Origin of the sequence: Streptomyces sp. GbtcB7 (genome assembly GCF_019091445.1) — a bacterium.
Classification (GTDB): Bacteria; Actinomycetota; Actinomycetes; order Streptomycetales; family Streptomycetaceae; genus Streptomyces; species Streptomyces mirabilis.
In genome coordinates this window covers 461374-576716 of sequence record NZ_JAGXJM010000003.1, presented here as the reverse complement: position 1 = coordinate 576716, position 115343 = coordinate 461374, and the positions used below count along the sequence as shown (strand labels likewise).

At 71.2% G+C, this 115343-nt stretch carries 103 protein-coding genes and 1 pseudogene (2 of these 104 only partly in view); 65 read left to right on the top strand and 39 right to left on the bottom strand.

All coding sequences use genetic code 11. The features are described 5' to 3' along the window. The 4 genes from KVT44_RS07930 to KVT44_RS07915 form a co-directional block, all read left to right on the top strand. A protein-coding gene (locus KVT44_RS07930) for an HAD hydrolase-like protein (protein ID WP_217566496.1) crosses the window boundary here: on the top strand, window positions 1-824 show its 3' portion. 205 nt of this gene lie to the left of the window's left edge; 824 of the gene's 1029 nt are visible here — the last part of the coding sequence; its start codon lies off the left edge, out of view; its stop codon occupies window positions 822-824. A 78-nt stretch (window positions 825-902) separates the two neighbouring features. Then, the gene (locus KVT44_RS07925) at window positions 903-1946 is read left to right on the top strand and encodes an iron ABC transporter permease (RefSeq protein ID WP_217566495.1); all 1044 of its coding nucleotides are present in this window, start codon (window positions 903-905) and stop codon (window positions 1944-1946) included. Beyond that, the gene (locus tag KVT44_RS07920; RefSeq protein WP_099923433.1) at window positions 1943-2986 is read left to right on the top strand and encodes an iron chelate uptake ABC transporter family permease subunit; all 1044 of its coding nucleotides are present in this window, start codon (window positions 1943-1945) and stop codon (window positions 2984-2986) included. Before KVT44_RS07925 ends, KVT44_RS07920 begins: the two co-directional genes overlap by 4 nt. Continuing rightward, window positions 2983-3897, top strand: coding sequence for an ABC transporter ATP-binding protein (locus KVT44_RS07915; protein ID WP_217566494.1), 915 nt, complete (start codon window positions 2983-2985; stop codon window positions 3895-3897). The genes KVT44_RS07920 and KVT44_RS07915 overlap by 4 nt, the downstream gene beginning before the upstream one ends. Here KVT44_RS07915 and KVT44_RS07910 read toward each other — a convergent pair. Next, window positions 3881-4228, bottom strand: coding sequence for an SCP2 sterol-binding domain-containing protein (locus KVT44_RS07910; RefSeq protein ID WP_060901712.1), 348 nt, complete (start codon window positions 4226-4228; stop codon window positions 3881-3883). The two genes, KVT44_RS07915 and KVT44_RS07910, sit on opposite strands and share 17 nt — an antisense overlap. A gap of 42 nt (window positions 4229-4270) precedes the next feature. Here KVT44_RS07910 and KVT44_RS07905 point away from each other — a divergent pair, with 42 nt between their 5' ends. From KVT44_RS07905 to KVT44_RS07880, 6 genes are all read left to right on the top strand, one after another. Continuing rightward, complete coding sequence (locus KVT44_RS07905; protein WP_217566493.1) at window positions 4271-4582, top strand: hypothetical protein; 312 nt, start codon at window positions 4271-4273, stop codon at window positions 4580-4582. Between the two features lie 7 nt (window positions 4583-4589). After that, window positions 4590-5405 carry a TlyA family RNA methyltransferase gene (locus KVT44_RS07900; protein ID WP_099923436.1) on the top strand — a complete coding sequence of 272 codons (816 nt, stop codon included), beginning with the start codon at window positions 4590-4592 and terminating at the stop codon, window positions 5403-5405. Continuing rightward, window positions 5402-6307, top strand: coding sequence for an NAD kinase (locus KVT44_RS07895; RefSeq protein ID WP_054234477.1), 906 nt, complete (start codon window positions 5402-5404; stop codon window positions 6305-6307). Before KVT44_RS07900 ends, KVT44_RS07895 begins: the two co-directional genes overlap by 4 nt. Before the next feature lie 126 nt (window positions 6308-6433). Continuing rightward, the gene (gene recN / locus KVT44_RS07890; RefSeq protein WP_190169501.1) at window positions 6434-8164 is read left to right on the top strand and encodes a DNA repair protein RecN; all 1731 of its coding nucleotides are present in this window, start codon (window positions 6434-6436) and stop codon (window positions 8162-8164) included. 84 nt (window positions 8165-8248) lie between these two features. Further along, window positions 8249-8992, top strand: a complete 744-nt coding sequence (locus KVT44_RS07885; RefSeq protein WP_190169502.1) for a hypothetical protein — start codon at window positions 8249-8251, stop codon at window positions 8990-8992. Between the two features lie 258 nt (window positions 8993-9250). Then, the gene (locus tag KVT44_RS07880; RefSeq protein WP_217566492.1) at window positions 9251-10387 is read left to right on the top strand and encodes a glycosyltransferase family 4 protein; all 1137 of its coding nucleotides are present in this window, start codon (window positions 9251-9253) and stop codon (window positions 10385-10387) included. A 15-nt stretch (window positions 10388-10402) separates the two neighbouring features. Here KVT44_RS07880 and KVT44_RS07875 read toward each other — a convergent pair whose 3' ends face one another. From KVT44_RS07875 to KVT44_RS07865, 3 genes are all read right to left on the bottom strand, one after another. Beyond that, window positions 10403-12043: a PucR family transcriptional regulator gene (locus KVT44_RS07875; protein WP_217566521.1), complete on the bottom strand. Its 1641-nt coding sequence runs from the start codon at window positions 12041-12043 to the stop codon at window positions 10403-10405. Window positions 12044-12112: 69 nt separating this feature from the next. After that, the gene (locus KVT44_RS07870; RefSeq protein ID WP_217566491.1) at window positions 12113-13450 is read right to left on the bottom strand and encodes an FAD-binding oxidoreductase; all 1338 of its coding nucleotides are present in this window, start codon (window positions 13448-13450) and stop codon (window positions 12113-12115) included. Window positions 13451-13645: 195 nt separating this feature from the next. After that, window positions 13646-15448, bottom strand: coding sequence for a glycoside hydrolase family 15 protein (locus KVT44_RS07865; RefSeq protein WP_060902234.1), 1803 nt, complete (start codon window positions 15446-15448; stop codon window positions 13646-13648). Between the two features lie 496 nt (window positions 15449-15944). Here KVT44_RS07865 and KVT44_RS07860 point away from each other — a divergent pair, with 496 nt between their 5' ends. The 12 genes from KVT44_RS07860 to KVT44_RS07805 all read left to right on the top strand — a co-directional run bounded on the left by KVT44_RS07860 (window position 15945) and on the right by KVT44_RS07805 (window position 29861). Further along, window positions 15945-17594: a CTP synthase gene (locus tag KVT44_RS07860; protein ID WP_067364904.1), complete on the top strand. Its 1650-nt coding sequence runs from the start codon at window positions 15945-15947 to the stop codon at window positions 17592-17594. An 86-nt stretch (window positions 17595-17680) separates the two neighbouring features. Next, complete coding sequence (locus KVT44_RS07855; RefSeq protein ID WP_054234471.1) at window positions 17681-18307, top strand: NUDIX hydrolase; 627 nt, start codon at window positions 17681-17683, stop codon at window positions 18305-18307. A 217-nt stretch (window positions 18308-18524) separates the two neighbouring features. Further along, the gene (locus KVT44_RS07850; RefSeq protein WP_217566490.1) at window positions 18525-20633 is read left to right on the top strand and encodes a tetratricopeptide repeat protein; all 2109 of its coding nucleotides are present in this window, start codon (window positions 18525-18527) and stop codon (window positions 20631-20633) included. A 165-nt stretch (window positions 20634-20798) separates the two neighbouring features. Next, window positions 20799-21923: an alanine dehydrogenase gene (ald, locus tag KVT44_RS07845; protein WP_054234469.1), complete on the top strand. Its 1125-nt coding sequence runs from the start codon at window positions 20799-20801 to the stop codon at window positions 21921-21923. Window positions 21924-22347: 424 nt separating this feature from the next. Then, the gene (locus KVT44_RS07840; protein ID WP_075027827.1) at window positions 22348-23475 is read left to right on the top strand and encodes a ParA family protein; all 1128 of its coding nucleotides are present in this window, start codon (window positions 22348-22350) and stop codon (window positions 23473-23475) included. Then, window positions 23460-24029: a hypothetical protein gene (locus KVT44_RS07835; protein WP_075027826.1), complete on the top strand. Its 570-nt coding sequence runs from the start codon at window positions 23460-23462 to the stop codon at window positions 24027-24029. Before KVT44_RS07840 ends, KVT44_RS07835 begins: the two co-directional genes overlap by 16 nt. 18 nt (window positions 24030-24047) lie before the next feature. Continuing rightward, window positions 24048-25217 (top strand): ScpA family protein, encoded by a 1170-nt coding sequence (locus KVT44_RS07830; RefSeq protein WP_217566489.1) that lies wholly within the window; start codon window positions 24048-24050, stop codon window positions 25215-25217. Further along, complete coding sequence (gene scpB / locus KVT44_RS07825; RefSeq protein ID WP_099923443.1) at window positions 25214-25870, top strand: SMC-Scp complex subunit ScpB; 657 nt, start codon at window positions 25214-25216, stop codon at window positions 25868-25870. Before KVT44_RS07830 ends, scpB begins: the two co-directional genes overlap by 4 nt. Continuing rightward, on the top strand, window positions 25870-27042 hold the full coding sequence (locus KVT44_RS07820) for a pseudouridine synthase (protein WP_217566488.1): 1173 nt from the start codon (window positions 25870-25872) through the stop codon (window positions 27040-27042). The genes scpB and KVT44_RS07820 overlap by 1 nt, the downstream gene beginning before the upstream one ends. A 242-nt stretch (window positions 27043-27284) precedes the next feature. Beyond that, window positions 27285-28028 carry an NUDIX domain-containing protein gene (locus KVT44_RS07815; protein WP_075027822.1) on the top strand — a complete coding sequence of 248 codons (744 nt, stop codon included), beginning with the start codon at window positions 27285-27287 and terminating at the stop codon, window positions 28026-28028. After that, a complete protein-coding gene (locus tag KVT44_RS07810) occupies window positions 28025-29050 on the top strand; it encodes an ADP-ribosylglycohydrolase family protein (RefSeq protein WP_190169508.1) in 1026 nt (341 codons plus the stop codon). The genes KVT44_RS07815 and KVT44_RS07810 overlap by 4 nt, the downstream gene beginning before the upstream one ends. Window positions 29051-29078: 28 nt before the next feature. Further along, complete coding sequence (locus tag KVT44_RS07805) at window positions 29079-29861, top strand: nucleotidyltransferase domain-containing protein (protein WP_217566520.1); 783 nt, start codon at window positions 29079-29081, stop codon at window positions 29859-29861. Here the strand turns inward: KVT44_RS07805 and KVT44_RS07800 are convergent. The 4 genes and pseudogenes from KVT44_RS07800 to KVT44_RS07785 form a co-directional block, all read right to left on the bottom strand. Further along, a pseudogene (locus KVT44_RS07800) lies at window positions 29757-30542 on the bottom strand (nucleotidyltransferase domain-containing protein); the annotation flags it as partial. The gene KVT44_RS07805 and the pseudogene KVT44_RS07800 overlap by 105 nt on opposite strands. A gap of 19 nt (window positions 30543-30561) precedes the next feature. Then, on the bottom strand, window positions 30562-30999 hold the full coding sequence (locus KVT44_RS07795; RefSeq protein ID WP_054234462.1) for a Rieske (2Fe-2S) protein: 438 nt from the start codon (window positions 30997-30999) through the stop codon (window positions 30562-30564). Then, window positions 30996-31580, bottom strand: coding sequence for a DUF6529 family protein (locus tag KVT44_RS07790; RefSeq protein WP_099923448.1), 585 nt, complete (start codon window positions 31578-31580; stop codon window positions 30996-30998). The genes KVT44_RS07795 and KVT44_RS07790 overlap by 4 nt, the downstream gene beginning before the upstream one ends. Window positions 31581-31701: 121 nt before the next feature. Beyond that, window positions 31702-32370, bottom strand: coding sequence for a hypothetical protein (locus KVT44_RS07785; RefSeq protein WP_217566519.1), 669 nt, complete (start codon window positions 32368-32370; stop codon window positions 31702-31704). A 223-nt stretch (window positions 32371-32593) separates the two neighbouring features. On the opposite strand from KVT44_RS07785, the gene KVT44_RS07780 reads away from it, so the two are divergent. From KVT44_RS07780 to der, 6 genes are all read left to right on the top strand, one after another. Then, entirely contained in the window at window positions 32594-32953 is a 360-nt protein-coding gene (locus KVT44_RS07780) for a YidB family protein (RefSeq protein ID WP_217566486.1), read from the top strand. Between the two features lie 155 nt (window positions 32954-33108). Then, the gene (gene aroH / locus KVT44_RS07775) at window positions 33109-33471 is read left to right on the top strand and encodes a chorismate mutase (RefSeq protein WP_054234458.1); all 363 of its coding nucleotides are present in this window, start codon (window positions 33109-33111) and stop codon (window positions 33469-33471) included. Continuing rightward, window positions 33468-34553: a prephenate dehydrogenase gene (locus tag KVT44_RS07770; RefSeq protein ID WP_217566485.1), complete on the top strand. Its 1086-nt coding sequence runs from the start codon at window positions 33468-33470 to the stop codon at window positions 34551-34553. Before aroH ends, KVT44_RS07770 begins: the two co-directional genes overlap by 4 nt. Window positions 34554-34721: 168 nt before the next feature. After that, window positions 34722-35417 carry a (d)CMP kinase gene (gene cmk / locus KVT44_RS07765; protein ID WP_099923449.1) on the top strand — a complete coding sequence of 232 codons (696 nt, stop codon included), beginning with the start codon at window positions 34722-34724 and terminating at the stop codon, window positions 35415-35417. Next, window positions 35375-36088, top strand: a complete 714-nt coding sequence (locus KVT44_RS07760; RefSeq protein ID WP_217566484.1) for a 1-acyl-sn-glycerol-3-phosphate acyltransferase — start codon at window positions 35375-35377, stop codon at window positions 36086-36088. Before cmk ends, KVT44_RS07760 begins: the two co-directional genes overlap by 43 nt. A gap of 77 nt (window positions 36089-36165) precedes the next feature. Further along, entirely contained in the window at window positions 36166-37650 is a 1485-nt protein-coding gene (der, locus tag KVT44_RS07755) for a ribosome biogenesis GTPase Der (protein WP_099923451.1), read from the top strand. A gap of 63 nt (window positions 37651-37713) precedes the next feature. Here the strand turns inward: der and KVT44_RS07750 are convergent, their stop codons facing one another. Both KVT44_RS07750 and KVT44_RS07745 read right to left on the bottom strand, forming a co-directional pair. Continuing rightward, window positions 37714-38121 carry a hypothetical protein gene (locus tag KVT44_RS07750; protein ID WP_099923452.1) on the bottom strand — a complete coding sequence of 136 codons (408 nt, stop codon included), beginning with the start codon at window positions 38119-38121 and terminating at the stop codon, window positions 37714-37716. Window positions 38122-38287: 166 nt separating this feature from the next. Further along, window positions 38288-39061, bottom strand: coding sequence for a hypothetical protein (locus tag KVT44_RS07745; protein ID WP_099923453.1), 774 nt, complete (start codon window positions 39059-39061; stop codon window positions 38288-38290). Between the two features lie 539 nt (window positions 39062-39600). Here KVT44_RS07745 and KVT44_RS07740 point away from each other — a divergent pair. Together KVT44_RS07740 and KVT44_RS59965 are read left to right on the top strand one after the other, a co-directional pair. Further along, entirely contained in the window at window positions 39601-40317 is a 717-nt protein-coding gene (locus KVT44_RS07740) for a transglycosylase family protein (protein ID WP_190169513.1), read from the top strand. Between the two features lie 99 nt (window positions 40318-40416). After that, complete coding sequence (locus KVT44_RS59965) at window positions 40417-40866, top strand: transglycosylase family protein (RefSeq protein ID WP_099923455.1); 450 nt, start codon at window positions 40417-40419, stop codon at window positions 40864-40866. Here the strand turns inward: KVT44_RS59965 and KVT44_RS07730 are convergent. From KVT44_RS07730 to KVT44_RS07720, 3 genes are read right to left on the bottom strand one after another with little or no spacing between them, the layout of a single operon-like run. Continuing rightward, window positions 40863-41519, bottom strand: coding sequence for an ATP-binding cassette domain-containing protein (locus tag KVT44_RS07730; protein WP_190169514.1), 657 nt, complete (start codon window positions 41517-41519; stop codon window positions 40863-40865). The two genes, KVT44_RS59965 and KVT44_RS07730, sit on opposite strands and share 4 nt — an antisense overlap. Then, complete coding sequence (locus KVT44_RS07725; RefSeq protein WP_217566483.1) at window positions 41516-44242, bottom strand: ATP-binding cassette domain-containing protein; 2727 nt, start codon at window positions 44240-44242, stop codon at window positions 41516-41518. Before KVT44_RS07725 ends, KVT44_RS07730 begins: the two co-directional genes overlap by 4 nt. Beyond that, window positions 44242-44736 carry a hypothetical protein gene (locus KVT44_RS07720; protein ID WP_099923458.1) on the bottom strand — a complete coding sequence of 165 codons (495 nt, stop codon included), beginning with the start codon at window positions 44734-44736 and terminating at the stop codon, window positions 44242-44244. Before KVT44_RS07720 ends, KVT44_RS07725 begins: the two co-directional genes overlap by 1 nt. A gap of 131 nt (window positions 44737-44867) precedes the next feature. On the opposite strand from KVT44_RS07720, the gene KVT44_RS07715 reads away from it, so the two are divergent. The 4 genes from KVT44_RS07715 to KVT44_RS07700 all read left to right on the top strand — a co-directional run bounded on the left by KVT44_RS07715 (window position 44868) and on the right by KVT44_RS07700 (window position 48791). Continuing rightward, window positions 44868-45410 (top strand): hypothetical protein, encoded by a 543-nt coding sequence (locus KVT44_RS07715; RefSeq protein WP_217566482.1) that lies wholly within the window; start codon window positions 44868-44870, stop codon window positions 45408-45410. Between the two features lie 48 nt (window positions 45411-45458). Continuing rightward, entirely contained in the window at window positions 45459-46721 is a 1263-nt protein-coding gene (locus KVT44_RS07710) for an ABC transporter substrate-binding protein (RefSeq protein ID WP_217566518.1), read from the top strand. Between the two features lie 137 nt (window positions 46722-46858). Next, window positions 46859-47686, top strand: a complete 828-nt coding sequence (locus KVT44_RS07705; protein WP_254649118.1) for a hypothetical protein — start codon at window positions 46859-46861, stop codon at window positions 47684-47686. A 67-nt stretch (window positions 47687-47753) separates the two neighbouring features. Then, entirely contained in the window at window positions 47754-48791 is a 1038-nt protein-coding gene (locus KVT44_RS07700; protein ID WP_217566481.1) for a YafY family protein, read from the top strand. Here KVT44_RS07700 and ctaD read toward each other — a convergent pair. After that, on the bottom strand, window positions 48673-50367 hold the full coding sequence (ctaD, locus tag KVT44_RS07695; RefSeq protein ID WP_217566480.1) for a cytochrome c oxidase subunit I: 1695 nt from the start codon (window positions 50365-50367) through the stop codon (window positions 48673-48675). The genes KVT44_RS07700 and ctaD overlap by 119 nt on opposite strands. Window positions 50368-50781: 414 nt before the next feature. On the opposite strand from ctaD, the gene KVT44_RS07690 reads away from it, so the two are divergent. Next, complete coding sequence (locus tag KVT44_RS07690) at window positions 50782-50997, top strand: I78 family peptidase inhibitor (protein ID WP_075027802.1); 216 nt, start codon at window positions 50782-50784, stop codon at window positions 50995-50997. Between the two features lie 107 nt (window positions 50998-51104). Here the strand turns inward: KVT44_RS07690 and KVT44_RS07685 are convergent, their stop codons facing one another. Together KVT44_RS07685 and KVT44_RS07680 are read right to left on the bottom strand one after the other, a co-directional pair. Beyond that, window positions 51105-52145 (bottom strand): phosphatase PAP2 family protein, encoded by a 1041-nt coding sequence (locus KVT44_RS07685; RefSeq protein WP_099923462.1) that lies wholly within the window; start codon window positions 52143-52145, stop codon window positions 51105-51107. A gap of 239 nt (window positions 52146-52384) precedes the next feature. Then, window positions 52385-53554: a glycosyltransferase family 39 protein gene (locus KVT44_RS07680; protein ID WP_217566479.1), complete on the bottom strand. Its 1170-nt coding sequence runs from the start codon at window positions 53552-53554 to the stop codon at window positions 52385-52387. A gap of 259 nt (window positions 53555-53813) precedes the next feature. Between KVT44_RS07680 and KVT44_RS07675 the strand changes: the two genes are divergently transcribed. Then, a complete protein-coding gene (locus tag KVT44_RS07675; RefSeq protein WP_099923464.1) occupies window positions 53814-55421 on the top strand; it encodes an MFS transporter in 1608 nt (535 codons plus the stop codon). 295 nt (window positions 55422-55716) lie between these two features. Then, window positions 55717-56907, top strand: a complete 1191-nt coding sequence (locus KVT44_RS07670; protein ID WP_099923465.1) for an acyl-CoA dehydrogenase family protein — start codon at window positions 55717-55719, stop codon at window positions 56905-56907. A gap of 39 nt (window positions 56908-56946) precedes the next feature. Here KVT44_RS07670 and KVT44_RS07665 read toward each other — a convergent pair whose 3' ends face one another. Continuing rightward, window positions 56947-57387 (bottom strand): cell division protein SepF, encoded by a 441-nt coding sequence (locus KVT44_RS07665; protein WP_075027798.1) that lies wholly within the window; start codon window positions 57385-57387, stop codon window positions 56947-56949. A gap of 290 nt (window positions 57388-57677) precedes the next feature. Between KVT44_RS07665 and KVT44_RS07660 the strand changes: the two genes are divergently transcribed. Further along, window positions 57678-58913, top strand: coding sequence for a DUF5685 family protein (locus KVT44_RS07660; RefSeq protein WP_217566478.1), 1236 nt, complete (start codon window positions 57678-57680; stop codon window positions 58911-58913). Between the two features lie 114 nt (window positions 58914-59027). Here KVT44_RS07660 and KVT44_RS07655 read toward each other — a convergent pair whose 3' ends face one another. Next, a complete protein-coding gene (locus KVT44_RS07655; RefSeq protein WP_217566477.1) occupies window positions 59028-59981 on the bottom strand; it encodes an ABC transporter substrate-binding protein in 954 nt (317 codons plus the stop codon). Window positions 59982-60415: 434 nt separating this feature from the next. On the opposite strand from KVT44_RS07655, the gene KVT44_RS07650 reads away from it, so the two are divergent. The 11 genes from KVT44_RS07650 (at window position 60416) to KVT44_RS07600 (ending at window position 75498) form a co-directional block, all read left to right on the top strand. Continuing rightward, the gene (locus KVT44_RS07650; protein WP_075027795.1) at window positions 60416-61273 is read left to right on the top strand and encodes an amino acid ABC transporter permease; all 858 of its coding nucleotides are present in this window, start codon (window positions 60416-60418) and stop codon (window positions 61271-61273) included. Next, window positions 61270-63024 carry an FAD/NAD(P)-binding domain-containing protein gene (locus tag KVT44_RS07645; RefSeq protein ID WP_217566476.1) on the top strand — a complete coding sequence of 585 codons (1755 nt, stop codon included), beginning with the start codon at window positions 61270-61272 and terminating at the stop codon, window positions 63022-63024. Before KVT44_RS07650 ends, KVT44_RS07645 begins: the two co-directional genes overlap by 4 nt. Window positions 63025-63070: 46 nt before the next feature. Continuing rightward, the gene (locus KVT44_RS07640) at window positions 63071-63832 is read left to right on the top strand and encodes an amino acid ABC transporter ATP-binding protein (protein ID WP_099923469.1); all 762 of its coding nucleotides are present in this window, start codon (window positions 63071-63073) and stop codon (window positions 63830-63832) included. A 51-nt stretch (window positions 63833-63883) separates the two neighbouring features. Then, a complete protein-coding gene (locus KVT44_RS07635) occupies window positions 63884-64963 on the top strand; it encodes an LLM class flavin-dependent oxidoreductase (RefSeq protein WP_217566475.1) in 1080 nt (359 codons plus the stop codon). Further along, window positions 64960-66258, top strand: a complete 1299-nt coding sequence (locus tag KVT44_RS07630) for an NtaA/DmoA family FMN-dependent monooxygenase (protein WP_217566474.1) — start codon at window positions 64960-64962, stop codon at window positions 66256-66258. Before KVT44_RS07635 ends, KVT44_RS07630 begins: the two co-directional genes overlap by 4 nt. A 64-nt stretch (window positions 66259-66322) precedes the next feature. Further along, window positions 66323-67105, top strand: a complete 783-nt coding sequence (locus KVT44_RS07625; RefSeq protein ID WP_308313929.1) for a DUF1684 domain-containing protein — start codon at window positions 66323-66325, stop codon at window positions 67103-67105. Window positions 67106-67417: 312 nt separating this feature from the next. Beyond that, window positions 67418-68317 (top strand): S1 family peptidase, encoded by a 900-nt coding sequence (locus KVT44_RS07620; protein ID WP_099923473.1) that lies wholly within the window; start codon window positions 67418-67420, stop codon window positions 68315-68317. 187 nt (window positions 68318-68504) lie between these two features. After that, complete coding sequence (locus tag KVT44_RS07615) at window positions 68505-69422, top strand: slipin family protein (RefSeq protein ID WP_217566516.1); 918 nt, start codon at window positions 68505-68507, stop codon at window positions 69420-69422. Window positions 69423-69668: 246 nt separating this feature from the next. Further along, window positions 69669-70751: a S1 family peptidase gene (locus tag KVT44_RS07610; RefSeq protein ID WP_168490277.1), complete on the top strand. Its 1083-nt coding sequence runs from the start codon at window positions 69669-69671 to the stop codon at window positions 70749-70751. A gap of 191 nt (window positions 70752-70942) precedes the next feature. Further along, on the top strand, window positions 70943-74527 hold the full coding sequence (locus KVT44_RS07605) for a DNA polymerase III subunit alpha (protein ID WP_217566472.1): 3585 nt from the start codon (window positions 70943-70945) through the stop codon (window positions 74525-74527). Then, window positions 74524-75498 (top strand): hypothetical protein, encoded by a 975-nt coding sequence (locus KVT44_RS07600; protein ID WP_217566471.1) that lies wholly within the window; start codon window positions 74524-74526, stop codon window positions 75496-75498. The genes KVT44_RS07605 and KVT44_RS07600 overlap by 4 nt, the downstream gene beginning before the upstream one ends. 17 nt (window positions 75499-75515) lie before the next feature. On the opposite strand, the gene KVT44_RS07595 is transcribed toward KVT44_RS07600, so the two are convergent. Next, window positions 75516-75890 carry a cupin domain-containing protein gene (locus KVT44_RS07595; RefSeq protein WP_190169529.1) on the bottom strand — a complete coding sequence of 125 codons (375 nt, stop codon included), beginning with the start codon at window positions 75888-75890 and terminating at the stop codon, window positions 75516-75518. 93 nt (window positions 75891-75983) lie between these two features. Between KVT44_RS07595 and KVT44_RS07590 the strand changes: the two genes are divergently transcribed. Both KVT44_RS07590 and KVT44_RS07585 read left to right on the top strand, forming a co-directional pair. Next, entirely contained in the window at window positions 75984-76427 is a 444-nt protein-coding gene (locus tag KVT44_RS07590) for a MarR family transcriptional regulator (RefSeq protein ID WP_099923478.1), read from the top strand. 183 nt (window positions 76428-76610) lie between these two features. Then, complete coding sequence (locus KVT44_RS07585; protein WP_217566470.1) at window positions 76611-77468, top strand: triacylglycerol lipase; 858 nt, start codon at window positions 76611-76613, stop codon at window positions 77466-77468. A 61-nt stretch (window positions 77469-77529) separates the two neighbouring features. On the opposite strand, the gene KVT44_RS07580 is transcribed toward KVT44_RS07585, so the two are convergent. After that, the gene (locus tag KVT44_RS07580) at window positions 77530-78603 is read right to left on the bottom strand and encodes a lytic polysaccharide monooxygenase (protein WP_217566469.1); all 1074 of its coding nucleotides are present in this window, start codon (window positions 78601-78603) and stop codon (window positions 77530-77532) included. A gap of 169 nt (window positions 78604-78772) precedes the next feature. On the opposite strand from KVT44_RS07580, the gene KVT44_RS07575 reads away from it, so the two are divergent. Further along, window positions 78773-79234 carry a GNAT family N-acetyltransferase gene (locus KVT44_RS07575; RefSeq protein WP_217566468.1) on the top strand — a complete coding sequence of 154 codons (462 nt, stop codon included), beginning with the start codon at window positions 78773-78775 and terminating at the stop codon, window positions 79232-79234. 52 nt (window positions 79235-79286) lie between these two features. Here KVT44_RS07575 and KVT44_RS59960 read toward each other — a convergent pair whose 3' ends face one another. After that, on the bottom strand, window positions 79287-79421 hold the full coding sequence (locus KVT44_RS59960; RefSeq protein ID WP_302832031.1) for a hypothetical protein: 135 nt from the start codon (window positions 79419-79421) through the stop codon (window positions 79287-79289). A 137-nt stretch (window positions 79422-79558) separates the two neighbouring features. Between KVT44_RS59960 and KVT44_RS07570 the strand changes: the two genes are divergently transcribed. Further along, on the top strand, window positions 79559-80257 hold the full coding sequence (locus KVT44_RS07570) for a bifunctional 2-polyprenyl-6-hydroxyphenol methylase/3-demethylubiquinol 3-O-methyltransferase UbiG (RefSeq protein WP_254649041.1): 699 nt from the start codon (window positions 79559-79561) through the stop codon (window positions 80255-80257). Window positions 80258-80306: 49 nt separating this feature from the next. On the opposite strand, the gene KVT44_RS07565 is transcribed toward KVT44_RS07570, so the two are convergent. Further along, on the bottom strand, window positions 80307-80807 hold the full coding sequence (locus tag KVT44_RS07565) for a DUF402 domain-containing protein (RefSeq protein ID WP_190169534.1): 501 nt from the start codon (window positions 80805-80807) through the stop codon (window positions 80307-80309). Continuing rightward, a complete protein-coding gene (locus KVT44_RS07560; RefSeq protein WP_217566467.1) occupies window positions 80788-81717 on the bottom strand; it encodes a GNAT family N-acetyltransferase in 930 nt (309 codons plus the stop codon). Before KVT44_RS07560 ends, KVT44_RS07565 begins: the two co-directional genes overlap by 20 nt. Before the next feature lie 71 nt (window positions 81718-81788). Here KVT44_RS07560 and KVT44_RS07555 point away from each other — a divergent pair, with 71 nt between their 5' ends. Beyond that, window positions 81789-82157: a GntR family transcriptional regulator gene (locus KVT44_RS07555; protein WP_054231064.1), complete on the top strand. Its 369-nt coding sequence runs from the start codon at window positions 81789-81791 to the stop codon at window positions 82155-82157. Window positions 82158-82179: 22 nt separating this feature from the next. Here KVT44_RS07555 and KVT44_RS07550 read toward each other — a convergent pair whose 3' ends face one another. Beyond that, the gene (locus tag KVT44_RS07550) at window positions 82180-82941 is read right to left on the bottom strand and encodes a DUF72 domain-containing protein (RefSeq protein WP_217566466.1); all 762 of its coding nucleotides are present in this window, start codon (window positions 82939-82941) and stop codon (window positions 82180-82182) included. Between the two features lie 35 nt (window positions 82942-82976). After that, the gene (locus KVT44_RS07545) at window positions 82977-84071 is read right to left on the bottom strand and encodes a DUF5925 domain-containing protein (RefSeq protein WP_054231066.1); all 1095 of its coding nucleotides are present in this window, start codon (window positions 84069-84071) and stop codon (window positions 82977-82979) included. A 158-nt stretch (window positions 84072-84229) separates the two neighbouring features. Here KVT44_RS07545 and KVT44_RS07540 point away from each other — a divergent pair, with 158 nt between their 5' ends. Beyond that, window positions 84230-85651: a xylan 1,4-beta-xylosidase gene (locus KVT44_RS07540; protein WP_217566465.1), complete on the top strand. Its 1422-nt coding sequence runs from the start codon at window positions 84230-84232 to the stop codon at window positions 85649-85651. Window positions 85652-85701: 50 nt separating this feature from the next. Here the strand turns inward: KVT44_RS07540 and KVT44_RS07535 are convergent, their stop codons facing one another. From KVT44_RS07535 to KVT44_RS07515, 5 genes are all read right to left on the bottom strand, one after another. Continuing rightward, entirely contained in the window at window positions 85702-89574 is a 3873-nt protein-coding gene (locus KVT44_RS07535) for a lipopolysaccharide biosynthesis protein (RefSeq protein WP_217566464.1), read from the bottom strand. Beyond that, window positions 89567-90367, bottom strand: a complete 801-nt coding sequence (locus KVT44_RS07530) for a polysaccharide deacetylase family protein (RefSeq protein ID WP_308313928.1) — start codon at window positions 90365-90367, stop codon at window positions 89567-89569. The genes KVT44_RS07535 and KVT44_RS07530 overlap by 8 nt, the downstream gene beginning before the upstream one ends. A 100-nt stretch (window positions 90368-90467) precedes the next feature. Continuing rightward, window positions 90468-91484, bottom strand: coding sequence for a glycosyltransferase family 2 protein (locus tag KVT44_RS07525; RefSeq protein ID WP_217566463.1), 1017 nt, complete (start codon window positions 91482-91484; stop codon window positions 90468-90470). Next, window positions 91481-92299: a glycosyltransferase family 2 protein gene (locus tag KVT44_RS07520; protein WP_054231071.1), complete on the bottom strand. Its 819-nt coding sequence runs from the start codon at window positions 92297-92299 to the stop codon at window positions 91481-91483. Before KVT44_RS07520 ends, KVT44_RS07525 begins: the two co-directional genes overlap by 4 nt. 412 nt (window positions 92300-92711) lie before the next feature. Further along, window positions 92712-93140 carry a hypothetical protein gene (locus KVT44_RS07515; protein WP_217566462.1) on the bottom strand — a complete coding sequence of 143 codons (429 nt, stop codon included), beginning with the start codon at window positions 93138-93140 and terminating at the stop codon, window positions 92712-92714. Between the two features lie 400 nt (window positions 93141-93540). On the opposite strand from KVT44_RS07515, the gene KVT44_RS07510 reads away from it, so the two are divergent. Continuing rightward, entirely contained in the window at window positions 93541-94347 is an 807-nt protein-coding gene (locus KVT44_RS07510; RefSeq protein WP_075027770.1) for an SGNH/GDSL hydrolase family protein, read from the top strand. Window positions 94348-94354: 7 nt separating this feature from the next. On the opposite strand, the gene KVT44_RS07505 is transcribed toward KVT44_RS07510, so the two are convergent. The 4 genes from KVT44_RS07505 to KVT44_RS07490 form a co-directional block, all read right to left on the bottom strand. Next, window positions 94355-96013, bottom strand: a complete 1659-nt coding sequence (locus tag KVT44_RS07505; RefSeq protein WP_308313927.1) for a protein kinase — start codon at window positions 96011-96013, stop codon at window positions 94355-94357. An 84-nt stretch (window positions 96014-96097) separates the two neighbouring features. Further along, window positions 96098-97888: a sulfite exporter TauE/SafE family protein gene (locus tag KVT44_RS07500; RefSeq protein WP_217566460.1), complete on the bottom strand. Its 1791-nt coding sequence runs from the start codon at window positions 97886-97888 to the stop codon at window positions 96098-96100. After that, window positions 97885-99462, bottom strand: a complete 1578-nt coding sequence (locus KVT44_RS07495) for a lipopolysaccharide assembly protein LapB (RefSeq protein WP_217566459.1) — start codon at window positions 99460-99462, stop codon at window positions 97885-97887. The genes KVT44_RS07500 and KVT44_RS07495 overlap by 4 nt, the downstream gene beginning before the upstream one ends. Window positions 99463-99601: 139 nt before the next feature. Then, the gene (locus KVT44_RS07490) at window positions 99602-101125 is read right to left on the bottom strand and encodes a DUF4331 domain-containing protein (RefSeq protein ID WP_217566458.1); all 1524 of its coding nucleotides are present in this window, start codon (window positions 101123-101125) and stop codon (window positions 99602-99604) included. 274 nt (window positions 101126-101399) lie between these two features. Between KVT44_RS07490 and KVT44_RS07485 the strand changes: the two genes are divergently transcribed. The 3 genes from KVT44_RS07485 to KVT44_RS07475 all read left to right on the top strand — a co-directional run bounded on the left by KVT44_RS07485 (window position 101400) and on the right by KVT44_RS07475 (window position 103435). After that, window positions 101400-101942 carry a sigma-70 family RNA polymerase sigma factor gene (locus tag KVT44_RS07485; protein ID WP_075027766.1) on the top strand — a complete coding sequence of 181 codons (543 nt, stop codon included), beginning with the start codon at window positions 101400-101402 and terminating at the stop codon, window positions 101940-101942. 283 nt (window positions 101943-102225) lie between these two features. Continuing rightward, a complete protein-coding gene (locus tag KVT44_RS07480; RefSeq protein ID WP_217566457.1) occupies window positions 102226-103050 on the top strand; it encodes an anti-sigma factor in 825 nt (274 codons plus the stop codon). 115 nt (window positions 103051-103165) lie between these two features. After that, on the top strand, window positions 103166-103435 hold the full coding sequence (locus KVT44_RS07475; protein ID WP_054231078.1) for a hypothetical protein: 270 nt from the start codon (window positions 103166-103168) through the stop codon (window positions 103433-103435). Between the two features lie 248 nt (window positions 103436-103683). Here the strand turns inward: KVT44_RS07475 and KVT44_RS07470 are convergent, their stop codons facing one another. Both KVT44_RS07470 and KVT44_RS07465 read right to left on the bottom strand, forming a co-directional pair. Beyond that, complete coding sequence (locus KVT44_RS07470) at window positions 103684-104436, bottom strand: ABC transporter permease (protein ID WP_217566515.1); 753 nt, start codon at window positions 104434-104436, stop codon at window positions 103684-103686. A gap of 26 nt (window positions 104437-104462) precedes the next feature. Further along, a complete protein-coding gene (locus KVT44_RS07465) occupies window positions 104463-105431 on the bottom strand; it encodes an ATP-binding cassette domain-containing protein (protein ID WP_217566456.1) in 969 nt (322 codons plus the stop codon). A 64-nt stretch (window positions 105432-105495) separates the two neighbouring features. Between KVT44_RS07465 and KVT44_RS07460 the strand changes: the two genes are divergently transcribed. Further along, window positions 105496-106209 (top strand): TetR/AcrR family transcriptional regulator, encoded by a 714-nt coding sequence (locus tag KVT44_RS07460; protein ID WP_217566455.1) that lies wholly within the window; start codon window positions 105496-105498, stop codon window positions 106207-106209. A gap of 27 nt (window positions 106210-106236) precedes the next feature. On the opposite strand, the gene KVT44_RS07455 is transcribed toward KVT44_RS07460, so the two are convergent. Genes KVT44_RS07455 through hmgA form a run of 3 tightly spaced genes read right to left on the bottom strand, consistent with a single transcriptional unit; the run spans window position 106237 to window position 109587 of the window. Then, window positions 106237-107427, bottom strand: a complete 1191-nt coding sequence (locus tag KVT44_RS07455) for a type ISP restriction/modification enzyme (protein ID WP_217566514.1) — start codon at window positions 107425-107427, stop codon at window positions 106237-106239. 41 nt (window positions 107428-107468) lie between these two features. Continuing rightward, window positions 107469-108218, bottom strand: a complete 750-nt coding sequence (locus KVT44_RS07450; protein WP_217566454.1) for a GntR family transcriptional regulator — start codon at window positions 108216-108218, stop codon at window positions 107469-107471. A gap of 28 nt (window positions 108219-108246) precedes the next feature. Further along, on the bottom strand, window positions 108247-109587 hold the full coding sequence (hmgA, locus tag KVT44_RS07445; protein ID WP_217566453.1) for a homogentisate 1,2-dioxygenase: 1341 nt from the start codon (window positions 109585-109587) through the stop codon (window positions 108247-108249). Between the two features lie 201 nt (window positions 109588-109788). Between hmgA and KVT44_RS07440 the strand changes: the two genes are divergently transcribed. From KVT44_RS07440 to KVT44_RS07420, 5 genes are all read left to right on the top strand, one after another. Continuing rightward, a complete protein-coding gene (locus KVT44_RS07440; RefSeq protein WP_217566452.1) occupies window positions 109789-110436 on the top strand; it encodes a nuclear transport factor 2 family protein in 648 nt (215 codons plus the stop codon). Beyond that, window positions 110433-111050 (top strand): TetR/AcrR family transcriptional regulator, encoded by a 618-nt coding sequence (locus KVT44_RS07435; protein ID WP_217566451.1) that lies wholly within the window; start codon window positions 110433-110435, stop codon window positions 111048-111050. Before KVT44_RS07440 ends, KVT44_RS07435 begins: the two co-directional genes overlap by 4 nt. A gap of 148 nt (window positions 111051-111198) precedes the next feature. Then, on the top strand, window positions 111199-113457 hold the full coding sequence (locus tag KVT44_RS07430) for a molybdopterin oxidoreductase family protein (protein ID WP_217566450.1): 2259 nt from the start codon (window positions 111199-111201) through the stop codon (window positions 113455-113457). 154 nt (window positions 113458-113611) lie between these two features. Then, on the top strand, window positions 113612-115048 hold the full coding sequence (locus KVT44_RS07425) for a CitMHS family transporter (RefSeq protein ID WP_217566449.1): 1437 nt from the start codon (window positions 113612-113614) through the stop codon (window positions 115046-115048). Window positions 115049-115210: 162 nt separating this feature from the next. After that, window positions 115211-115343, top strand: partial view of an MFS transporter gene (locus KVT44_RS07420; RefSeq protein ID WP_217566448.1) — the 5' end (the start) only. The gene runs 1097 nt beyond the window's last position; only the first 133 of its 1230 coding nucleotides appear in the window; it begins with the start codon at window positions 115211-115213; its stop codon lies off the right edge, out of view.

The following is a 115343-nucleotide window of genomic DNA, read 5'->3' as shown; positions in this document are numbered from 1 at the left end:
TGGCGGAGCATCTGAGCGAGCTCGGTATACCGACGGACGCCGATGACGTCATCACCTCGGCGCAGGCCGTGGCGCGGCTGATCAGCGAGCAGGTGCCCGCCGGTGCGCGCGTGCTGGTCATCGGCGGCGAGGGACTGCGGGTCGCGCTGCGCGAGCGCGGGCTCGAGCCGGTCGAGTCGGCGGACGACGACCCGGCGGCGGTCGTCCAGGGGTTCGGCGGTCCCGACCTGCCCTGGGGGCGCTTCGCGGAGGCGTCCTACGCCGTCGCGCGCGGGGTGCCGTGGTTCGCGTCCAACACCGACCTGACGATCCCGAGCGCGCGGGGGATCGCGCCCGGGAACGGGGCCGCGGTGGAGGTCGTACGCATCGCCACGGGCGCCGAGCCGCAGGTGGCGGGCAAGCCGTTGCCCCCGATGCACCGCGAGACGATCCTGCGGACCGGGGCGAAGCGGCCGCTGGTGGTCGGCGACCGGCTGGACACGGACATCGAGGGCGCGTTCAACGGCGAGGTGGACTCGCTGCTCGTGCTCACCGGGGTGACGGACGGCGCGCAGCTCCTCGCCGCCCCGCCGCAGCACCGGCCGACGTACGTGGACGCGGATCTGCGCGGGCTGCTCACCGGGCAGCCGGAGGTCGTGGAGGAGGGCGACGGGTTCCGCTGCGGCGGCTGGACGGCGCAGGCCGCGAGTGAGCGCCTGGAACTCGCGGGCGACGGTGAGGCGCTCGACGGGCTGCGGGCGTTGTGCGCGGCGGCGTGGACGGCCGCGGGGGACGGGACGTGCGAGTTGGACGGGGGGAAGGCGCTGGCGCGGCTGGGGCTCTGAAGGATGCGGGGGCTCGTCGGTGGTGAGGCGTAGTCACCCGGGATCGAAGAGTGAGCGAGGGTAGGCTAACCTAACCACGTGTTGGTCGACAGTCCCCCCGAACAGCGCGCGGAGACCGCCCCCGCGCCCCCGAGCCGTCAGGCGATACGCGCCGTCGGGCTCCTCGCGTCCCTGGCCCTCCTGGTGCTCGTCGCGTTGGTGAGTATCGCGATCGGTGCGAAAGCGCTGCCGCTGGACCAGGTCTGGCACGGCCTGTTCCACGGCACGGGGACGTACTCCGACGTCGTGGTGGACGACCGGATCTCGCGTACCGTCCTCGGGCTGCTCGTCGGTGCGGCGCTCGGACTGTCGGGTGCCGTCCTGCAGGCGCTCACCCGCAATCCGCTGGCCGACCCCGGACTGCTCGGCATCAACGCGGGCGCGTCCGCCGCGGTCGTCACCGCCATCACCTACTTCGGTGTCACGAGCCTGAGCGGCTATGTGTGGTTCGCCTTCTTCGGCGCGGCCGCGGTCGGGGCGCTGGTCTGGTTCCTGGGCGGCAGCCGCGGCGCCACCCCGGTGCGGCTCGCGCTCGCCGGCACGGCGATCAGCGCCGCGCTCTACGGCTATCTGCAGGCCGTGATGATCATGGACGACGTGGCGCTCGGCAAGATGCGCTTCTGGACGGTGGGTTCGCTGGCCTCGGCCACCGACTCGACCATCAGGCAGGTGCTGCCCTTCCTGGTGGTCGGCACGGTCGTCGCGCTGGCGCTCGCCCGGCCGCTGAACGCCATGGCCATGGGCGACGACACCGCCCGCGCGCTCGGCGCCAACCTGAACCGCACCCGGGCGCTGTCCATGGCCGCCGCCACCGTGCTGTGCGGCGCCGCGACCGCCGCCTGCGGGCCGATCGTCTTCGTCGGGCTCATGGTCCCGCACGTGGTCCGCTCCTTCACCGGGCCCGACCTGCGCTGGATCCTGCCGTACGCGACCGTGCTGTCGCCCGTGCTGCTCCTCGGCGCCGACGTCGTGGGGCGGATGGTCGCGCGGCCCGCGGAGCTGCAGGTCGGCATCGTCACCGCGGTCCTCGGCGGGCCGGTCTTCATCTATCTCGTACGACGGCGGAGGACGGCCCAGCTGTGACGACCCCACGTACCCGAGCCGTGCGGACGCGCGGCGGTCTCTCCGTCCGGCTCGACGTCCGGGCGTTCACCGTCGTCGTACTGCTGCTGGTGGCCGCGCTCGCCGCGAGCGTGGTGCTGATCGGCACCGGCGACTTCCCGATCCCGGCCGTCGACGTCCTCAAGACGCTCGTCGGCAACGGGAACGCGGGCCAGGAGTTCATCGTCAACGACCTGCGGCTGCCGCGGGTGCTCGTCGGCCTGCTGGTCGGGGCCTCGCTCGGGCTCGGCGGGGCGCTGTTCCAGTCCATCTCCCGCAACCCGCTGGGCAGCCCGGACGTCCTCGGCCTCGGCCAGGGATCGACGGCCGGGGCGCTCATCATGATCGTGCTGTTCTCGGGCAGTGCGAACCAGGTCGCGCTGGGAGCGCTCGTCGGCGGCCTGGTGACCGGGCTCGCCATCTATCTGCTGGCCTGGAAGCGGGGCGTGCACGGATACCGACTGGTCCTGGTCGGTATCGGGGTCTCCGCGATCGTCACGGCGGTCAACGGCTATCTGCTGACCAAGGCGGACATCGTCGACGCGGCCCGTGCGGTCGTCTGGATGACCGGCTCCCTCAACGGCCGTGACTGGGCGCAGGTCTGGCCGCTGCTCGTCATGTGCGCCGTCCTCGTCCCGCTCGTCCTCGGCAACGCGCGCGGGCTGCGCATGATGGAGATGGGCGACGACGTGTCGTACGCCCTCGGAGTGCGTGTCGAGCGCGTACGACTGCTGCTGATGCTGGCCGCCGTGCTGCTCACCGCCGGCGCCACCGCCGCCGCGGGCCCGGTCGGCTTCGTGGCGCTCACCTCGCCGCAGCTCGCCCGGCGGCTGACCCGCTCGCCGGGCCCGAACCTGGTGCCGTCGATGTGCGTGGGCGCGACCCTGCTGATCGTCGCGGACTGGGCCTCGCAGCGGGCCTTCGGCGCCGATCAGCTGCCCGTCGGCGTCGTGACGGGGGTCCTGGGCGGGATCTATCTGCTGTGGCTGCTGGTCACCGAGCGCAAGGCGGGCCGGATATGAGCGCCACGGCGAACAGGGGCACCCAGGCGAACGAGAAGACCCAGACGAACAAGAACACTCAAAGGAGCACTGTGAACCGCCTGTCCGCCGACAACGTCACCCTCGGCTACGACCAGCGCGTCATCGCGGAGAAGCTGTCGGTGGAGATCCCCGACAACTCCTTCACCGTGATCGTCGGCCCGAACGCCTGCGGCAAGTCCACGCTGCTGCGCGCCCTGTCGCGGATGCTCAAGCCCTCCGAGGGACGGGTGCTGCTCGACGGGCAGGTCATCCAGTCGATGCCCGCGAAGAAGGTGGCCAGGACGCTCGGGCTGCTGCCGCAGTCGTCGATCGCGCCGGACGGGATCACGGTCGGTGACCTGGTCGGCCGGGGCCGCTATCCGCACCAGGGCCTGCTGCGCCAGTGGTCGACGGAGGACGAGCGGGTCGTACAGGAGTCGATGGCCTCGACCGGCGTCGCCGAACTGGCCGATCGCTATGTCGACGAACTGTCCGGCGGCCAGCGCCAGCGCGTGTGGATCGCGATGGCACTCGCCCAGCAGACCCCGTTGCTGCTGCTCGACGAGCCGACGACCTACCTCGACATCCAGCACCAGATCGACGTGCTCGACCTGTGCGCCGAACTCCACGAGGAGCAGGGGCGCACCCTGGTCGCCGTCCTGCACGACCTCAATCACGCGGCCCGGTACGCCACCCACCTCATCGCCCTGCGCGAGGGCCGGGTCCTCGCCGAGGGCGCGCCGAACGACATCGTCACGGCCGAACTGGTCGAGGAGGTCTTCGGGCTGCGCTGCAAGGTCATCGACGACCCGGAGACCGGGACGCCGCTGGTGGTGCCCGCGGCACGCAAGGCCCGCGTGAAGGTGGCCGCCGGAGCCGCTGCCGCCGGAGCCGCTAAAGAAGCTTCCTGAGGCGGAACAGGTCGAGCAGGGCCGCCTCCAGCCGCACCCGGCCCGAGCCCCAGGCCTTCGCGAAGTTCAGCTGCCCGTCGACCATGGCGACCAGGTCGTCACCGGACATGGCGAGTCTGATCTGGGCCTTCTCGACGGGTGGGCCCTGGAGGGTGTCGAGCACCTCGATCCGGCCGTCCTTGAGACGACCGACGAAGGTGATGTCGAGGTCGGTGATACGGCAGCTGAGCGAGCGGTCCAGGGCCGCCGCCTCGCGTACGTTCCCGTCCGCGCCCGCCATGTTGTCCGAGAGCTTGTCGAGTGCGCTGCGGCACTCCTCAATCGTGGCCATCGCGGTCGACGGTACCGCAGTGCTTCGGGGTAGCGTCGGGGCATGAACGAGTCAGTGTCGGAGGCCGGGACTCCGCAGGGAGCGATGCCGGAGCCGGAGGTTCCGGTCGGGGTCGAACCCGAACTCGAGTACGACCCCGCCGCCCCGGCCCCGCTGGACGTGGACCGCACCCCCACCGGGAACGCCGAGGTCGACGCCCAGCTCGACCGGCTGGGCGACGCCGACCACCTCGCCACGGACGGACATGTCGAGGTGTACGAGGATGTACACCGGGGGCTGCGCGACGCGCTCACCGCGCTCGACGCCCGCCCGGGACCTCCGGCGCCCCCTACGCCGTACGACCGCAGGAGCTGAACCCAACGTGGCAGGAGTGGCACGCCGCCGCCTCGACGCCGAGCTGGTCCGCCGGAAGCTCGCCCGCTCGCGCGAGCACGCCAGCCAGCTGATCGCCGCCGGCCGGGTGAGCGTCGGCAAGACCCTCGCGACCAAACCCGCCACCCAGGTGGAGACCGCGGCCGCGATCGTGGTCACCCAGGACGACAGCGACCCCGACTACGTCTCGCGCGGCGGGCACAAGCTCGCGGGCGCCCTGACGGCCTTCGTACCCCAGGGACTCAAGGTCGAGGGGCGGCGGGCGCTGGACGCCGGAGCGTCCACCGGAGGCTTCACCGACGTACTGCTGCGCGCGGGTGCCTCCCGTGTCGTCGCCGTCGACGTCGGCTACGGTCAACTCGCCTGGTCTCTGCAGAGCGATGAACGCGTCACCGTCAAGGACCGTACGAACGTACGCGAGTTGACGTTGGAGGCGATCGATGGGGAGCCCGTGGATCTTGTTGTCGGGGATCTGTCCTTCATCCCGCTCGGCCTGGTGCTGCCCGCCCTCGTGCGGTGCGCGGCGCCCGACGCCGATCTGGTGATGATGGTCAAGCCGCAGTTCGAGGTGGGGAAGGAACGGCTGGGGAGTGGTGGAGTCGTACGCAGTCCGGAACTGCGCGCCGAGGCGGTGCGCGGAGTGGCCCGGCGGGCCGCGGAGCTGGGGCTCGGGGTGAAGGGCGTGACCGCGAGTCCGCTGCCCGGACCCTCGGGCAATGTCGAGTACTTTCTGTGGCTGCGTGCCGGGGCACCCGAACTCGACCCGGCCGACGTTGACCGTGCAGTGGCGGAGGGGCCGCGTTGACACAGACCCGAGCTCGTACTGTTTTCCTGCTGGCCCACACCGGGCGGCCCGCTGCGATCCGCAGCGCCGAACTCGTGGTCCAGGGACTGCTGCGCTCCGGGATCGGGGTGCGCGTGCTGGAGGCGGAGGCGGCAGATCTGCCGCTGCCGCCCGAGGTGGAGCTGGTGAAGGAAGCCACTCCGCAGTGCCTCGACGGATGCGAACTGCTGATCGTGCTCGGCGGTGACGGCACACTGCTGCGCGGCGCCGAGTTCGCCCGCGCCTCCGGCGTGCCGATGCTCGGCGTCAACCTCGGCAGCGTCGGCTTCCTCGCGGAGGCCGAGCGTGACGACCTCGACAAGGTCGTCGACCGGGTGGTGACCAAGGCGTACGAGGTCGAGGAACGCATGACCGTCGACGTCGTCGTCCACCAGAACGGCGACATCGTGCACACCGACTGGGCGCTCAACGAGGCCGCCGTACAGAAGGTCTCAGCCGAGAAGCTCCTCGAGGTCATCCTCGAGATCGACGGGCGGCCGGTCACCGGCTTCGGCTGCGACGGCATCGTCTGCGCGACCCCGACCGGGTCCACGGCGTACGCCTTCTCCGCCGGCGGACCCGTCGTCTGGCCCGAGGTCGAGGCACTGCTCATGGTGCCGATCAGCGCGCACGCGCTGTTCGCCAAGCCGATGGTGACCTCGCCGAACTCGGTGCTCGCGGTGGAGGTGCTGCCGCACATTCCGCCGGGGGTGCTGTGGTGCGACGGGCGGCGGACGGTGGAGCTGCCGCCGGGGGCACGGGTGGAGGTACGGCGGGGGGCCGTGCCGGTGCGGCTGGCTCGGCTGCACCACGCCTCGTTCACCGACCGGCTGGTGGCCAAGTTCGCGCTGCCGGTTTCCGGGTGGCGCGGGGCGCCGCACTGACGCTCCCGTCAGGTCCACTCCCGTGGGTGACAAGGCACCGTTTGTAGGTGCTTGTCACCTGCGGGTTCGCGGCTGCGAGGCGGGGGCCGTCGCACATCCGTGGCTGGACCTCGTAAGGTCGTGTCCGTGTTGGAGGAGATGCGGATACGGTCGCTCGGAGTCATCGACGACGCGGTCGTCGAGCTGTCACCAGGCTTCACCGCCGTGACCGGTGAGACCGGTGCGGGCAAGACGATGGTGGTCACCAGCCTCGGGCTGCTGCTCGGCGGGCGCGCGGACCCCGCCCTCGTACGGATCGGCGCCAAGAACGCCGTCGTGGAGGGGCGGATCACCGTACCCACGGGCGGTACGGCGATCGTACGGGCCGAGGAGGCGGGCGCCGAGCTCGACGACGGCGCGCTGCTGATCAGCCGTACCGTTTCGGCCGAGGGGCGCTCACGGGCGCACCTGGGCGGCCGTTCCGTCCCGGTGGGCGTGCTCGCCGAGCTGGCCGACGAGCTGGTGGCCGTGCACGGGCAGACCGACCAGCAGGGGTTGCTCAAACTGTCCCGGCAGCGGCAGGCGCTCGACCGGTACGCCGGGGACGCGGTCGCCGTGCCGCTCGCCAAGTACGCGGGGGCCTACCGGCGACTGCGGGCCATCTCGGCCGAGCTGGACGAGATCACCACACGCGCGCGTGAGCGGGCCCAGGAAGCCGACCTGCTGCGCTTCGGACTCGAGGAGATCGCGGCGGTCGAGCCGCGCGCGGGCGAGGACGCGGAACTGTCGGCGGAGGCGGAGCGGCTCGGGCACGCGGAGGCGCTCGCGTCCGCCGCCACGGCCGCCCACGCCGCGCTCGCGGGCAATCCCGAGGACCCCGAGGGCATCGACGCGGCGACGCTCGTCGCGGGCGCGCACCGGGCCCTGGAGGCCGTACGGTCGCACGACGCCGCGCTCGCCGGGCTGTCCGGGCGGATCGGGGAGATCAACATCCTGCTGCGCGACGTGGCGGGGGAGCTGGCCGGGTACGCCGACGACCTCGACGCCGATCCCTTGCGGCTCTCGGCCGTGGAGGAGCGCCGCGCCGCGCTCACCCAGCTGACCCGTAAGTACGGCGAGGACATCGACGCCGTACTCGCATGGGCCGAGCAGGGCGCCGCGCGGCTCCTCGAACTCGACGGCGACGACGAGCGGATCGACGAGCTGACCGGCGAGCGGGACGCGCTGCGCGCCGAACTGGGCGGGCTCGCGCAGGCGCTGACGGACGCCAGGACCGAGGCCGCCGAACGGTTCGCCGCCGCCGTGACCGCCGAGCTGGCCTCGCTCGCCATGCCGCACGCGCGCGTGTCGTTCGAGATCCGGCAGACCGACGACCCCGAGGGCGTGGAGCTCGGCGGGCGCACCGTCGCGTACGGGCCCGCGGGTGTGGACGAGGTCGAGCTGCTGCTCGCCCCGCATCCCGGGGCGCCGCCGCGGCCCATCGCCAAGGGGGCCTCTGGTGGTGAACTCTCACGTGTGATGCTCGCGGTGGAGGTCGTCTTCGCGGGGACCGACCCTGTGCCGACGTATCTCTTCGACGAGGTGGACGCAGGTGTGGGTGGCAAGGCCGCGGTCGAGATCGGGCGGCGGTTGGCCAAGCTCGCCAAGAGCGCGCAGGTCGTCGTGGTGACTCATCTGCCGCAGGTCGCCGCGTTCGCCGACCGGCAGCTGCTGGTCGAGAAGACCAACGACGGGTCTGTGACGCGCTCCGGGGTGAAGGTGCTCGAGGGGGAGGAGCGGATTCGGGAGCTGTCCCGGATGCTGGCGGGGCAGGAGGACTCCGAGACGGCCCGGGCGCATGCGGAGGAATTGTTGGCCACGGCTCGGGGTGACGTGTAGTTCCGTCTGCGGGCGCCCGCCCACCCCTTTTGCCGCTCCGCGGCCCCCGAACCTGCCCGCTTCGCGGGCCCCTGGAGTTGTCGCATGATCACCAGCTTCGGTACCGCCGTCGCCGTCACCCGCGCCACCCTCGCAGGCCTGCGCACCAAGACCCCGGGCGGCCCGGAGCGCTGGCAGCGCACGAACTACGCCGGGCGCACCGTCGAGTTGTACGCCGGCCCCGCCACCGCCCTCGGAGCGGCGCTCGCGGCCGCGCGCGTCCACCGGGGCGCCGGGGCCGCGGTCCTGGCCGCCGGGGCGTGCGGCGCGTACGACGACGTGGTCGGGGCGGGAGACCCCCGCCGGGGGTTCCGGGCGCATCTGGGGGCGCTGAAGGACGGGGAGGTGACCAGTGGGGCGGTCAAGCTGTTCGGAATCTCGGCCGCGGGGCTGGTGGCGGGGGCGCTGCTCAAGGAGCGGCCTGTGGACAAGCTGCTCGCGGGGGTCGTGATCGCCGGGAGCGCGCACTTCGTCAACCTCGTGGATGTCCGGCCGGGGCGGGCCGCCGGTGCGGTGCTCGCGCTGGGGGCCCCGGGACTGCTGCGGGGCGGCCCCGCCGGGCGGCTGTCAGCCGCGGCGATGGGTGCGGCGGCGGCCGTGTTCCCCGACGACCTCGGCGAGCGCGCGATGATCGGCGACACCGGGGCCCACGCGCTCGGCGCCGCGCTGGGCAGCGCGATCGTCGCGGGCAACGGGCGGGCCGGGCTCCTCGCCCATGCCGCGGCGCTGGTGGCCGCGACCGTGTACGGGGACAAGGTCAGCGAGGCGGTCGCGCGACCGCTGGGGTGAGGGGCGGACACCCCGTCGCGCATCCAGCGAAGGACAACCCGTCGCGAAGACACGCGACTTGTCACTCTTGTGGGTGACAGCTGCCGTCGAGTTGGGCGCTGCGCCGCGAGGCTTGCTCCGATGGCGGTCCCGGAACACCCGTACGGCCTGGCATCCTTGGCGTAGTACGCGGAGCACGACGTGCGGTACACCCCCCTCTGCTTTTCCCTCTGTACGTTCTCCGTGCCCGTCCGACGCCGAACCAGGAGCCCCGGCCACGTGAGCCACGTGAGCAGCCACTCACCGCACGGTCAGTCGCCGCTGCGCACCGTGCAGGTGCTCGGCGGCGGAAGCGCGGGCAGCAGCGCGCATGTGCGGTCGCTGGCCTCGGGGCTTGTCGCCCGGGGTGTGCGGGTCACCGTGTGCGCACCCGCCGAGGCCGACCTCGCGTACGGGTTCAGTGGCGTCGGCGCCCAGCACGTTCCCGTGCCGCGCAGCAGTGATCCGGCCGCCGTGGCCGCGCTGCGGGTGGCCTGCGCGGACGCCGATCTCGTGCACGCGCACGGGCTGCACGCCGCGCTGCGGGCCGCGCTCGCGCTCAGCGGGCGGCGCACCCCGCTCGTCGTCACCTGGCACACCCGTTCGCACGCGGAGGGCGCGCGGGCGCATCTGCTGCGGCTGCTGGAGCGGCGGGTCGCCAGGGCCGCGGCGGTGGTGCTGGGCTCCTCGTCCGACCTCGTGGACCGCGCCCGCAGGCGCGGGGCGCGGGACGCCCGGCTCGCGGCCGTCGCGTTCCCGACGCCACGCAAGGCCGTCGAGTACGGGGACCCCGACCGGCTCCGCCACAAGGCGCGGGCCGAACTCGGCGCCACCGACCGCCCGTTGCTCATGGCCGTCGGTTCCCTCGACCGGCACCGCGGATACGACACCCTGCTGGACGCCTCGCGCGCGTGGCGCTCGCTCGACCCCGTGCCGCTCCTGGTGATCGCCGGGGAGGGGCCACTGCGGGCGGCCCTCCAGCGGCGGATCGAGGACGAGGAGCTGCCGGTGCGGCTCGTCGGGCGGCGCGAGGACGTCTCCGAGCTGCTCCTGGCCTCCGATCTCGCGGTGCTGCCGAGCGGTTGGGAGTCCCGTTCCGTGCTCGCCCAGGAGGCCCTGCACGCGCGTGTGCCGCTCGTCGCGACCGCCGTCGGAGGTATCCCCGAACTGGTCGGCGACGCGGCCGAACTCGTCCCGTGCGCGGACGCCGACGCGCTCGCCGAGGCCGTCGTACGGCTGCTCGGGGACGACGATCGCCGGGAGTCGCTCAAGGAACGGGGGGTGCGGCAGGCCGCGACCTGGCCGACCGAGGACGAGACCGTCGCCCAAGTGCTCAGCGTCTACGACGAGTTGACCCAGACCAGGCCCCTTGCCTAGGAGACGTCCGGTGGCTCAGGGCACGTGCCGTCGCGCTCGCAGTGCCAGGCTCAACGCCAGTACCGTCTGCGGGTCGTCCAGGTCCGTGCCCAGCAACTCCCCGATCCGGGCGAGGCGGTTGTAGAGGGTCTGCCGGTTCAGGTGCAGCTCGCGGGCCGTCTCCGCCTTGCGGCCCGCGTGCGCCAAGTACGTCTCGAGGGTGGGCAGCAGCGGCGGCTTGGAGCGGAGGTCGTGGTCGCGGAGGGGGCCGATGGCGCGCTCCACGAAGGCCGCCAGGTCCGGATGGTCGCGCAGCCGCCACAGGAGCAGGTCGGTGTCGAGGCGGCGGGCGTCGTACCAGGGGCGGTCCGTCAGGCCCTGCGCGGCCGTCGCCGTCTCCGCCGCGTGCCGCAGGCCCGCCGAGGCCGCCGCCCAGCCGCCCGCGACCCCGACCACCACCACGGGCGGCTGTGCCCCCGCCCGCTGCATGCCCGCGCGCTCCACGCCCGCCCTGAGGGCCGCCGCGACCCGGTCCGCGACCGCCGCGCGCTCGGACTCCGAACGCAGGCCCAGCAACAGGGGGACGCGGCCCTCCACCGGGCGTACGCCCAAAAGGACCGGCACCCCCACCGAGGCCAGCTCTTCCGCGACCGCGCGCGCCAGGACGGCCCAGCCGCCGCCGGGGGAGGGGCCGTCGGCGAGCCGCATCACGACCGGCAGGAGCGGACTGTTGCCGGGCTTGAAGCCGAGCACGCGGGCCTGTGCGGGGGCGTCCTCGGCGGCGATACGGCCCTCCGCGAGGTCGGTGAGGAAGTCGCCGCGTCCGCGTGCCGCGAGCTCCTCCTCCTGGCGGGCCTGCATGAGGACGACGGCCAGGATGCCCGCGGCCCGCTCCGCCGCGATCCGGTGCACGGGGGCGACCGGGGCGCTGACGGGCAGGAGCACCAGCCGGGCGCGTACCGAACCGGTGCCGGGGCCGCCGCCCGGCACGTCCACGAGGGTCGTCCCGGCGGGTGGTTCCTCCTTGTGCTGGCCGCGCAGCCCCTCCCACACCTGGAGCGGATCGGCGCCGGCGGAGCCGGCCCCCGCGGCGTACAGGAGCTGTCCGTCCGCGGTCTCCAGGAAGACGGGGTTGCCGCTGAAGTCCGCGAGGATGCCGAGGACCTGGGGTATGCCCCCGCCGCCGAGCAGGGCCTCGGTACAGCGCCGGTGCACTTCCTCGGCCCGCTGCAGCAGCGCGTAGTGGCCGTTGACGATCTCGGTGTGGATCTCCTCCGTGACCGCCACGAAGGGCACCTCGCGGTGCAGCTGGACCAGCGGGAGACCGGCGGAGCGGGCCGTCTCCACGAGGGCCGAGGGCAGCCGGGTGAAGCGCGGGCCGAGCTCCACGACGAGCGCCGCGATACCGCGCTCCGCGAGGGTGCGGACGAACGCGCGCTGGTCGGCGGGGCGGGTGCCGAGGCCGTAGCCCGTGGTCAGGAGCAGTTCGCCGCCCTTGAGGAGCGAGGCGATGTTCGGGACCTCGCCCGCGTGCACCCAGCGCACGGTGCGGCCCAGCCGCTCGGCGCCCGCGAGGATCTCCGGCAGCCCACTGCGCAGCCCGGGCAGCTCCAGCGCCCGCTGCACGGTGATTCCGGCGCCCTGGGTGTCGTATCGACTGTCCAAGTGGCTGTCCAAACGGCTGTCCATGCAGCGGACGCTACCCGGGGAGGCCTCCCGGAGGCATGTCCGAGGCCGGGCCGCTCACTACCGGGGCAGGATGTTGTGGTTGAAGCGGAAGACGTTGTCCGGGTCGTACGCGGCCTTCACCGCGGCCAGCCGGCGGATGTTCCCGGCGCCGAGGCCGGCCACCACGCGGTCGACTCCCTCGTCGCCGACGAGGTTGAGGCAGACCGCGCCGGTGCTCCACGGCCGGAAGGCGGCGCGCACGTCCTCGACCCACTGGACGCAGCGCTTGTCGTCGGCCGGGTCCTCCCACATCCCGAAGGGGTGCACGGTCCACCGGGCGTCCCGGAACGGCACCGGGAAGCGGTCCGGGCCTGAGGCGATCGCGCCGCCCTGCGGGAACAGCGAGTACCGGGTGGCCGTGGGCACGGGCATGGCGTTTCCCAGCTCGCAGAAGACGTCCACGGCCTTGTCGGGCAGGCCGGTCAGCGACTCCGCGGAAGAGCGGTTCCTCAGGCCCGGCGGGCTGTCCAGGATGCGCTGGAAGGCGGCGTAGGGGAGGGTCGTGAGGATCACGGCCTCGTGAGGCAGCGCCAGCAGCGGCCGGGCGAGCTTGCGGAGGTCCTGCTCGGGGCCCGGGTACGTCAGGAGCGCGTCGACCAGCTGTGTGCGGATGATGCCACCGCCCGTCTCCGGCGGCGCGGCCTCGATGATCTCGCGGTAGCCGCGGACCACGTCCGGGCCGGACTTCGGGCGGTATGTGAGCAGGGCGATCGAGAAATCCGGCAGCGGGTGCAGTCTCAGGGTCAGTGCGGTGGCGACGCCGAAGTTGCCGCCACCGCCGTGCAGGGCCCAGAAGAGTTCCGGGTTCTCGTGATCGGTGGCCTGGATCTGCGAGCCGTCGGACGTGACCAGTTCGACGCCGAGCAGGTTGTCGACGGCGAGGCCGAAGGCGCGGTCGAGCCAGCCGGTGCCGCCGCCGAGGGCGAAGCCGGCGACGCCGGTGGTCGAGTTCCGGGCGCCGGTGGTGGCCAGGCCGTGGGGCCGGGTGGCCTGGTCGAGGTGGCTCATGAGGGCGCCGCCCTCGACCCGTACCGTGCGGGAGCCGGGGTGGACGGTCACCGTGTGCATCCGGCGCAGGTCGATGACCAGGCCGTTGTCGTTGAGCGACATCCCGGCCGGGCTGTGGCCGCCGGCTCGGATCGCGATGTGGAGGTCCAGGTCCCGGGCGAAGCGGACGCAATGGACCACGTCCGCCTTGGTCTCGCACCGGGCGATCACTGCCGGGTGGCGGTCGATGCGGGTGTTGAAGAGCTTGCGGGCGTTGTCGTAGCCGGGATCTTCCGGCCTGAGAGCGTCGCCGGTCAGGTCTGCGCGCAGGGCGGCGAGGCGGGTGTGGGCCTTTGAGAAGGGGGACATTGCAGTTGCCCCCTTTCTGCGGGGACAGGTCTGCTTTCAGCGTAGGGGTTTGACCGGCGGGTTTGGAGGTGCGGGCCGGTGGGGGCTGGTCGCGCCCACGCGGCGGAGCCGCACAATGTCACAGCCCCGCGCCCCCACGGGCCGCGGCCCACGCCCCCCCCCGAAAGGGGAGCGCGGGCCGTCGTCCCGTTCGTGTCAGCCGCCGTATGCCCCGCTTGCCGTCAGCCGCAGGGCCGTGTCGATCAGGGGCACGTGGCTGAAGGCCTGGGGGAAGTTGCCCACCTGGCGCTGGAGGCGGGGGTCCCATTCCTCGGCGAGGAGGCCCAGGTCGTTGCGGAGGGCCAGGAGCCTTTCGAAGAGCTTGCGGGCCTCGTCGACGCGGCCGATCATCGCCAGGTCGTCCGCCATCCAGAAGGAGCAGGCCAGGAAGGCCCCCTCGTCGCCCTCGAGACCGTCCACGCCCGCGTCCTCGCCGGTGGTCGGGTAGCGCAGGATGAAGCCGTCCGAGGTGGACAGCTCGCGCTGGATCGCCTCGATGGTGCCGATCACGCGCTTGTCGTCCGGGGGGAGGAAGCCCATCTGCGGGATGAGGAGCAGCGAGGCGTCCAGCTCCTTGGAGCCGTACGACTGCGTGAAGGTGTTGCGCTCCTTGTCGTAGCCCTTCTCGCACACGTCCCGGTGGATGTCGTCGCGCAGTTCGCGCCACTTCTCCAGCGGGCCGTCCGCGTCACCGGACTCGATGAGCTTGATCGTGCGGTCGACGGCGACCCAGGCCATCACCTTGGAGTGCACGAAGTGGCGGCGCGGGCCGCGGACCTCCCAGATGCCCTCGTCCGGCTGGTCCCAGTGGTCCTCCAGGTAGCGGATCAGCTTCAGCTGGAGGAGGGAGGCGTAGTCGTTGCGGGACAGGCCCGTCATGTGGGCCAGGTGCAGGGCCTCGATGACCTCGCCGTAGACGTCCAGCTGGAGCTGGTGCGCGGCGCCGTTGCCGACCCGTACGGGGCCCGAGTTCTCGTATCCGGGTAGCCAGTCGAGCTCCGCCTCGCCCAACTCCCGCTCGCCCGCGATGCCGTACATGATCTGCAGGTTCTCCGGGTCGCCGGCCACGGCGCGCAGCAGCCATTCGCGCCAGGCGCGGGCCTCATCGCGGTAGCCGGTGCGCAGGAGGGAGGAGAGGGTGATCGCGGCGTCGCGCAGCCAGGTGTAGCGGTAGTCCCAGTTGCGTACGCCGCCGATCTCCTCCGGGAGGGAGGTGGTGGGCGCGGCGACGATGCCGCCCGTGGGCGCGTACGTCAGGGCCTTGAGGGTGATCAGGGAGCGGACGACGGCCTCGCGGTAGGGGCCGTGGTACGTGCACTGGTCGACCCAGTCGCGCCAGAAGTCCTCGGTGGCCTCCAGGGCCTGCTCCGGCTCGGGCAGCGCGGGGGGCTTCTTGTGCGACGGTTCCCACGAGATGGTGAACGCGATCCGGTCACCGGGTGCCACCGTGAAGTCCGCGTACGTGGTCAGCGCCTTGCCGTAGGTCTCGCAGGCGGTGTCGAACCACACCGAGTCGGGTCCGGCGACGGCGACCGTGCGCCCCTCGTGCTTGTGCACCCAGGGCACGACACGGCCGTACGAGAAACGCATCCGCAGCGCGGAACGCATCGGGACCCGGCCCGTGACGCCTTCCACGATCCGGATCAGCTGGGGCGCGCCGTCGCGCGGCGGCATGAAATCGGTCACTCGGACCGTGCCGCGTGGGGTGTCCCACTCGGATTCGAGGATCAGCGAGTCGCCGCGGTACGAGCGGCGCGCCGCCGTCGGTGGTTCGGCGTCGGCCGCGTGGGCGGGCCCGAGCCGCCAGAATCCGTGTTCCTCCGTGCCGAGCAGTCCCGCGAAGATGGCATGAGAGTCGAAGCGGGGCAGGCACAGCCAGTCCACTGTGCCGTCCCGGCAGACCAGTGCTGCGGTCTGCATGTCTCCGATGAGTGCGTAGTCCTCGATGCGCCCGGCCACGTGCATCTCCAGTCGAACGGCCACGTCGCCCCCGAGGGGCGGTCGCTCTGCGGTCAGGGAACAGGAACGTTAAAACGTTAGAAGATTGAACGTTAGAACGTTGGTAAAGCGTCGTTGCGGAACGTCAATTATCGGTGCGATTGTCGTTGCGAAACGAACTGACGAGCTCTCGTGGTTCCGGGATACGGGCGGGGATGGTGCCGTGTGCCGGCCGGACTCGGCAGCGAGTGTCCGAGCAGGATACGACGCACGTGGATGATCCGCGTGCCGCTCCCGGCAACCCGACTGGTCCGATCGAGTGAGTGCTGTGTGTGGTCTGTGCCGATGTGTGTGCGGAGCGTGGCCGGAAGCAGCCTCCTCGGGTCGCTGATACCCTGGTAGCCCGTGGACCGGTGGGCAAGAAACCCCCGAACCGCAGCGACGGCACCTCCGGAAATCTTCGGACACCACGCCGGTACGCACCCCAGACCGCGACCACGGGAGCCCCCTCTTGGCCATGCCGCCCAAATCCACGACGACCAAGCACATCTTCGTCACCGGGGGTGTCGCCTCCTCCCTCGGTAAGGGCCTGACCGCCTCCAGCCTGGGTGCGCTGCTCAAGGCGCGGGGCCTGCGGGTCACCATGCAGAAGCTCGACCCCTACCTGAACGTCGACCCGGGCACCATGAACCCGTTCCAGCACGGCGAGGTGTTCGTCACCAACGACGGCGCCGAGACCGACCTGGACATCGGACACTACGAGCGCTTCCTCGACGTTGACTTGGACGGCTCCGCCAATGTCACTACAGGGCAGGTGTACTCGACGGTCATCGCCAAGGAGCGGCGCGGCGAGTACCTGGGCGACACCGTGCAGGTCATCCCGCACATCACCAACGAGATCAAGCACCGCATCCGGCGTATGGCGACCGACGACGTCGACGTCGTCATCACCGAGGTCGGCGGCACGGTCGGCGACATCGAGTCGCTGCCCTTCCTGGAGACCGTCCGCCAGGTCCGGCACGAGGTCGGCCGGGACAACGTGTTCGTGGTCCACATCTCGCTGCTGCCGTACATCGGCCCCTCCGGCGAGCTGAAGACCAAGCCGACCCAGCACTCGGTCGCGGCTCTCAGGAACATCGGTATCCAGCCGGACGCGATCGTGCTGCGCGCCGACCGCGAGGTGCCCACCGCCATCAAGCGCAAGATCTCGCTGATGTGCGACGTCGACGAGGCGGCCGTGGTCGCGGCCATCGACGCCAAGTCGATCTACGACATCCCGAAGGTGCTGCACACCGAGGGCCTGGACGCCTACGTCGTGCGCAAGCTGGACCTGCCCTTCCGCGACGTGGACTGGACGACCTGGGACGACCTGCTCGACCGCGTCCACAACCCGCTCCACGAGATCAACCTCGCGCTCGTCGGCAAGTACATCGACCTGCCCGACGCCTACCTCTCGGTCACCGAGGCGCTGCGCGCCGGCGGCTTCGCCAACAAGGCCCGCGTGAAGATCAAGTGGGTCACCTCGGACGACTGCAAGACCCCGGCGGGCGCCGCGAAGCAGCTCGGCGACGTCGACGCGATCTGCATCCCCGGCGGCTTCGGCGACCGTGGCGTGTCGGGCAAGGTCGGCGCGATCCAGTACGCCCGCGAGAACAAGATCCCGCTGCTGGGCCTCTGTCTCGGCCTGCAGTGCATCGTGATCGAGGCCGCGCGCAACCTGGCCGGCATCCCGGACGCCAACTCCACCGAGTTCGACTCCGCCACCGCCCACCCGGTCATCTCCACGATGGCCGAGCAGCTCGACATCGTGGCGGGCGAGGGCGACATGGGCGGAACGATGCGCCTGGGCATGTATCCGGCCAAGCTCGCCGAGGGCTCCATCGCGCGCGAGGTGTACGACGGCAAGGAGTACGTCGAGGAGCGTCACCGTCACCGCTACGAGGTGAACAACGCCTACCGCGGCGAGCTGGAGAAGAAGGCCGGTCTGCAGTTCTCCGGCACCTCCCCGGACGGCAAGCTCGTGGAGTACGTCGAGTACCCGCGCGAGGTGCACCCCTACCTGGTCGCGACCCAGGCGCACCCCGAGCTGCGCTCCCGCCCGACCCGCCCGCACCCGCTCTTCGCGGGCCTGGTCAAGGCCGCCGTCGAGCGCAAGACGGGCAAGTAACACCAGGGCTGTACGGTGGCCGGGGTACGCGTCTTTTGGGACACGTGCCCCGGTTTTCGTTCGGTGCGTAGGAGGAACAGGGCGACATGACGATCAAGGACACCCCCGAGGAGTGGGAAGTCAGGGCCACCGCGACTCCCTTCGTCGGCAACAAGACGTCCGTCCGCACCGACGACGTGGTCATGCCGGACGGATCGGTCGCCCGCCGTGACTACCAGGTCCACCCCGGCTCCGTGGCCGTCCTCGCCCTCGACGACCAGGACCGCGCGGTGGTGCTGCGCCAGTACCGGCACCCCGTGCGCCACAAGCTGTGGGAGATCCCGGCCGGACTTCTCGACGTGCCCGGTGAGAACCCGCTGCACGCCGCCCAGCGCGAGCTGTACGAGGAGGCGCACGTCAAGGCCGAGGACTGGCGGGTGCTGACCGACGTCTACACCACCCCGGGCGGCTGCTCCGAGGCCGTGCGGATCTTCCTCGCCCGCGATCTCTCCGAGGCCGAGGGGGAGCGCTTCGAGGTCGAGGACGAAGAGGCCGACATGGAGCTGGCCCGGGTCCCCGTCGGCGACCTCGTGCGCGGGGTGCTCGCCGGCGAACTGCACAACAACTGTCTCGTCGTGGGCGTCCTCTCCCTGGTCGCCGCCCGCGGCGGCGACGGACTCGACGCGCTGCGCCCGGCCGAGGCGCCCTGGCCGGCCCGCCCCTTCGAGTCCTGACGCACCCCGGACGGTCCTCTCCCCGACCGGATCCCACGACCGGCCCACCACCGGACACCACGACCGGACACCATCAGTCCTACGATCGGCTGATCCGATCGGGGGACGTCCCCGCCGTGCTCCGCCCGGATCGTCGCAGAGCGTGAACTAGGCTCTGGAAACGCCCGAACCGGAGTCCCGGCGGGCTTGCGCGCGCAGTGGGACGGGAGCGTGGCCCGTGGCGGATCAGGCGGTGGACACAGACGGCACGAAGGTGTCGTCGGCGGGGCGGCGCCCGGCTGCCGGGTCCGCTCCTACGGAGGGTCAGTTCCTGGGCCGCACACGAGAGTTGAAGGAACTCAGGGTCGACATCGAGCGCGCGGGCCTGGACACCCTCGCGGGTCGCAAGGCACCTCGCGCGCGCGTGCTGCTCATCGCCGGCAGGCCCGGATCGGGCCGCACCGCGCTCGCCGAGGAGCTCGTACGGCAGGTTGCGGGGAGTTACCCGGACGGGGTGCTGCGCGCCCGGCTCACCGATCCCGACGGCACCCCCGTGCCCACCGAGCGCACCGCGCGGGAACTGCTGAGGACCCTGGAGCTGCCCGCGCCGGCGGGGGCAGCCGCCGACGACCTGAGCGAGGCGGTGCGCGAGGCCCTCGCCACCCGCCGCGTCCTGCTGCTGCTCGACGACGCGGCCGACGCCGAGCAGGTCGACGCGCTGCTTCCGGACACTCCCGAGTGTCTGGTCGTCGCGGTGTCCGGAGGCCCGCTGACCGGCATCGCGGACGTCCGCCCCTGCACCCTGGGCGGCCTGGACACCAAGTCCGCGCTCGAACTGCTCGACCGCTTCACCGGTTCGGTGCGCATCACCGTCGACCCGCTCGCCGCCGAGGGACTGGTCGAGGAGTGCGCCGGTCAGCCCGCCGCCCTGCGCCTCGCGGGAGGCTGGCTCGCCGCCCGCCCCACCTCGGCCGTCGCCGACCTCGCCAAGCAACTGCGCACCGAGGGCGACGAGAGCACCCCGCTCGGCCGGGTCTTCCACCTCGCCTACACCGCGCTGCCCGCCACCGCCGCGCGGATACTGCGTCTGCTCTCGCTCGCCCCGGCCGGCCTCATCGACCCGCACACCGCGTCCGCGCTGGCCGGCTGCTCGGTGGACACCGCACGGGCCGCGCTGGACGACTTCGTCGGCTTCGGCCTCGTACGGCCCGTCGAGTCGCGGCTGCCGCAGTACGAGGTGCCCGGCTGCCTGCTGCCGCTGCTGCGCGCCCTCGCCGAGAGCCAGGACCGCCCGGCCGAGCTGCAGCTGGCCCGCGCCCGGATGCTGGAGCGGACCGTACGGCTGCTGGTGTCCTGCCGTGCCATCACCGAGACCGACAACGCGCCCGCCCGCGAGAAGCTCGCCGCGCTGCCCCGCGAACTTCGCTTCCCGACCCCCAGAGCGGCCGAGGACTGGCTGCGCGTCCGGCAGCCCGCGCTGCTGGCCGCGGCCCGGCTCGCGGTCGCGGACGGGGAGCTGGACACCCTGGCCAGGCGGTTGATGGCCGCGCTGGTGCGGGCGATGGTCGCCCACTTCGGCACCCGGGCCGCGGCGCCCGAGCTGTACGGCATCCACCGCCTCGTCCTCGACGTCGCCGAGCGCCGGGGCCTGCCCCGCGAGAAGGCCGCGGCCCTGCTGAACCTCGCCGACCTGGACGCGCAGACCGGTCGTACGGCCGACGCCCTGGCCCGCTACCGGGCCGCCCTGGACGCCGGACGCGAGGCGAACGACCCGTATGCGACCGGCCGCGCGATGGAATCCGTAGGCGGCACCCATCAGGAGCTCGGGGACCACGACCGGGCCGCCGACTGGTACGGCAGGGCGCTCGCCCAGCGCCTGGCACGGGACGAGCGGGTGGACGCCGCCCGGCTGTACGGCCGTATCGCCACCGCGCACACCTACGCGGGCCGCTACGGCGAGGCGCTGCGCAACTGGCGCGCCGCCGTCACCGGACACCGCAGGAACGGCGATGTGCCCGCTCAGGCACGGGCGTTGAGCGAGCTGGCGCGCGTCCAGGAGTACGCCGGGCGGCCCGAGGAGTCGCTGCGCACCTGCCACGAGGCGGTCGAGTGGGCGCGCCGCGCCGAGGACCACCGGCTGCAGGCCGCGCTGCAGCTCCGGCTGGCCGACACCCTGGACCGGCTCGGCGACCCCGCCGCGGCGCGACTGCACCGCAAGGCGGCCGAGCGCATGCTGGGTGATGAGCTCCCGGAGAGCGCGACGGCCATGGAGGACCCAGAAGGCGCAGAAGGCACGGAACAAGGCGCTAACGCCTGCGAAATCCGTAGTACATCCGTCGAAGATTGATGCATTGAAAGGCTAGACAGAGAGAACCCCTTCATTAGACTGGCTCCGCCGCGTTCTTTCGTGGTGTCTCCCGGTGCGCCCCCGTGTATCCGGGTATGACATGCATTGCCCCGGCTTGCATCGCCCCGGCCGTGCATAGCCCCAGAACCCTCTGAGTCAAGGACCGTGATCGACGTGAAGGTCGGCATCCCCCGCGAGGTCAAGAACAACGAGTTCCGGGTGGCCATCACCCCCGCCGGTGTGCACGAGCTGGTGCGCAACGGCCACCAGGTCGTCGTCGAGCGGAACGCCGGTGTCGGCTCCTCGATCACGGACGACGAGTACGTTTCCGCCGGTGCGCAGATCCTGCAGACCGCCGACGAGGTCTGGGCCGCCGCCGACCTGCTGCTGAAGGTCAAGGAGCCCATCGCGGAGGAGTACCACCGCCTCCGCAAGGACCAGACCCTCTTCACCTACCTGCACCTGGCCGCGTCCAAGGAGTGCACGGACGCGCTCCTGGAGTCCGGCACCACGGCGATCGCGTACGAGACGGTCGAGCTGCCGAGCCGCGCGCTGCCGCTGCTCGCCCCGATGTCCGAGGTCGCGGGCCGCCTCGCCCCCCAGGTCGGCGCCTACCACCTGATGGCCGCCAACGGCGGCCGCGGTGTGCTGCCCGGCGGTGTCCCCGGTGTGCTGCCCGCCAAGGCGGTCGTCATCGGCGGCGGCGTCTCCGGCTGGAACGCCGCGCAGATCGCCATCGGCATGGGCTTCCAGGTGACCCTGCTCGACCGTGACATCAACAAGCTCAAGGAGGCGGACAAGATCTTCGGCACGAAGATCCAGACCGTCGTCTCCAACGCCTTCGAGCTCGAGAAGGCCTGCCTCGAGGCCGACCTCGTCATCGGCGCGGTCCTCATCCCCGGCGCCAAGGCCCCGAAGCTCGTCACCAACGAGCTGGTCTCCCGGATGAAGGCGGGAAGTGTTCTTGTCGACATCGCGATCGACCAGGGCGGCTGCTTCGAGGACTCCCGCCCGACCACGCACGCCGAGCCGACCTTCCCGGTCCACAACTCGGTCTTCTACTGCGTCGCCAACATGCCCGGCGCCGTGCCCAACACCTCCACGTACGCGCTGACCAACGCCACGCTGCCGTACATCGTGGAACTGGCCAACCGCGGCTGGGTCGAGGCGCTGCGCCGTGACCCCGCGCTGGCCAAGGGCCTCAACACGCACGACGGCAAGGTCGTGTACCGGGAGGTCGCGGAGGCGCACGGCCTGGAGCACGTCGAGCTGGAGTCCCTGCTCGGCTGAGACACCGAAGGGTGACCGGACGAGTGGCCGGCTGACCCATCAATCAGCAAAAGGCGATACGTCAACACAGGTCGTCAACGCCCCGTACCCGGCCGGACCTTGCCCAGCGAGGTCCGGCCCGGGTGTGTGTCGGGTCACTTTGCGACACTCGTTCAACTCGCCACGAACGTAACCCTTCAACCGATTCGCACACCCGTGAAACCTGCTGTGCGACGGCCTTACGCCCTTGACAGAGGGGTGTTCGGTTGCCGACACATCGGGTCGGGTCCGGCGGATTGTGTTGCTGCGGACCGGTGACACGCCATAGAGTCGCCAACCGTCGGCATGGTGCCACGCTGACCTATCTAGAAGTTTCCTGGTCACCAAGGAGGTAAGACGACTTGTGAATGAGTCGACATTTACTCCCGGGGGTGGTCAACCAGGAATGCCGGCGCGGGGCCAGGGCCCCACGGGGCTCGAGGCTGTCGGCTCCGTCGCTGTCCGAACCTTCGCAGCGCAAAAGAGTCCCCGGATGACTCAGACAGCACACCAGAGCATGGATGGCCATCACGTGAACGCCATGGCCGGCAACGGAAGTGGCGGGAACCACACCCACTTCGCCGACTACGACGAACTGCCCGAGGGGCACTTCTACGACCCCGACGCCGAGTACGAGCCCGATCCTGAGTACGCGGCCACGCTCGCGCCCGACGCGGCCCGTCAGCGCCGTGAGCGCGTCGGACCGACCGGACGCCCGCTGCCCTACTTCCCGATCCCGGGTCCGCTGACCAGCCACGGCCCCGCGACGATCATCGCGATGTGCAACCAGAAGGGCGGCGTCGGCAAGACGACGTCGACCATCAACCTGGGCGCCGCGCTCGCGGAGTACGGACGCCGGGTCCTGCTCGTCGACTTCGACCCGCAGGGCGCGCTCTCCGTGGGCCTCGGCGTCAACCCCATGGAGCTCGACCTCACCGTCTACAACCTGCTCATGGAGCGGGGCATGGCGGCCGACGAGGTGCTCCTGAAGACGGCGGTCCCGAACATGGACCTGCTGCCCAGCAACATCGACCTGTCCGCCGCCGAGGTGCAGTTGGTGTCCGAGGTCGCGCGCGAGTCCACGCTCCAGCGCGCGCTGAAGCCGCTGATGGCCGACTACGACTACATCGTGATCGACTGTCAGCCCTCGCTCGGCCTGCTCACCGTCAACGCCCTCACGGCGGCCCACAAGGTGATCGTGCCGCTCGAGTGCGAGTTCTTCGCTCTTCGCGGTGTCGCGCTGCTCACCGAGACCATCGAGAAGGTCCAGGAGCGGCTCAACCCCGAGCTGGAGCTCGACGGCATCCTCGCCACGATGTACGACTCCCGCACGGTGCACAGCCGTGAGGTGCTCGCGCGCGTGGTCGAGGCGTTCGACGATCACGTCTACCACACGGTGATCGGCCGGACCGTCCGCTTCCCGGAGACCACCGTCGCCGGTGAGCCGATCACCACGTACGCCTCCAACTCCGTCGGTGCCGCCGCCTATCGCCAGCTCGCCAGGGAGGTGCTCGCCCGGTGTCACGCCGAGTGAGTCTGCCGGGGGCCGACGAACTGTTCCGTACCACCGGGGGCATGGCGCTCCAGTCATCCACCCCCACCCGCCGGACCAACGGCGAGGCCCGGGTACCGGCTCCGGCCGGTGAGAGCGACCCGGCCGCCGTCGCGGAGGACGCGCCGCAGTCGGTGCCCGTGCAGGGCGGTGACGGCGAGGGCGACGAACACGTCGCGGCGGACGCCGAGGCGGACGCGGGAGAGTCCCGCAGCCGGGGTACGGCCCCGGAGCGCTCGGCGCGGCGCCAGGCGACACAGGAGGGCGCCGGCGGGCAGCCCGCCCGCGGCAGCAAGCGCTCCCGCGCCGCCAACCGGCGGCCCAGCGGGCGGGAGCGGCACGACGAGAAGATCACGGTGTACGTGTCCGCCGAGGAGCTCATGGACCTCGAGCACGCCCGGCTGGTGCTCCGCGGGGAGCACGGGCTCGCGGTCGACCGCGGCCGGATCGTCCGCGAGGCGGTCGCCGTCGTACTCGCCGATCTTGAATCCCGCGGGGACGCGAGCATCCTCGTACGACGGCTTCGCGGGCGGTAGCGGTAGCCTGCGACGGCTATGACCTCGAACGACACCTCTGTCCCCGCCGGCTCCGGCGGCCGTCGTCGTGTCCTGGGGCGGGGCCCCGGCGCGACGCCGGTCCCGACGGAGGAGCGGGACGGGCGGCCCGAGGAGCGCCTCGAGCCCGCCGAGGGGCCGCCGGTCGACGGGCGAGCCGAGTCGGTCGAGGAGCCCGTCGAGGCCGCCGCGGAGACGGCGCCCGAGCCTCTGATGGATACGGCGCTTGAGCCTCCAGCGGCGGACCCTCCGGCCGACACGACGCTCGAGCCTTCGGCCGAGCCTCCGGCGCAGGCCGAGGCCCATGACGGGGTCTTCAAGGTGCGGCTCGCGAACTTCGAGGGGCCGTTCGACCTGCTGCTTCAGTTGATCTCGAAGCACAAGCTCGATGTCACCGAAGTGGCGCTGTCCAAGGTCACCGACGAGTTCATGGCGCACATCAGGGCGATGGGGCCCGACTGGGACCTCGACCAGACGACCGAGTTCCTGGTCGTCGCGGCGACGCTGCTCGATCTGAAGGCCGCCCGGCTGCTCCCGGCCGCCGAGGTCGAGGACGAGGCGGATCTGGCGCTGCTGGAGGCCCGGGACCTGCTCTTCGCGCGGCTGCTCCAGTACCGCGCCTACAAGCAGATCGCGGACATCTTCAACGCCCGGCTGGAGGAAGAGGGCCGCCGCTACCCGCGTACCGTCGGGCTCGAAGCCCACCACGCCGAGCTGCTGCCCGAGGTGGTCATCAGCATCGGGGCGGAAGGATTCGCCAGGCTCGCTGTGAAGGCGATGCAGCCCAAGCCCAAGCCGCAGGTGTACGTCGACCACATCCACGCCCCGCTGGTGAGCGTGCAGGAGCAGGCCGGGATCGTGGTGGCGCGGCTGCGGGAGCTCGGGGAGGCCAGTTTCCGCGCCCTCGTCGAGGACACCGAGGACACCCTCACCGTCGTGGCCCGGTTCCTGGCCCTGCTGGAGCTCTACCGGGAGAAGGCCGTCGCCCTCGACCAGGAGGAGGCCCTCGGGGAGCTCATGGTGCGCTGGACGGGCGGCGACGGCGACGGTCAGCCGAGGGTGACGGACGAGTTCGACCGCCCGCCGGAGGTGGCCAAGGACGACCGGGCCAAGGACGGCGACACCAAGGACGACAAGATCAAGGACGGCGCCAAGGAGGAGAAGGCGTGAGCCAGGAGACCACCGACGTCCCGGCGGGCCTGCGTACCGTCGCCGACCTCGATCTGAAGCCCGCCCTGGAGGCCGTCCTCATGGTCGTGGACGAGCCCGCGACCGAGGAGCACCTCGCGAAGATCCTGGAGCGGCCGAAACGGCAGATCAAGGACGCGCTGCGGGAGCTGGCCGACGAGTACACCGTCCAGGGCCGCGGTTTCGAGCTGCGGCTCATCGCGGGCGGCTGGCGGTTCTACACCCGGCCCGAGTACGCGGCGGCCGTCGAACGCTTCGTCCTCGACGGGCAGCAGGCCCGGCTCACCCAGGCGGCCCTTGAGACCCTGGCGGTCGTCGCCTACCGCCAGCCGGTCAGCCGATCCCGGGTCTCGGCGGTCCGCGGAGTGAACTGCGACGGTGTGATGCGCACCCTGTTGCAGCGCGGTCTGGTCGAGGAGGCGGGCACGGAACCCGAAACAGGTGCGATCCTGTACGTGACGACGAACTACTTCCTGGAGCGAATGGGCCTGCGCGGTCTGGACGAGCTCCCGGAGCTCGCGCCCTTCCTCCCCGAGGCGGACGCGATCGAGGCCGAGACGCTGGAAGGGGTCCCGTCGTTCGATCCGGATGCACCGGATGCAGATGCAGACGACACGACGACGACGGAACTTTGATGCGAAGCAGTGGCAGTGGCAGTGGCAGGAACAGCGGGCGCGGCAACCCGCGCGGGACCGGCGGAGGCGGTAGTTCCCGCGGGACCGGCGGAGGCGGCAACCCCCGCGGGACCGGCGGGAGCGGCAACCCCCGGGGCGCCGGTGGGGGCGGCTCCCAGCCGAGGAGCGCGGGAGGGCGCGACGACAAGCCGAAGCGCGCCGGCAAGCCCCGCCCCGAGGAGCGCCGCTACGACGTAGGCCCCGCCGCGTCCCACGAAGGCCCGAAGTCCGGGCGCGGCAACGCGGCCCGCGGCGGCGCCAAGGGCGGCCCCAAGCAGGGCCAGCAGCGCGGCGGCCGTACGGAACCCTCGCGTTCCCGCGAGTACGAGACGCGGGCCGAGGAGCGCAACCGGGACCGGTACGCGGGCAAGCCGGAGATCAAGACGCCCAGGACCCACCCCGGGGCCGAGGAGGAGGGCGAGCGCCTGCAGAAGGTGCTCGCGCGCGCGGGCTACGGCTCCCGGCGTTCCTGCGAGGAGCTGATCGAGCAGGCCAGGGTCGAGGTCAACGGCGAGATCGTCCTGGAGCAGGGTCTGCGCGTCGACCCGGAGCACGACGAGATCAAGGTCGACGGGCTGACCGTGGCCACGCAGTCGTACCAGTTCTTCTCGCTGAACAAGCCCGCCGGTGTGGTCTCGACCATGGAGGACACGGAGGGCCGGCAGTGCCTCGGTGACTACGTGACGAACCGCGAGACGCGGCTCTTCCACGTCGGGCGGCTCGACACCGAGACCGAGGGCGTCATCCTGCTCACCAACCACGGCGAGCTGGCGCACCGGCTGACCCACCCCAAGTACGGCGTGAAGAAGGTCTACCTCGCGCACATCGTGGGTCCCATCCCGCGCGACCTGGGCAAGCGACTCAAGGACGGCATCCAGCTGGAGGACGGGTACGCCAAGGCGGACCACTTCCGCGTCGTCGAGCAGACCGGCAAGAACTACCTCGTCGAGGTGACCCTGCACGAGGGCCGCAAGCACATCGTGCGCCGCATGCTCGCGGAGGCCGGCTTCCCGGTCGACAAGCTCGTGCGCGTGGCCTTCGGTCCGATCACCCTGGGCGACCAGAAGTCCGGCTGGCTGCGCCGCCTGTCGAACACCGAGGTCGGGATGCTCATGCAGGAGGTCGATCTCTAGGCCCCGCCCGGCGGCCCTGGAGGGCGCTGTGCGCCCTCCGCCCGCCTTCGCCGCCCTCGGGGAGCACGGGGGGCTCCGACGCGCTCCAGGGGCCGCTGAGGGCTTCTGGCACGGATGTGCCGAGAACGCGGATGTGCCGAGAACACGGTTGCCGAGAACCGCGCCCGAGGTCTTGTAGGGCGCGGTTCGGCTTTTTATAGTCGTACTGACTATTACTCGTACTGGCACCGGGGGCGGGTGACTTGCGCGCAAGGGGAGGCCTCGCTCCCGAGGGCTACGACAAGTACGCCTTCGAGCCCTTCGCCGTCACCGTCGACCTCGCCGTCCTGACCGTCCGCGCGGGCGAACTCGAGGTGCTGCTCGTCGAACGGGGGCAGGAACCGTACGCCGGCCGCTGGGCACTGCCCGGCGGCTTCGTGCTGCCGAAGGAATCCGCGGAGACGGCCGCCCGGCGTGTACTCGCCGTGGAGACCGGCATCCGGGACCTCTCCCGCCTCCACCTGGAACAGCTGCGGACCTACAGCGAACCCGACCGCGACCCGAGAATGCGGGTCGTCTCCGTCGCGTTCGCCGCGCTGCTCCCCGACCCTCCCGAGCCGCACGGCGGCGGTGACGCGGCACAGGCCCGCTGGCTGCCGTACGGCTCGGTCGGCCCGCTCGCCTTCGACCACGACCGCATCCTCGCCGACGCCCACGAACGTGTCGGCGCCAAGCTCGAGTACACCTGTCTCGCCACGTCCTTCTGCCCGCCCGAGTTCACCCTCGGTGAGCTGCAGCGGATCTACGAGACGGTGTGGGGCGCCGTCCTCGACCGGCCCAACTTCCGGCGCAAGGTCCTCGCCACGCCCGGGTTCGTCGCACCGGTCCCGGGGGCCGCACGCCTCACCGGAGGCCGCGGCAAACCCGCCGCGCTCTACCGCGCGGGCGGCGCCACCGCCCTGCAGCCACCCCTGCTGCGTCCCCCTTCGGAAGGACGGCCCTCATGACCACCACCCCGACGCTCGCGAAGCATGCCGCCACCGGATCCCTGCTCGGCCTCGCCCTCGGCGACGCGCTGGGCTTCCCGACCGAGTTCAACGACGTCCCCTCGATCCTCGCCAAGTTCGGCCCCTGGCGGGAGATGAAGCTGCCGCGGCCCGCGATCGTCACGGACGACACGCAGATGACGCTGGCGCTGGGGCGGGGGCTGCGTACGGCGATGGACCGCGGCCTGCTCACACCGCTGCGGATGGAACGGCCGGTGCGCGAGGAGTTCGTGGACTGGTACCAGTCGCCCGACAACAACCGCGCGCCCGGCCGCACCTGCCTCGTGGCCTGCAACCTCCTGAAGACCGAGGGCCGGCCCTGGCAGGAGGCCAGCCAGATCGACTCCAAGGGGTGCGGGGCCAACATGCGGGTGGCGCCGGTCGGGCTCGTACGGGGGCTGAGCGAGGAACAGCGTTCGGGCGCCGCGCAGTTGCAGGCCGCGCTCACCCACGGCCATCCCACCGCGCTCGCCGCCTCGGACCTCACCGCCCACGCCGTGTGGCTCCTCGCCGGAGGCGCCGAGCCGACCGAACTGATCGGCCTCCTGCGCTCGTACGCCCAGGAGAACCGCGGCCGCTACCTCTCCCGCTGGCTCGGCGACCTGTGGACCCGCAGCCAGGACCCCACACCGGAGCACTTCATCGAACGCGGCTGGGACGAGTGCCTGGAGGTCCTCGACCGCCTTCAGGACGCCGTGCGCACCGCCTCGCCCGAGAGCGACCCGTGCCTGGCCACCGGAGCGGGCTGGATCGCCGAGGAGGCGCTCGCCACCGGACTGCTCTGCTTCCTGCAGTTCGTCGACGAGCCCGTCACCGCGCTGCGCCGCGCGGCCTGCACCTCCGGCGACTCCGACTCCATCGCCTGTCTGACGGGCGCGTTCGCCGGCGCCCACCACGGCTCCGACGCCTGGCCGACGGAGTGGGCCGACCGCGTCGAGTACCAGAGCGACCTCATGTCGCTGGGGGCGCTCTGGGATGCCTGAGAGACGGCTCTGGGATGCTTGGGCGATGATCGACGACGTCCTGGACATCGACCTCGCGGGTGTGGTGGCCGAGCAGCCCGACCCGGTGCTGTTCGCCACCGTCTCCGGGGCGCATCTGTACGGCTTCCCGTCACGCGACTCGGATGTCGACCTGCGGGGTGTGCACCTGTTGCCGACGGCCGAACTGGTCGGCCTGCGCGAGCCGGACGAGACCCGGTCGCGGATGTGGGACCGGGACGGCGCAGAGATGGACCTCGTCACCCACGACCTGCGCAAGTTCGTACGGCTGATGCTGCGACGCAACGGCTATGTGCTGGAGCAGCTGCTCTCGCCCCTGGTCGTGCACACCGGGGAGGCGCACCGCGAGCTGGTCTCGCTCGCCCCTGGAGTCCTCACCTCCCACCACGCCCACCACTACCGGGGTTTCGCGGCGACCCAGTGGCGGCTCTTCGAGAAGACCGGTGAACTCAAGCCGCTGCTCTACACGTTCCGGGTGCTGCTCACCGGCGTTCATCTGATGCGCAGCGGTGAGGTGCAGGCCGATCTGCGCACGCTGGTCGCGGAGGTCGGGGAGGCTCCCGGGTATCTGCCCGACCTGATCGCGGCGAAGGCGGAGCGGGAGCACGGGGACGCGGACGTCGACCACGCGCGTGTGGCGGCCGACGTGGAGCGGCTGCACGGCGTGCTGGACCTGGCGCAGGACGCCTCAGCGCTGCCGGACGCTCCGTCCGCGTACGACGCCCTGCACGCGTTCGTCGTCCGGGTCCGGCTGGAGGGTTCCGGGGGCTTCGGAGTCCGCGCGGAGGGCTGAGGCGCGGCGGGTGCGCAGGAGGAAGTCCTCGACGCGGGCGTGGTCCGGTTCCGCGGGCAGGGGGCTGTGGACGGCCGCCTCGTCCGCCTCGGTCGCCAGCCGGGACATCCAGGCCTCGGCCTTCGGCCACGGGACCTCGCCGCGCTTCACCGCGAGCAGAGCCTCGCGCTGCGGGCCGACGTCGATCGTCAGCGCGCCGGTGCGCAGCAGGTCACGGGAGCTCATGAGGAGGCGGAGGAGGTGCATGGCGTGCTTCCAGCGCGGGGCGCCGTGCTGTCGGACGTCGGCGTCCAGCTTCTTGCGCTGACCCAGGGCGTAGCGGGCGAACGTGTCGTGCGCCCGGCGGGAGAGGAACGCCTCGCGCAGGGCGAGGAGTTCGCCACCCGTGTCGTCGACGTACTCGACGAGAGGGGAGTGCAGGCACTCCAGGATGTTCGGGTTGGCGCGCAGCGCGAGGGCGCAGAAGCGCTCCAGTTCCCAGCTGAACTGTTCCTCGGCCGGACCCTCGACGTGCGTCGGAGGCTTCTCGAAGCGCCAGAAGAGCGGGGTCGGCGCGAGGAACACACCCCGGCGGTCCGTGTCGCTGCCGTCCGTGGCCAACCCGAAAGCGCGCGAGCCCATCACGCAGGAGTAGATCGTGTGGTCGCGCACCAGGGACACCGGGGTCTCGGAATGCATGTCCTGGAGCGTACGTGCCCGCTCACGCCAGGAAGATCGATTTTCCCTTCACCGTGATCTTCTTCGCGGGCAGCGGACGCGGGGCCGGGCCCGCCACCACCGAGGCGTCGGTGATGCGGTACTTGCTGCCATGGCAGGGGCAGTCGATGGTGCCGTCGGCGACCTTGTTCACCGTGCAGCCCTGATGGGTGCAGATCGCCGAGAAGGCCTTGAACTCGCCCTTCTTCGGCTGGGTGACCACGACCTTCTGTTCCTTGAAGACCTTGCCGCCGCCGACCGGGATGTCACTCTTCTCGGCGAGTTCCTTGCCGGCCGAGGGCTTGGAGGAGGCGATCGGGGAGGTGGTCGCGGTGGGGGACGCTGCCGACGAACTGTTGCTGTCGCCGTACTTGCTGCACCCCGCGAGCAGGAAGGCCGCGCCCGTTCCGAGAACCGTGCGCCGCGCCGGGGGGTTCGTCATGTCGTCACTCCGAACGTACGGAAGAACCAGAGAGCCGACGTCAGCCAGATGGCCGTGAGGACGACGAAGACGAGTCCTCCGACCAGGGGCAGCAGCCAGCCGGGCAGTCGCTCCGAGCGGAGCAAGAGCATTTTGGCACTAAATGCACCGAAGAAGAAGCAACCCAGGAGCGAATGCCACAGCACCCGCGGTTCGTACGTCTGATAGCCCAACGCGTACAGGCAGTGCACCGCGACCGGTACCGCCACCAGGAACGCGACCCGCCCCGACCAGCGGTGCAGCGTCGGCGCCCAGCTCGGCCCGGGCAGCTTCCCGTAGACCATGAACGCCGAGACCAACTGGACCAGCGCGAAGGCGAAGGCCGTCGTCGCCAGCCACGACTTCACCGCGCCCGTGCTGCTGAACCCCGCGAGGTTGAAGGCGGTCCCCGCCGGGTGGTGCGTTTTGCCGTAGGCGCCGAGGCCGACCGCGACCGCCGCGGCGACCAGGGCGGGGACGAGATAGCGGGCCGCGCCCGGGCGGCGGTGGGCGGGCGGGGGAGAGGGGAAGCCCTGGGTGGCGGCGTTCGGATCCACGGTCATATCGGCTCCCGATCAGGAAAGGGCCAGGAAAGGGTTCACGAACGGGTCTTGGCGTCACGGGTCTTGAAGTGACAGGTCTTGGAGTCACGGGTCTCGAAGCGACGGGCCTTGGTGCAACGGGTCATGGAGTGACGGGCGAGGCGGTGAGTGTCTGTCCGTCGACCGTCACGGTGCTGGACTCAGGGTCGATCGTCGGCGCCGCCGCGGGCTTGCCGTCCCGGTCGAGGATGCCGACCTGCTTGCCGCCGGGCAGCACGATCCAGCCGCCGTCGAGCTTGGCGCCGCGCACCGTGGCGGTCGCGCGGTAGAGCCCGGACGGCTTGACCGCCTTGTCGGCGGTGAACGCGTAGCGCTGCCCGCCGAGGTCGACGGTGCCGCGGATGCTGCTGCCGTCCTTGAGCGTGCCGTTCAGTTCGGCGCCGTTCTTGCCGGTGAGCTTCATGGTGCCGTCGTCCTTGACGTCGCCCTTCAGCCACGACTCCTTGCTCCGGCCGTCGCAGAAGTACGCGATCGCCTTGCCGCCCCGCAGGGAGACCGCGACCGCGGAGGCGTTGTCGTCGGTGCGGCCCGCGTAGTCGGCGTTCGGCGGCGCGCTCTTCGAAGGGGGCGGGGGGCTCGACGACGGCGGCGCACCGGTGGGCGGCGGGCTCACCTGCGGCGTGGCGCTGGGTGAGGCTTCCTGGGACGAGGAGGACGCGTTCTTCGTCCCCGTCGTCGCGTTGAGCGTCAGCATGAACACGGCGAGCAGGAGCCCCGCCAGAAGGGTGAGCAGCGGTCCTGGGCGTTTCATACGGGCCATGCGGGCCTCCCCCGAGGCGAGTCTTCTGCCATGAGAGCGGACCCGTGCCCCCGGCGTCCAGAGGCGCACGGGTGTGTTCTCACTACAAGTGGCGGAATAGGGCGATTCGGGTGACATTGGCGGAGGCTTGGGCCTGGCGGTGGCCTGCCCCGGTCGCACAACCGAAAGACACTCCCCAGACACTCCCCGAAACTCACTCTCGAGAGGCGTGACCATGGCAGGTAACGATCTCGGCGGCCTGCTCGGCGGTCTCCTCGGCGGAAGCGGCCAGGGTGGTTCCGGCGGTACCGGCGGTTCCTGCGCGGGCAACATCCTCGGCGCGCTGCTCGGCGCCCTGGGCGGCGGTGGCCAGGCGGCCGGCGGCAATCCCCTGGGCGGCCTGCTGGACATGCTCACCAAGTCGGGCCTGATGGACCAGGCCCAGTCGTGGATCGGCACGGGCGAGAACAAGCCCGTCAGCGGTGAGCAGATCGCCCAGCACCTGCCCCAGGCGGTCGACAAACTGACTCCGAGCGGAGAGCTGCCGCAGCCGGGCGCCTCCCTGGAGGACCTCATCAAGCAGCAGTCGCTCTGAGACGTGCTCCTTTCCGTGCGCGGCGGCCGTCTCGTCAGGCGGGCGCCGCGCACTCGCGCGTTGCGGCCTGACTACGCTGGTGTGACAAGACGAGACACGACGACATACGACGAGATACGACAGGTACGTAGCTCGGCTCAGCGAGGAGTGACACCGTGGCGGTACGAGCGGTCCGGGGCGCCGTCCAACTGGAACGGGACGAGGCCGGCCACATGGACGAGCAGGTCAGCGAGCTGCTCACCGCCGTCCTGGAGCGCAACGGTCTCACCACCGACGACCTCATCAGCATCTGGTTCACCGCGACGCCCGATCTGCACAGCGACTTCCCGGCCGCCGCCGCCCGCAAGCTCGGCATCGTCGACGTACCGCTGATCTGCGCGCAGGAGCTGGACATCGAGGGTGCGATGCCCCGGGTCGTACGGGTCCTCGCGCACATCGAGTCCGACAAACCCCGCGCCGACATCGCGCACGTCTACCTGGGTGCCGCGGGCGCGCTGCGCAAGGACATCGCCCAGTGAGAACCGCGCTCGTCATCGGAACCGGGCTGATCGGTACGTCGGCGGCCCTCGCGCTCTCCCAGCGGGGCGTCGTCGTCCACCTCACCGACCACGACCCGGAGCAGGCCCGTACGGCGGCCGCGCTCGGCGCCGGCACCGACGAGGCGCCCGGCGGCCCCGTGGACCTCGCGATCGTGGCGGCCCCGCCGGCGCACGTGGCGGCGACGCTCGCGGACGCCATGCGGCGCGGGGTCGCGCGTGGCTACCTCGACGTGGCGAGCGTCAAGGGCGGACCGCGCCGAGAGCTGGAGGCGCTCGGCCTCGACCTCTCCGCGTACATCGGTTCGCACCCCATGTCGGGCCGCGAGAAGTCGGGCCCGCTGGCCGCGACGGGCGACCTCTTCGAAGGCCGCCCCTGGGTCCTCACCCCCACCCGGGACACGGACACCGAGGTCCTGAACCTCGCCCTCGAGCTGGTGTCGCACTGCCGTGCCGTCCCGGTCGTCATGGACGCCGACGCCCACGACCGCGCGGTCGCGCTCGTCTCCCACATGCCGCATCTGGTGTCCAGCATGGTCGCCGCGCGCCTGGAGAACGCGGAGGAGGCGGCGGTACGGCTGTGCGGGCAGGGCATCCGTGACGTGACCCGGATCGCGGCCTCCGACCCCCGGATGTGGATCGACATCCTCTCCGCGAACCCGGGCCCGGTCGCCGACCTCCTCGCGGACGTCTCCGCCGACCTCGACGAGACCGTCCAGGCCCTGCGGGCCCTCCAGTCCTCCGACGAGGCCAAGCGGCGCGTGGGCGCGAGCGGCATCGAGGACGTCCTGCGCCGCGGCAACGCGGGCCAGGTCCGCGTCCCCGGCAAACACGGCGCCGCGCCTCTGACGTACGAGACGGTGGCCGTCCTCATCGACGACCAGCCCGGCCAGCTGGCCCGCATCTTCGCCGACGCGGGGGCCGTCGGGGTCAACATCGAGGACGTACGCATCGAGCACGCGACCGGACAGCAGGCCGGCCTCGTCCAGCTGATGGTGGACCCGAAGGCGGCACCGGTGCTGAGCACGGCACTGCGGGAACGGGGCTGGGCGCTGCGGCAGTAGGGCCACCGTCCGGCCCGGGGCGGCCTGCCCCGGAGCGACGCCGGTGCTTCCCGTGCGGTGGGCCCGGGAAGGGCCAGTAATGCGGGGTCCGGGGAGACAGTAACCTTGTGCTGGGCGCGATCGTGCCCCGCACAGACCTCCACCCCGCACCAGGAAGGTGTTCCCACCGTGGAAAACGGCGCCGCCCGGCCCGCCCCGGCAGTGATTGTCGCCATCGACGGCCCCTCCGGCACGGGCAAGTCGAGCACCTCCAAGGCCGTGGCCGCGAAGCTGGGCCTCAGCTACCTGGACACGGGCGCGCAGTACCGGGCGATCACCTGGTGGATGGTGACCAACGGCATCGACATCACGGACCCGACCGCGATCGCCGACGTGGCCGGGAAGCCGGAGATCATCTCCGGGACCGACCCGTCCGCGCCGGCCATCACGGTCGACGGGACCGACGTCGCGGGCCCGATCCGCACCCAGGAGGTCACCTCCAAGGTCAGCGCGGTCAGCGCGGTGCCCGAGGTGCGCACCCGGATCACCGAGCTGCAGCGTTCGATCGCGGCCGCCGCCGAGCTGGGGATAGTCGTCGAGGGACGCGACATCGGCACCACCGTGCTGCCGGACGCCGATCTGAAGATCTTCCTCACCGCTTCCCCGGAGGCGCGTGCCTCCCGTCGCAGCGGTGAGCTGAAGGGCGTGGACGTCAACAGCACCCGCGAGGCCCTGCTCAAGCGGGACGCCGCCGACTCCAGCCGTAAGACCTCCCCCCTCGCCAAGGCGGACGACGCGGTCGAGGTGGACACCTCCGACCTCACGCTCCAGCAGGTCATCGAGTGCGTCGTCACCCTCGTCGAGGAGAAGCGGGCCGCCAAGTGACCGCACCCTCCGAGAGAGGCGCCGAGGTAGGGCGCCGTATCGGCGTCGGCCTGATGTACGGGCTGTGGAAGCCGCGCGTGCTCGGCGCCTGGAAGGTCCCCGCGACCGGCCCGGCGATCCTGGCCGTGAACCACTCGCACGCCATCGACGGCCCGATGGTCATGGGCGTGGCGCCCCGCCCCACCCACTTCCTGATCAAGAAGGAAGCCTTCATCGGCCCGCTCGACCCCTTCCTCCTCGCCATCGGCCAGGTGAAGGTGGACCGTGCGACCACCGACCGCACCGCCATCACCGACGCCCTCGGCGTCCTGTCGTCCGGTGGCGTGCTCGGGATCTTCCCGGAGGGCACCCGCGGTGAGGGCGACTTCGCCTCGCTGCGTGCCGGACTCGCGTACTTCGCGGTCCGCTCCGGCGCACCGATCGTCCCCGTGGCGGTCCTGGGAAGTTCCGAGAAGAGCAGCCGGTTGACAAAGGCGCTGCCCCCGCTGCGCAGCCGGGTCGACGTCGTCTTCGGAGATCCCTTCGAGGCCGGCGACGGCAGCGGACGGCGTACCCGCAAGGCGCTGGACGAGGCGACCACCCGCATCCAGAAGCAGCTGAGCGCCCACCTGGACCACGCCAGGCGTCTGACCGGACGCCCGGAAAACGCCGGGCGCCCCACCGGGCACTAGGCGACACTTGAGTAGTGGATCACCCGATATGCGGGCGGTCCACCGATCACCACGATGAACGACGAGGTACGGACTTCATGAACGACCACATCCAGCCCGACGGCTCGGCCGGCCAGGCCGAGCACGAGCACGGGGCGCTTGGCGATGCCGAGTACGCGGAGTTCATGGAGCTCGCCGCGGAAGAGGGCTTCGACATCGAGGACGTCGAGGGCGCGATCGACGAGGCGGGCCACGGCCCGCTGCCCGTCCTCGCCGTCGTCGGCCGGCCCAACGTCGGCAAGTCGACCCTGGTGAACCGGATCATCGGCCGCCGCGAGGCGGTCGTCGAGGACAAGCCCGGCGTCACCCGCGACCGCGTCACCTACGAGGCCGAGTGGGCGGGCCGCCGCTTCAAGCTCGTCGACACCGGCGGCTGGGAGCAGGACGTCCTCGGCATCGACGCGTCCGTCGCCGCGCAGGCCGAGTACGCGATCGAGGCCGCCGACGCGGTCGTCTTCGTCGTCGACGCCAAGGTCGGCGCGACCGACACCGACGAGGCGGTCGTACGCCTTCTCCGCAAGGCCGGCAAGCCCGTCGTCCTGTGCGCCAACAAGGTCGACGGCATGAGCGGCGAGTCCGACGCCTCCTACCTCTGGGCCCTCGGTCTCGGCGAGCCGCACCCGGTCTCCGCGCTGCACGGCCGTGGCACCGGCGACATGCTGGACGCCGTCCTCGAGGCGCTGCCCGAGGCTCCGGCACAGACCTTCGGCACCGCGGTGGGCGGCCCCCGCCGCATCGCCCTCATCGGCCGCCCGAACGTCGGCAAGTCCTCGCTCCTGAACAAGGTGGCCAACGAGGACCGCGTGGTCGTCAACGAGGTCGCGGGTACCACCCGTGACCCGGTCGACGAGCTCATCGAACTCGGCGGCATCACCTGGAAGTTCGTCGACACGGCGGGCATCCGCAAGCGCGTCCACCTCCAGCAGGGCGCGGACTACTACGCCTCGCTGCGTACGGCCGCCGCCGTCGAGAAGGCCGAGGTCGCGGTCATCCTGATCGACGCGTCCGAGACCATCTCCGTACAGGACCAGCGCATCGTGACGATGGCCGTCGACGCGGGCCGCGCCATCGTCCTCGCCTTCAACAAGTGGGACACCCTCGACGAGGAGCGCCGCTACTACCTGGAGCGGGAGATCGAGACCGAGCTCCTCCAGGTGGCGTGGGCGCCCCGGGTGAACGTCTCGGCGCGCACCGGACGGCACATGGAGAAGCTCGTCCCCGCGATCGAGACGGCCCTGGACGGCTGGGAGACCCGTGTCCCGACCGGCCGTCTGAACGCCTTCCTCGGCGAGCTCGTCGCCGCCCACCCGCACCCGGTCCGCGGCGGCAAGCAGCCCCGCATCCTCTTCGGAACGCAGGCCGGCACCAAGCCCCCGCGGTTCGTGCTCTTCGCCTCCGGCTTCATCGAGCACGGCTACCGGCGCTTCATCGAGCGCCGGCTGCGCGAGGAGTTCGGCTTCGAGGGGACGCCGATCCACATCTCCGTGCGGGTGCGCGAGAAGCGCGGCGCCAAGAAGAAGTGACGTAGCGACAGGTGAGGGGCGGCTCCCATGGGAGCCGCCCCTCACCTGTTCAACCGTTTCTGCTCACAGGCCCCTGCGGGGCGCGGGTGGCAGCGCGGCCGGGATGTGGTGCAGTCCCGTACCGTGCTGGCGTGCCACCGGCTGCCAGACGCCGGTCGTCGACGCGCCGTGACCGTGCTGGGAGCCGCCGTTGCGCGCGGAGTACGCCCCCGCGCTGTAGGAGCTGTACGACGAGGAGTACGAGGATCCGCCGTACGCGCTGGAACCCTGTGTCAGGATCCCGAAAGCCGTGAAGCCGAGTTGGTCCTCGCCGTGGCGGTCGCCGGGCAGGGCCTTGAACGATCTGACCCACTCGGCGTAGAGCGCGTCATAGATCGGCGTGGCCGATGGGCCGCGCGGAGGATCCTGAGCCGATCGCGCGGCCGGGATCTGATGGAAGGGCTGGCGGCGGGGGGCGTCGTAGGTGTGCACGTATGTGCCAACGACCCCACAGCCCAACAGATGCGGTCACACCTTTGCTTCCTCCCGCCCCGTCAGGGGCGCAAGCCCTTCAGGGGCGCGGGGAACTGCGCGACCGGCCACACACGACCCGCAGCCGACAACGCACCCCCGCACCCGGCTCGCCCCGGTGGAACGCTCACGTTCCGGCGAGCGGCATCGCGGCAGCCACCAACTTCCCGTTCGCCGCCGCCTTGTCCAGCGCGTCCCGCAGCAGATCCTCCCGCGGCTGCCGCCCGATCGACCCGACCGGCGCCGCGAACAGCAGCACCTGCTGGTGCTTGTTGGCGGCGGCCCGCCAGCTCTCCGCGACCTGGAGCGCCTGGTGCGCCTGCCACCAGGCGACGGGCGACCCGCCCCCGGTGCCCGGCTGGAGCACGGCGTGCAGTTGCCCCATGGCGAGCAGCACGGACCACCCGTGCAGCACCGGCGGCACCGAGCTCAGCTCGGTCACCGGCATGAACCCCTGTTCGATGAGGAGCGGCAGGAAGTCGTCACCGATGTCCGTCGAGCCGGGCCGCACGATGGGTCCCGTGGGCTCGACGACGAGCGCGGGGTGCAACTCGCCGCTGATCAGGATGAGTCCGCTGGTGACGCCGAGCACGGCCTGCTCGGGCGCGGCCTGGGCGGGCACGCCGTCGGGGTTGATCGAGCGGACGGCGCCCTGGAGTTGCTCCTCGGTGACCTGGACGACCTGTGAGGGCAGACAGGTGGCGTGGGCGAAGGCGAGGACGGCGGTCTCGTCGCCGATGAACAGGACGGTGCTGGTGCGCTCCTGTTCCGAGTCGCCCGGGGTGCGGCAGGACGTGCAGTCGTAACTGCCCGGGGCGTTCTCTCCGGCGAGCAGCCGGTCGGCTTCTTCGTCGCCGATCTCGGCGCGTACGTCGTCGCTGACGTCGAGCATGCGCGGCACGGGTGGCTCCTCGGGATGCGGTGCGTGGCGATGCCGGGTGGCTCCCGGCCCATGAATCCGGGGGTCCCGGCTCATGAAGATGACAACGGGCGATCTGTGGCCGGAGTCACGCTCGGGAGCGAACGGAATCGAACCATCCGACGCGCAGGGTGATCCCTTGTGCGGAATCTGTTACTCCGAGCCAACTTCGTGTGCGTTCAAGGAAGTTGGTTCCGTGAAGTGGGTCACAGGTCACTTGAGCGGCTGGTCGATAAATCCTGAAATCAGCCTATGAAGTGGGTGGCTGAAAATCGCCGATACCCGCGGTAACTGTGAACTGGCCTCGAATGACATGGAGTTGGTTGATATCGGGGCGACCGTGTCCATAGATTTCTCGGCCGTGTGCACAGAGCACCGCTCGGGTACGTCCGCCGGCCGAACCGTACGACTGGTTCGCAGCACCACCTCCGGCGGACGGGGCGGAGCACGACGACCGCGTCCTACGCGCAGGAAGTCGCGCCCCGCCTTGGGGGATCCCGGGTGTTTCGAGAGGGAACTACATGTCCGCATGTGCCGATAACACTCGTAAGGTTCGTACGACGCGTACGACGGCGGTCCTCACCGGGGCGGCTCTGCTCGCCCCGCTCGGACTGCTCGCCGCGACCGGCAACGCCGCCGCGGCCGACAGCGGAGTGTGGGACCGCATCGCCAAGTGCGAGAGCGGCGGAAACTGGCACATCAACACCGGCAACGGCTACTACGGAGGACTGCAGTTCTCCGCCGGCACCTGGCGGGCGTACGGCGGTACGGCCTACGCGTCGACCGCCGACAAGGCCTCCAAGGCCGCCCAGATAGCCGTTGCCACCAAGGTCCAGAACGCACAGGGATGGGGCGCCTGGCCCACCTGTTCGGCGCGGGCCGGAGCATATGGCAACGCACCCGCGTCCTCGGGCGCCGCGTCGTCCGGAGGGTCGGCCACCACGAAGTCGGCCCCCAAGGCGGCACCCAAGTCGACGTCGAAATCGGCCTCCAAGTCGGCTCCCACCAAGTCGACGACCAAGTCGGCCCCCGCACAGGCGTCCGAGGCCCCGGCGCGCGCATCCGGCCACACGAACCGCGCGGCGTCCCGCGGCGACTACACCGTCCGCGGCGGCGACACCCTGAGCGGTATCGCGGAGCGGCACGGAACGACCTGGCGGAAGATCTACGCCGCCAACCGGGCGGTCATCGGCGGTGACCCCGACCTGATCATGCCCGGCCAGCGGCTCGACCTCTGAGCCCCGGCTCCACCCCGCCGCCCCACCCGGTCCTCCGACCGGGTGGGGCCCCGGGCGCGGCGGGGCGGACACGCCCGGTGTGCTGTTTAACGTGACCCGATGCACCTCGAGCCGACGCCATCGCCCCTGTTGAGCAAGCGCATGCGGTACGTGGCCGCGACCGTGGCCATCCTGGCCGTCCTCGTTCCCGCGAGGGCGGCCGTCGCGTCCCCGTCCCCGTTCTCCGGCCCTTGGGCGGGGCGGGTGTCGTACAAGTGTGCGCGGGACCATTGGCCCTGGGGCTGTCTCGCCAAGTGCGAGAGCAGCGGGCGCTGGCACGCGAACACCGGAAACCACCACTACGGAGGACTGCAGTTCAGGCAGGCCACCTGGGTGGCGTTCGGCGGCCGAGCGTACGCCCCGCGCGCGGATCTGGCCCGGCGGGAGGAACAGATCAAGGTCGCCAAGCGGGTGGTGCGCGTCCAGGGGTGGGGCGCCTGGCCTGTCTGTGCCAAGAGGTACAAACTCCGGCACCGCACACGTGTGATGAACCCCGGTCGGACGTTCTAGGTCTGCCGGCGGCGCACTTCGGCCGCCTCTCCGCTGAACGCGACCGAGCCCCGGCTCAGTTCATGGACGTAGGTTGTCCGGCCCGCCCGTTCGCGCAGACCGGGCGGCAGCCGCTGCTCGGCGACCACCACGCACGCGTCGAGGCCGCCGAGGAGTTCGTACGTGCGGGCCGCGACCGCCGGTGACATGCCCTGGGCGGGCTCGTCGACGAGCACCACACGCGCGGGTGCCAGCAGGGCGCGGGAGAGGGCGAGCATGCGCTGCTCGCCCCCGGAGAGGGTGCCGGCGCGGCGCGGAAGGAGGGGCTCCAACTGCGGGTACGCGTCGAGGACGGGAGCGAAGTCGGGCGCGGTCAGCTCCAGGTGCTCGCGGACCGTGAGCGAGCCGAAGACGGCCCGACGCTCCGGGACCAGGCACAATCCGCGCCGGGCCCGTTCGAAGGCGGGCAGCCGGGTCACGTCCACCCCGTCCCAGACGACGGCGCCGTCGGACAGCGGCACGGTTCCCGCGAGGGCGCGCAGGGCGGTCGTACGGCCCGAGCCGTTGCGGCCGAGCAGCACGGTGAGGCCGGGGCCGGGCGCGACCAGGGTCACGCCGTGCAGGGCCTCCAGGGGGCCGTAGCGCACGCGCGCGTGGCGCAGGGAGATGTTCATCCGCGCCCCCGCTCCAGTACGTGGCGGGCGGGGCCGGAGGTGACGACGCGTCCGGCGGTCATGACATGGACGACGTCGGCGAGGTCGGCGACCAGATCGAGGTCGTGCTCGACGACCAGCAGGGCCGTGCCGTCCGCGGCTAGTGCGCGCAGTACCCGGGCCAGCGCCGTCACTTCGGCGGTGTCCAGGCCCGCGGCGGGCTCGTCGAGCAGCAGCACGTGCGGACTTCCCGCGAGGGCCCGCGCCAGCTCGACGCGTCTGAGCGTCCCGGTCGGCAGTCCCTCGGCGGGCAATGCGCGGACCGGCCCGTCGAGCCCGAACAGCCGCAACGCCCGTTCCGCCGCGGCGGGATCGGCGATCCGGCCCTGCTCCGCCCCCACCTGGACGTTCTCGGCCACCGTCAACGAGGGGAAGACGGCCAGCTGCTGGAAGGTCCGCGCGATGCCGAGCCGGGTCCGGGCGTGCGCCGCGAGCCGGGTGATGTCCCGTTCGCCGAACAGCACCCGGCCGTGCGAGGGTCGGAGCGTTCCGGCGAGGCAGTGGAACAGGGTGCTCTTGCCGGCCCCGTTGGGCCCCACGACAGCGGTGACCCACCCGGGCCGGACCTCGAGATCGACCCCGTCGAGCGCGGTGAACCCGTCGTAGGCGACCCGTATCCGTCGGGCGAACAGAGATCCGGGCGTCGCCGCGGCCGGAGTATGCGGGGCGCTCGGTCTGCGTGATGTGGTGTCCCGCCCGGGTGTTGCGGCTTGCGGACCTCGGGCCGTCCTCGTGGGCCCGTCGGGACCTGGGCGGTCACCGGCGCCCGGTGGCGCGGCGGCGGGCGCCGGTTCGGTGCCGTCCGGCCGTCCGGTGGGCCCCGTCTCCACCGGCCGCAGTCGTCGCCGCACCCGCGCCCCCAGCGGGGTCGGCGTCGCCCCGCGGCGCGGCCGGAGCCGGGACGTCGCCGTGCGCAGGGCCTCGTACGGGCCACCGGGGAACCGGCCGACGAACACGGCGAGGACCCCGATCAGCGCCGCGGCGACCCCGCCGCGCGCCCCCGCGTCGAGCCCCACCAGCAACGCCGCCGCGGCCAGCGCGCCGAGGGCGCTGTCGGCGCCGAGGACCACGACCGCCGCGAACCAGAGCAGCCCGCGCACCGGGTCGTACGCCGTCGCGTCGAAGGCGCGCAGACCCATGCCGAGCATCCCCCCACCCAGCGCGGCCAGGGCGGCGCCCGCCACGAAGGCCGTCAGCTTCAGCGAAGGGACCCGTACGCCCGCCGCGGAGGCGCCCGACGCGTGGTCGCGCATCGCGGCCAGGGCGCGGCCCGTACGGCCCCGGCGCAGCGCCCCCGTCGCCAGCAGCGCGGCCGCCAGCAGCCCCAGTTCGAGCACGTAGTACGCGCGGTCGCCGTCGAAGCCCGCCGGGCGATCCAGGGACAGCCCCGAGGTCGCGTAGGGCTGGGCGAAGACGAAACGGCTGACACCCACCCCCACGGCGAACGTCGCCAGGGCCAGCGCCAGGCCGTGGCGGCCGATCGCCGGCCAGCCGGTCAGGACCCCGAGCGGGGCGACCAGCACCACCGCCACCGCCAGCGCGGCCAGTTCGGGCAGACGGGGCAGTCCGGGGAAGCGGCCCGCGGCCAGCAGCGCGGTGAAGAGGGCGCCCAGACCGGCGTACGCCGCCTGCCCGAGGGAGATCTGACCGCCGCGGCCGGTCACCACGACCAGGGACAGGAGCACCACACCCAGCGCGGGCACCTGCACCGACGTGTGCAGGTCCGAGCCCGCGAGGCCGAGCGGCAGCAGGAACAGCACGACCGCGACGATCCACGCGCCCGGGGGCGTCACCACCCGGGCCGTCGCCGTACGCGGCAGGACGTCCCGGTCGCCGATCCCCGGCAGGACGAGCGCCGCGACCAACAGGGCCACCACGAACAGGTTCGCGCCCACCGCCTGGAGCAGCGGCTCCGCCCAGCCCGCCGGATGCAGCCGCGTCAGCTGACTCTGCGCGACCCCGAGACCCAGCGCCACCACGACGGCCACCGGCAGGCTGCGCATCCGGGCGGCGACGGCCACCGCCATCACCTCCATGACGAGCAACGGCATGCCGTACGGATCGAGTCGTACGTACGGCGCCAGGAGCACGCCCGTCAGGCCCGCCGTGAAGGAGCCGAACGCCCAGCCCGCGGCGGCCACCCGGTCCGCGTCGATGCCGCCGAGCACGGCGAGCGAGCGGTCGTCGACCACGGCCCGCAGTTCCGTGCCCAAGCGTGTCCAGCGCGTCACGCCCCCCACCCCGACCGCCAGTGCGACGGCGACCGCCAACTGCCCCCACGGGTCCGCCGACACCAGCGTCGGCGCGTCCGCGCGCGCCCCGGTGCCCCACACCAGCGCGGCCCCGCCGACCAGCAGCACGAAGACGCCGAGAGACGCGACCAGCGTCTGCGCCGGGTCGCCGCCGAGGACGGACAGGGGGCGGAAGACGAACCGTTCCAGGGCCATGCCGATCGAGGGGGCCACCAACAGCAGCGTCACCGCGGCACCGAGCGCGAGCGGCCAGCCCCACACCACCGTGAACTGCCGCAGCAGATACGCGCACACCATCGCGATCGCGCCGTGCGCGAAGTTCAGCACCCCGGTCGCCCGGTGGGTGACGACCAGCCCGATCCCGGTCAGCGCCGCCGCGCCGCCGACCGAGAGCCCGGCCAGCGTGAGGTCGTACGTCAGGGAACCGCTCATCACCGCTCCGGCGCGGGCGACCGCTCGGCCGCGGGCGGCTCACAGATCGGGCACGGGCCCAACTCCCCGCTCGCCAGCACCCGCGAGTCCACCGGCACGGCGGCGGCCTTCCCCGCGACCAGCGGGCAGTCCGCGCGGTGCCACAGCGTGCCCCCGGGGACCATCAGCAGCGCCCCGCTGACGGCGAGCGGCGCCACGGCGGCCTGTTCGGACCGCTCCGCGTCGGCGGGCTCGGCCGCCACCAGCAGCCCGTACAACTCCTCGACACGCGCCGCAGCCAGGGCGTTCCTGCCGTGCGTGAGCAGCACCGCGCCCGCGACGATCAGCGCGGCCCCGGGAACCGTGCAGGACGCCAGGAAGGGCAACTGCCGTTCCGCGTACCGCTCGCCCGAGACGCCGTACCAGCCGATGACGCACAGCACCGCCCCGGCGGCGAGGGCGGCGCACCCGGCCCACAGGACGGGGTGCACGGTCCGCAGTCGAGATGTCCGCATCCTGGCTCCCAGACGTCGTGTGTCTGTCTGTCTTCCAAGTCCGCCAATGGACTTGCACTATGCCTTCTGGAAGCTGACCCTGAAAGCTCCGGGCGCGGTCGGCCCGGACCGACACCCGGTGGTGAGCCAGCATGGTTCTCGGGAGCGACCTCAGGCGGGACAACGGCCGGGGGGTGGCGGCGCTGGTCGCGCTCGTCCTCGCCGGGGCCCTCACGGCGTGCGGCGACAGCAGCGGCGGCGGGAGTTCTACCCCTCCGCCCACCCCCACGGTGGAGCGGCCCAGCAGCGCGTCGGCCAGCCCGACCGGCCCGGACGACCCGGCGGCGGCCGAGAACCAGGTCAGGCGGAACTGGGAGAAGTTCTTCTCCCCGTCCGTCCCCGTCAAGGACAAACTGAACTACCTGGAGAACGGCGACAGGATGACCGCGGTCGTCCAGGGCTTCAGCGGCGACAAACGTGGTCAGCAGGTCGCGGCCCAGGTCCAGAAGGTCGTGTTCACCGCGCCCGCCGTGGCCGAGGTGACGTACGCGCTGACCCTGAAGGGCGCGACCGCCCTGCCCAACGCCTCCGGGACGGCCGTCTACGAGAACGGCACCTGGAAGGTCTCCGACAACACCCTCTGCGCCCTGGTCGCGTTGAGCGGCGACGGATCCGCGACCCCGGCCGGCTGCTGACCCGCCGTGCGCCCCAAGGGAGTTCCCGGAGGAGTCCTCGCCGCGGGCCTGCCGCTCCTGCTGGGCACGGCACTCGTCCTGGGTACGGCGGCCTGCGGCAGCCGCCTGCCCGAGAGCGACTTCGAGCACCGGACCACGCCCGCCCCGCAGAGCACCGCCCCGCTGCGCGTCGGCATCGTCACCAGCGCCACCAGCCCCGTCGGCGGCTCCGCCTTCACCGGCCCCCGCGACGGGGCCAAGGCCTACTTCGACCGTCTCAACGCGCGCGGGGGCATCGGCGGCCGCCCGGTCGAGGTGCGCACCTGCGACGACGGCGGCAGTGGCGTGGGCGACAACGAGTGCGTGCACCGGCTCATCGACGAGGACAAGGTCGTCGCCCTCGTCGCCACCACCGCCCTCGACTACGCGGGCGCCTCCCGCGTGTCCGCCGCCGGAGTGCCCGACATCGGCGGACAGCCCATCGGCGCGGCCTACGACACCTATCCGCACCTCTACGGGATCTACGGCAGCCTCGCGCCCCGCGAGGGAACACCGGGCTGGGGCGGGAAGCTGTACGGCGGCACCGAGGTCTACCGATACTTCAAGCGCGTCCAGGGCGCCCGTACGGCCGCCGTGATCTCCTACAACCAGTCCGCGTCGGCCGCGTACGCCCGGCTCGTCACCCGGGGCCTGAAGGCCGAGGGCTACCAGGTGGTCACCGAACAGGTCGACTTCGCGCTGCCCAACTTCCGCGCCGCCGCGGCCGATCTGAAGGACCAGGGCGCCGACCTCGTCTTCGACGCCCTCGACACGCACGGCAACGCCCAGCTGTGCAAGGCGATGGACGACGTCGGCGCCAAGGTCATCGCCAAGGTCACCAACGTGCAGAACTGGACCTCCACCGTCCCCGAGGACTACAAGGACGCCCCGCGCTGCCGCAACGCCCTGTGGGCGACCGGATCCAGCCGGAACTACGAGGACACCTCCGACGCCGCCGTCCGCGCGTTCCGGGACGCCACCAAGGGCCTGCCCACGCACTCCCAGTGGCAGCTGGAGGGCTGGGCGGCCGCGATGTGGTTCACGGACGCCGCGAAGTCCTGCGCGAAAACGGGCGTCACACGCGCGTGTGTCGACCGCTTCATGAACCGCGGCGCCCCGTACACCGCCGACGGCCTGCTGATCCCCGTCTCCTCCGAGCGCCTGCCCACGCCCCCGAAGACCCGCCGGACCTGCGTCTCGGTGGCCCGCTGGGAGGACGGCAGGGGCTGGGTCTCCCAGGGCGACATGAACAGCGACTGCTTCGAGGTGCCGCAACTGTCGTACGAGCCCTGACGTGCCTCGGCTGTCCAGCGCGCCCTGATGTGCACATGAGAAGCAACCATTCACCCGGGCCTGGGGTCTATCCCGACAGGAGGCGGATCCGACGGAGGACCCGGTGGTGCCGCCCCGCACGAAAGGGCGCTCGCATGATGACGCCGGTCCCGCGGACCGCTCGGCACCGCGCCGACCCGGACGCCGCCGTGCCCCCGTGCGCCGACTGCATCGCCGACTCCGCGGGCGGACTGACCTTCGACGTCACCGAGACCGGCGAGCCGGGCGCCGCGCTCCTGGTGCTGCGCCGCCGCGAGGGCCACGAGGAGGTCAGCCTGCCGCTGACGCCCACCGGGGACGGCCGGCTGCGCGCCGCGCTGCCCAGCGGCGTCGCCCTGCCCGAGGGCCGCTGGGACGCCTACGCCCAGGTCGCGGGAGGCGAGCCGCGACGGCTGGCCCCCGGCGTCAACGACCTGCGCTCGCTCGTCGCCCGGGTCCCCAGCGGCTCCCTCGGCCATGTCGCCGTCCGCATCCCGTACGCGACCCGGCACGGCAACCTCTCCGTGCGCAGCTGGCTGCGGGTCCCGCACGCGGAGGCCGTCGAGCTGTACCGGGGGGAGCGGGGACTGGGCGTACGAGGCCGGGTGTACGGCGTTCCCCTCGTGCCGGACGCGTATGCCGAGGTCTGCCACCGGGACGCGGCCGGTCCGCCGATCCGCGCGGAAGTGGCCGTGGAGCAGGCGGAGTTCGGCTTCACGGTGGCATACGGCGCCCTGCGGCCCGGCGTCTGGGACCTGTGGCTGCGCCCGGCGGGGGAGGGCGGGCCCCGGGTACGGATCGCGCGGCTGCTCGACGCCATCGCCGACAAGCGCCCCTTCCTCATCCACCCGAGGGTGCCGGTGAAGACCCTGCACGGCCCGGTGGAGGCCGGACCCTCCTACACGCGGGACAACGATCTGTCCGTGACGGTCACCGCGGCCGGCTGACCGAGCCCGGCGCCCAGGAGCACCTTGCGGACCGTGGCTGTCCGCAAGGGCTGGCAGACTCGACGGCATGTTGGAGACATCGGCACGGCTGCTGCGGTTGCTCTCACTGCTGCAGGCCCACCGCGAATGGTCCGGGGCCGATCTGGCGGGCCGTCTGGGCGTGACGCCCCGCACGATCCGCCGCGATGTGGACCGGCTGCGCGAGCTGGGCTATCCCGTCAACGCCAGCCCGGGCACGGGAGGCGGCTACCAGCTCGGCGCGGGGGCCGAGCTGCCGCCGCTGCTGCTGGACGACGACGAGGCGGTGGCCGTCGCGGTCGGGCTGCGCACGGCCGCCGGGCAGGGCATCGAGGGCATCGGCGAGACCTCCGTACGCGCCCTCGCCAAGCTCGAACAGGTCCTGCCGAGCCGACTGCGCCGCCGCGTGAGCGCCCTCAACGCCTTCACCGTGCCGATGCTGCGCGGCCCCCAGCCCTCCGCCGTGGACCCGGGCGTGCTCACGGAACTCGCCAACGCCTGCCGCGACGGTGAGCGGCTGCGCTTCGAGTACCGCGACCACGCCGGCTCCCCGACCCGCCGGACCGTCGAACCGCACCGCCTGGTGTGCACCGAACGCCGCTGGTACCTGGTCGCCTGGGACGTCGACCGCGACGACTGGCGCACGTTCCGGGCCGACCGCATCACCCCCACGCCTCCGCACGGACCCCGCTTCACCCCCCGTACGCCACCGGCCGAGGATCTGGCGGCGTACGTCTCCCAAGGGGTCTCCACACGCGCCTACGCCTCGCAGGCGGTCGTCCGGCTCTTCGTGCCCCTGGCAGAGGCGGCCGAGCGGATCTCCCCCTCGGCGGGGACGCTGGAAGCCTCCGGGGAGGACAGCTGCGTCCTGCGCACCGGCGCCGCCGGCCTCGACGTGATGGTGATTCACGTGATGCTGACGGGCTTCGAGTTCGAGGTCCTGGAGCCGGCCGAACTCACCGAGGCGATCAGGACGGCCCGGGACCGGTTGTCCCGGGCGCTGGAGCGCTCTCCTGAGCGATCACCCCGTACAGGGGATGGTGCAGGTCGAACGCCGGGCTCTCGGAGCGGATCCGGGGCAGCGTGACGAAGTTGTGCCGGGGCGGCGGACACGACGTCGCCCACTCCAGGGAGCGGCCGAAGCCCCAGGGGTCGTCCACCTCGACCTTCGTGCCGTACTTGGACGTCTTCCAGACGTTGTAGAGGAACGGCAGCGTCGACATGCCCAGCAGGAACGCGCCGATCGTCGAGACGGTGTTGAGCGCCGTGAAGCCGTCGGCGGCCAGATAGTCCGCGTACCGGCGCGGCATGCCCTCGGCACCCAGCCAGTGCTGCACCAGGAACGTCGTGTGGAAGCCGACGAAGAGCGTCCAGAAATGGATCTTGCCGAGCCGTTCGTCGAGCATCTTGCCGGTGAACTTGGGCCACCAGAAGTAGAAGCCGCCGAAAGTCGCGAAGACGACGGTGCCGAAGACGACGTAGTGGAAGTGCGCGACCACGAAGTACGAGTCGGTGACCTCGAAGTCCATCGGCGGCGAGGCCAGGATCACCCCGGTCAGACCGCCGAACAGGAACGACACCAGGAAACCGATGGCCCACAGCATGGGCGTCTCGAAAGAGAGCGAGCCCTTGATCATCGTCCCGCTCCAGTTGAAGAACTTCACCCCCGTGGGCACCGCGATCATGAACGACATGAAGGAGAAGAACGGCAGCAACACCGCGCCCGTCGCGAACATGTGGTGCGCCCACACCACGATCGACAGACCGGTGATGGCCATCGTCGCGGCGACCAGCGTCAGATAGCCGAAGACCGGCTTCCTGCTGAAGACCGGCAGGATCTCCGTGATGATCCCGAAGAACGGCAACGCGATGATGTAGACCTCGGGATGCCCGAAGAACCAGAACAGGTGCTGCCACAGCAGCGCGCCGCCGTTGGCCGCCTCGAACACCACCGACCCGAAGCGCCGGTCCGCCTCCAGGACCAGCAGCGCCGCCGCGAGCACCGGGAACGCGAAGAGGACGAGGATCGAGGTGAAGAGGATGTTCCAGGTGAAGATCGGCAGCCGGAACATCGTCATGCCGGGGGCCCGCATCCCGACGATGGTCGTGATGAAGTTCACCGCGCCGAGGATCGTGCCGAAGCCCGTCAGCGCCAGGCCCATGATCCACATGTCGGCGCCGATGTTCGGAGACCGCTCCAGGCTGTTGAGCGGGGCATAGGCGAACCAGCCGAAGGAGGCGGGCCCGTCGGGCACCATGAGCGAGCCGAGGACGATCAGGCCGCCGAAGAGGAAGAACCAGTACGACAGCATGTTCAGGCGGGGGAAGGCGACGTCCGGGGAGCCGATCTGCAGCGGCATGATCTCGTTGGCGAACCCGGCGAAGGTCGGGGTGGCGAACAGCAGCAGCATGATCGTGCCGTGCAGGGTGAACAACTGGTTGAACTGGTTGTTGTCCACGATCTGCAGACCGGGCCGGGCGAGTTCGGCGCGCATCACCAACGCCATCAGACCGCCGATGAGAAAGAAGGCGAAAGACGTGATCAGGTAGAGGTGCCCGATCTTCTTGTGGTCCGTCGTGGTGAGCCAGTCCACGGCGAGCCGCCCCGGTCGCTGCCTCCTGTGTAGGGGTCGCGCCGTCGCCCGCGCGGTCTCCGTGCCCATTGCTCGCCCCTTCGCCGTCGCGCCGTGGGCCTGCCTGAAGCTCACGCCGTGGTGCTCGCATCGCTCCGCGCTCCGACAGAGGGTGTGCGGGGGTTCTGTGCTGGAACCGTGCATTTCCTATGCGGTGTCAGCTTCCGCGACATGCCCCGGAATCGGAATGGAAAGGCTTCCCCCACGGGATCTCGAGGGGGGACTCCGCACTTTCCATTGGGTTATTCGGGACGGCGTCAAGGTAGTCCCGAATTACGTTCGAAGGCGTGCGGGACACGTACGGAACCCCTCGTACGTGTGACGGAGTTCGGCCGAAACGGGTGTCGTGACCCTGTGACAGAAGTGTGACCGGAGGGGCACGGGTGACGCATGGTCTCCGGCCCGGACTTCCCCCGCCGCGGTCAGCCGCCTAACGTGGCGGTCATGGCACCCATTCCCACCCCGCCCGCAGAGCCCCAGGACAGTCCGCAGGCCTATGTCGGCCTGGAGGCGAGGAGCGCCGAGCACCGCGCCCGGGAGCACGGCTGGTCCACGGTGCGCTCGCTGCCGCCCGGCGCGATCATCACCATGGAGTACCGCACGGGGCGGCTGAACTTCGAGGTCACCGACGGCCGGGTGACCCGCTGCTGGAAGGGCTGAGACCACGGAATGCGCGAAGGCCCCCAGCTCACGAGCCGGGGGCCTTCGCCGTGCGGGGAGGTTGTGCGTACCGGCCCCGCTGTTCTCCATGATCGGTCCGTTGTGCCTCAGCCGCCTGTCAGCGGCCGGGCGGACGTCGTCGTGGTGGTGCGCGCCACGCGGTCCGAGTGCGGTGGACGGCGGCTGCCGACCGGGGTGACCGGGGTGCGCTCCGAGCGGGTCGTGTGGGGTCCGGGCGCCAGGTAGACCGGTGCCCGGGGCGGGCGGGCGGTGGGCACCGCTCCGCGCGCCGGAGCCTCCTCGTCCACCGGGACCGACTGCTTGACCAGCACGGGCGCACCGACCGGGGAGCCGACCGGAGCCTCGGCCGGGGCGGGCACCGCACGGCCGCGGCGGGCGCGCCAGGCGTCGCGCAGGGTGAACAGACCGGTCTCGGCGCGGGCGATCAGCGGCTCGCACCACGGCAGCGCCAGCAGGATCAGCAGACCGGCGGCCCAGCCCAGCAGCACATCGCTCAGCCAGTGCGTACCGAGGTAGACGGTGGTGAGGCCGACGCCGAGCGAGGTCACGGCGGACAGCGCCGACAGCCAGCGCCTCGCCCGCGGGGTGGAGGCCAGATAGGCCAGGATTCCCCAGGTCACGACGGCGTTCGCGGTGTGGCCCGAAGGAAATATATCGCCGCCCAGACCCATCTCGTTCGAGCCGATCGTGATGGCGTAGTGCGGGCCGAGGCGGCCCATGCCGAGCTTCGCGGCGCCGACCGTGATGTTGAGCAGCAGCAGCGAGGCGCCCAGCGTGAGCATCGGGCGCAGGGTGTGCTGCCGCCAGGAGCGCCAGCCCAGCCACGCGGCGACCATCACGGCGGTGGGACCGCGCTGGCCCAGCACCACGTAGTAGTCGAGGAACGCGTGGATCTCCGGCCACTGCTGATAGGGCCGGAAGAACATGACCTGCCAGTCGAACCGGACCAGCCACGATGTGATCGCAACGGCCCACACGATGGCCACGTAGAAGGCCAGGGTGGCTCCGAAGAGCACAACCCTGTGCCTGCTCATCTTCGGCACATCGATGTTCGCCGGCCGTTCCGGCTCACGGTCCAACCGGGCGAAGACCCGGTCCAGACGGGTGAGGTTTCGTTCGGTACGCACTCAATCGACGTTACAGCGAGTGAGCTGCGTTCCAGGCCGAATCACTCGCTTTGTGATGACGATGTGATGTGGGATTCCTCTCAGGGCGATGTTTAATTCCAATGATTCTCTAATCATCGGCGCACCGATCCTTCAATTCCATTGATCGGCTCGGGCTTCTGTTTTATGCCACTTTTGAATTCGTTCACCGAATCCTGGGGTGGAATTCTCCGGCCGCTCACCGAGCGTCAACGGGTGGATCATGGTGGACCGGAGCCGTTCAGCCAGAACGCTCCGTAGAGCGCGGAGGCCATCGCCACGCCACCGAGAATCAGCGCTGACCTGGACGTACGCAGTCGGGCCAGGGCCAGCGCGAGGGGGAGCAAGAGGGGGAAAGCGGGCAGCAGGAGGCGCGGTTTCGAGCCGAAGTAGCTCGACGCGCAGAGGGCGAGCGCGATGACGATCCCCGCGTACACCAGCAGCGCCGTCGGCTGGCCCTGTCGTACGCACGTCACGTACAGCCAGAGGATCAGCGCGACTCCGACGATCAGTCCGACGCCGGCCAGGGCCGACGGGAATGACGTGAACTTGTCGCCCACGAAGCGGGCGAACGCGTACCCGCCGTCGAATCCGTTGCGCCAGCCCGCCTGGACGTCGAGATAGCCGAGCGGCCCCTTGCCCGTGCGGTGGCCGACCCAGAGCACATACCCGGCGGCGCCGAGCGGCGCGAGGAGCATGCCGAGGGCGTGTGGGAGCACGGGCGCGCCGTGCGCGGGGTGCGCGCTCCGATCCCGCACGAACGAGGCGATGGCCGCCACCCACAGGGCCGCGACCACCGCGGCCCCCACCGGGCGGGTCAGGCCGGCGAAGGCGGCGAGCAGGCCGGCCGTCACCCAGCGGCCGGTCAGCACCGCGTAGAGCGACCAGGCGGCGAGCGCCGTGAACAGGGACTCGCTGTACGCCATCGACTGCACGACGCCGACCGGCAGCACCGCCCAGACCAGCACCGCGCAGACACCCACGCGGGGGCCGTACACGTGGTCCGCGACGGCGAAGATCCCCCAGGCCGCGGCGAGCGAGGCCAGCGTGCTGACCAGCAGCCCGGCATCCGCGTACGACAGAGGGGTGAGCGCCGAGACGAGCCGCTCCAGCCAGGGCAGCAGCGGGAAGAACGCGAGGTTCGAGTGCACGTCACCGTTGGGCAGCCGCACCTCGTAGCCGTAGCCGAGATCGGCGACGCGGGTGTACCAGAGCGAGTCCCAGCGGGCCGTCAGCAGTTTGTGGGCGCTCTTGCCGTTCGCCGCGCTCCACAGCGCGAGCGTGAGGACGCCCAGGGCCCGTACCGCGGCGTACCCGAGGAGGGCGGGCGCGGCCCGGCGTGGCGCGCTCGCGCCGGGCGGCGTCGCGAGGGGCGTCTCAAGATCGGTCACGGGCTCGATTATCGACGGCGGGCGGAACCGGGCGGCCGTCCGGGGCGTGCTGCACCAGGGGGAGCGTGGCGTACGCCACACGCTCGGCAAGGAGAACGTGAGAGGTCCGCCACGTGTATGCGACAGGAACTCGCGTACTCTGGCCGCTCACTCGCCTTTGATGCGTGCGTCCGGAACCCCGCTCCTCCTGGACCGCAGCCGCAGGGAGTCCCCACCCAGCGGATCGCCGAACGCGAGGGAACATCTGGGAGGTACGTACATGTCCGGGACGACCACGGCCGCCGCGCGTCGCCGTCGGGAGGCCGGGGCCGGTGCCAACCGCTGGGTCGTCCTCGTGGTGCTGTGCGTCAGCCTGCTCCTCGTGGCCCTCGATGCCACCGTGCTGCACGTCGCGGTGCCCGCCGTCACCGAGGACCTCAAGCCCGGCGCGATAGAACTGCTCTGGATCGTCGACGTCTATCCGCTCGTGTGCGCCGCCCTGCTGATCCTCTTCGGCACGCTGGGCGACCGGGTGGGCCGCAGACGTGTGCTCCTCCTCGGATACGGACTCTTCGGCATCGCCTCCGGGATCGCCGCGCTCGCCGACAACGCCCAGGTCCTCATCGGCGCGCGCGCCCTGCTCGGCGTCGGCGGCGCGATGATCATGCCCGCGACCCTGTCGATCCTGCGCCAGGTCTTTCCCGACCGGCGGGAGCGGGCGCTCGCGATCGGCATCTGGAGCGCGGTCGCCGCGGTGGGCGCGGCGGTCGGGCCGCTGCTCGGCGGGTTCCTCCTCGAACACTTCTGGTGGGGATCGGTCTTCCTCGTCAACATCCCGCTGATGCTGATCAGCCTGCCGATCGGACGGCTGCTGCTGCCCGAGTCCTACGGCGACCGCGACGGTCCCTGGGACGTGGTGGGGGCCCTGATGGCCGCCGCCGGGCTCTTCGGGCTCGTGCTCGGAGTCAAGCGGCTCGGCGGCGGTGAAGCGCCGTTCGGTCCGTTCACGCTGGCGCCGCTGATCGTCGGCGGCGCGCTGATGTTCGCCTTCGTACGGCGCCAGCGGCGGCGTGCGCATCCGCTGGTGGACCTGCGGATGTTCTCGCGGCCCGCGTTCAGTACGTCCGTGTGCTGCATCGTCCTCGCCATGCTCGCGCTGGTCGGGCTTGAGCTGATAGCCGCGCAGTACCTGCAACTGGTCCTCGGGCTCTCGCCCCTGCAGACCGGGCTGCGACTGCTGCCGCTCACCTTCGCGGCGATGGCCGCGGGGCTCGCGGGGGCGCGGCTGCTGCGGCGGTTCGGGCCACGCGCGATGGTCTGTTTCGGGTTCTGTCTCACGGCGGTGGCCGTGGTCACGCTCACCGCGATGGGCGGGAACGACAACACCGGGCTGCTGCTCTTCGGGTTCGTGCTGCTCGGGTTCGGGCTGGAGACGACGCTCTTCGGGGCGTACGAGTCGATGCTGAGCGAGGCGCCGCCGGCGCAGGCGGGTGGGGCGGCGGCGATCGGCGAGACCTCGTACCAGCTGGGGGCGGGGATCGGGATCGCGCTTCTGGGAAGTGTGATGAACGCGGCGTACGCGCCCGGACTGTCGTCCGTACCGGGGGTCTCGCCGGGGGACTCCGCTGCGGCGGGCCACTCGTTGGGAGAGGCGTACGACGTCGCTGCGCGGCTTGGCGGGGTGCGGGGGGTGGCCCTGCGTCATGCGGCGCGGGACTCCTTTGTGCACGGGCTGCATGTGACGTTGCTCGTCAGTGCGGGGTTGTTGTTGCTGGGGGCGGGGATGGCGTTGCGGTTGCCTCGGGTCATGGAGTGTGGGGTGCCTGCGGCGGGCTCGGCGGAGATTCCGGCGCCTCGGGGGGTTGCGGAGTCCCGCGTCTCGGCGTAGCCGAGGTTCTCCCACCCACGCACCACCCGTTTCCACCCTGTCGACACCTGCGGGTCTCCCGTGGGGCTTGCCCGCCGTCGGCGCCTGCGACTTCCCGACGGCCGCCGAGCGCCCCCGATCGAACCGGAAGCCGCCGATGGCGCTTCCCCCCCGCGGGGACCCGCACGTGTCAGCGCGCTGGAAACGGGTGGTGCGTGGGTGGGAGAGGTACTGGACGTGCGGGACGCTGGGTCGTACCGTCGGGGCGAGACCGTAACTAGCGGTGCTAGTTTTAGCGTGCCGGAGGCTGCCCCCCATGACCGCGTCCCCGAAGCTCCCGCCCTTCGACCCCACCGACCCCCTCGGCCTCGACGACCTCCTGGACCCGGAGGACCTGGCGATCCGGGATACCGTACGGACCTGGGCCGCGGACCGCGTGCTGCCGTACGTCGCCGAGTGGTACGAGAAGGGCGAGCTGCCCGGGATCCGGGAACTGGCGCGCGAGCTGGGCGGGATCGGGGCGCTCGGGATGTCGTTGGAGGGGTACGGATGCGCGGGCGCGACCGCCGTGCAGTACGGGCTCGCCTGTCTGGAGCTGGAGGCCGCCGACTCGGGCATCCGGTCCCTCGTCTCCGTACAGGGCTCCCTCGCCATGTACGCCATTCATCGGTTCGGGAGCGAGGAGCAGAAGCAGCGGTGGCTGCCGGGCATGGCCGCCGGTGAGGTCATCGGTTGCTTCGGGCTGACCGAGCCCGACCACGGGTCCGACCCGGGCGCCATGCGGACGTACGCCAAGCGCGACGGCGGCGACTGGGTGCTCAACGGGCGCAAGATGTGGATCACGAACGGGTCCGTGGCCGGGGTCGCGGTCGTCTGGGCGCAGAGTGAGGACGGAATTCGGGGGTTCGTCGTGCCCACCGACGCCCCCGGGTTCTCCGCTCCCGAGATCAAGCACAAGTGGTCCCTGCGGGCGAGCGTGACCAGCGAGCTCGTACTCGACGACGTACGGCTGCCCGCCGACGCCGTACTGCCGGACGTGACCGGGCTCAAGGGCCCGCTCAGCTGTCTGTCGCACGCGCGGTACGGGATCGTGTGGGGCTCGATGGGCGCCGCGCGGGCCAGTTTCGAGGCCGCCGTCGAGTACGCGAAGACGCGCGAACAGTTCGGGCGGCCCATCGGCGGCTTCCAGCTCACCCAGGCCAAGCTGGCGGACATGGCGGTGGAACTGCACAAGGGGATTCTGCTCGCCCACCATCTGGGGCGGCGGATGGACGCGGGACGGCTCCGTCCCGAGCAGGTCAGTTTCGGCAAGCTCAACAACGTACGGGAGGCGATCGAGATCTGCCGGACCGCCCGTACCATCCTCGGCGCCAACGGGATCTCGCTCGAATACCCCGTGATGCGGCACGCGACCAACCTCGAATCGGTGCTCACCTACGAGGGCACCGTCGAGATGCATCAACTCGTGCTGGGCAAGGCGCTCACCGGACTCGACGCCTTTCGGTGAGTCGAGCACCGGAGAGCAGGGCCGGTGAGCGGCCCTGCCTCAGCTCTGGTTGAAGAAGCCGTCCGTCTGGCGTCCCGGGGCTTCGCCGCTGACGATCTCGGTGTTGGCAGGGGTCAGCAGGAAGACCCGGGTGGCGACCCGCTCGATGGTGCCGTGCAGGCCGAAGGTCAGACCGGCCGCGAAGTCCACCACGCGCTTGGCGTCGGCGGGCTCCATGGCCGTGAGGTTGATGATGACCGGGACGCCGTCCCGGAAGAGTTCGCCGATGCCGCGTGCGTCCCGGAAGCTGTCCGGGGTGACCGTGCCGATCCGGCGGCCTGTCTCTTCCGCCGTCTCGGACGCGACCTTCACGCGCGGGTCCGTGACCCAGGCATCGCCGGAGTCCTGTCCTTCGGCGTAGTTGTCGTCGTCGTAGTAACGCTCGTCATCGTTGTCGTCGACGAGGCCAAGCCAGGCACTCGCCTTGCGCACCGATCCCATGGACGCCTCCTCTCACAGCGGTCTTTCTTGCTTTCCGCATCCCCATGGTCGTCCATGATGCGGATGTCGCGCCAAGTGGATAGACGCCGCGCGGGGGTTTCGTGACGGTACTGGTGCACAGCGAATTCGTCGAGAGCCCGCGTGCCCCAAGGGTCCTGCCGTGTACGGCTGCTGACTGTGAGTGAAATATGATTCTCGACGGCGTTCGGGTGACGGGCGGGGCGTACGGGTGAACGAAGGGGTCGATACGATGCCGCAGCTCAACGTCGTACGACGCACGGGGGAGTGTCGTGTTCGGAATCGTGAGGCCCTGCAGCCACCGCCTCGGTGAGGGGCTCAAAACACAGTGGATGGCGCATCTGTGCGGACTCTGTCTCGCATTGCGCGGAGACCACGGACAGTTCGCTCGGGTTGTCACCAATTACGACGGGCTGCTGATATCGGTTTTGACGGAGGGTCAGGCCGAGCGCACCACCGGGTGGCGGCGTACGGCGGGGCCGTGCCCGTTGCGCGGGATGCGGACCGCGTCCGTCGCACAGGGTGAGGGAGCCCGCCTCGCCGCCGCCGTCTCGCTGGTGCTGGCCTCGGCCAAGGTGCGCGACCACGTGGCGGACAAGGACGGGCTGCTGGCGCGCAGGCCGGTGGCGCTCGCCGCCCGCCGGGTCGCCGCGAGCTGGGGGCGCGCCGGGGCCCGCACCGGATCCGACGTGGGCTTCGACACCGCCGTACTCGTCGACGCCGTCGACCGGCAGGTCGGCATCGAGGCGCTCGCCGGTCCCGGGACGCCGCTTCTGACCGTCACCGAGCCCACCGAGACCGCGACCGCCGCCGCCTTCGCGCACACGGCCGTCCTGGCCGGGCGGCCGGGCAACGCCGAGCCGCTCGTCGAGGCGGGTCGGCTCTTCGGGCGGCTCGCGCATCTGCTGGACGCCGTGGAGGACCGGGAGACTGACGCCGCGTCGGGAGCGTGGAACCCGCTCACGGCCACCGGCACCCCGCTCGTGGAGGCGCGCCGGCTCGCCGATGACGCTCTGCACGGGATACGGCTCGCGCTGCGCGACGTGGAGTTCACGGACGGCAAGCTGGCGCATCTGCTGCTCGCGCACGAGCTGGGGCGGTCGGTGGACCGCGCGTTCGGGACCTCGGGGTGCGGGCACCAGGACCACGCGGACGGTGCGCGGGGGGCTTTCGGGCCGCCGCAGCACGGTGGGCCGTACAACCCGCAGAGTCCGCGGAGCCCGTACGACGGGCAGAATCCGTACGCCGGTGGCGGCAACCCCTTCGGCGGCGCCCCCTCCTTCCCGCCGCCCGGGCCTGGCAGGCGAGGCTTCTGGGCCGGATGCGCGGCCGCGATCGGGGTGTGCTGCACCTGCAAGGTGTGCTGTGCCGACGAGTTCGAGGGGCCGTGGTCGCGAAAGAGGCGCGAGGGCTGCCTCGGCAACTGCGACTGTGACTGCAGCTGCTGCGAGGCCTGTGAGATCTGCGAGTGCTGTGAATGCTGCTCGTGCTGCGACTGCGGACTGTGACGAAATTCGTATACGGCGGCGTGGGCGATCACGCGGCCGCAGCGGTTCGGGCCTGCTCATTCGGGGGGCTGCTGTCTTAGCCCCGCGCCCCTTCGGGCGCGGGGGCAGGCGTCCCTAGTTCTTCAGTTCCGGCGGCGAGATCTGCGACTTCTCTATCGCGGAACCCGTCGTCCCCCACTTCTTGAGGATCCTGTCGTACGTGCCGTCCGCGATCAGCTTGTTCACCGCCGCCTGGAAGGCCGGTGCCAGCTTCGTGTCCTTCTTGAAGGCGAAGCCGACGTCGAGGCGGTGGTACTCGTTGAGGAACTTGACGCCCTGTTGGTGGGCGACGGCGTAGCGCAGGCCGTTGATGGTGCTCATCACGAGGTCGCTGCGGCCCTGTTGGAGTGAGGACCAGATCGCGCCCTGCTCACTGTAGGTCTGCACCTCGTACGCCTTCTTGCCGGCGTCCGTGCAGACCTTCTTGTTCTCCTCCAGCGTCGCCTCGAAGGTGGTGCCCGCTCCGGTCGCGACGTTCAGGCCGCACAGCTGCTTGAGGTCGGTGATCTTGGCCAACTTGCTGTCGGAGCGCGTGGCGAAGCCCTGGCCGTCGTTGATGTAGGTGACGAAGTCGATCGTCTTGCGCCGCTCGTCGGTGACGCCGAAGTTGCTGGCGCCGAAGTCGTACTTGCCGCTGTCCAGGGCCGGCAGGATCGCCTCGAAGCCGGCCTGTTGCGTCTTGAGTTCGATGCCGAGCACCTTGGCCACGGCGTCCGCGAAGTCGACGTCCTGGCCCGTCAGCGTCTTGCCGTCGTCCAGGTATGTCGTGCCGGGTGGCGTACCGCCGACGGCGACCGCCACGGTGAGGCTGGTGACGCCGGACGGGAGCAGCTTGGCGGCGGCCTCGTCCTTCGGGATGGCCGAGACGACGTCCGTGGTGGGGATCTTGTCGGCCTTGGCCGCCGCATTCGCCGCGGTGCCGGTCGTGTCGCCCGAGCCGGAGCCGCATGCCGTGAGGAGCAGGGCCGTCGAGGTGATGAGGGCAAAGGGCGCAAAATGCCGATAACGGGTACGCGTGGACGTACGCATGGTGTGCGGTCTCCTGAGAGCAAGAGTGAGCAGAACCCGAGGGGAGGGGTACGCGTGTGAAGGCGAGAGGGAGGGAGAACGCGAAGGGCGCCCGGTCGACCAAGGGATCAGGCGATCGGATTGATCAGGGGATCAAGCGATCAGGGCGCGCAGTGGGTCAGCTCAACAGGAAGAGGACCACACTCGACCGAAGTCGATGTGGGAGCGCTTGACCAGCCACTGCTGTGGATGCATGGGCCAAGTGGAACAGGCATCCGGTTGTGCGTCAACCGACTTGAGACGTACGGCTCACAGTATGGACAGCCTTGACAGCGGGGGGAAACGGGCCCGTACTCTCGGTGGACGGCCCTGCTGAGGGGCTCGGCCGTACTGCGCCGCGAGGCGCTTCGTGTGAAGGCATCCACCCGTGTTCGACTACGTCACGGAGTCTTCGCATGTCTTCCGACACCCTCGCCAAAACATCCGCCGCACCGGACATACCGGAGCAGGCCGACTCCCTGCGGATCGTTCCGCAGCGCCGTCTGGGCCAGTGGACGGCCGCCGTCGCCGTACTCGTCCTGCTCGGGCTCGCCGTCACCTCCGTCGTCCGCAACAAGGCGTTCCAGTGGGGGGTGGTCGGTGACTACTTCACCTCGGACTCCGTGCTGCGCGGCCTGTGGCTCACCCTGTGGCTGACGGCTGTGGTGATGGTGCTCGGCTTCGCGCTGGGGACGCTGCTCGCGGCGGCCCGGTTGTCCGCCAACCCCGTGCTGCGCAGCGTCAGTTGGGGTTATGTGTGGCTGTTCCGGTCGATTCCGATCCTGGTGCAGCTGCTGCTGTGGTTCAACATCGGGGCGCTGTATCCCGAGCTCCTCGGCGTGAAGACGGTCAATCTGTTCACCCCGATCGCGGTCGCGATCATCGGGCTCACCCTGCACGAGGCCGCGTACGCCGCCGAGGTGGTGCGCGGTGGCATCCTCTCCGTCGACCGCGGGCAGATCGAGGCCGCGCAGGCGCTCGGTCTGAGCCGGTGGCGCCGCTGGTGGCGGATCGTGCTGCCGCAGGCGATGCGCTCCATCGTGCCGCCCGCCGGGAACATGCTGATCGGCACCCTCAAGGGCACCTCGATCATCAGCGTCATCGCCGTGCAGGACCTGCTCTTCTCGGTGCAGCTGGTCTACCACCGCACCTACCAGGTGATCCCGCTGCTGATGGTCGCCACCATCTGGTACACCGTCGTCACCTCGGTCCTCGGCCTCGGCCAGTACTACGTCGAGAAGCACTACGCGCGCGGCTCGGAGCGCACCCGATGAAGCCCTCTCTCGTGATCGTCGGGGCCGGGCCGCGGGGGACCGGTCTCATCGAGCGCATCGCCGCCAACGCGCCCGAGCTGTACGCCGGTTCGGGACTCGACATCCATCTCGTCGACCCCCATCCGCCGGGCGCCGGACGCATCTGGCGCGAGGCGCAGTCGCCGCTGCTGTGGATGAACTCGCACGCCGAGGACGTCACCATGTTCACCGACGAGACGGTGGTCATGGACGGGCCCGTGCGCCCCGGTCCCACGCTGCACGAATGGGCGGCCATCGACGGCCGTACCTTCGCCGACCGACAGTTGCAAGGGGCATACCTGAGCTGGGTGCACGAGCAAGCCGTGGCCGCCCTGCCGCCGGACGTCACCGTCCACCATCACCCGTGCAGGGCCCTAAGTGTCAGCGGCCCGCGCGAGGGGCGCCAGCAGGTGTGGCTGGAGGGCCGTCCGCGTCCCCTCCTCGCCGACCTCGTCGTTCTCGCGCTCGGCCACCTCGACGCCGAACTCGACCAGGAACAGCGCGAGTTGGCGACGTACGCCCATGCCCACGACCTGGTCCATCTGCCGCCCGACTTCACCGCAGACAGCGACCTGTCCTCGCTCGCGCCCGGCGAACCCGTCCTCGTACGCGGCTTCGGGCTCGCCTTCGTCGACCTGATGGTGCTGCTCACGGAGGGGCGGGGCGGACGGTACGACGGTGACACCTACCTTCCGTCGGGGCGGGAGCCGGTGCTGTACGTCGGATCGCGGCGCGGAGTGCCGTACCACTCGAAGATCGGTTACGACTGGACCGGTGAACGGCCGCCGCTGCCACGGTTCTTCGGGCCCGCCGAGGTCGACGCGCTGCTGGCACGGCCGGAGGGCTTCGACTTCCGGCGGGACGTATGGCCGTCGATCGAGAAGGAGCTGGGGTTCGCGCACTACCACCGGCTGTTCACCGTCCACCCCGAGCGGACGGCGATCGCCTGGACCGACTTCGAGGAGAAGTACGCGGCCGGGGAGGCCGCGGAGCGCGAGGCGCTCGTGGCGTCCGCCGTGCCCGACCCCGCCGACCGGCTCGACCTCGCGGCGCTCGACCGTCCGCTGGACGGGGTGCGGTACGCGTCGCACGAGGAGTTCCAGGAGGGGCTCCGGGCGTACGTCGAGGGAGATCTGCGTCGCCGTCATGATCCCGGAAACAGCCCTGACCTGGCCGTCTTTCTCGGACTCCTCTCCGTCTACGGGCAGTTGATCCGGCTCGGAGACGTCGGACCATGGTGGCACGGCTTCTTCAGCTACCTCGCCTCAGGGCCGCCCGGACCCCGGCTGCGGCAGATGCTCGAACTGTCCCGGGCCGGCGTCGTGCGGTTCGTGGGCGCGGACATGGCGGTGGTCGCCGAGGACGGGGTGTTCCGGGCGTCGAGCGCGACCGTGCCGGGCGAGACGGTCGAGGCGCGGGCGCTCGTCGAGGCGCGGCTGCCCGAGCCCACCGTCGGGCGCGCCCTCGACCCGCTGCTGCGTGAACTGCACGCCGACGGGGCCGTCGAGACCCCGGAGGGGCTGCTGCGGGTGGACCGCTCCGACGGGCGGATCCTCGACCGGGGCGGCCGGCCGCATCCGCGGCGCTTCGCACTCGGGCCCTACACCGACGTACGTACCCCCGGCGCCTTCACCCGGCCGCGCACCGGCGGGCCCGCGTTCCGGCAGAACGACGCCACCGCGCGAGCCGCGCTGGCGTTCCTGCGCGATCTTGCGTGTCGGGCCGCCGCGTAACCCACCCCGACCGTCAACTCCACTGACAGCACAAGGGATTCACACGATGACCTTCATGGTCGACATCAGGTCCGTCCACAAGAGCTTCGGCCCACTGGAAGTGCTCAAGGGCATCGACCTCGCGGTGCGCACCGGCGAGGTCACCGTGATCCTCGGCCCGTCCGGTTCCGGCAAGTCCACGCTGCTGCGCACCATCAACCACCTGGAGAAGGTGGACCGGGGCCGCATCAGCGTCGACGGCTCGCTGGTCGGCTACCGGCGCTCCGGCGACAAGCTGTACGAACTGCGCGAGCGCGAGATCCTGAGGCAGCGCACCCGCATCGGGTTCGTCTTCCAGAACTTCAACCTCTTCCCGCACCTCACCGTGCTGGACAACATCGTCGAGGCTCCGGTCTCCGCGCTGAAGCGCCCGCGCAAGGACGCCGTCGAAGCGGCGCGGGCGCTGCTCGACCGGGTGGGGCTCGCCGACAAGGCCGACTCCTACCCGAAGCAGCTCTCCGGCGGCCAGCAGCAACGCGTCGCCATCGCCCGCGCGCTCGCGCTGGAGCCGAAGCTGCTGCTCTTCGACGAGCCGACCTCGGCGCTCGACCCCGAGCTGGTCGGTGAAGTCCTCGACGTCATCAAGGACCTGGCCCACCAGGGCACCACGATGATCGTCGTCACGCACGAGATCGGGTTCGCCCGGGAGGTCGCCGACACCGTCGTCTTCATGGACGACGGGCGGATCGTCGAACAGGGCGCCCCCGGTGACGTACTCGACCGGCCGCGGCACGAACGGACGCGGTCGTTCCTGTCCAAGGTTCTCTGATCCCTCTCCAGGGGGCTCTGATCGGTTTACCGGAGAAAGGTTTCACCCGATATGACCGCACCGCACGGCCGGGGGCTGCTGCACCTGGCCGCCGCCCTCGATCAACAGACGGCCTTCGACGCCGCCTCGTACGTCGGGCCGGCGCAGCTCGCGGAGCGTGGCGGGCTCGACTTCGTGACGCTCGGCGACACCTTCGCGCGCCCAGGGCCCGACGCGCTCGCCGTACTCTCCCGCGTCGCGCCCGCCACCCGCCGGATCGGTCTGGTGCCGACCGTGACCACCACCCACACCGAGCCCTTCCACGTCCAGGCGGCGGTGGCGACCCTCGACTGGGTCAGCCGCGGCCGGGCCGGCTGGCAGCTCGACGTGTCGACGACCGAGGGCGAGGCCCGCCTCTTCGGTCGCAGGCACGCGGCACCCGCCGACGCGCTGTGGCGGGAGGCCGGCGAGATCGCCGAGGTGGCCGCCCGGCTCTGGGACAGCTGGGAGGACGACGCCGAGATACGCGACGAGGCCACCGGCCGTTTCGTCGACCGGGACAAACTGCACCACGTCGACTTCCGGGGCGCCACCTTCTTCGTGAAGGGCCCCTCGATCGTGCCGCGGCCCCCGCAGGGCCACCCCGTCCGGGTCGTCGACGCCACCGAGGGACCCGCCCGGCGGGTCGCCGCCCGGTACGCCGACGTGGCGCTCGTCCGGGTAGTGGGACCCGCGCAGGCCTGGGCCGTACGGGCCGAACTCCGGGACGCGGCAGCGAAGTTCGGCCGCTACCCCGACACCCTGCGGGTCCTCGCCTCACTCGTCGTCGACCTCGGCGACGGGGAGCGCGCGGCCGAGCCGGGCCATGGGGGTGGCGGTCCCCGGCAGACCGCGCAGGGGCCGCTGTACCGAGGCGGCCCGGTCGACCTGGCCGAGCTGATCGCCGCCTGGCACGCGTCCGAGGCCGTCGACGGCTTCCACCTCACCCCGGTCGAGCCGCACCGTGACCTGGAGCGGCTCGTGAACGGAACGGTGGCGCTGCTCCAGCACCGCGGTCTGTTCCGCACCTTCTATCCGGGCAGCACGCTCAGGGAGCACCTGGGGCTGGCCCGGCCCGCCAACCAGTACGCCGTGACAGGGGGAGCGTCATGACCGTACGCAAGCGCATGCATCTGGCGGCACACTTCCCGGGTGTCAACAGCACCACCGTCTGGACCGACCCGCGCTCGAAGTCCCAGATCGACTTCGCCTCCTTCGAACACCTCGCGCGCACCGCCGAGCGCGGCCTGTTCGACTTCTTCTTCCTCGCCGAGGGGCTGCGGCTGCGCGAGCACAAGGGACGCATCCACGACCTGGACGTCGTGGGCCGACCGGAGTCGATCACCGTGCTCAACGCGCTCGCCGCCGTCACCGAGCGGCTCGGGCTCGCCGCCACGGTCAACGCGACCTTCAACGAGCCCTACGAACTCGCCCGCAGACTGGCCACGCTGGACCACCTCAGCGGGGGCCGGGCCGCCTGGAACGTGGTCACCTCCTCCGACGCCTTCACCGGGGAGAACTTCCGCCGCGGCGGCTTCCTCGACCGCGCCGACCGATATGCGCGCGCCGCCGAATTCGTCGCCACCGCACGAGAGCTGTGGGACTCCTGGACGCCGGAAGGCGTGGCGCGTCCCTTCGCCCACCAGGGGCAGCACTTCGACATCGCGGGGGAGTTCGGGCTGCCGCGCTCACCGCAGGGGCAGCCCGTCGTCATCCAGGCCGGGGACTCGGACGAGGGCCGGGAGTTCGCCGCGGCCACGGCGGACGTGGTCTTCACCCGACACGGGACCCTGGACGCCGGCCGGGAGTTCTACGCCGATGTGAAGGGGCGGCTCGCGACGTACGGGCGGTCGCCCGAGGACCTGAAGATCATGCCCGGTGTCACCGTCGTGCTCGGCGACACCGCGGCGGACGCGCGCGAGCGGGCCGCCGAGATCCGCCGCCGACAGGTCTCCCCGCAGAACGCGCTCCTCGCGCTGGAGCAGATCTGGGGCGTCGACCTCTCCTCGTACGACCCCGACGGGCCCCTGCCCGACATCGACCCGGAGCCGGAGCCGGCCCTCGCGCGGGGGCGGGTGCGCGTCGCCGACCCCCTCGCGGTGGCGGAGAAGTGGCGGGCCCTGTCGCGGGCGAAGGGGCTGTCCATCCGGCAGACCGTGATCGAGGCGTCCGGGCGGCAGTCCTTCGTCGGCACGCCGGAGACGGTAGCCGCCGAACTCGACGAGTTCGTGACGACCGGCGCCGCCGACGGCTTCATCCTCGTCCCCCATCTGACCCCGGGCGGACTGGACGAGTTCGTGGACCGGGTGGTCCCGCTGCTCCAGGAACGGGGCGCCTTCCGCACGGAATACACGGGCACGACGCTGCGCTCACACCTCGGGTTGCCGGAACCCATATGGAAGGGTTGATCACATGACGAAAGACGCATCCGCAGACGCATCCGCAGACGTGTCTGACGGGACATCCGCAGACGTGTTCGACGGCGCATCCGAGGACTGGGAGCGGTGGCACGAGCGCCGCGTCGAGACGGTGTCCGGCTCCTACGGCCCGTTGGCGCTCACCGGCACGCACTGGCTGGAGGACTATCCGGACGGGCGACTTCCGGACATCCCCGGGCTGTGGACCGACCAGGAGGACGGGGTCCTGCTGACGGCCGCCCCCGAGGACGGTCTGATCCTGGACGGAAAGCCCTTCACCGGCGAGGTCCGGCTCGACGCCGACCCCGGGTCGGCGGCCGAGGCCCGGGTCGGGCTCGGCGAGCGCCGGTTCGTCGTCCTGGTGCGCGAAGGGATCTGGGGCGTACGCGACTTCGACCCCGCCTCCGAGGCGCGCGCGGCCTTCAAGGGCGTCGAGGCGACGCCGTACGACCCGCGCTGGTCGGTGCCGGGGCACTTCACGCCGTACGGCGAGAGCCGGACTGTACATGTGGAGAACGCGGATGGAGTCGCCCGCGGTCTGGGGCTCGGCGGCATCCTCGCCTTCACCCTGGACGGCGAGGACCTCACGCTCCAGGTGTCGGTGGAGGGCGACGGCTCGCTGTGGGCCGTGTTCGCCGACACCACCAGCGGGGACAGCAGCTACCGCTTCCGGTTCCTGCGCCCCGCGGCACCCGACGCCGAGGGGCGTACGACGGTGGACTTCAACCGGGCCGTGCTCCCGCCGTGCGCGTTCGCCGACCACTTCATCTGCCCCTTCCCGCCGCCCGGGAACACCCTGGGCGTGGCCGTCCCGGCGGGGGAGCGCACGCTGCTCTGACGGTTCACTCCGCCACGCCCTCCGCGCCCTCCACTCACTCCTCCAAGCTCTCCAGGCGCCTCGAGTGCCCCGACGATCCACACGCAGTCCGCACACCCGAGTCTGGGAAGATCAACTGCCGCTGGTGGTACGTCAGTTGAACGCTGCACGGCCGAAAGGCGCCCTTGCGCCGGTCGGCCGTGCGGCCGAATACTCCCCCACAGCGCTTGTCAGGAGCACGGCTTGTCCGGAATCCGGTCAGGCGGCTCCCGGCTGCGCCTCACGGGCCCCGACCCCACGCGGGCCCCCTACTTCCCTCGGGAGGAACGACAAGTGAGGATCAAGCGCACCACCCCCCGCAGCGGTATAGCGAGACGGACCCGGCTGATCGCCGTGACCACCGGACTCCTGGCCGCCGCAGCGTTCTCCGTCCCCACCGCGAACGCATCCGACGTCCATACGTTCAGCGCCACCCAGCTGAGCACGGTGAACAAGTCGGTACTCAAGTCCGACATCGCGGGAACCGCCTGGGCGGTCGACGCCAAGACGAACCGCGTCGTGGTCACCGTCGACAGCACGGTCTCCAAGGCCGAGATCGCGAAGATCAAGAAGGACGCGGGCGGCAACGCCGCGGCCCTCACGATCAAGCACACCCCGGGCAAGTTCAAGAAGCTGATCACCGGTGGCGACGCCATCTACGGCGGTTCCTACCGCTGCTCGCTCGGCTTCAACGTGCACAGCGGGAGCACCTACTACTTCCTGACCGCCGGCCACTGCGGTGAGGTCGCCTCCACCTGGTACTCCAACTCGGGTCACACCACCACGCTGGGCACGAACGTCAGCTACAGCTTCCCGACCAACGACTTCGCGTTGGTGCGCTACACCAACACCTCGATCGCCCACCCGAGCGCGGTCGGCAGCCAGACCATCAGCAGCGCCGCCACGCCCAGCGTGGGCACGACCGTCTACCGTCGCGGCTCGACCACCGGCACGCACAGCGGCCGGGTCACCGCGCTGAACGCCACGGTCAACTACGGCAGCGGCGACGTGGTCTACCAGATGATCCAGACCACGGTCTGCGCCGAGGGCGGCGACAGCGGCGGTCCGCTCTACGCGGGTTCCGTCGCCTACGGTCTGACCTCCGGCGGCAGTGGTGACTGCACCTCCGGCGGTACGACCTTCTTCCAGCCGGTCACCGAGGCGCTGAGCTACTACGGCGTGAGCGTCGGCTGACCGACGGTCCCCCTGTAACACCCGCACGACCGGATCTGCAGCCAGCAGCAGGCGAGCCCCCGTACGCAACTGTCGTGCGGGGGCTCGCCCTTGCTCGGGTGACGGAGTTACCGTCGAAGTACACGCCGGGTACGCGCCTGATGCGGTACTTGCCCGATGCGCCCACTTCGGACCCTGGGGGGCCGTGATGGTCGAGGAACTGGTGGCGGCGGGAGTCTCCGTCGCATCCGTGGGGATCGTCTATGCGATGGCCGGGGCCCGTGTCGTCAAACAGTACGAACGTGGTGTGGTGTTGCGCCTGGGCCGGTTGCGCTCGGACGTGCGCGGGCCCGGGTTCACCATGGTGGTGCCCTTCGTCGACAAGCTGCGCAAGGTCAACATGCAGATCGTGACGATGCCGGTCCCCGCGCAGGAGGGCATCACGCGGGACAACGTCACGGTCCGGGTCGACGCGGTCGTCTACTTCAAGGTGGTCGACGCGGCCGACGCGGTCATCCAGGTCGAGGACTACCAGTTCGCGGTCTCGCAGATGGCGCAGACCTCGCTGCGTTCGATCATCGGCAAGAGTGACCTGGACGATCTGCTCTCCAACCGGGAGAAGCTCAACCAGGGCCTGGAGCTGATGATCGACAGTCCGGCGATGGGCTGGGGTGTGCAGATCGACCGGGTCGAGATCAAGGACGTGTCGCTGCCGGAGACGATGAAACGGTCGATGGCCCGGCAGGCCGAGGCCGATCGTGAACGGCGGGCGCGGGTCATCAACGCGGACGCCGAGCTGCAGGCGTCGAAGAAGCTGGCGGAGGCCGCCGGGGTGATGTCCGAACAGCCCGCCGCGCTCCAACTGCGGCTGCTGCAGACCGTGGTGGCGGTCGCCGCCGAGAAGAACTCCACCCTCGTGCTCCCCTTCCCGGTGGAACTGCTGCGGTTCCTGGAACGGGCGCAGCAGCCGGCCGCCCCGGCACCCGAGCAGGCGCGGCCGTCGACCGCGCAGCCGGTGCGGGAATCGGTGGAGCAGCCGGTGGAGCAATCGGTGCAGGAGCAACCGTCTTCCTTCGCGCCCCCGTTGGGATCGGACCCTGAAGGATCGAAAACCAGACAGGACTAGACCTCACGGGCTGCACATGCGTCACTCGCACGCGGTGTTTGCACTGCGAACGCACAGGGTGCGATCACACAGGGTCAAGGTGCCGGGGGCGTACACCCGTTGCTGTACGCGCGTCCTGAAGTCGACCTTGTGAGCCACCTGTGGGTCTCGGAATAGTGGGCGCCCGTACGCCTTTCGATTCCGTACGCCTTCCGGCCCTGGAGGTCCCCACGACCTCCCGGGCCGCCCCCCACAGGAGGACGCGAAGTGAAGCACCGACGTATATCCGGGCGGCGCGCAGCCGTGGCAGGCGCGAGTGTCGCCGCCCTGGTCGCCGCGGGAGTCACCTTCCAGACTGCGAACGCGAGCGAGACGCAGAAGAGCGCGGCGCCCCGGCCACTCTCGATCACGGCGGCCGGAAAGCTCGCCTCGACGCTCGGCAAGGACCTGGGTCCCGACGCGGCGGGAACGTATTACGACGCGAAGGCCGGGCACCTCGTCGTCAACGTGCTCGACCGGGCCGCGGCGCGTGTCGTCGAGGCGGCCGGCGCCCAGGCCAGAATCGTCGAGAACTCCCTCGCCGAACTGACGAGCGCCCGTACCACCCTCAAGAAGGACGCGACCATCCCCGGCACGTCCTGGGCGACCGACCCGGGGACCAACAAGGTCGTCGTCACCGCCGACCGCACGGTCGGGGGCGCGACCCTCGCCCGGCTGACCAAGGTCGTCGACGGTCTCGGCGCCAAGGCCGAACTCCAGCGCACGAAGGGGGAGTTCAAGACCTTCATCGCGGGCGGCGACGCGATCACCGGCTCCGGCGGGCGCTGCTCGCTCGGCTTCAACGTGGTCAAGGGTGGCCAGCCGTACTTCATCACCGCCGGGCACTGCACCCGGGCGATCTCCACCTGGTCGGACTCCAGCGGCAAGGAGATCGGCACGAACGAGCAGTCCAGCTTCCCCGGCAACGACTTCGGTCTGGTCAAGTACACCTCGACGGTCGACCACCCGAGCGAGGTCGATCTCTACAACGGCTCCGCGCAGCCCATCACCCAGGCGGGTGCGGCGACCGTCGGGCAGTCGGTGACGCGCAGCGGTTCGACGACCCAGGTGCACAGCGGCACGGTCACCGGCCTGGACGCCACCGTGAACTACGGCAACGGCGACATCGTCGACGGACTCATCCAGACCGACGTCTGCGCCGAGCCCGGTGACAGCGGCGGCTCGCTCTTCTCGGGCTCCACGGCCATCGGCCTCACCTCGGGCGGCAGCGGCGACTGCACCTCGGGCGGCGAGACCTTCTTCCAGCCGGTCACCGAGGCGCTGTCGGCCTTCGGCGCCCAGATCGGCTGACGTGCTCCGTCCTGCCTGCTCAGGGCCGGGTGGACCGGTGTTTGCGCAGGTGGGACGGGCTCGAACGGATGTCGCACACTTGTTCGGAAATTGGTCTATGGTGGGGGTGAGGTCATTGGGAACGAATGTTCGAGAGCCGGTTGAGAGGGCCCTCGAACACGAACGGATACGGACGGGTACGGGAGGTGCGTGTGCCGGGGTTCACGCATCTGCACACCGTCTCCGGGTTCTCCCTGCGGTACGGGGCCTCGCACCCGGAGCGGCTGGCCGAACGTGCCTCGGAGCGGGGCATGGACGCCCTCGCGCTCACCGACCGGGACAGCCTCGCGGGCACGGTCCGGTTCGCCAAGGCCTGCGCGAAGGCGGGTGTCCGTCCGCTGTTCGGGGCGGAGCTCGCGGTCGAGGCTCCCGCCCGAGAGGCGAGGGCTTCCGCCCGGACGGCGGGGTCCTTCGCCCGGACGGCCGGGGCCTCCGCCCCGACGGGCTCGGCTTCCGCCCGAGCGGCCGGGGAACTCGCACGAGGAACCGGGGAGCCCGTACGAGGGGAGCGGCGCCGCGCCCCGGTCCGTGGCGGTGCCTTCATCGACGAGTCGACTCCTCGGGTGACCTTCCTCGCCCGGGACGGCGCGGCCGGCTGGGCCGACCTCTGCAGAATCGTCACGGCGGCGCATGCGGGCGGCGGCCCTGACAGCGGCCCGGGGCGGCAGCCCCTGCTGCTCCGGCCGGACAACCACGCCGAAGGACTGACCGTACTGCTCGGCCCCGCCTCCGACGTCGGCCGCGCACTCGCCGCGGGGCGCCCCGACCGCGCGGCGAAGCTGCTCGCGCCCTGGCGGGAGATCTACGGCGACGCCCTGCGCCTCGAAGCCGTCTGGCACGGCCGCGAGGGCACCGGGCCCGGGTCCCTGCGGCTCGCCGCCCGCACCGTCGGCTTCGCCGCCGAACAGCGGGTGCGCCCGGTGCTCAGCAACGCGGTCCGGTACGCCGACCCGGGCCTCGGTCCGGTCGCCGACGTCCTGGACGCCGCCCGCCGCCTCGTCCCCGTCGACCCCCGGCGCGAGCTGGACTCCGGCGAGGCCTGGCTCAAGGGCGAGGCCGCCATGCTGGGCGCCGCCGAACGGATCGTCGAGGCCGCGGGCTACCGCCGTGACACCGCGCACCGTCTGCTCGAACAGACCCAGGCCACCGCCGCCGAGTGCCTCGTCGATCCCGAGGACGACCTCGGTATCGGCACCGTCCACTTCCCCGAGCCGCATCTCGTCGGCGCGGGCCGGCGCACCGCCCAGCGCGTCCTGGCCTCCCGGGCGGCGGCGGGCATGGTGCTGCGCGGATACGACAGCAGGCGGGACTACTGGGAGCGGATGCACCGCGAGCTGGACATCATCGCCCACCACGACTTCGCCTCCTACTTCCTGACGGTCGCCCAGGTCGTGGACGACGTACGGAAGATGGGCATCCGGGTCGCCGCGCGCGGTTCCGGCGCGGGCTCCCTCGTCAACCACCTCCTCGGCATCGCGCACGCCGACCCGGTCGAGCACGGGCTGCTGATGGAGCGCTTCCTGTCCAAGCGCCGCTCGGTGCTGCCCGACATCGACATCGACGTGGAGTCCGCGCGCCGGCTGGAGGTCTACCGCGCGATCATCGACCGGTTCGGCACCGAGCGGGTCGCGACCGTCTCGATGCCCGAGACCTACCGGGTCCGGCACGCCGTCCGCGATGTGGGCGCCGCCCTCTCCATGGACCCGGCCGACATCGACCGGATCGCCAAGTCCTTCCCGCACATCCGCGCCCGCGACGCCCGTGCGGCGATGGACGAGCTGCCCGAACTGCGCGAGCTGGCGGGGGAGTTTCAGCGAAAAGGGGAGAAGTACGGGCGGCTGTGGGAGCTGGTCGAGTCCCTCGACGCCCTCCCGCGTGGCATCGCCATGCACCCGTGCGGGGTACTCCTCTCCGACGCCTCCCTGCTCGCCCGTACGCCGGTCGTGCCGACCAGCGGCGAGGGCTTCCCCATGTCGCAGTTCGACAAGGAGGACGTCGAGGACCTCGGGCTGCTCAAGCTCGATGTGCTGGGCGTGCGGATGCAGTCCGCGATGGCGCACGCGGTGGCTGAGGTGCAGCGGGCCACGGGGGACCGGCCGGACATCGACGCGGTGGCGCCGGGCGACCCGGCGACCTATCGGCTCATCCAGTCCGCCGAGACGCTGGGCTGCTTCCAGATCGAGTCGCCCGGACAGCGCGACCTGGTCGGACGGCTGCAGCCCGCGACCTTCCACGACCTCGTCGTCGACATCTCGCTCTTCCGGCCGGGACCGGTCGCCGCCGACATGGTGCGGCCGTTCATCGAGGCGCGGCACGGGCGGGCGCCGATCCGCTATCCGCACCCGGACCTGGAGGGACCGCTGAAGGAGACGTACGGCGTCGTGGTCTTCCACGAGCAGATCATCGACATCGTCGACATCATGACCGGCTGCGGACGCGACGAGGCGGACCGGGTGCGGCGGGGGCTGTCCGACCCCGAGTCGCAGGGACGGATCCGGTTCTGGTTCGCGCAGAACGCGGCGGCCAAGGGGTATGACGCCGAGACCATCGCGCGGACCTGGGAGATCGTCGAGGCCTTCGGGTCGTACGGCTTCTGCAAGGCGCACGCGGTCGCCTTCGCCGTACCGACCTACCAGTCGGCGTGGCTGAAGGCCCATCACCCGGCCGCTTTCTACGCCGGGTTGCTCACGCACGACCCCGGGATGTATCCGAAGCGGCTGCTGCTGGCGGACGCGCGGCGGCGGGGGGTGCCGATCCTGTCGTTGGACGTGAACCGGTCGGCGGTCGCCCACCGTATCGAACTGGTGTCTGAATCTGATGGCTCTGCCGGCCGCTGGGGTGTCCGCCTCGCCCTCTCCGACGTGCACGGCATCAGCGAGGCCGAGGCGGCGCGGATCGCGGACGGACAGCCGTACGCCTCCCTGCTCGACTTCTGGGAGCGGGCCCGGCCGAGCAGGCCGCTCGCACAGCGGCTCGCGCAGGTCGGCGCGCTGGACGCGTTCGGCGCCAACCGGCGTGACCTGCAACTGCACCTGACCGAACTGCACCGGGGATCCCGGGGTGCGGGCGGCGGCCAACTCCCGCTTTCCGGCGGGCGGAAGACCGCCTCCGCCGGGCTGCCCGACCTCTCCTCGGCGGAGCGGCTCAGCGCCGAACTGGGCGTGTTGTCGATGGACGCCTCGCGCAATCTGATGGACGACCACCGGGAGTTCCTGGGGGAGCTGGGCGTGGTGACGGCACGTCGGCTGCGGGAGGCGCGGCACGGAGAGACGGTCCTGGTCGCGGGCGCCAAGGCGGCCACCCAGACCCCGCCGATCCGCTCCGGCAAACGCGTCATCTTCACCACCCTGGACGACGGCACCGGCCTGGTCGACCTCGCCTTCTTCGACGACTCCCACGACGCCTGCGCCCACACCGTCTTCCACTCCTGGCTGCTGCTGGTGCGCGGAGTGGTGCAGCGCCGGGGCCCGCGCAGCCTCAGCGTGGTGGGCGCGGCGGCCTGGAACCTCGCCGAACTGGTCGAGCTGCGCGCCGAGGGCGGCCTCGACGTGGTGGCGGCGCGGCTGGCGGAGCCCGTACCGGAGCCCCTGCCGGAGGGGGAGGGCGCGAAGGAGAGCCGGAAGATCCGGATGTCCACGGGGTACGAGATGCACCCCTGGGCCGATCTGCGTCCCGCGGGCGAAGGGCCCGCGGGAGGAAAGAAGTTGTGGCACCAGAGTCCGGGGAGTGCGGGATGACCATCCTCTGTGTACGTTTCCAGCTGCCTCCGATGTACGAGGCCGCCCTGCCGGGGCTCCTCGGACTGTTGGAGGAGTTCACCCCCGTCATCGAGGCGCTGCCGCCCGACCGCGTGCTGGTCGATCTGCGGGGCGCCGAACGGTACTTCGGGCGGACCGCCGTGGAGTTCGCCTCGCTGATCCGGGTGCGGGCACTCGCCCGGTACGGGATCGACTGCGCGATCGGTGCCGGACCCGGGCCGATGCTCGCGCGGATGGCACTGCGGGAGGCCGTGCCCGGAGTGACCCGGGTGGTGCCCGGGGAGCCGGACGCCGTCGCGGAGTTCCTCGCCGAGCGGCCCGTCGGCGCGCTGCCCGGGGTCGGCGGCGCCACCGCCCGCACCCTGTGCGAGTACGGCCTCGACACCATCGGCAAGGTCGCCGCCGCGCCCCTGTCCACGCTCCAGCGCCTGACCAGTGCCCGGACCGGCCGCGAACTGCACGAGAAGGCGTCCGGCATCGACCGCGGCCGGGTCGTCCCGAACGCCACCTCGCGCTCTCTCGCCACCGAACGCCCCTTCTCCCGCGACGAGTTGGACCCGTCCCTGCACCGCCGCGCGCTGCTCTCCGGCACCGAGGAACTGGGCACCCGGCTGCGCGCCCTGGAGAAGGTCTGCCGCACCCTGACCCTCACCGTCCGCTACGCCGACCGCTCCTCGACCACCCGCAGCCGCACCCTCAAGGAGCCGACCGCCCACTCCTCGGCGCTCACCGCCACCGCGTACGCCCTGTACGAGACGCTCGGCCTCCAGCGCGCCCGGGTCCGCGCGATCGGCCTGCGCGCCGAGGGCCTCACCTCCGCCGAACAGGCCTCCCACCAGCTGACCTTCGACCCCGTGGACGAGAAGGTCCGCCGCATCGAGGAGGTCGCGGACCGCGCGCGAGCGAAGTTCGGCCCGCATGCGGTGATGCCGGGCACGCTGGCGGCGTAACTCTCCTCAGGTGTATGTCAGTTGGCCCACGGAGGGGTGATGCGGGTGCCGTCGGACAGCTCCGCCGTCAGGCCGATGGGCGTGGTGACCCAGGTGATCACGGTCCGGTCGGTCGGGTTCTCGGCGCCGAAGGTCACCCCGGGGTTGATGATCAGCGTGTCGCCCGCGGTGACCCGCTCGGTGCGGCCGTCGAGCGTGATCACCAGCTCGCCCTCGAGGATGTGCAGGATCTCCTCGCGGCTGACGGTGTGCAGGGGCGCCTTGGTGCCGGCGGGGATCTCGCCACGCCAGGCACACAGCTCCTTGCTGCCGCTGCCGGGACCGGCGTACGAGACGAAGCGGGCGCCGTGCATCTCGTGGACGACGGCATCGGACGGGTGGACGACGGGCATGGCTGCCTCCGGGGCAAGTGGTCAAGTAGCTTGACTATGTGGACTCATGGTCAAGCTGCTTGACCAATTCGTCAAGGGTGTTTCAATGCATCCGTGGAGAACTCCGAGGCCATAGCCCTGACCGCCGCCCTGCTCGCCGCCGCGGGCGATCTGACACGGCGCATCAATGACGGCGTCGAGGCCCGTGGCTTCGAGGTGCGGCCCGCGTACGGCTTCGCGTTCACCCGGCTCGCCCCGGACGGCGCGACGGTCACCGGCCTCGCGGCCCACCTGGGGATGACCAAGCAGGCCGCCAGTCAGCTCGTCGACGAGCTCGTGCGCAAGGGATACGCCGAGCGGCGCCCGTATCCCGGCGACGCGCGCGCCCGGCTCGTCGTGCTGACCGAACTCGGCTGGGCCTGCACCCGTGCGGCGGAGGAGGCGGCCGCCGACGCCGTGCGGGCATGGGTCGAAGTGCTCGGCGAGGGTGAAGTGCGCGTGTTGCGCGACCGCTTGGGGCGAATCGCGCCCTATGGTCCCATCAGGCCCGCCTGGTGATGGTTCGTCAGGTGTTGGCCGGTGGCCGAGGTTGCCGCTGTTTGTCGCCGGAAGTTTTTTACTGACGCGTAACTTCACACTTGGGCTACTCGCCCGTAACTTGACGAGTGAACAGCATCCTCGTGATCCGGATCACAGGGCGTACGTCGTCGCAACTCCCTTGAGCCGCAAGGAGATCACCCGATGCTGCCCTGGAAGCGCCTGCTCAGACCCCTCACCGCACTGCTGTTGACCGCGGTGGTCGCCGTGGTCCCCGCCGCCACCGCCCACGCCGCCGCGCCGAGCAGCGGCTGGAACGACTACTCCTGCAAGCCCTCCGCCAGCCATCCCCGCCCCGTCCTCCTCGTCCACGGCACCTTCGCCAACTCGATCGACAACTGGCTGGCCTTCGCGCCCTACCTGGTGGACCGCGGATACTGCGTCTTCTCCCTCGACTACGGGCAACTGCCCGGCGTCCCCCTCTTCAACGCCCTCGGCCCCATCGACAAGTCGGCCGAACAGCTTCAGGTATTCGTCGACAAGGTGCTCACCGCGACCGGCGCGGCCAAGGCCGACCTCGTCGGCCACTCGCAGGGCGGTCTGATGCCCCGCTACTACCTCAAGTTCCTCGGCGGAGCCGCCAAGGTGAACACCTTCGTCGGCATCGCGCCCGACAACCATGGCACCACCCTCGACGGCCTCACCAACCTGCTGCCGTACTTCCCGGGCGCCGAGGACCTGCTGTCGGCGGCCACACCCGCGCTCGCCGACCAGATCGTCGGCTCCGCCTTCCTGACCAAGCTCAACGCCGGCGGCGACACCGTCCCGGGCGTGCACTACACGGTGATCGCCACCAAGTACGACGAGGTGGTCACGCCGTACCGCTCACAGTTCCTCACCGGATCCGACGTCCACAACGTGCTGCTGCAGGACCTGTGCCCGGTCGACCTCTCCGAGCACGCCGCGATCGGCCTCCTCGACCGGATCGCCTTCCACGAGGCGGCCAACGCCCTCGACCCGGCACACGCCACCCCCACGAACTGCGCCTCCGTGTTCAGCTGACCGCCCCGGCCGGGGCCTGTCCGACCTGAGCCGCCGGACAGGCCCCGGAGTGCACCGGGAACTAGCGACCGCGCCCGCGTCGGCCGTCGCTCGTCGCGCGGCGGCGGACCGAGGAGAACAGCGCCGCCGCGCCCAGCGTCAGCGCGCTCGCCCCGCCGATCGCGAGATAGGGGCTGGAGGAGTCACCGCCGGTCTCGGCGAGGTGCCGCTCCGAGACACCCGCGGCCTCGGACCGGTCGGCGGAGTCGCCGGGAGCGGCGTCGGAGGTGTTCGTGTCGGCCGCCGGAGTGGCCGTGCCGTCGTGGTGGTCGTGCCGCACCGTCGACTTGTCGGCACCGTCGGCTATCTGCTGCTCGGAGGGCGCGGAGGCGGTGGGTGCCGGGGTGGCCGGCGCGGGGGTGGCAACGCTTCCGGTACTGCCCGTGCCCGTACTACCGCTGCCCGTACCGCTGCTGCCCGTACTGCCGCCACCGGCACCGGCGTTGCCGGAACTTCCGCCACCGAAGGTGACGTCCGAGCAGGAGTAGAACGCCTCCGGACTGTCCGAACGCTGCCAGATCGCGTAGAGGAGCTGCCTGCCCGAGCGCTGCGGCAGGGTGCCGGAGAAGGTGTAGTAGCCGTTCGTCGCGGCCGGGTCGGTCTTCGTGGCGACCGGGTGAGCCAGGTCCAGGTCGGCCCAGGCCAACGGCTTGGACGGGTCGTAGCCCGCCTTGGTGATGTAGACGTCGAAGGTGCCCTTGTGCGGGGCCGTCACCCGGTACCTGAAGGTGTACGCGCCGCCGCTCACGCTCGTCGTCGGCCAGTCGGTGCGGGCCAGGTCCAGGCCCTTGAACTCGTCGTTGCCCGCGCTGCACAGCTTCCCGTCGGGGATGAGCCGCTGGTGTCCGCCGTTCGCGTCGCCGATCCGGATGCCGTTCCAGTCGTACAGCGCCTGGGTGCCGCCGGCCGCGACGGCCGCCTTGCAGGCGCCGGACTTCGGGCTCTCGGGATTCTCCGCGTAGCACTGGAAGACCCTGCTGACCGGGTCGCCCATCGTGCCGTGCGCGACGGCGGGCGCCGCGGCGAGCGCGGTCAGGGCGACCGGGGCGACACCGACGGCGACTGCGACGGCGGCGGCCTTGCGGCGAGCAGACATGGGGGACTCCTCGGAGCGGTCCTTCGGACAGACGGCGGACCCGTGGGGGGTGATCAGCAAGCTAGCCCGAAGAATCCGCGAAATCGCCTGTTGGAGGCGGGTGAGGGAGATCCTTATGGTCGGCTTAAGGGAGTGCTGAGCCTGCGCTCAGGTAGCTACCGTTCTGGCCATGACAGATGCACCGAACGAACCGGAGATCCGCCCGGCCGTCTCCGCCGACGTCGCCGCCGTGAAGACGGTGACCGACGCCGCGTACCACCACTACATCGAGCGCATCGGAGTGGTGCCGCAGCCCATGGAGGCGGACCACGCGGCGAACGTGGCCGCGGGGCGGGTGTTCGTCACGGGGGAACCCGTGAAGGGCCTCGTGGTGATCGAGGCGCGCGAGGACCATCTCTTCCTCGACAGCATCGCCGTCCACCCCGACGCCCATGGCGAGGGCGTCGGGCGACGGCTGCTGGCGTTCGTGGACGCACACGCGCGTGCGCTCGGGCTGTCCGAGGTCAGGCTCTACACGAACGCGATGATGTGGGAGAACCAGAAGATCTACCCGAAGTACGGGTACGAGGTCGTGGAGCGCCGCGTGGACGGCCGGTACGACCGGATCCACTACCGCAAGCGGCTCGACTGACGGTTTCCGTGCCGGGGCGTGTCTCAGTGCCGGGGCGCGCGGCCCGGGCCGCTCACTCGTCCGGCCACCACGTGCGGTGGATGTCCTTGCGGACCTCCGGACGCTCGGCCGGGCGCTCGTCGGCCTTGTCCCGCACTCGGCGGGACTCCAACTTCCTCAGGGGCTTCTGCACGGTCACACGGCGCATGGCTGCCTCCTTGTGCCTACCGGGATCCGCGGTTGTACGGAGGTAGACCCTTTCCGGGAGAGTTGCTCATCAGTCCGGATCTGTCTGTGGCGGCTGTCACGATTCGACTGTCAGTGGTGGGTGTCACCCTGGGGCACATGACGGGTTACAACGAAATGAATCCAGGTCAGAGCAGTGTCAAACCTTGTCCGAGCGAGGTGGGGCCGGAGCTCGGCGGCGCGGTCGGGGATGCGGAGGCGGTGGCCGACACGGACCGGGTGGACTGGGACGCCGAGGCCGACACGTTCGACGACGAACCGGACCACGGGCTGCGCGACGCCGTCGTGCGGGAGGCCTGGGCGGAGCGGCTGCGCGCCTGGCTGCCCGAGACCCCGTCCGACGTGCTCGACCTCGGCTGCGGCACCGGCAGCCTGGCGCTCCTCACGGCCGAGCGGGGCCACCACGTCACCGGGATCGACCGCGCGCCGCGCATGGTCGAGCTGGCCCGCGCCAAGCTCGCCGGACGTGACGCGGTGTTCCTCCTCGGTGACGCGACGGCACCGCCCGTCGGCGAGCAGCGGTTCGACGTCGTGCTCGTGCGGCACGTCCTGTGGGCGCTGCCCGACCCCGGACGCGTCCTGCGGCACTGGCGCGGGCTGCTGCGCCCCGGAGGGCGACTCGTCCTGGTCGAGGGGGTGTGGGGGACGCTGAGCCCCGCCGGCATACCGGCGGACCGGCTGGCCGCCCTGCTCGAACCCCTGACCTCGGACCTCCGGGTGGAGCGGCTGTCCGACGACGCGCGGCTGTGGGGGCGCGAGGTGGCGGACGAGCGGTACGCGGTGGTGGCCCATGTCTGACCACCGGGTACGCGACGGTCGCCGAGCGGGTATCCGCCGGGTACCGGCCCTAGCCGAGCAGCGCCTCGAAGTCGCCCTCGCGGGCCAGGAGTTCGAGTGTGTCGAGGGCGTTCCGCGCGGCGGTCGCGGCCCGCGGATCGGTCGTCGCGAGGCCGCTCGCCGCGAACTCGTCCTCGTCCAGGCGCAGTACGTCCGTGCCGTCCGCGGAGCGCCACAGGTCCAGGTCGAGGTCCTCGACGACCAGCTCGCCGCCGGAGAGGGTGGCCGGGCGGGTGATGTCGCAGTACCAGCCCTTCCGTACGCCCTCGGCGTCCCGGACCTCCTTGACCGCGTACCAGCGGTCCCGCCAGTAGTACTCGGTGAAGACATCGCCCGGCTCGAACCGGACGAAGCCGAAGTCGCGGACGCCCTCGCCCGCCCACGGCGCGCGCACGGTGACGCGGGTGCCGTCGTCGGCGAGCAGTTCGGCGGGGTAACGGATCTTCGTGCGACCGGACTTGACGAGGACGACCTCCACGGTGGTGGGTGCGTCAGGCGAGTTCGCGGACATACCGCACCTCCGTCCCGCAGATCTCGTAGCCGAACCACTTGTTGATCGCGATCATCGGTTCGTTGCCGGCGTCGTTGCCCGTGAACGCCTCCGTGTACCCGGCGGCGCGGGCACGGTGCAGCGAGTCGTTCTTGGCGAGCTTGGCGAGGCCGCGACCGCGGAACACGGCGGCGGTGCCCGTCATCACGGTGCCGTAGCGGGTGCCACCGTCCGTGCGGGCCGCGCTGAACGCCGCCGGGCGGCCGTCGACGAGCGCGACCGTGGTCAGCTCGGCGCTGAACAGGGGGTGGTGCCAGGTCTCCTGGAGCCAGGCCTGGTAGTCCGTGAACTCGTGGGGGATGTCGCTGGGTTCGTCCGCCATCGTCTCCGCGTCCAGGGCGAACAGGGGGCGCGGGTCGTCGGCGAAGTCCGAGCCCTTGCGCAGTTCGACGCCCGGCGGCGGGCCCTGGAGCGGCGGCAGGGTGCCGCCCGCCAGGTCGAGGCGGAGGAAGTGGGCGGAGCGGCTCGCGTGGTAGCCGTGCTTCTCGGCGAACGCGCGGTTGCCCGGCTCGTCCAGGACCCAGGCGAAGAGCTTGGTCGCGCCCAGGGCCGCCAGGTGCTCCTCGGCGGTGCGCACCAGGAGCGAACCCGCGCCCCGGCGCGCGCGGGTGGGGTCGACGTACACGTTGAGGTAGCCCTGATTCGGCTCCGCGCTGTCGTGCGCGATGCCGACCTGGGCCGTGCCGACCGGTTCGCCGTCCTGCTCCGCGAGCAGCGGGCGGTAGTGGGCGTCGGGGTGCGCGTGCGTGACGTCGTACGCGATGGAGTCGGGGGTGTACAGCACGAAGGGGAGGGCGCGGTTGCGGACGCGCGCGAAGCCCTCGGTGTGCCGTCGGTCGTCCGGGCGGACATCGCTGATGATCACAGTCATGGACTCGAACGCTACGCGCGAGGTGTGTTCGAGTGCCTCTCATTTTCCGTTCCGTACGGGACAATCGCTGCGTGACGTTGAAGATCCACATCGATGAGGGGGCCGCGCCCTACGAACAGGTGCGTGCCCAGATCTCCGAGCAGGCGCGGTCCGGCGCGCTGCCGGTCGGCTACAAGCTGCCCACCGTGCGGGGGCTGGCCGAGGAACTCGGCCTCGCCGCCAACACGGTCGCCAAGGCCTACCGGGCGCTGGAGTCGGACGGGGTGATCGAGACACGCGGCCGCAACGGGACGTTCGTCGCCGCCGCGGGCTCGGCGGCGGAGCGTGAAGCGGCGTCGGCCGCACAGGCGTACGCCGAGCGCGTGCACCGCCTCGGCCTCTCCGAGTCCGCCGCGCTGGACGCCGTACGGGATGCCCTGCGGGCGGCCTACGGGAGCTAGCCCTTCTCTGTTTCCGGGTGCTTCAGAGGTTGTCCGGTGTCCGGGTCACCGTCAGGCCCGCCGCCGTCGCCGCCCAGGCGAAGGCCGCCGCGTCCCGGACGGCCGCCGCGTCCGGGTCGTTGTTGAAGTACGCGTACACGTCGTGGTCGTCGGACCAGGCGTCCGTGAGGCGCCGTACCCAGGTCGTCAGGGACTGCCGGCCGTAGCGCGGCCACGGCTGGGCGCGGCCCTCGTGGAAGCGGACGTAGCCCCAGTCGGCGGTCCGCCACAGAGGTGTCACGGGGCGGGCCAGCACATCGGCCCAGCAGAGGGCGGCGCCCCGTGACTCGAGCACCTTGCGCACCTCCGGTGTCCACCAGGAGTCGTGGCGCGGTTCGACCGCGACCCGGACGCCGGTGGGGAAGCGGCCCAGGCACTCGTCGAGAAGGGCGGGGTCGGCGTGCAGCGTGGGCGGGAGCTGGAGCAGGATCGGGCCCAGGCGGTCGCCGAGCCCGGCGGCGTGGCCCAGCAGTCGGTCGACCGGCTCCGCCGGGTCGCGCAGCCGTTTGATGTGCGTCAGATAGCGGCTCGCCTTGAGGGCGACGACGAAGTCGGGCGGGGTGCGCTCCCGCCAGCTCTCGAAGGTCTCCCGCGACGGCAGCCGGTAGAACGCGTTGTTGATCTCGACCGTGGCGAACCGTGCCGCGTACTCCTCCAGCCACAGCCGCACCGGCACCCCGTCCGGGTACAGGACGCCGCGCCAGTCCTTGTACTGCCACCCCGACGTGCCGACGAACAGGGTCATACGACCATCAAAGCACCGCACGCGGTGCCGGGCAGCTACAGATACAGCCCCGCGTCCGCACCCTCCCGCTGGTCCGGCACCGACGTCGGCGTCGTGCCCCGGCGCAGCGCGTACAGCTCGGCCAGGGTCGCGCCGTCGCGGCCGACGCCCTCCTCCGTGCCCAGCCAGCTCACCGCCTCCGGGCGGGTCAGCGCGCCGACCTCGATCCGGGCGAGGCAGCGGCCGGGACGCACCACGGCGGGGTGGAGGCGCTCGAGGTCCTCGTTGGTCGTGACGCCCACGAGCACGTTGCGGCCCTGGCCGAGGAGGCCGTCGGTGAGGTTGAGCAGCCGCGAGAGCGCCTGGCCCGCGGTGTGCTTGGCCTCGCCGCGGATCAGCTCGTCGCAGTCCTCCAGCAGGAGCAGCCGCCAGCGGCCCTTGCCCGTGCCGTCCTCCTCACCGATCGCGATGTCCATCAGATAGCCGACGTCGGAGAAGAGCCGCTCCGGGTCGAGGACGCAGTCCACCTGGCACCAGTCGCGCCAGGAACGGGCCAGGGTGCGCAGGGCCGAGGTCTTGCCCGTGCCGGGCGGGCCGTGCAGCAGCAACAGCCGGCCCGCGATGTCCTCGGGCGTCGTCTTCATCAGCCGGTCCATGGCGTCCGCCACCGGTCCGGTGTAGTTCGACCGCACCTCCTCCCACGTACCCGCGGAGATCTGCCGGGTGGTGCGGTGCGGGCCGCGGCGCGGGGAGACGTACCAGAACCCCATCGTCACGTTCTCCGGCTGGGGTTCGGGTTCGTCCGCCGCGCCGTCCGTCGCCTGGTCGAGGATCTTGGCGGCCAGTTCGGTGCTGGTCGCGGTGACCGTGACGTCGGCGCCGCGGTTCCAGCGGGACACCAGCAGGGTCCAGCCGTCGCCCTCGGCGAGCGTGGCGCTGCGGTCGTCGTCGCGGGCCGAGCGCAGCACGCGGGCGCCCGGCGGGAGGAGCGTCGCCCCGGACCGTACGCGGTCGATGTTCGCCGCGTGCGAGTGCGGCTGCTCGCCCGTCGCGAAGCGGCCGAGGAACAGCGCGTCGACGACGTCCGACGGCGAGTCGCTGTCGTCGACGTTGAGCCGGATCGGCAGTGCGTCGTGTGGGTTGGCAGACATGCCGCCATGATCCGTCACGCGGGCGCCCCGTGCACCCGGTTTCCGCGGTGCGTCCTGTGTGTCGGCTGTGTCTGCCCGTATCCCCTCCGTCCTGTTACACGGCTGTGGTCTTACAAGACCTGTCCCGCGGCCGATCCCCGCCGTTACTGTTGCCCTTGATGGGACGTCATGGGTGGAATTCGGGGGCACGGCGGTGGCGGCTCACCGCGCTGCTCGGCGTGGGAGTGGCCGCTCTGGCCCTGGTGGTGACCTTGCTCAACACCCTGCCCGGAGGCGGCGCGAGCACCGCGGGCACCACCCGCGACGGGGACAAGGTGCACGGCACCCCCGTCACCCCGCCCGAAACGCCGCAACCCGAGGTGGGCTGGGGCTTCACCCACACCCAGTACAGCGCCGACCAGGGCAGTGACACGGCCACCCGGCGCGTCGAGGGGCTGCTGCAGAAGCAGTCCCTGCCGCAGATCCAGCACATCATGGGCTGGGGGGCGGGCAACCCCGAACCCTCCAAGGGGCGCTACGACTTCTCCGAGATGGACCGCCGTATCGACTTCATGCGGAAGTCCGGCGGGACCCCGGTCGTCACCCTGTGCTGCTCCCCGGACTGGATGAAGGGCGGCAAGCCCGGCGCGAACAACACGAACTGGAGTCAGGCCGCCCTGGAGACCGCCCCGGACCGCGCCCACTACGCGGACTTCGCCGCGCTCGCCGCGACCGTCGCCAAGCGCTATCCGGACGTCCGTCACTTCATCGTCTGGAACGAGTTCAAGGGCTTCTGGAACGACGGCAAGGCCCGCTGGGACTACGAGGGCTACACCGAGCTCTACAACCTCGTCTACAAGGCGCTGAAGAAAGTCGACAAGGACATCCTGGTCGGCGGGCCCTACCTCGACATGGACAGCGTCGACCCGCGCCAGACGGAGAACGCGTCGACGATCCTGAAGGGCACCTGGGGCACCATGGACCAGCGGGTCCTCGACGCCTTCGACTACTGGAACAAGAACAAGGTGGGCGCCGACTTCGTCGTCGTCGACGGCTCCAGCTACACCAAGGACGACGACCTGCTCCCGAACGAGTTCGCGGCCACCGACAAGTTCACCGCCGTCAGCCGATGGGTGCGCGAGCAGACCCACGGACTGCCTCTGTGGTGGGCCGAGTACTACGTCGAGCCCGCCGACGGCAACGACGAGCGCACGGGCTGGTCCGAGGCCCACCGCGTCGCCGTCCAGGCCGCCGGCCTGATCGCGATGGCCCGCGGCGGCGCCGGCTCAGGCTTCTACTGGAACCCGGAGAAGGAGAAGGGCACCGACTGCGCGGGCTGCCTGTGGACGCCGACCGACCGTGCCGGCGGCGGCGCGGCCCTGCCCATGCTCGACCTCGTCTCCCGCTTCAGCGGGGCGTTCGCCCCCGGCTCCACGTACGCGACGGTGTCCGTGGCCCCCGACGACGTGCCCAACGTCCGCGTCCTCGCCACCGACAAGGCCGTCCTGGTCGTGAACACCCTGAACCGGTCCATCAACGCGCAGGTGGACGGCAAGCGGTTCGACATGAAGGCCTACGAAGTGAAGTGGCTCACCCGCTGAACCCGTGATCCCGGGTCCGGGTGAGCCACTCCGCCTGGCTGGACCTCGTGTTACTTCATGGTCAGGAACCGCTGTACGAGCGAGGCCAGCAGCACCGCCAGCAGCGGCAGCGAGAACCAGAAGCTGCTCTGCAGCCACCGCAACTGCCGCACACCCGGCCGCACCGCGACCCGTACGACCTCCCGCGCCGCCAGCATGATGATGAGCGCCACCGCCGCCAGCGCGCCGACGACCGACCACGGTGTCCAGGTGACCAGGGGACCGATCGGCCCCGGGGCGGGTTCGGGCACCTTGCCCGCGGGCTGCTTGCGCAGCGCGTACATCGTCACGTCGTCGTTGACGAGGACCTTCTTCAGGTCCTGCCGGTCGTCGAGGTTGCGAACGAGCCGCGACTCCCAGGTCGCCGAGTAGCCCACGTCCATCTGGAGGTAGACCACCTGGCTGCGGTTGATCATCAGGTACGAGTTCGGGCCGGCGTCCTTGAGCGACTTGACCAGCCCGGACACCAGCACCGGGTCGCTCGGCGCCAGCGTCGGCACGTACTGCACCTTCTCCATGTCCCGGGTGCCCCACGGCATCGCGGGCGTCACGTTGTTGACCGTGTCGTTGCTCAGCCACAGCAGCCGCACGGTCGGCTTGTCGTGCGCGTACACATAGTTCATGGCCGTGACCTCGCCCGGCCGGATCCGCTCGAAGGACTCGTTGCCCCAGCGGGCCACCAGGAAGCCGCCCACGAGCAGCAGACCCGCCATGAGCGCGGCCAGCGGGGCGAGGCTCACCCGGTCCTTCTCCCGTTCCTTCGCGGTGACGCCGGTGCGCGGGAAGAGGGCGAGGCCGGCCAGCAGCGCCGCCCCCGGCAGGGCGAACATGAAGACCCGCAGGGCCATCTCGCCGCCGTACGACTGCATGCCGAAGCCGAGGAACGGGACGAAGGTCAGGACGATCAGCGACCGCTCGCGGTACTTGTGGTCGCGCCGCCGCCACCAGCCCCAGCAGGCGAAGGCCATCACACCGCCGGCGAGTAGCACGCGCGCGTAGAGGACGAGTTTGTGCGTCGAACTGCCGCCCTGGATACGGCCGGAGACGGAGGTCGACACATTGCTGCCGACGCCGCCGACCCCGCCGAACAGGTCATTGAAGTGCCCCGACCAGTACGGCTCGGCCATGAAGCCGATCCAGACGGAGACCACCACGGCGAACAGGATCGGCAGCCCGCGCAGTTCACAGCGGCCCACGAGGACGAGGACCGCGAGCACCCCGAGCATCACGAACGGGGTGAGCTGGTGTGCCGGGACGCTCGCCGCGAACAGGCCGATCAGCACCATGAGGAGCACGGCCCGCTGGCGCCGGTCGGTCGGCTCGACCTCCGCCTCGCCCGGGCGCACCTTCGCCCACAGCACACGCGGCGCCCGGAACCACACCAGGAGGATCGCCACGAAGACGAGGTAGAGGAGGTAGGTGAAGCCCTGTGGGGAGAAGTAGTCCTGGCCCACCCAGCCGCTCAGCACGAAGATCCAGATGCCGGTCCACTTGGCGCGCCAGCTCGCCCGCATCGAACGCACGAGCAGGAACATCGGGGCCAGGTAGAGCAGCTGCATGGTCAGCGGCCACCAGCGGATCACCTCGGTGAGGTCGCTGACACCGCAGGCCTTGGCGACGAACGCGGCCCCCGCGAAGAAGCCCGGCCAGCTCCAGCGGGCGTCCAGGTCGGGTACCGCGGATCCGGTGCGGTCGATGTAGTCGATGAAGCCGAGGTGCTGCCAGGCGGTGGCGAACCGTGGCTCGGTCTCGATGACCGCGGGGAGCGCGTGCAGGGAGATCACGGTGGCGAGCAGGGTGATGAGCAGCAGGCCCCTGTGCTCGCGGTTCATCCAGAGCAGCGAGGCGAAGACCGTGATCAGGAGGGCCGCGCCGATCAGGGTGGGCAGCGGCAGGACGGAGATGAGGCCGAGGCCGCCCATCTTGTCGAGGGAGGCGTCGTCGAGGCCCAGTGCCGGGACCCAGTAGAGGAGTAGTGCGGAGATCAGCAGGAAGCCGAGGAGCACGCCGGGTTTGGAAGGGTGTCGTAGGCGGTCGCGGAGGGGTGGCGTGGTGTTGTCCGGCGGCTGCGGGTTGTCTGTGGCCGGGCGCGCCCACGCGGCGGAGCCGCTTGATGTCCCGCCCCGCTCCCCTGACGGGGCGCTGTCCGTGCCCTCTGTTTCGAGGGAGGCCGTTTCGAAGGGGGCGTCCACCTCCGGGGTCTCCGCCGGGCCCAGGGAAGCCTCCGAGCCCGGCGCCCGCGCCTCCACCGGCAGACCCACTGCGGGCAGTTGCGGCTTGAGCGCCCAGGTCGGGCGGTGGTCCGGGCGTGCCTTGGGTGTGCCCGTGGGTGGGGTGCCGGGGCCCGGGCGGACGTCCGGGCGGCGTTCCTGGTGGTCGAAGTCGACGTGCACGCCGAGGGCGAGGGTGTCGGAGTCGAGGGCCCAGGCGGGCCCCCGCTTCGCCTCGCGCGGCTTGGGCGCGGCCACGTCGCGCGCGCCCAGGTCGGCGAGGTCCCCGTCCGGCGCCGCGCCCGCCGGGAGTTCGGCGGGCGGCGCGGTCCGCACGATCTTGAACAGTTTGGGCGCGGCGATCGACACGATCACCGCGAGGCTGGAGATCTCCGCGACGCCCGCCCCGGTCAGGCCCATCCGGGGCAGCAGGATCACCGTCAGGCCGAGGACCAGGACGCACAGCAGGCCCTGCAGATAGGCGAGTCCGGAGGTGCGGCTCTGGGCGCGCAGCACCGCGAAGTACGTCTCCATGACGACCCGCAGCAGCGCGCCGACCGCGAACCAGCGCAGCAGCGGGGTCGCCGCGTGCGCGTAACCGTCGCCGAAGACGTGCAGGATGAACGGCGCCCCGACGAACAGCAGTCCGCACACCGGCAGCATGATCCGGGCCATGCGCTTGATCGCGGCCCGGGTGTTCGCGGCGAGCCGCGCGGGGTCGTGCGAGCCCTCGACGGTCAGCGAGGCGCCCATGTTGATGGCGAGCAGGTTGACCGTGCCGCCGATCGTCGTGGTGATGTAGAAGTACGCGTTGTCGGAGGAACTGACCTGCGAGGCGACGATCACCGGGACGAGATAGACCACGGCGAGCGAGAAGAGCGAGCCGGTGTAGTCGCCGGCGAGGAAGCGTCCGACCTCCTTGAGCGTGGGCGGGTTCGCGCGCTCCTCGGTCGCCTTGATGTGCCGGGGGACCAGCCGCCGGAAGACCAGCAGGCCGAGCGGTACCACCGACAGGGCGATCGCGGCGACCCAGGAGACGAAGACGCCCGTCGTCGGGATCGCGGCGGCGAGTCCGACCAGCAGTGCCAGCTTCACCGCGGAGAACACGGTGTTGCCCACCGGCACCCAGAGCGCGCTGCGCAGTCCGGTCAGCACGCCGTCCTGCAGGGTCAGCAGCGACCAGGCGACGACGGCCAGGATGAAGCCGAGGCCGTTGAGCGGGCCGTGCAGGAAGCGGTACGAGGGTCCCCATGCGTTCAGCGTCAGCAGGAAGACCACGGCGGCCAGCGCCACGACCACCGAACTTCCCGCGTACGTACGGAAGATGAGGCGTCCGGTGGCGCGGCCCGCGACGGGGATGAAGCGGGCCAGGGCGCCGGTCAGGGTCACCGCGGTCAGGCCCGCGAGGAGCTTCATCGCGGCGATCGCGGCGGAGCCCTGGCCGACCGCGGAGTCGGAGTAGTAGCGGGCGGCGACCAGCCAGTAGCCGAGCCCGAGCACCGCGGAGATCCCGGTGTTGAGCATCAGGGCGTAGGCGTTGCGGAAGAGTTGGTTGCCTCCGCCGCCGCCGTCCTTGCGGCCCCGGCCGGGCAGGCGGAGGCGGCGCCCGGTCCGCTGCTCGGGCGCCTCGGCGGTGGGCGATGAGGCCTGGGCTGTGGTCGTCGTGTCAGACACGGGAACGGATGGCCTTCCGGCGGACCTGTCGTGCTCTTCGGACCATGGCGTACCCCTTGGTGAGGGCGCGGTCCCGGACGAAATTGCGGGCGATCGCGCGGCCCTCGACGAGCCGCTCGAACTCCTCGATACCGGTGGTGCGGCGCACGGTCACGCGTTGCAGGGCGTACGGGCCCTGGCGGCGGCGCGCCAGGCCGTTGCCGACGGCGAGCGACTGGGCGAAGCCCGTCTCCCGCACCACCTGGCGCACCCGGCGGCTGGAGTAGCCGTAGGGGTACGCGAACGAGGCCGGGCGGCTGCCCAGTTCGTCGGCGATGATCTCCTTGCAGCGCAGCACCTCGAACCGGAGCGCGTCGTCGGAGAGCTGGTCCAGCTGCGGGTGGGTGTGGCTGTGCCCGCCGATCTCGACCTGCTCGGCGGCGAGTTCGCGCACCTGAGCCCAGCTCAGCATGGCGTCGAGGCCGCCTCCGGTGTCGTACGCGCCCTTGATCCACCCCGTCGAGACGAACAGCGTGGCGGCGAAGCCGTGCTTGGCCAGCACCGGCAGTCCGTGCCGGTGCACGCCCTCGTAACCGTCGTCGAAGGTGATCAGCACGGGTCGCTCCGGCAGCGGTCCGCCCGACCGCCAACGTGCCGCCAGCGCCGCCGTGTCGACCGGGGTGAACCCCTGGTCGCCGAGCAGTGCCATCTGCTCGGCGAACGCCTCGGGCCCCACGGACAGCTCACGCGTCGCGTCATTGGGCGCGGCCGCGATGGAGTGGTACATGAGGATGGGTACGGGGGTGTCGTTCACCGGCCCGCACCTCCCTCGTGCACCCGGCCTGCTGTGGTGCCGGGCGAAGGGCGTGCGTGCAGCCCCCGGCACCGCCCCGTGCTCCGTGTGGGTTTGGTGCTCATGCCGCCGCCCCCTCGCGTCCCTGACCGCTCTCGGTCCCGTTCTCGATCTCGGCCACGGTGAACGTGGCGCCGCCCCTGCGGGCCCGGACGCTGCCGAGTACGTACCCGCCGGCCGCCGTCAGGACACCGGCCACGATGGCGCCCGCGCGGCCCGCGCCGCCCGGACGGGCGAGCAGGGCGTCGCGCAGCCCGCGGGCCACCCCGGCGGGCAGGACGCGGGTCGTGTAGCGGCGCTCCGACTCGAGGCCCTTGTCGGCGCCGACGCTCCGGGCGACCAGGGCCTTGGAGAGGCCCTCGGCGTAGGCGCGGGTGCGGAAGTACGCGAAGTGCTCGCGTGGTTCGGGTACCCGGTGGTGGATGACCGCGCGGTCGTCGATCAGCAGGATCGCGTCCGGCCGGGCGCGGGTGAGGCGGATGCACAGCTCCGTCTCCTCGCAGCCCAGCGGACGCTTGTCGCCGTCGCGGCCGATGCCGATCGCGAAGCCGCCCGCCGCGTCGAACGCCGTACGACGGAAAGAAGCGTTTCCGCCCAGGACGTTGCGGACCTGGACCCGGCCCGGCGGCAGGCCCTTGTACGTGCAGCCCACCACCCAGTCGAACTCCTCGGGGAACCAGGCGGGCCGGCGACCCGACGCCCAGATCGGCATCGTACGGCCGCCGACGGCCATGACCCGTGGGTCGGCGTATCCCGAGGCGAAGTGGCGTAGCCAGTCGCGCTCGGCCACGGCGTCGTCGTCGAGGAACGCGATGATCTCGCCGTGCGCGACGGCGATCCCGGTGTTGCGGCCCGCGGACAGGCCGCGCGGGCCCGCGTTGGCGAGCACCCGTACCGCGTCGGTCTCCTTGTACTCCCTGCTCAGCCGGTCGAGCAGGGCGGCGTTGTGGTCCACGACGAGGAGCGTCTCCAGGGCGGGCAGCGACTGCGCCCGCACCGAGGAGACCGCCGCGAGGATGTCCTCCCAGCGGTCCTCGGTGTAGACGCAGATCACCACAGAGATGTCGGGACTGCTCAAGACACCTCTCCCTGGCCCGAGTCGAGCTGGGCGGCGTGCGGCCTGCGGCGCAGAGCACGCCGGTTGGAACGCTCACCCATGATGACCTTGAGCACCCGGAACCCGTCCCGCACGGCCCGCAGATTGCTCGTGCCGTGGATGCGGAGGTACTCGTGGCTGGGGATCTCCTGCACCTTGAGCCCGGCCTTGACCACCCGGATGTTCATCAGGGTCTCGACCTCGAAGCCGGTGCAGTCGAGTTCGATCTGGTCCAGGCAGTGCCGCCAGAACGCGTTGTAGCCGTAGCAGAGGTCGGTGTAGCGGGCGCCGAACTTGGCGTTGACGGCCGCGCACAGCACTCGGTTGCCCAGCTTGCGGATCGGTGTCATGTCGGAGGTGCCGCCGCCGTTGGCGAACCGCGACCCCTTGGCGAAGTCCGCCCCGGACACCAGCGCGGACACATACGACACGATCTCGTGGCCGTCGGCCGAGCCGTCCGCGTCGACCATCACGATGATGTCGCCGGTGCACGCCTCGAATCCGGTGATCAGGGCGTCGCCCTTGCCCTTTCCCTGCTGCTCGACGACCTTGACGTCGGGCCACAGTTCACGGGCCACCTCGACGGTGTTGTCGGTGGAATTGCCGTCGACAAGAACCACTTCGTGTATCCAGGCGGGAAGGGTCTTGAAGACGTACGGGAGATTCTCCGCCTCATTCATGGCGGGAATCACGACACTCACCGGTGGCGCGATGGCCAGGTGAGAGGAGATCGGCCGGTACTTGCCGGCCATTAACGGATCTTCGCCCGATACGGCTGGGCGCAGGACTGAGCTCATGAGTCTGGTCCCTCTCGTCCGGTGGACCGCCCGCCCCTGGGCGGTCCGGCTTTTAGTCCGGTTCGAAAGGGGGGTTCTCACTCACGGCATGACGAAATGGATCTCCGTGCATGCCGGGTGAGCTGGCAAAGCTGGCCGATTCCGAAGGCGGAAGTCCGAAGACGGAAGCCCGAGGACGGAATTCCGGATGCGGAAACCGGTCGCGCGGCACGACTCGGCACAAGTGTGGTCACCGAGCACGGCACCCCCCTACCGCGCCCCGCGCCGGACCCTCTTCGCGATCTTGAGCCCTCCCCTAGATCGCATGTGCGTGATGGTCCGATGCGGGTGAGATGTATGACGGTATTGACGATTACGCCCATATGGCAAGGCCTGGAACGACGCCTCACGTTTTTGTTGGTTTGGCCGTTACCTAACGACTCGAACGGATTTTCCCCATCCGCTTGCGCAGTCGTCTTGCCGCCACCAGGAGGAGAACAAGAGAGCTGATCGCCGTCACGGCCACGATCCCGCCATGGACCGACCACCGGTGCACCGCCAGCATGCCCTGGGCGACAAGGAGGTCGACGGCGATCGCTCCCGCGACGGACACCACCGTGCGGGCGAAGGGATCCAGCCCCCGCAGCGCGGCCCCGATGGCGGCTCCTGGTGCGGCGAGCAGGAAGAAGAGCGTGAACGGGCCGCGCAGGGAAGAGTTCACGTCGGCGAGCGCGAGTACCGCGCCGACCCCCGCGACGGCCACCGCCATGCCCGCGAGCAGCGGGACCAGGTCCCTCCCCGGATCCTGTCCCGACCGCTTGTCACTGTCTGATGAAGGTGACTTGATGCCTATGGTCTGCATTGGCGACTTTGCCCCCTGAAGCGCCGGATGCCGGGCTTCAATGTCGCGCAGCGGGCTGGGAGTCGTCAAGACGCGGTAGGCGCTCATGGGGCCTTCTTGGTCGACTTCAAACATGCGGCGCGAGTGTTCACCGCGTGTTCCCCGGAGGCGCCGGCCGCCTCCGGGGAACCGCGTTGTGGGGCGGGCGGGTTGAGGCGTCGCGGGACGATCTTCGGCGCGACCCGTATCGGCGCACGGCTGTGGAGCAGCCGTCCATGCGTGCGGCTCAAGGGAGTTGACGCCCCGTCATCGCGTCGTGCGAGGGGCCGCAGGGGGCGAAAAGTCTTGGCATGGACACTTCCTGTCAACACGCGTAGCTGCTACGACAGTTGTGGCAGAGATCCTGCTAAAGGGAGGTTCCATGAGACGTTCCCGAATTACGGCATACGTGACCTCACTCCTCCTCGCCGTCGGCGTCGCCCTCACCGGGGCCGCGACGGCGCAGGCGTCCGGAACCGTCGCGGCCACCGGCTACGTGGCCCTCGGCGACTCCTATTCGTCCGGTGTCGGCGCGGGCAGCTACATCAGCTCGAGCGGCGACTGCTTGCGCAGCACGAAGGCGTACCCCTATCTCTGGGCCGCCGCCCATTCACCCTCGTCGTTCGACTTCACGGCCTGCTCGGGCGCCCGTACGGGTGACGTCCTGGCGAACCAGCTGGGCCCGCTCAGCTCCTCGACCGGCCTCGTCTCTCTCAGCATCGGCGGCAACGACGCTGGCTTCGCGGACGTCATGACGACATGTGTGCTCCAGTCCGACAGCGGCTGCCTGTCCCGCATCGCCACCGCCAAGGCATACGTCGACTCCACGCTCCCCGGCCAACTCGACTCCGTCTACTCCGCGATCAGCTCGAAGGCGCCCGCCGCCCACGTGGTCGTCCTCGGCTACCCCAGGTTCTACAAACTGGGCGCGACCTGCCTCGGCCTCTCCGACACCAAGCGCGCCGCGATCAACGGCGCCGCCGACTACCTGGACAGCGCCATCGCCAAGCGCGCCGCCGACCACGGCTTCACCTTCGGCGACGTCAGGAGCACCTTCACCGGTCACGAGCTCTGCTCCGGCAGCGCCTGGCTGCACAGCCTGAACCTGCTGAACATCACCGAGTCGTACCACCCCACCGCGGCCGGCCACTCCGGCGGCTATCTGCCGGTCTTCACCTCGGCCGCCTGACCGCCCCTCACGGAGACGTGGAAGCGGAGGCCTCGTCCGACGGGGTCTCCGTCACGCATGTCACCGAGAACGGCACCGAGTTGGACGTCGTCCGGACGGGGCTGCGCACCTCCACGCTGATCTCGTTCTGGAAGATCCCGCTCGCGTTGTACGTCGTCAAGAAGATCGACTTCTGTTTGGTCCTGCCACCGTCGGACGAGAACGACAGGGTCTTCCAGCCCGGGTCGGACACCTCGCCCGTCTTCAGCACCCAGCGGTACTGGACGTCCACCGGTACACGGCCCACCGTGAAGGTCGCCGTGAAGGTCGGCGCCTGGGCCTGGGGCGGCGGGCAGGAACCGGAGTAGTCGGTGTGCGCACCCGCGACCGTCACCTGCACGGACTGGGCCGGCGGCGAGCTCGCAGAAGCGCTGCTCGACGGACTGGCCGAGGCAGTGGAGTCGCCCGGTGCGGCCGTGTTGCCCTTGCTGCTGCTCGCGGACGGCGAACTCCCGCCACTGGAACCGCTCTTGGTGCCACTCCCGCTGCTGCTGTCGTTGCTGCTCCCGCCGCCGTTGTCACGGTTCATCAAGGCGTACGTCAGTCCGCCCAGCGCGAGCGCGAGCACGATCACGCCCGCGATCACGGCGGCGGCCGCGCGCCGGTTGCGTACCGGCTCCGTGGAGGTGGGGGTGTCGGTGTACGGCGGATACGGCGTGTAACCCGGCTGCGGTCCCTGCGGAGAGGTCCGGGACGGCTGCATGGGAGGTCCGAATCCCGGCGGCTGCTGCGCGGGTTGGGAGAACGAGGAGATCGTCGGCGACTGGGCCGTCGGCGACGGCGGTCCCGCGGCCGGGAAGCCGCCCGCGGCGACGAGCCGCAGATCGCTCTCCGCCTGCGCGGCGCTCAGCCGCTCGGCCGGGTCCTTCCTCAGCAGACCCTCGATCACGGGCGCGAGCGGCCCCGCGCGGCGCGGCGGGGGCAGCGGCTCGTCGACGATGGCCCGCAGAGTGCTCAGCGGGGTGTTGTGACGGAAGGGCGAGTTGCCCTCGACCGTCGCGTACAACAGGACGCCGAGCGACCACAGGTCGGACTCGGGCCCGGGCGTACGACCGAGCGCCCGCTCGGGGGCGAGGAACTCGGGCGAACCGATGACCTCGCCCGTCATCGTCAGCGCCGAACTGCCCTCGACCGTAGCGATACCGAAGTCCGTGAGGACCACCCGGCCCTCGTTCGACAGCAGCACGTTGGCCGGTTTCACATCGCGGTGCAGCACCCCGGCCTCGTGCGCGGCCCGCAGGGCGGAGAGCACCTCGGCGCCGATGTCGGCGGCGCGCTGCGGCGACTGCGGGCCCTCGGAGTCCAGCAGGTCGGACAGGGCGATGCCGCGGACGAGTTCCATGACGATCCAGGGGCGGCCGTCCTGCGTCGCCACGTCGTACACCGTCACCACATTGCGGTTCGCGACCCGGGCCGCGGCCCACGCCTCGCGTTCCAGCCGGGCGTACATCCGCTCCACGTCGTGCGCCGGGATCCCGGCGGGCGCACGGACCTCCTTGACGGCGACCTCGCGGTGCAGCACCTCGTCACGGGCGCGCCACACGGTCCCCATACCGCCCTCGCCCAAGGGGGAGAGGAGGCGGTAGCGGCCCGCGATCACACGTTCACTGCCCGGCTCTTCGGACACGGGTGCCCCCCATTCGTATCCGCTGTGCATCCGCGTGATGTCTCTTCGCGATGTCTGTTCGCGTGATTTCTCCACAAAAGTAGCTCAGCCGAGTGCGGATGCCGCCCCCTTGAACACCAATCCAGCTCCCAGGGCGACGACGATCAACGCCGAACCCAGGGGAGCGGTCCTGCGGATCAGGGCCGCGGCCGGTCCCCCGGCCCACCGGGGACGCTTCGCCAGCGCCCGGTTCATCCCGTCGCCCAGCTTGACGACGGCGAACCCGGCCGCCGTGAGCGTCAGGGCGAGACCGACGCCGTACGCCAGGACGAGAAGTAGGCCGAACCACGCCTGTCCCAGCGCCGCCGCGCCCACCAGGACGACCACGGCGGAGGGGCTGGGCACGAGTCCGCCGGCGAATCCGAGCAGGATCGTCCCGCGGAGGGTGGGGGCCACCTCGTGGGTGTGGGTGAAGCCGCCGTGGGTGTGTTCGAGGGTGGGGGAGACGGCGGGGTCGTGCGAGTGGGGGTGAGGGTGGGGGTGAAGGTGGGGGTGAGGGTGGGGGTGCGCGTGGTCGTGGGAATGTCCGCGCTCGTGCCCGTGTGTGTGCGGCTTGCTGTCCGTCGCTGCCGCCGCTGCCGTCGCGGCGGAAGCGTGGGCGTGGGCGAGGACCAGGGGGCGTTCGCGCTCTTCCGCGTGCTCGTGGCCGTGCTCGTGTTCGTGCTCGTCAGCGTGGCTGTGCGCGTGGTGGTCATGGGCGTGGTCGTGCGCGTGTCCGTGGGCGTGGTCGTGGGCGTGCTCAAGTCCGGGTCGCCGCGGCCGGTTGCGCCAGGCCCGGCGTACGAGCGTGGCACCCGCGAAGGTCACCAGGACGCCGCTGGCGATGCCGAGCCACGCGATCACGGAGGGCGCCGCGGCCGAACCGGCCGTCACCAGGAGGCCGAGGGCGACCACGCCCAGGGTGTGGGTGACCGTGACGGAGGCGGCCAGCGGCAGCACGTCCCGCAGCCCCGCCTTGCCGCCGCGCGCCGCGGCCGTCGCGGCCATCAGGGTCTTGCCGTGACCGGGCGCGAGCGCGTGCATCGCGCCCAGGAACACGGAGATGAGCAGGGCCAGCGCGGCGAAGCCGACGGTGAGGTGATGACGGGCCACCAGGTTGTTCAGCGCCTCGGTCCAGCGGTCGGCGCCCCGGGGCAGTACGGAGGCGCCGGGGGCCTGCGACCGCTCCTCGACGAGCGCGGGGCCGCCGGGGCGAATCCGCAGGGACGCGGTCGCGGTGTCGGCGGGGGAGGAGAGCAGTGCCTTGGGGTAACCGGTCAGTTCGTGCGACACCGACTTGGTCGGTACGTCCGAGGCGGTGAGCGTCATCCGGTCGCCGCGCGCGGTGATCTCGCGCCAACCGGGTCCCCGGTCGGCACCGGCGCTGTGGAAGCCGAGCGAGACCGTGCCCTGCTTGGGCAGCGCGGCCGTCAACCGGCACTCCACGCGCAGGGTGTTGAGCCCGGCCTGTCCGGGGCGCAGCTTCGCCCGGCTCGTGGCGACGGAGAGCGCGGCCGGATGTCCGTCGACGGTGACCTTGCTGCCGTTCGCGGCCGTCTCACAGCGCTGCCGGGCCCAGTCCGTCATACCGAGCTTCTCGAGGTCGGGCTTGGCCTGGGTGGCCGGGATCTCGGCGAGGTCCTCGACGTGGTCGACGCGCAGCTGCCCGGGGGCGGCGACGAGTCCGTCGTACCGGTTGACGGTGAAGTTGCCGAGCGGATGCGCGCTCGCGGCCCCGGTGGGGACGAGGACGAGGGCGCAGGCGGCGGTGAGGACGGCCGCGCAGGAGGCGAACAGCCGACGCGACCTCCCCCGCGGGGACTTCGCCCGTCGGCCGCGCGTTCGAGGGGGCCTCACTTGCTCTCCCCCAGAGCCTTGCGAGCCGCACGGGCACCCAGGGGTGAGAAGCCCGCGTTCAGGTCGAGGGCCGACCTCAGCGAGGCGCGGGCCTCCTTCTCGTGACCGGTGGCGCGCTCGATCATGCCGCGGTGGTAGAGGAAGGACGCGTTGCGGTAGCCGGTGGCCGTGGCCTGGCGGGAGTACGGCAGAGCTTCCTCGTCGCGGCCGTTGACGTGCAGCGCCCAGGCGAGCGCGTCCGCCGTGTGCACGGTGTGGCGGCGGGCCCACTCGGCGCGGGCCGCCTTGAGCGCGTCCCCGCGGTTGCCGTGGTCGGCGGCGGCGAGGGCGGTGTCCAGGTCGGCGTTGACACCGTAGGAATGGGCCAGCGAGACCCAGGCGGTCACCAGGGCGTACTGGTCGCGGGCCTTCTGCGCGTCGCCTGCCCGGCCGCGCGCCTCGTACAACTCACCCAGTTCGACGAGCGGTTGGGGGAGCGGATAGCGCTCCACGACCTGTTCCATGCCCTTGATCGCCGCCGCCTGGTCGCCCTTCGCGGCCTGGGTGCGGGCGCGGCCCTCGAGGGCGGGGAGGTAGCTGTCGTCGGCGGCCAGGGCTCGGGCGTAGTACTTCAGCGCGGAGTCGTAGTCGCCCTGGTTCCAGGCGAGTTGGCCGAGCGCCGCCGCCACGTACGAGACGTCGCCCCGGCTCGTCGCCGTGTCGAGCGCCTGCTGAAGGACGCGGCGGGCGGTCTGCACATCGCCGCGCAGCTCGTGGACGTAGGCGTACCGGGTGAAGACGGGGACGCCCGGTCGGCGCGAGTCGGCCAGGTCGGCGGCCTTCGAGGCGTCGGCGTAGCGGCCGAGTTCGACGAGCGCGTCGATACGGGAGGAGAGGGCGCGCTCGCTGTACGGGTTCTCCTTCAGCACCTTGTCCGCGTACGTCAGGGCGCCGGTGAAGTCGTGCCGCGCCGCGGCGAGGGCGGCGCGGCCGGCGAGCGCCGACTCGTTGTCGGGACGCAGCTTCAGGGAGCGGTCCAGTGCCTGCTGCGCCTGGGGGTAGCGGGAGGGGTCGCCCTTGGTGCGGGCCTGTTCGACGTACGCGAGTCCGAGGGTGGCCCAGCTGTCGAAGTCCTTGGGCTGGGTGCGGAGATGGGCCTGCAGCGAGGTGATGCTGGCGTCCAGGTCCCCGCCGGCCAGCAACTCCGGTGACACGGCGCCGGTCGTGGCGGCGACCGCGGTGCCCGAGCCGTCCCGCAGGGCCCCGACGATCACGGCCCCGGCGGTGAGAGCGAGGGCCAACGAGGCGGCGCAGAGGCCGAGTTGGACCGCCCGCCAGCGACGTGTCGAGGCGGACACCCGCCGGACGGCGGCGACGCGTTCATCGGCCACGGGCGGCTGGTCTTCCGCCACGGGCACGTGGTCTTCGGGCACGGGCGGCTCGGCTTCGGCTTCGGGTTCGGGCAAGTGATCCTCGGTCACCGGCAGCTTGGCTTCGGGTTCGGGCTCGGAAGCGTCGTGCGGAGGCTGTGGGTCGGCCGTCGTCACCTCGTCGGGCTCGCCCTCCGGCGCGCTCTCGTTCGTACGCGGGGACATGCCCTCTCCTCAAAGTCCTTGGGGTGAACGGTCGTCGTGGGGGTGGGGCGGCGCGGCCCGCGGTGTGGGGGGTGGTGGGGCGCGGGCCGCGCCAGTCGGTGGACCGGGCCCGGTCAACGGGCCCGGTCGTCAGGGCCGGTCAGTAGGCCCGGTTGTACATGCGGCGGCGCCACCACATGACGCCGGCGCCGATCAGCAGGACCCCGGCCACGCCCGCCGCCGCGGAGCCCGCGATCAGCATGACGTTCGTGCTGCCGGAGCCCGTCTGCAGGGCGTCACCCAGCTGGTTCTTGACGTTGCTTCCGGCGCCCTTCGCCAGCGGTCCGCGCGAACCCGAGGTGGGCTCGGCCACGTAGGGGAACGACTTCTCGAAGCTCTTGTCGTTCTTGTCGACCGAGTCCGACAGACCGGTCTTCTGGCCGAGGAGTTCACCCTCGACGACCCGCAGCGAGGCATCGATCACGTCGTCGGCGAGCCGACGCCCGTTCGGGAAGCCCGCGTTGTCGCCGTCGAGCACACCGAGCCGCTTGGGGTGCATGCTGGGCTTGATCGAGGTGTTGAGCCGCAGCTCCTCCGCCGGGCGCACCTTGGGCGGCTGGTTGAGGCCCTTCACACCCTTCAGGAACACGTCGACCAGGTCGTTGCGCGGCTCGGCGGGCGCCTTGATCTTGTAGATCGCCTCGATGAGCTTGGGCAGCTCCGGGTTGGTCACGTTCTTCAGGAACTGCGCGTCGTCCCAGGGCGAGGACGCGTTGAACTTGTCCTTGTCCTTCTGCGGGTTGACGACCTCGTTGACCAGCGGGCTGCCCAGGCGCGAGACCTGGGTGTAGTAGCCGCGGGCGTCCTTGCGCTGGACGGTGGACCAGATGCCGACGATCGGCTGCTTCGACGACTCCTGGATCATGTAGTTGGGCACCTGCAGGGCCAGCGTGTTGACGTTGTAGCCCTTGAGCGTGTCCCGCCCGACCTCGGACAGGTTGCCGCCGTACAGCAGGTCGAAGACCCGCAGATCGGCGAAGAAGGGGTCGTCCGCCTGGCCGGCGAAGGTCGTCGAGTCGCCCGCGAGCTTGTACACGGCCTGGTTGCGCAGCTTCGTGTAGTCGGGCATCGAGGCCTTGCCGACGTTCGACGGCGCGACCGGGATGTCGTCCGCGACCTTCGTCTTGGAGACCAGTTTCTGGTTGTGCAGCCGCAGCAGGTCGATGTCGTAGGTCTGCGTGATGTTCAGGTCCGGGTCGTCGAGGCTGTTGACCGGGCCCGTGTTGTAGAGGAACGTGTCGCCGTTCTTGCGGTGCGTCTTGAAGGTGTACCGGTACACCAGCTCGCTCTGCGCGTCACCGTTGTTGTCGATGTGGATGTCGTACTGGGCGTCGTCGGCGAACGTGTAGAAGTTCGGCCCGCCGGCCGGCTCCTCGAAGGGTATGAAGTTCGCGATGACCGTCGTCGTGTCCGGCTTGTCCGGGCTGACGAAGGCGTACAGGTCGGTGTTGTCGTACTGGGGAGTGCCCGAGATGAGCGGGGCCTCCCGGTGACTGGAGGCGGAGGCCGCCCCGGGGTCCAGCGCGGCTACGCCGGCGGCTACGAGCCCCCCGGCAGCCAGCGCACCGCAGACGAGGGTCGCGAGACTCCTGCGTCCCAAGCCACTCCTGGAGATAGGTGTCATGCCGTCCGTCCTCAGTTCCCAATTGCCTGACGCACGCCATTCGGAGCGGTCGCCGGGGTGGATTGGTCGAATCCCAAACGTTCTTACGGCGGGTTTCGCGACTCGTTTCATCGTCGGGCCGGTTTCTTTCACGGCGCTCTCAGAGACCCCTCATCACTCTTTGGCAACCGACCCGCGTTTTGACTGTCGTGATCCGTAACCCATCCGGAGGCGCTCGCGCTGCGAACATGTAGGTGCAGGGACAGGCCGCGCGCGGCCGGAGAGGGGGGAACGAGTGGAGGCGGACGAACTTCTGGTGCTCGTGGCCGGAGGCGACCAGAAGGCATTCGAGGAGCTGTACGGGCAGGTGTCCGGGCCCGTGTTCGGGCTCGTACGCCGTGTGGTGCGGGACGCGGCCCAGTCGGAGGAGGTGTCCCAGGAGGTGCTGCTCGAACTCTGGCGCTCCGCCGCGCGGTTCGACCCCGGCCGGGGCAGCGCCCTGTCCTGGATCCTCACCCTCGCGCACCGCCGGGCCGTCGACCGGGTCCGCAGCGCCCGCGCGGCCACCGAACGCGAGCAGCGCGAGGGGCAGCGCGCCCATCATCCCGCCTTCGACCAGGTCGCCGAGGAGGTGGAGGCCGGGCTCGAACGCGAGTGGGTGCGCCGCTGCCTGGAGCGGCTGACCACCCTGCAACGGCAGTCCGTCACCCTCGCCTACTACGACGGCTACACCTATCGCGAAGTCGCCGAACGCCTCTCCCTGCCGCTCGGCACGGTCAAGACACGTATGCGCGACGGACTGACACGGTTGCGCCACTGCCTGGGAGGTGCGGCATGAGCGCGCGTCGGACACCGCGCCACGGGGACGGCGTGCCGGCCCGTCAACCTGCCGTGCTGGATCAAGAGTTCGCCCGTCAACCTGCCGTGCCGGATCAAGAGTTCGCCCGTCAGTCTGCCGCGCCGGATCAAGAGTTCATCTGCCGGCCTGCCGCGCCGGACCCCGAGTTCGCCCGCCAGGGCCGTGCTCCACACCCGCGGCGCCTTCCCCCCGGCTCCCGACACCCCCGTATCCGCGCCCTGGAACTGCCCAGCCGCGCCCCGCACCCCCAGGGAGGCGTCGTATGAGCGTCCTCGACCGTCTGCTGCGCCGCGATCTGCACTCGCTCGCCGCCCCCTACGCCCTCGACGCGCTGGAACCCGACGAACGCCGCCGCTTCGAGCGTCATCTGCAGGGCTGCCCCCGGTGCGCGGCCGAGGTGCGGGAGCTGGGCGAGGACGCGGTGCGGCTCGCCTGGTCCACCACGGCACCTGCCCCGGCCGCCCTGCGCGAACGGGTCCTGACCGCCGTACGCACGACTCCTCAAGAGGCGCCGGACCCGTCGCATCCCGCCCACCCGTCGCAGGCGTTGCCGAACGGCGTGCCCCGTGGGCGCGCGGCGCACGGGCCCGCGCGCGACCGGACCCCGCGCTTCCGGTCGCTGCTCGCCCCGCTCTCCACCGCCACCGCCGCCGCGGCGCTCGTCGTGGCGTCCCTCTTCGCCGTGCAGGCGACACAGACTCAGGACAAGTTGGACCAGGAGCGGGCCCAGGCGCGTGAGATCGCCCACGTTCTGGCGGCCCCCGACGCCCGGGTGACGAGCGACCGGGACGCACAGGGCCGTGGAATCGGAGTGGTCGCCTCCGCATCGGAGCGGCGCGCCGTCGTGACCTTGAGCGGACTTGCCACTCCGTCAGGGGGGCGCGTGCACCAGTTGTGGCTCATGCGCCCCAACGTGCAACCGCGCTCCCTCGGGCTCTTCGAGGGCGACACGCCCTTGATAGCCGACGGACTGAATACCAACGCCACGTCACTCGCTGTCACGATCGAGCCGCAGGGGGGCTCGGTACAGCCCACCACCAGGCCAGTTGCGCAACTCGCCCTGAAATCGGTTGGATTCGGAGAGTAACCGTCAACACCCTTACGGGGAAGGTGAATCCTGCCGCCGCGATACACGAGTGCCCCGAGGGAGCGATAGGGTTAGCCTGCCCGGGCCGGGTGGACTCGTACGGGTGGGGAGAGACATGGAACAGATAACAGTGCGCAGCAGGGCACGTGTCCCTGCGATCACCTGCGGGAGCAGCGCGACCAGTTCGCGCCTCGACCGCCATCTGGCGGTGCTGGGCGGCCCTGCCGTCCCGCAGCGCGAGACGGCCGAGGCGACCTCGCTGATGCGTGAGCTCACCGCGCGTGACACCGCGCACGACAGCAGTGGGAGGGGCGCGCGCGTACGGCGGGTCTCGCTCTTCGCCCCTCTGAAGCGGCTGCGTCGTTCGCTGTTCGGCGGCCACTAGTACGGTCGCGCGGTACTCGAACCCGCGCTCGGGCGACCACACCGCCCCGGCGTAAGCGCTGCGTTCTCGCCGCCCGTCGTCCCCACGGCACGCAGCGCCGCCCCGGTGTGTTCCCGGAGCGCGGGTGCACCCCCGTTCGTCTTTTCGTGCGCCTCGTTCCCACCCGGCGGCGCGCGGCGGTCTCCTTCTCCCCCTCCTCCCGGCCCTCGGCCGTCGTCAACCCCGGATGCCCGCGCCCCCGTTGGGGTTCATCGCTCCCCGGTCGCGTACCGGCGCACGGCGAGGGGCACGAACACCGCGAGGATGACGGCGCACCAGGTCAGCGCCCCGGCCACCGGATGCGTCACCGGCCAGGCCCCCTCGTCCGGCACCGGTGCGTTCCCGAAGAGGTCCCGCAGTGCGGTGGTCACCGCGCTGATCGGATTCCACTCGGCCACCGTGCGCAGCCAGCCGGGCAGGTTGTCGGTGGGGATGTACGCGTTCGACAGCAACGGCAGGATGAACGTCGCGCCGCCCAGTTGCCCGGCCGCCTCCTCACTCTGTGAGGCGAGCCCCAGCACGATGCCGATCCATGTCGTCGCGAACCGGAAGAGCAGCAGGAGTCCGACGCCGGCCACCGCCCGGAGCGCCGACCCCTCGATCCGCCAGCCCACGGCCAGCCCGACCAGCCTCAGCGGCACCGTGCCCGCGGCGGTGACCACGAGGTCCGCGAGCGCCTGTCCGAGCGGTACGGCGGCCCGGCTCATCGGCAGGGTGCGGAAGCGGTCCATCACGCCCCGGTGCGAGTCCTGGGCGGCCTGGAACATGCCGGTCATGATCCCGTTGGCGGCGGTCGCCACCAGCAGTCCCGGCAGCAGGAAGGCGCGGTACTCCTGTCCGGGTGTCGCGAGGGCGCTGCCGAAGACGTAGCCGAAGAACAGCAGCATCGTGATCGGCATGGACTGGGTGAGGATCAGCAGCCCGGGATTGTGCCGGATCCGCCGCAGGTGCCGCCCCAGCATCGCGGTCCCGTCGTACGCCAACGTGCTCAAGTCACAAGCTCCTTGCGGTCGGTGCGGCCTCCGGTGAGGCGCAGGAAGACGTCGTCGAGCGTCGGCGGGCGCAGGCTCGCGTCGAGCAGTGGCACCCCCGCGGCGTCGAGTTCACGGACGAGCCGGGGCAGGGTCAGGGTCGGATCGGTGGTCACCGCCCCGACCGCGTGCCGCTCCGGGGCGAACGCCGGTTCGGAGCCGGTGAGCCGGTCGAGGACGGCCGCCGCGCCGGGCATCGCGTCGGCGTGGGCGACGACGACCTCCGCGTACGAGCCGATGAGCGCCTTGAGTTCGGCGGGCGATCCGGTGTGCGCGACCCGGCCGTGGTCCACGAGCGCGATGTCGTCGGCGAGCCGGTCGGCCTCCTCCAGGTACTGCGTGGTCAGCACCACGGTCGTGCCCTCGCCCCGCAGGGCGCGCACGGCCTCCCAGATCTGGTTGCGGCTGGCCGGGTCGAGCCCGGTGGTGGGTTCGTCGAGGAAGAGCACCTCGGGGCGGCGGATCAGGCTCGCCGCGAGGTCGAGGCGGCGCCGCATACCGCCCGAGTAGGTGGACGCGGGCCGGTCGGCGGCCTCGGCGAGCCCGAAGCGTTCGAGGAGTTCACCGGCGCGCGTGGGAGCGTTCCGCATCCGGTGCAGCCGCGCGAACAGCCGCAGGTTCTCCCGGCCGGTGAGGTCGCCGTCGACGGAGGCGTACTGCCCGGTGACCCCGATGGCGCCGCGCACCGCGGCCGCCTCCCGTACGAGGTCGTGCCCGGCGACCCGCGCGGACCCCGCGTCGGGCCGCAGCAGGGTGGTGAGCAGGCGCACCGCCGTGGTCTTGCCCGCGCCGTTCGGTCCGAGCACCCCGCAGACGGTGCCCTCGGCCACCGCGAGATCGAGCCCGCGCACCGCGTGGACGACCTCCCCCTTGGTCCCGAAGCTCTTCTCCAGACCTTCACTAAGTACGGCGTACGTAGTTGTCATGGGGTGACCATAGCGCACTGCGTACGCTGTACGTAACTAGGATGGTGGCGAGGTGATCGACGACATGACAGGGCGCAGTGCCGTACCCGAAGTGATCTGGGCCCGCCCCGAGCGCGCGGGCCGTGGTCCGCGGGCGGCCCACAGCCGGGCGGACATCGCGGCCGCCGCGGTGCGGATCGCGGACGCGGACGGGCTCGACGCGGTCTCGATGCGGCATGTGGCCACCGAACTGGGCTGCGGCACGATGTCGCTGTACAACTACGTCCCGCGCAAGGAGGACCTGTACGAGCTGATGGTTGACGCCATCAGCGGTGAGCACGACTCCTGGGAGGCGACGGGCGACTGGCGCGCCGACATGCTCCGCGTCGCCCATCAGACCCGTGCCCTCATGCACCGCCACCCGTGGCTGCCGCGCCTGATGTCCCCGGTCTACGGCTTCAGCCCCAACGCCCTGCGCTACCTGGAGCACTGTCTCGTCTGCCTCGACCCGCTGGACGCGTCGTACGGCACGAAGATGGAGCTGATCGCGATGCTCAACGGCGTGGTGACGACGTACGTCGGCAACGAACTGGCCACCGCCGAGCGCACCCGCTCGCTGCCCTGGTCCGCGGAGCAGGAGCAGGCGATGCGGATCGCCTACCTCGGCAACCGGATCGCGACCGGCGCGTATCCGCGGATGGCGGCCGCCTTCACGCAGGACGCGGGCCCGATCGACCTGGAGGCGGTGTTCGAGCGGGCGCTGGGGCGGGTGCTGGACGCGTTCGAACCGAGGGGTTAGATCTACGGGGCTGTCGGACCTATGGGGTCAGATGAGCGCGAACTGCCCTTCTGGGCCCTCTTCGTGATGGTCGAGGACGGACGCGGGCCGATGCGCCGCCTCCGGAACCGGCAGGACGCCCGCCTCCCGCAGCTCGGTCCGCGTGATCGGCGAACCGATCGTCAACTCGGCCGACTGGGGGCGGAGTTCCGCGAGCAGTGTCAGCACCGTGACGAGTTCCAGCAGCTCGGACGTCCAGGCCTGCGGCCAGCCGACCGTCCGGATCGCCTCCAGAGTGCCCGGCTCGGGTGGTGCCGCCGGCTCGGCCCTGGCCGCGAACCACTGCTCCAGGACACGCACTCCGCCCACCTCGAAGTCCCAGGCCTCCGGCGGCACGGGCGAGATACGGCCCTCGTCGAGGAGGAGGGCCTCCTCGTCGCGGTCGTAGCGCACGTCGACGGGGCGCGACGGGAGCGGGGCGCGGACATAGGGGCGGCGGCCCCCGGGGAGCTTGGGGCGCTCGCCGTCGCGGCGCATCAGCCACAGCATCCGGCGCCCCAACCCGACGCCGTGCGCCCACGCCTGCGGGTCCGCGGTGAGCGGGACGGCCCACCCGTCACGGCCCGACCGCGCGACCGCGACCGTCCAGGCGAGGACGTCGACGGGGTCGGGGGAGTGGCCGAGGCGGGTGCCGAGGTGCTCCAACAGGCCGGGCGCCAGATTCGGTTCGCGGCCCCCGGGGCGCCGGTGCAGCGGGCGGACACGGCCGCCGCGACCGGCGCTCAGCGGCAGCACGGACGCGACCAGCAGCACCGGCCCCGACGCGTCCGGCACCACCGTCTGCTCCACCACGAACACCTGCCGCTCGTCGGCCACCCGCCACAACTCGGGGCGCGCCGCGTCGATCAGCCGGTGGTCCGGGATCAGCCACTGCTCGTCGAAGGGGCCGTGCAGGACGCGGACCGGCTCCGGGCAGGGGCCCGACTCGCGCTCCAGCCGGGCCGTCCCGCTCGACTGCCCCGGCAGCTGTCCGACGGCCGAGTGCGTGGTGCGCGAGCGCGTCGGGCCGAACAACGCCTCGCGGCCTGGCCCCTCGGCCTTCATCAGCGTGTCCCAGCGCGCCTTCAGGGACGCCGCGTCGGGCGCCGTCGGCCACCCCCGGCCCAGCCTCGGCGGTGCGACGGACCACGGCATGAGGTCCGCGAGCAGCGGAGCGTCGTCGTGCGTCACGCCCGGCATCGTACGACGCGGGCGCCGCGCGCCGGTCTCGTACGCCATCGTCAGTGGGCGTCGAGGGTGACCGTGAAGGAGAAGCGGTCACCGCGGTAGTGGATGCGGGCCACGTCCAGGGCGCGGCCGTCCTCGCCGTGCACGATGCCCGTGTAGTGCAGGATCGGGCTGAGCAGCGGCACCTGGAGCAGCCGGGCCGTCTCCGGATCCGCGAGCCGCGCCTCCACCGTGTCGGTGATCCGGCTGATGCGCACGCCCACCACGTCCCGCAGCACCTTGGTCATGGGCCAGCGCACCAGGTCCTGCGGGTCGATCCGCGCGGCCAGTTCGGGACGGACGTAGTTGCGGGCGTGGTTCGTCGGCTCACCGGTCTTCTCGTCGCCACGCAGCCGGTGGTACGTCCCCACCTCGGCCAGATCCGGGAAGTACTCGGCGAGTTCGGCCGGCACCGGCACGCTCCCGTGGTCCAGCAGCTCGGTCGTCATGCCCGACTGCTGCGCGACGATCGTGTCCACCGAGCCCAGCAACCGCACCGGAGCGCCCCGCTGCGCGCTCGGCTCGATGAACGTGCCCCGTCGCCGGTGGCGGGTGATCAGTCCCTCGTCCTCCAGCTCCTTGAGCGCCTGCCGCATGGTGAGCACACTCACCCCGTAGTGGCCCGCCAACCGCTCCTCGGTCGGCAGGCGCAGCGGATCCTGGGGCGAGCGCCCGAGTATCGAGGCACGCAGGGACTGCGACACCTGGTACCAGAGCGGGAGTTTGCGGTTCAGGACGATCGAGTCCGGGGCGAAGGAGGTCACGAGGGATATCCGTACCGGTCGCCGACGCTCAGTGCAACGGGCTGAAGTGCCGCTGGAGGCCCTGCCACACGTCGTCGTACCCGCGCTGCAGATGCTCCGCGTGCGCCGCCTGCGCCGTGGCGGTCACCGGCCACCGGGTCTCGAACATGAACGCCAGCCCGTCGTCGATCTTCTGCGGCCGCAGCTCGGCGGCGCTGGCCCGGTCGAAGGTCTCCCGGTCCGGCCCGTGCGCCGACATCATGTTGTGCAGCGAACCGCCCCCCGGAACAAAGCCCTCCGCCTTCGCGTCGTACGCCCCCTCGATGAGCCCCATGTACTCGCTCATCACGTTCCGGTGGAAGTACGGCGGCCGGAAGGTGTCCTCGCCCACCAGCCAGCGCGGCGCGAACACCACGAAGTCGACCCCGGCGAGGCCCGGGGTGTCGCTCGGCGAGGTCAGCACCGTGAAGATCGACGGATCCGGGTGGTCGTAGCTGATCGTGCCGATCACATTGAAGCGGCGCAGGTCGTAGACGTACGGCACATGGTTGCCGTGCCAGGCGACGACATCCAGCGGCGAGTGGTCGTACGTCGCCGTCCAGAGGTTGCCGCAGAACTTGTTGACCACCTCCACCGGGCCCTCGACATCCTCGTACGCGGCGACGGGAGCGAGGAAGTCCCGCGCGTTGGCGAGTCCGTTGGCGCCGATCGGGCCGAGGTCGGGAAGCTGGAAGGACGCCCCGTAGTTCTCGCACACATAGCCGCGGGCCGTCGGGCCCTGCCCGCCGTCGGACGCGGCGTCCAGCAGCTCCACCCGGAAGCGGACCCCACGGGGAATCAGCGCCACCCCGCCCGGCTCCACGTGCAGCAGCCCGAACTCCGTCCGCAGCAGCAGCCCGCCCCGCTCCGGCACGATCAGAAGCTCCCCGTCGGCGTCACTGAAGACGCGGTCCATCGAGGAGTCGGCGTGGTACAGGTGCACGGCCATGCCGGTGCGCTGGGTCGCGTCGCCGTTGCCGCCCAGCGTCCACAGGCCCGCGAGGAAGTCGGTACCCCGCGCCGGCTCCGGCAGCGGGTTCCAGCGCAGCCGGTTCGGGTCGGGCTCGGTCTCCGTGAAGGGCGCCGAGCGCAGCGCCCCGTTGTCCGTGCGCGTGAACGCCGGGTGCGCGGCCGACGGACGGATCCGGTACAGCCACGAACGCCGGTTGTGCGCCCTCGGCTCCGTGAACGCCGTACCGCTCAGCTGCTCCGCGTACAGCCCGAGAGGGGCGCGCTGGGGCGCGTTGCGGCCGTGCGGCAGCGCCCCGGGGAGCGCCTCCGAGCTGTGTTCGTTGCCGAATCCGGTGAGGTAGGTCAGCCCCTCGGCCGTCTTCCTCGCGTCCCCGCTCATGATCGCTCCCTCGCGCCTGATTCCTATGCTTCACCGTAGGATTCAGTTTTTTCGCGCGCAAGAGGTACGCCGAGGCGCGTGGCCGACGAACGCGCGGCGCCGGAACCTCCGCGCGGAGTACACCCCAGGGTTGGCGGTACGGCCCAAGAACCCGACTCCAGGGGGATCCGCCTGTCAGAGCGTTGTTCTAATGTCCCCGGCATGTCGTGGAAGCGTGGAGTGCTCGCCGCGCTCGCGGTCTGCGCCCTGCTCGGCGGATCGGCGGGCTGCGGCACCGGTGCCGCACACGAGCGGAGGGACGCGGTGTCGCCCTCACCCGTGGGAAAAATCCTGGACGATACGGACAAAGAAGGACGGCACTACCGTGAGGTCGACAAGAAGAGCGCACCCGAGGTCGCCATCGAGGTCCAACCGGCCTCCGACGACGGCTGGGACGTCCGCCTGACCGTCCACCGCTTCCGCTTCTCGCCCGCCGCCGCCAAGGCGGAGGCCGTGGCCGGCCGCGGCGTCGCGCTGCTGTCCCTGGACGGCCGGAACCTCGCCACCCTGCGCACCGTCGAGTACCACCTCGCCGGCGACCTGGTCCCACGCGGCACCCACCACGTCACCGCGCGCCTGTACGCCGACGACCGCACGGCGTGGGCCGTCCACGGCAAGCCCGTCGAGAGCACGGCGGACATCACCGCCTCCGGGGCCGCCGCATCGACCCAGCCGTCGACACCCACCGCGCCGCCCCCGCCGAGCCCGTCGACCGCCCCGTCCACACCGACATCGACGACGAGCGGGAACGGCGTCGCGGGGCGTACGGGCACGGGAGGTTCACCGGATCCCGGCGGAAAGGCATCATGAAGCCTGTGCCCCAAGCGACCTCGCTGCGCCGCGCGCCCGTTCAGCGGCGCAGCGCCGAACGACTGACCAGGATCCTCGACGCCTGTGCCGACCTCCTCGACGAGGTCGGCTACGACGCCCTGAGCACCCGGGCCGTGGCCCAGCGCGCGGGCGTCCCCATCGGCTCCGTCTACCGCTTCTTCGGCAACAAGCGCGCCATGGCCGACGCGCTCGCCCAGCGCAACCTCGAGCGCTACACCGAACGCGTCACCGAACGCCTCCGAGCCGCAGACGCACAGGGCTGGCGCGCCGCCATGGACGCCGTACTCGACGAGTACCTCGCCATGAAGCGCACCGCCCCCGGCTTCTCCCTCGTCGACTTCGGCAACCAGATACCCGTCGGCACCCGCGACGCCCAGCCCAACACCCGCGTCGCCGACCGCCTCACCGACCTCCTCTCCGACTACCTCGACCGCACCCCCGACGAAGACCTCCGGCGCACCTTCCTGGTCGCTGTGGAGGCCGCCGACAGCCTGGTCCACCTGGCCTTCCGGATTGCCCCGGAGGGAGACGAGCGGATCATCGGGGAGACGCGGGAGCTACTGCGCGCGTATCTGGCCAGGGTTCTGGACTGAACCGCTGCACCGCCGCAGCGTGTGGGCCGGGAGGCCGGCTCGCGATTTCCCGACCTCACCCCCTCAAAGCCCTCCCTCCCATCCGTACCGGTCGGTATGCTCGGTCCGATCCGTGTGCCACCGCCGCCACCGTCCTCCGGGAGGACCCGTGTCCCGCACCTCCGGCGCCACCCCCGACTCCCGCACCGCCCTGCGCGTCTGCCCCCTCTGCGAGGCCACCTGCGGGCTGACCCTCACCATCGAAGGCACCCGGGTCACCGGCGCCCGCGGCGACCGCGACGACGTCTTCAGCAAGGGGTTCATCTGCCCCAAGGGCGCCTCCTTCGGCGCCGCCGACGGCGACCCCGACCGGCTGCGCACCCCCCTCGTCCGCACGGACGGCGAACTGCGCGAGGCCACCTGGCAAGAGGCCTTCGACGCGATCGCGGCGGGCCTCGGCCCGATCGTCGAGCAGTACGGCCCGCACGCCCTCGGCATCGTCCTCGGCAACCCGAACGTGCACACCATGGCCGGCGCCCTCTACCCGCCCGTCCTGCTCACCGCGCTGCGCACCCACAACGTCTTCACCGCCTCCACGCTCGACCAGATGCCCAAACACGTCTCCAGCGGCCTGCTCTACGGCGACGCCAACGCGATCCCGGTCCCGGACCTCGACCACACCGACCACCTCCTCCTCATCGGCGCCAACCCCCTGGAATCCAACGGAAGTCTGTGCACCGCCCCCGACTTCCCCGGCAAGCTCAAGGCGCTGCGCGCCCGCGGCGGCACCCTCACGGTCATCGACCCGCGCACCACCCGTACCGCCAAACTCGCCGACCGCCACGTGACCGTCCGCCCCGGCACCGACGCCCTGCTGCTCGCCGCGATGACGTACGTCCTCTTCGAGGAGAAACTCGTCGACCTGCGCGACCTCGCCCCACACGTCCAGGACGTCGAAGAACTCGCCACCGCCATACGGGACTTCACCCCCGAGGCCGCGAGCGAGGCCTGCGACGTGGACGCCGACACCATCCGCGCGCTCGCCCGTGAACTCGCCGCCGCCCCCACCGCCGCCGTCTACGGCCGCATCGGCAGCTGCACCGTCCCGCACGGCACCCTCGCCAGCTGGCTCGTCGACGTCCTCAACATCCTCACCGGCAACCTCGACCGCCCCGGCGGCGCCCTCTTCCCGCAGGCCGCCACCGACAAGACCCCCCGCCCCGCCGGACCCGGCCGCGGCTTCGCGCTCGGCCGCTGGCACAGCCGGGTGAGCCGCCACCCCGAGGCCAAGGGTGAACTCCCGCTCGCCGCACTCGCCGAGGAGATCGACACCGCCACACCCGAGGGCAGCCCCGTCCGCGCCCTCATCGCCATCGCCGCCAACCCCGTACTGTCGGCACCCGACGGCAACCGCCTCGACAAGGCCCTCGACTCCCTCGACTTCATGGTCAGCGTCGACCCGTACCTGAACGAGACCGCACGCCACGCCGACGTCGTACTGCCGCCGCCCCCGCCCTCCCAGAGCGCCCACCACGACTTCGCCTTCAACACCCTCGCCGTACGCAACCAGGTCCGCTACAACCGCCCCGCCGTCCCCCTCGAACCGGGCCGCATGGCCGAGACCGAGATCCTCGCCCGGCTGGTGCTCGCCGCCACCGGCATGCACGGCGCCGACCCGTCCGCCGTGGACGCCATGGTCATCGACTCCACCCTCGGCAAGGCCGTCCAGGACCCGCACGGACCCGTCCACGAACGCGACCCGAAGGAACTCGCCACGCGGCTCACCGGCGAGAACGGACCCGAACGCAGGCTCGACATGATGCTGCGCCTCGGCCCCTACGGCGAGGGCTTCGGCGCCCGGCCCGACGGCCTGAGCCTGGAGAAACTGCTCGCCCACCCGCACGGCATCGACCTCGGACCGCTGCGCCCCCGTCTGCCGCGGCCACTGAAGACGCGCAGCGGAAAGATCGAGCTGCTGCCGGCACCGATTGTCGACGATCTTCCCCGGCTGCGCGCCGCCCTGCGCGAGCGTCCGGCGGCGATCGTCCTCGTCGGCCGCCGCCACCTGCGCTCCAACAACAGCTGGATGCACAACGTCCCCGCCCTCACCGGCGGCACCAACCGCTGCACCCTGCACATCCACCCCGAGGACGCGGCACGCCTCGGCCTCGCCGACGGGGCGGCCGTGCGCGTCAAGGGTGCCGGGGGAGAAGTGGTCGCCCCGGCCGAGGTCACGGACACCGTACGACGCGGGGTGGTGAGCCTGCCGCACGGCTGGGGACACGACCGCCCCGGCACCCGGATGAGCCATGCGGCCCTCGATCCGGGCGTCAACGTCAACCAGCTCCTCGACGGCTCGCTCCTCGACCCGCTGTCGGGTACGGCGGTGCTCAACGGGGTGCCGGTGGAGCTCGCAGCGTGCCCGTAGTGGGCCTCCGCTCACCGAGACAAGCCTGTGACCTGGAGTTTTGCGCTTATTGCTCGCGTGTCAACATCTTGTTAACGCAATCTTGCGCGACCTAACGTCATCGCACCGCCGTCCCTGGTGGGAGTTCAAGGGCGAACGTTAGGTAATCCAACTCATGCTGACCATCCTCGGCTTCACCATGATCGCGACCTTCCTGGTCCTGATCATGCTGAAGAAGATGTCGCCGATCGCGGCGCTCGTGCTGATCCCGGCACTCTTCTGTGTCTTCGTCGGAAAGGGCGCCAAGCTCGGTGACTACGTCATCGACGGCGTCACCAGCCTCGCCCCCACGGCGGCGATGCTGATGTTCGCGATCGTCTACTTCGGTGTGATGATCGACGTCGGTCTCTTCGACCCGATCGTCCGGGGGATCCTCAAGTTCTGCAAGGCCGACCCGCTGCGGATCGTGGTCGGCACCGCGGTCCTCGCCGCGATCGTCTCCCTCGACGGCGACGGCTCGACCACCTTCATGATCACGGTCTCGGCGATGTACCCGCTGTACAAGCGCCTCAAGATGAGCCTGGTCGTGATGACCGGCGTCGCCGCCATGGCCAACGGCGTCATGAACACGCTCCCCTGGGGCGGCCCCACGGCCCGCGCCGCGACCGCGCTGAAGCTCGACGCCAGCGACATCTTCGTCCCGATGATCCCGGCCCTCGCCGTCGGCCTGCTCGGCGTCCTCGCCCTCTCGTACGTCCTCGGACGCCGCGAGCGCAAGCGGCTCGGCGTGCTGACGCTCGACGAGGTCCTGGAGCCGGAGACCGAGACGGTGCTCGTCGGCGCGGGTGCGGGCGCCTCCGGCGACGGCTCCGCCGCCGTCGCGAAGAAGGCGGCGCGCACGGGTGGTTCGAGCACCGGCACCGGCACCGGCTCCGGCACTGACGCCGATCTGCCCGACGCGGACGACGACTTCCAGGGTCTCGACCCCCACCGCGCCACCCTGCGCCCCAAGCTCTACTGGTTCAACGCGCTCCTCACGGTCACGCTGCTCACCGCCATGATCATGGAGTGGCTGCCGATCCCGGTCCTCTTCCTGCTCGGCGCCGCACTCGCGCTCACCGTCAACTTCCCCCACATGCCCGACCAGAAGGCCCGCCTCGGCGCCCACGCCGAGAACGTCCTCAACGTCTCCGGCATGGTCTTCGCCGCCGCCGTCTTCACCGGCGTCCTCCAGGGCACCGGCATGGTCGACCACATGTCCAAGTGGCTGGTCTCCAACATCCCCGACGGGATGGGCCCGCACATGGCCCTCGTCACCGGTGTCCTCAGCATCCCGCTCACCTACTTCATGTCGAACGACGGCTTCTACTTCGGCGTCCTCCCGGTCCTCGCCGAAGCGGGCCAGGCACACGGGGTCTCGTCCCTGGAGATCGCCCGCGCCTCGCTCGTCGGCCAGCCGCTGCACATGTCCAGCCCGCTGGTGCCCGCCGTATACGTCCTCGTCGGCATGGCGAAGGTCGAATTCGGAGACCACACGAGGTTTGTGGTGAAGTGGGCGGCGCTGACTTCGCTGGTGGTGTTGGGGGCGGGGATTCTGTTCGGCATCATCTGACGGACGGGTGTCGACTGACAGATTCTGTCATCTGTTATCTGTCATCTGAAATCCGTCATCTGTTATCTGTCGGTCGATATCGGCCAGTCGATACCCGTCATCTGCCACCTGTTCTCTGCAATCCGTCATCTGTAATCCGTCATCGGATGGAGGGGTGTCCCCGTGGGGCCCGGTCGGAACCGCGGCTGGCTGCTGCGCCTCGTCATCGCCTTCGGCTTCGCGCAGGGGGCGGTGTCGATGGCCCGGCCCGCCGTCTCCTACCGGGCCCTTGCCCTGGGCGCCGACGAACGCGCCA

Coding starts and splice junctions, on each gene's coding strand:
- KVT44_RS07915 (WP_217566494.1), top strand. CDS start 2,983: ATGAGCGCCACGGCGAACAGGGGCACCCAGGCGAACGAGAAGACCCAG.
- KVT44_RS07910 (WP_060901712.1), bottom strand. CDS start 4,228: ATGGCCACGATTGAGGAGTGCCGCAGCGCACTCGACAAGCTCTCGGAC.
- KVT44_RS07905 (WP_217566493.1), top strand. CDS start 4,271: ATGAACGAGTCAGTGTCGGAGGCCGGGACTCCGCAGGGAGCGATGCCG.
- KVT44_RS07885 (WP_190169502.1), top strand. CDS start 8,249: ATGATCACCAGCTTCGGTACCGCCGTCGCCGTCACCCGCGCCACCCTC.
- KVT44_RS07870 (WP_217566491.1), bottom strand. CDS start 13,450: ATGTCCCCCTTCTCAAAGGCCCACACCCGCCTCGCCGCCCTGCGCGCA.
- KVT44_RS07860 (WP_067364904.1), top strand. CDS start 15,945: ATGCCGCCCAAATCCACGACGACCAAGCACATCTTCGTCACCGGGGGT.
- KVT44_RS07855 (WP_054234471.1), top strand. CDS start 17,681: ATGACGATCAAGGACACCCCCGAGGAGTGGGAAGTCAGGGCCACCGCG.
- KVT44_RS07840 (WP_075027827.1), top strand. CDS start 22,348: ATGCCGGCGCGGGGCCAGGGCCCCACGGGGCTCGAGGCTGTCGGCTCC.
- KVT44_RS07830 (WP_217566489.1), top strand. CDS start 24,048: ATGACCTCGAACGACACCTCTGTCCCCGCCGGCTCCGGCGGCCGTCGT.
- KVT44_RS07820 (WP_217566488.1), top strand. CDS start 25,870: ATGCGAAGCAGTGGCAGTGGCAGTGGCAGGAACAGCGGGCGCGGCAAC.
- KVT44_RS07810 (WP_190169508.1), top strand. CDS start 28,025: ATGACCACCACCCCGACGCTCGCGAAGCATGCCGCCACCGGATCCCTG.
- KVT44_RS07795 (WP_054234462.1), bottom strand. CDS start 30,999: ATGACGAACCCCCCGGCGCGGCGCACGGTTCTCGGAACGGGCGCGGCC.
- KVT44_RS07790 (WP_099923448.1), bottom strand. CDS start 31,580: ATGACCGTGGATCCGAACGCCGCCACCCAGGGCTTCCCCTCTCCCCCG.
- KVT44_RS07785 (WP_217566519.1), bottom strand. CDS start 32,370: ATGAAACGCCCAGGACCGCTGCTCACCCTTCTGGCGGGGCTCCTGCTC.
- KVT44_RS07780 (WP_217566486.1), top strand. CDS start 32,594: ATGGCAGGTAACGATCTCGGCGGCCTGCTCGGCGGTCTCCTCGGCGGA.
- der (WP_099923451.1), top strand. CDS start 36,166: ATGAACGACCACATCCAGCCCGACGGCTCGGCCGGCCAGGCCGAGCAC.
- KVT44_RS07740 (WP_190169513.1), top strand. CDS start 39,601: ATGTCCGCATGTGCCGATAACACTCGTAAGGTTCGTACGACGCGTACG.
- KVT44_RS59965 (WP_099923455.1), top strand. CDS start 40,417: ATGCACCTCGAGCCGACGCCATCGCCCCTGTTGAGCAAGCGCATGCGG.
- KVT44_RS07730 (WP_190169514.1), bottom strand. CDS start 41,519: ATGAACATCTCCCTGCGCCACGCGCGCGTGCGCTACGGCCCCCTGGAG.
- KVT44_RS07725 (WP_217566483.1), bottom strand. CDS start 44,242: ATGAGCGGTTCCCTGACGTACGACCTCACGCTGGCCGGGCTCTCGGTC.
- KVT44_RS07720 (WP_099923458.1), bottom strand. CDS start 44,736: ATGCGGACATCTCGACTGCGGACCGTGCACCCCGTCCTGTGGGCCGGG.
- KVT44_RS07715 (WP_217566482.1), top strand. CDS start 44,868: ATGGTTCTCGGGAGCGACCTCAGGCGGGACAACGGCCGGGGGGTGGCG.
- KVT44_RS07705 (WP_254649118.1), top strand. CDS start 46,859: ATGACGCCGGTCCCGCGGACCGCTCGGCACCGCGCCGACCCGGACGCC.
- KVT44_RS07700 (WP_217566481.1), top strand. CDS start 47,754: ATGTTGGAGACATCGGCACGGCTGCTGCGGTTGCTCTCACTGCTGCAG.
- ctaD (WP_217566480.1), bottom strand. CDS start 50,367: ATGGGCACGGAGACCGCGCGGGCGACGGCGCGACCCCTACACAGGAGG.
- KVT44_RS07690 (WP_075027802.1), top strand. CDS start 50,782: ATGGCACCCATTCCCACCCCGCCCGCAGAGCCCCAGGACAGTCCGCAG.
- KVT44_RS07675 (WP_099923464.1), top strand. CDS start 53,814: ATGTCCGGGACGACCACGGCCGCCGCGCGTCGCCGTCGGGAGGCCGGG.
- KVT44_RS07670 (WP_099923465.1), top strand. CDS start 55,717: ATGACCGCGTCCCCGAAGCTCCCGCCCTTCGACCCCACCGACCCCCTC.
- KVT44_RS07665 (WP_075027798.1), bottom strand. CDS start 57,387: ATGGGATCGGTGCGCAAGGCGAGTGCCTGGCTTGGCCTCGTCGACGAC.
- KVT44_RS07655 (WP_217566477.1), bottom strand. CDS start 59,981: ATGCGTACGTCCACGCGTACCCGTTATCGGCATTTTGCGCCCTTTGCC.
- KVT44_RS07650 (WP_075027795.1), top strand. CDS start 60,416: ATGTCTTCCGACACCCTCGCCAAAACATCCGCCGCACCGGACATACCG.
- KVT44_RS07645 (WP_217566476.1), top strand. CDS start 61,270: ATGAAGCCCTCTCTCGTGATCGTCGGGGCCGGGCCGCGGGGGACCGGT.
- KVT44_RS07640 (WP_099923469.1), top strand. CDS start 63,071: ATGACCTTCATGGTCGACATCAGGTCCGTCCACAAGAGCTTCGGCCCA.
- KVT44_RS07635 (WP_217566475.1), top strand. CDS start 63,884: ATGACCGCACCGCACGGCCGGGGGCTGCTGCACCTGGCCGCCGCCCTC.
- KVT44_RS07630 (WP_217566474.1), top strand. CDS start 64,960: ATGACCGTACGCAAGCGCATGCATCTGGCGGCACACTTCCCGGGTGTC.
- KVT44_RS07615 (WP_217566516.1), top strand. CDS start 68,505: ATGGTCGAGGAACTGGTGGCGGCGGGAGTCTCCGTCGCATCCGTGGGG.
- KVT44_RS07600 (WP_217566471.1), top strand. CDS start 74,524: ATGACCATCCTCTGTGTACGTTTCCAGCTGCCTCCGATGTACGAGGCC.
- KVT44_RS07595 (WP_190169529.1), bottom strand. CDS start 75,890: ATGCCCGTCGTCCACCCGTCCGATGCCGTCGTCCACGAGATGCACGGC.
- KVT44_RS07585 (WP_217566470.1), top strand. CDS start 76,611: ATGCTGCCCTGGAAGCGCCTGCTCAGACCCCTCACCGCACTGCTGTTG.
- KVT44_RS07580 (WP_217566469.1), bottom strand. CDS start 78,603: ATGTCTGCTCGCCGCAAGGCCGCCGCCGTCGCAGTCGCCGTCGGTGTC.
- KVT44_RS07575 (WP_217566468.1), top strand. CDS start 78,773: ATGACAGATGCACCGAACGAACCGGAGATCCGCCCGGCCGTCTCCGCC.
- KVT44_RS59960 (WP_302832031.1), bottom strand. CDS start 79,421: ATGCGCCGTGTGACCGTGCAGAAGCCCCTGAGGAAGTTGGAGTCCCGC.
- KVT44_RS07570 (WP_254649041.1), top strand. CDS start 79,559: ATGACGGGTTACAACGAAATGAATCCAGGTCAGAGCAGTGTCAAACCT.
- KVT44_RS07565 (WP_190169534.1), bottom strand. CDS start 80,807: ATGTCCGCGAACTCGCCTGACGCACCCACCACCGTGGAGGTCGTCCTC.
- KVT44_RS07560 (WP_217566467.1), bottom strand. CDS start 81,717: ATGACTGTGATCATCAGCGATGTCCGCCCGGACGACCGACGGCACACC.
- KVT44_RS07550 (WP_217566466.1), bottom strand. CDS start 82,941: ATGACCCTGTTCGTCGGCACGTCGGGGTGGCAGTACAAGGACTGGCGC.
- KVT44_RS07545 (WP_054231066.1), bottom strand. CDS start 84,071: ATGTCTGCCAACCCACACGACGCACTGCCGATCCGGCTCAACGTCGAC.
- KVT44_RS07540 (WP_217566465.1), top strand. CDS start 84,230: ATGGGACGTCATGGGTGGAATTCGGGGGCACGGCGGTGGCGGCTCACC.
- KVT44_RS07520 (WP_054231071.1), bottom strand. CDS start 92,299: ATGAGCTCAGTCCTGCGCCCAGCCGTATCGGGCGAAGATCCGTTAATG.
- KVT44_RS07515 (WP_217566462.1), bottom strand. CDS start 93,140: ATGCAGACCATAGGCATCAAGTCACCTTCATCAGACAGTGACAAGCGG.
- KVT44_RS07510 (WP_075027770.1), top strand. CDS start 93,541: ATGAGACGTTCCCGAATTACGGCATACGTGACCTCACTCCTCCTCGCC.
- KVT44_RS07495 (WP_217566459.1), bottom strand. CDS start 99,462: ATGTCCCCGCGTACGAACGAGAGCGCGCCGGAGGGCGAGCCCGACGAG.
- KVT44_RS07490 (WP_217566458.1), bottom strand. CDS start 101,125: ATGACACCTATCTCCAGGAGTGGCTTGGGACGCAGGAGTCTCGCGACC.
- KVT44_RS07480 (WP_217566457.1), top strand. CDS start 102,226: ATGAGCGTCCTCGACCGTCTGCTGCGCCGCGATCTGCACTCGCTCGCC.
- KVT44_RS07475 (WP_054231078.1), top strand. CDS start 103,166: ATGGAACAGATAACAGTGCGCAGCAGGGCACGTGTCCCTGCGATCACC.
- KVT44_RS07470 (WP_217566515.1), bottom strand. CDS start 104,436: ATGCTGGGGCGGCACCTGCGGCGGATCCGGCACAATCCCGGGCTGCTG.
- KVT44_RS07465 (WP_217566456.1), bottom strand. CDS start 105,431: ATGACAACTACGTACGCCGTACTTAGTGAAGGTCTGGAGAAGAGCTTC.
- KVT44_RS07460 (WP_217566455.1), top strand. CDS start 105,496: ATGACAGGGCGCAGTGCCGTACCCGAAGTGATCTGGGCCCGCCCCGAG.
- KVT44_RS07455 (WP_217566514.1), bottom strand. CDS start 107,427: ATGCCGGGCGTGACGCACGACGACGCTCCGCTGCTCGCGGACCTCATG.
- hmgA (WP_217566453.1), bottom strand. CDS start 109,587: ATGAGCGGGGACGCGAGGAAGACGGCCGAGGGGCTGACCTACCTCACC.
- KVT44_RS07440 (WP_217566452.1), top strand. CDS start 109,789: ATGTCGTGGAAGCGTGGAGTGCTCGCCGCGCTCGCGGTCTGCGCCCTG.
- KVT44_RS07435 (WP_217566451.1), top strand. CDS start 110,433: ATGAAGCCTGTGCCCCAAGCGACCTCGCTGCGCCGCGCGCCCGTTCAG.
- KVT44_RS07425 (WP_217566449.1), top strand. CDS start 113,612: ATGCTGACCATCCTCGGCTTCACCATGATCGCGACCTTCCTGGTCCTG.